Source organism: Brevibacterium salitolerans, from assembly GCF_039531405.1.
Taxonomy (GTDB): domain Bacteria; phylum Actinomycetota; class Actinomycetes; order Actinomycetales; family Brevibacteriaceae; genus Brevibacterium; species Brevibacterium salitolerans.
This window is the reverse complement of record NZ_BAAAPZ010000011.1, coordinates 1-92,688: the sequence shown is the minus strand read 5'-3', so window position 1 is coordinate 92,688 and position 92,688 is coordinate 1. Positions and strand designations below refer to the sequence as shown.

80 protein-coding genes and 1 other RNA gene are annotated in these 92,688 nt (G+C 70.3%); 41 read left to right on the top strand and 40 right to left on the bottom strand.

The window, feature by feature from the left end; translation table 11 throughout:
• Positions 1 to 253 precede the first annotated feature (253 nt).
• Both ABD240_RS12470 and ABD240_RS12465 read left to right on the top strand, forming a co-directional pair.
• A complete protein-coding gene (locus tag ABD240_RS12470; protein ID WP_344337575.1) occupies positions 254 to 634 on the top strand; it encodes a hypothetical protein in 381 nt (126 codons plus the stop codon).
• A gap of 65 nt (positions 635 to 699) precedes the next feature.
• Positions 700 to 2,067, top strand: coding sequence for a GntR family transcriptional regulator (locus ABD240_RS12465; protein WP_344337573.1), 1,368 nt, complete (start codon positions 700 to 702; stop codon positions 2,065 to 2,067).
• Between the two features lie 43 nt (positions 2,068 to 2,110).
• Here ABD240_RS12465 and ABD240_RS12460 read toward each other — a convergent pair whose 3' ends face one another.
• Positions 2,111 to 4,516: an SdrD B-like domain-containing protein gene (locus ABD240_RS12460; RefSeq protein WP_344337571.1), complete on the bottom strand. Its 2,406-nt coding sequence runs from the start codon at positions 4,514 to 4,516 to the stop codon at positions 2,111 to 2,113.
• A 612-nt stretch (positions 4,517 to 5,128) separates the two neighbouring features.
• Between ABD240_RS12460 and ABD240_RS12455 the strand changes: the two genes are divergently transcribed.
• Positions 5,129 to 6,037 (top strand): cation diffusion facilitator family transporter, encoded by a 909-nt coding sequence (locus ABD240_RS12455; RefSeq protein WP_291793488.1) that lies wholly within the window; start codon positions 5,129 to 5,131, stop codon positions 6,035 to 6,037.
• A 62-nt stretch (positions 6,038 to 6,099) separates the two neighbouring features.
• On the opposite strand, the gene ABD240_RS12450 is transcribed toward ABD240_RS12455, so the two are convergent.
• From ABD240_RS12450 to ABD240_RS12440, 3 genes are all read right to left on the bottom strand, one after another.
• Positions 6,100 to 7,221: a glutamate--cysteine ligase gene (locus ABD240_RS12450; protein ID WP_344337569.1), complete on the bottom strand. Its 1,122-nt coding sequence runs from the start codon at positions 7,219 to 7,221 to the stop codon at positions 6,100 to 6,102.
• Between the two features lie 67 nt (positions 7,222 to 7,288).
• Positions 7,289 to 9,706 carry an FAD/NAD(P)-binding protein gene (locus ABD240_RS12445; protein WP_344337567.1) on the bottom strand — a complete coding sequence of 806 codons (2,418 nt, stop codon included), beginning with the start codon at positions 9,704 to 9,706 and terminating at the stop codon, positions 7,289 to 7,291.
• Positions 9,703 to 10,989, bottom strand: a complete 1,287-nt coding sequence (locus ABD240_RS12440) for a peroxidase-related enzyme (protein ID WP_344337566.1) — start codon at positions 10,987 to 10,989, stop codon at positions 9,703 to 9,705. The genes ABD240_RS12445 and ABD240_RS12440 overlap by 4 nt, the downstream gene beginning before the upstream one ends.
• A gap of 226 nt (positions 10,990 to 11,215) precedes the next feature.
• Between ABD240_RS12440 and ABD240_RS12435 the strand changes: the two genes are divergently transcribed.
• The 3 genes from ABD240_RS12435 to ABD240_RS12425 all read left to right on the top strand — a co-directional run bounded on the left by ABD240_RS12435 (position 11,216) and on the right by ABD240_RS12425 (position 16,047).
• Positions 11,216 to 12,409, top strand: coding sequence for an MFS transporter (locus tag ABD240_RS12435; protein ID WP_344337565.1), 1,194 nt, complete (start codon positions 11,216 to 11,218; stop codon positions 12,407 to 12,409).
• Positions 12,410 to 12,577: 168 nt separating this feature from the next.
• On the top strand, positions 12,578 to 14,197 hold the full coding sequence (locus ABD240_RS12430) for a glycoside hydrolase family 3 N-terminal domain-containing protein (protein WP_344337563.1): 1,620 nt from the start codon (positions 12,578 to 12,580) through the stop codon (positions 14,195 to 14,197).
• 362 nt (positions 14,198 to 14,559) lie between these two features.
• Positions 14,560 to 16,047 (top strand): MFS transporter, encoded by a 1,488-nt coding sequence (locus ABD240_RS12425; RefSeq protein WP_344337561.1) that lies wholly within the window; start codon positions 14,560 to 14,562, stop codon positions 16,045 to 16,047.
• A gap of 185 nt (positions 16,048 to 16,232) precedes the next feature.
• On the opposite strand, the gene ABD240_RS12420 is transcribed toward ABD240_RS12425, so the two are convergent.
• From ABD240_RS12420 to ABD240_RS12410, 3 genes are all read right to left on the bottom strand, one after another.
• Positions 16,233 to 17,375 carry a sulfurtransferase gene (locus ABD240_RS12420; protein WP_291794411.1) on the bottom strand — a complete coding sequence of 381 codons (1,143 nt, stop codon included), beginning with the start codon at positions 17,373 to 17,375 and terminating at the stop codon, positions 16,233 to 16,235.
• Positions 17,376 to 17,477: 102 nt separating this feature from the next.
• Entirely contained in the window at positions 17,478 to 18,704 is a 1,227-nt protein-coding gene (locus tag ABD240_RS12415; RefSeq protein WP_344337558.1) for a THUMP-like domain-containing protein, read from the bottom strand.
• Positions 18,705 to 18,714: 10 nt separating this feature from the next.
• Positions 18,715 to 19,290, bottom strand: coding sequence for a MarR family winged helix-turn-helix transcriptional regulator (locus ABD240_RS12410; protein ID WP_344337556.1), 576 nt, complete (start codon positions 19,288 to 19,290; stop codon positions 18,715 to 18,717).
• Positions 19,291 to 19,357: 67 nt separating this feature from the next.
• Here ABD240_RS12410 and ABD240_RS12405 point away from each other — a divergent pair, with 67 nt between their 5' ends.
• The 3 genes from ABD240_RS12405 to ABD240_RS12395 all read left to right on the top strand — a co-directional run bounded on the left by ABD240_RS12405 (position 19,358) and on the right by ABD240_RS12395 (position 21,838).
• Positions 19,358 to 19,729, top strand: a complete 372-nt coding sequence (locus ABD240_RS12405; RefSeq protein WP_344337554.1) for a VOC family protein — start codon at positions 19,358 to 19,360, stop codon at positions 19,727 to 19,729.
• 136 nt (positions 19,730 to 19,865) lie between these two features.
• Positions 19,866 to 20,777 (top strand): 16S rRNA (adenine(1518)-N(6)/adenine(1519)-N(6))-dimethyltransferase RsmA, encoded by a 912-nt coding sequence (rsmA, locus tag ABD240_RS12400; RefSeq protein WP_291795958.1) that lies wholly within the window; start codon positions 19,866 to 19,868, stop codon positions 20,775 to 20,777.
• Positions 20,774 to 21,838 carry a 4-(cytidine 5'-diphospho)-2-C-methyl-D-erythritol kinase gene (locus ABD240_RS12395; RefSeq protein WP_344337551.1) on the top strand — a complete coding sequence of 355 codons (1,065 nt, stop codon included), beginning with the start codon at positions 20,774 to 20,776 and terminating at the stop codon, positions 21,836 to 21,838. The genes rsmA and ABD240_RS12395 overlap by 4 nt, the downstream gene beginning before the upstream one ends.
• A gap of 2 nt (positions 21,839 to 21,840) precedes the next feature.
• On the opposite strand, the gene ABD240_RS12390 is transcribed toward ABD240_RS12395, so the two are convergent.
• Entirely contained in the window at positions 21,841 to 22,479 is a 639-nt protein-coding gene (locus ABD240_RS12390) for a histidine phosphatase family protein (RefSeq protein WP_291795963.1), read from the bottom strand.
• Positions 22,480 to 22,744: 265 nt separating this feature from the next.
• On the opposite strand from ABD240_RS12390, the gene ABD240_RS12385 reads away from it, so the two are divergent.
• Positions 22,745 to 24,610, top strand: a complete 1,866-nt coding sequence (locus tag ABD240_RS12385; protein WP_344337548.1) for an ABC-F family ATP-binding cassette domain-containing protein — start codon at positions 22,745 to 22,747, stop codon at positions 24,608 to 24,610.
• Here the strand turns inward: ABD240_RS12385 and ABD240_RS12380 are convergent.
• The 3 genes from ABD240_RS12380 to ABD240_RS12370 all read right to left on the bottom strand — a co-directional run bounded on the left by ABD240_RS12380 (position 24,547) and on the right by ABD240_RS12370 (position 27,350).
• Positions 24,547 to 25,422, bottom strand: coding sequence for a DUF4365 domain-containing protein (locus ABD240_RS12380; protein WP_291792512.1), 876 nt, complete (start codon positions 25,420 to 25,422; stop codon positions 24,547 to 24,549). The genes ABD240_RS12385 and ABD240_RS12380 overlap by 64 nt on opposite strands.
• Before the next feature lie 148 nt (positions 25,423 to 25,570).
• A complete protein-coding gene (locus tag ABD240_RS12375) occupies positions 25,571 to 26,557 on the bottom strand; it encodes an MsnO8 family LLM class oxidoreductase (protein ID WP_344337546.1) in 987 nt (328 codons plus the stop codon).
• 175 nt (positions 26,558 to 26,732) lie between these two features.
• Positions 26,733 to 27,350 carry a MarR family winged helix-turn-helix transcriptional regulator gene (locus ABD240_RS12370; protein ID WP_291792518.1) on the bottom strand — a complete coding sequence of 206 codons (618 nt, stop codon included), beginning with the start codon at positions 27,348 to 27,350 and terminating at the stop codon, positions 26,733 to 26,735.
• A gap of 260 nt (positions 27,351 to 27,610) precedes the next feature.
• Between ABD240_RS12370 and ABD240_RS12365 the strand changes: the two genes are divergently transcribed.
• The 7 genes from ABD240_RS12365 (at position 27,611) to deoC (ending at position 35,681) form a co-directional block, all read left to right on the top strand.
• Positions 27,611 to 28,708 carry a BMP family lipoprotein gene (locus tag ABD240_RS12365; protein ID WP_291792521.1) on the top strand — a complete coding sequence of 366 codons (1,098 nt, stop codon included), beginning with the start codon at positions 27,611 to 27,613 and terminating at the stop codon, positions 28,706 to 28,708.
• Between the two features lie 120 nt (positions 28,709 to 28,828).
• Entirely contained in the window at positions 28,829 to 30,400 is a 1,572-nt protein-coding gene (locus ABD240_RS12360; protein ID WP_291792524.1) for an ABC transporter ATP-binding protein, read from the top strand.
• Entirely contained in the window at positions 30,397 to 31,665 is a 1,269-nt protein-coding gene (locus ABD240_RS12355; RefSeq protein WP_291792527.1) for an ABC transporter permease, read from the top strand. Before ABD240_RS12360 ends, ABD240_RS12355 begins: the two co-directional genes overlap by 4 nt.
• Positions 31,662 to 32,954: an ABC transporter permease gene (locus tag ABD240_RS12350; RefSeq protein ID WP_344337542.1), complete on the top strand. Its 1,293-nt coding sequence runs from the start codon at positions 31,662 to 31,664 to the stop codon at positions 32,952 to 32,954. The genes ABD240_RS12355 and ABD240_RS12350 overlap by 4 nt, the downstream gene beginning before the upstream one ends.
• A gap of 173 nt (positions 32,955 to 33,127) precedes the next feature.
• A complete protein-coding gene (locus ABD240_RS12345; protein ID WP_291795095.1) occupies positions 33,128 to 33,523 on the top strand; it encodes a cytidine deaminase in 396 nt (131 codons plus the stop codon).
• Positions 33,524 to 33,579: 56 nt separating this feature from the next.
• Entirely contained in the window at positions 33,580 to 34,869 is a 1,290-nt protein-coding gene (locus ABD240_RS12340) for a thymidine phosphorylase (protein WP_344337577.1), read from the top strand.
• 92 nt (positions 34,870 to 34,961) lie between these two features.
• Entirely contained in the window at positions 34,962 to 35,681 is a 720-nt protein-coding gene (gene deoC, locus ABD240_RS12335; protein WP_344337540.1) for a 2-deoxyribose-5-phosphate aldolase, read from the top strand.
• 87 nt (positions 35,682 to 35,768) lie between these two features.
• Here deoC and ABD240_RS12330 read toward each other — a convergent pair whose 3' ends face one another.
• Positions 35,769 to 36,392 carry a hypothetical protein gene (locus ABD240_RS12330; protein ID WP_291795059.1) on the bottom strand — a complete coding sequence of 208 codons (624 nt, stop codon included), beginning with the start codon at positions 36,390 to 36,392 and terminating at the stop codon, positions 35,769 to 35,771.
• 81 nt (positions 36,393 to 36,473) lie between these two features.
• Here ABD240_RS12330 and ABD240_RS12325 point away from each other — a divergent pair, with 81 nt between their 5' ends.
• From ABD240_RS12325 to ABD240_RS12315, 3 genes are all read left to right on the top strand, one after another.
• Positions 36,474 to 36,668, top strand: coding sequence for a helix-turn-helix transcriptional regulator (locus ABD240_RS12325; RefSeq protein ID WP_291795061.1), 195 nt, complete (start codon positions 36,474 to 36,476; stop codon positions 36,666 to 36,668).
• Complete coding sequence (locus ABD240_RS12320; protein ID WP_291795063.1) at positions 36,655 to 37,089, top strand: hypothetical protein; 435 nt, start codon at positions 36,655 to 36,657, stop codon at positions 37,087 to 37,089. Before ABD240_RS12325 ends, ABD240_RS12320 begins: the two co-directional genes overlap by 14 nt.
• A gap of 322 nt (positions 37,090 to 37,411) precedes the next feature.
• Positions 37,412 to 38,956: a thioester domain-containing protein gene (locus ABD240_RS12315; protein ID WP_344337537.1), complete on the top strand. Its 1,545-nt coding sequence runs from the start codon at positions 37,412 to 37,414 to the stop codon at positions 38,954 to 38,956.
• Between the two features lie 164 nt (positions 38,957 to 39,120).
• On the opposite strand, the gene ABD240_RS12310 is transcribed toward ABD240_RS12315, so the two are convergent.
• A complete protein-coding gene (locus tag ABD240_RS12310; RefSeq protein WP_344337535.1) occupies positions 39,121 to 40,989 on the bottom strand; it encodes a phospho-sugar mutase in 1,869 nt (622 codons plus the stop codon).
• A gap of 1 nt (position 40,990) precedes the next feature.
• On the bottom strand, positions 40,991 to 41,860 hold the full coding sequence (locus ABD240_RS12305) for a purine-nucleoside phosphorylase (protein WP_344337533.1): 870 nt from the start codon (positions 41,858 to 41,860) through the stop codon (positions 40,991 to 40,993).
• A gap of 29 nt (positions 41,861 to 41,889) precedes the next feature.
• Here ABD240_RS12305 and ABD240_RS12300 point away from each other — a divergent pair, with 29 nt between their 5' ends.
• A complete protein-coding gene (locus ABD240_RS12300) occupies positions 41,890 to 43,038 on the top strand; it encodes a GNAT family N-acetyltransferase (protein WP_291795070.1) in 1,149 nt (382 codons plus the stop codon).
• 47 nt (positions 43,039 to 43,085) lie between these two features.
• Here ABD240_RS12300 and ABD240_RS12295 read toward each other — a convergent pair whose 3' ends face one another.
• The 8 genes from ABD240_RS12295 to ABD240_RS12260 form a co-directional block, all read right to left on the bottom strand.
• Entirely contained in the window at positions 43,086 to 47,429 is a 4,344-nt protein-coding gene (locus ABD240_RS12295) for an FtsK/SpoIIIE domain-containing protein (protein WP_344337531.1), read from the bottom strand.
• Between the two features lie 103 nt (positions 47,430 to 47,532).
• Positions 47,533 to 47,967, bottom strand: a complete 435-nt coding sequence (locus ABD240_RS12290; RefSeq protein WP_291795072.1) for a pilus assembly protein TadG-related protein — start codon at positions 47,965 to 47,967, stop codon at positions 47,533 to 47,535.
• The gene (locus tag ABD240_RS12285; RefSeq protein ID WP_344337528.1) at positions 47,967 to 48,473 is read right to left on the bottom strand and encodes a hypothetical protein; all 507 of its coding nucleotides are present in this window, start codon (positions 48,471 to 48,473) and stop codon (positions 47,967 to 47,969) included. The genes ABD240_RS12290 and ABD240_RS12285 overlap by 1 nt, the downstream gene beginning before the upstream one ends.
• Positions 48,470 to 48,826 (bottom strand): TadE/TadG family type IV pilus assembly protein, encoded by a 357-nt coding sequence (locus tag ABD240_RS12280; protein ID WP_291795076.1) that lies wholly within the window; start codon positions 48,824 to 48,826, stop codon positions 48,470 to 48,472. Before ABD240_RS12280 ends, ABD240_RS12285 begins: the two co-directional genes overlap by 4 nt.
• Positions 48,827 to 48,870: 44 nt before the next feature.
• A complete protein-coding gene (locus ABD240_RS12275; protein WP_425547017.1) occupies positions 48,871 to 49,086 on the bottom strand; it encodes a hypothetical protein in 216 nt (71 codons plus the stop codon).
• A 125-nt stretch (positions 49,087 to 49,211) separates the two neighbouring features.
• Positions 49,212 to 50,261 carry a type II secretion system F family protein gene (locus ABD240_RS12270; protein WP_344337524.1) on the bottom strand — a complete coding sequence of 350 codons (1,050 nt, stop codon included), beginning with the start codon at positions 50,259 to 50,261 and terminating at the stop codon, positions 49,212 to 49,214.
• 11 nt (positions 50,262 to 50,272) lie between these two features.
• Positions 50,273 to 51,145 carry a type II secretion system F family protein gene (locus tag ABD240_RS12265; protein ID WP_344337522.1) on the bottom strand — a complete coding sequence of 291 codons (873 nt, stop codon included), beginning with the start codon at positions 51,143 to 51,145 and terminating at the stop codon, positions 50,273 to 50,275.
• Positions 51,142 to 52,368: a TadA family conjugal transfer-associated ATPase gene (locus tag ABD240_RS12260; RefSeq protein WP_344337520.1), complete on the bottom strand. Its 1,227-nt coding sequence runs from the start codon at positions 52,366 to 52,368 to the stop codon at positions 51,142 to 51,144. The genes ABD240_RS12265 and ABD240_RS12260 overlap by 4 nt, the downstream gene beginning before the upstream one ends.
• Before the next feature lie 297 nt (positions 52,369 to 52,665).
• Here ABD240_RS12260 and ABD240_RS12255 point away from each other — a divergent pair, with 297 nt between their 5' ends.
• From ABD240_RS12255 to adhP, 11 genes are all read left to right on the top strand, one after another.
• A complete protein-coding gene (locus ABD240_RS12255) occupies positions 52,666 to 53,613 on the top strand; it encodes an amidohydrolase family protein (RefSeq protein ID WP_291795085.1) in 948 nt (315 codons plus the stop codon).
• Positions 53,614 to 53,698: 85 nt separating this feature from the next.
• On the top strand, positions 53,699 to 54,367 hold the full coding sequence (locus ABD240_RS12250) for a carboxymuconolactone decarboxylase family protein (protein ID WP_291795086.1): 669 nt from the start codon (positions 53,699 to 53,701) through the stop codon (positions 54,365 to 54,367).
• Positions 54,368 to 54,540: 173 nt separating this feature from the next.
• On the top strand, positions 54,541 to 55,665 hold the full coding sequence (prfB, locus tag ABD240_RS12245; RefSeq protein ID WP_291795087.1) for a peptide chain release factor 2: 1,125 nt from the start codon (positions 54,541 to 54,543) through the stop codon (positions 55,663 to 55,665).
• A gap of 10 nt (positions 55,666 to 55,675) precedes the next feature.
• Complete coding sequence (gene ftsE, locus ABD240_RS12240) at positions 55,676 to 56,371, top strand: cell division ATP-binding protein FtsE (protein ID WP_291795088.1); 696 nt, start codon at positions 55,676 to 55,678, stop codon at positions 56,369 to 56,371.
• Positions 56,368 to 57,282, top strand: a complete 915-nt coding sequence (ftsX, locus tag ABD240_RS12235) for a permease-like cell division protein FtsX (RefSeq protein WP_291795089.1) — start codon at positions 56,368 to 56,370, stop codon at positions 57,280 to 57,282. The genes ftsE and ftsX overlap by 4 nt, the downstream gene beginning before the upstream one ends.
• A gap of 63 nt (positions 57,283 to 57,345) precedes the next feature.
• Positions 57,346 to 58,563, top strand: coding sequence for a peptidoglycan DD-metalloendopeptidase family protein (locus ABD240_RS12230; RefSeq protein ID WP_344337515.1), 1,218 nt, complete (start codon positions 57,346 to 57,348; stop codon positions 58,561 to 58,563).
• Positions 58,564 to 58,609: 46 nt separating this feature from the next.
• Positions 58,610 to 59,080 (top strand): SsrA-binding protein SmpB, encoded by a 471-nt coding sequence (smpB, locus tag ABD240_RS12225; protein WP_344337513.1) that lies wholly within the window; start codon positions 58,610 to 58,612, stop codon positions 59,078 to 59,080.
• 204 nt (positions 59,081 to 59,284) lie between these two features.
• Positions 59,285 to 59,660, top strand: a transfer-messenger RNA (tmRNA) gene (gene ssrA, locus ABD240_RS12220).
• Positions 59,661 to 59,987: 327 nt separating this feature from the next.
• Positions 59,988 to 61,463, top strand: a complete 1,476-nt coding sequence (locus ABD240_RS12215; RefSeq protein ID WP_344337511.1) for a GAF domain-containing protein — start codon at positions 59,988 to 59,990, stop codon at positions 61,461 to 61,463.
• 231 nt (positions 61,464 to 61,694) lie between these two features.
• Entirely contained in the window at positions 61,695 to 63,218 is a 1,524-nt protein-coding gene (exaC, locus tag ABD240_RS12210) for an acetaldehyde dehydrogenase ExaC (protein ID WP_291795093.1), read from the top strand.
• 140 nt (positions 63,219 to 63,358) lie between these two features.
• Positions 63,359 to 64,378: an alcohol dehydrogenase AdhP gene (adhP, locus tag ABD240_RS12205; RefSeq protein WP_344337508.1), complete on the top strand. Its 1,020-nt coding sequence runs from the start codon at positions 63,359 to 63,361 to the stop codon at positions 64,376 to 64,378.
• A gap of 332 nt (positions 64,379 to 64,710) precedes the next feature.
• Here adhP and ABD240_RS12200 read toward each other — a convergent pair whose 3' ends face one another.
• Positions 64,711 to 65,259: a TetR/AcrR family transcriptional regulator gene (locus ABD240_RS12200; RefSeq protein ID WP_291794196.1), complete on the bottom strand. Its 549-nt coding sequence runs from the start codon at positions 65,257 to 65,259 to the stop codon at positions 64,711 to 64,713.
• A gap of 93 nt (positions 65,260 to 65,352) precedes the next feature.
• Here ABD240_RS12200 and ABD240_RS12195 point away from each other — a divergent pair, with 93 nt between their 5' ends.
• Positions 65,353 to 66,933 carry an MFS transporter gene (locus ABD240_RS12195; protein WP_344337505.1) on the top strand — a complete coding sequence of 527 codons (1,581 nt, stop codon included), beginning with the start codon at positions 65,353 to 65,355 and terminating at the stop codon, positions 66,931 to 66,933.
• Positions 66,934 to 66,998: 65 nt separating this feature from the next.
• Here the strand turns inward: ABD240_RS12195 and ABD240_RS12190 are convergent, their stop codons facing one another.
• The 8 genes from ABD240_RS12190 to ABD240_RS12155 form a co-directional block, all read right to left on the bottom strand.
• Positions 66,999 to 68,780, bottom strand: coding sequence for a thiamine pyrophosphate-binding protein (locus ABD240_RS12190; RefSeq protein ID WP_344337503.1), 1,782 nt, complete (start codon positions 68,778 to 68,780; stop codon positions 66,999 to 67,001).
• Positions 68,777 to 69,811, bottom strand: coding sequence for an agmatinase (gene speB, locus ABD240_RS12185; protein WP_344337501.1), 1,035 nt, complete (start codon positions 69,809 to 69,811; stop codon positions 68,777 to 68,779). The genes ABD240_RS12190 and speB overlap by 4 nt, the downstream gene beginning before the upstream one ends.
• Before the next feature lie 76 nt (positions 69,812 to 69,887).
• On the bottom strand, positions 69,888 to 70,880 hold the full coding sequence (locus ABD240_RS12180; protein ID WP_344337499.1) for a tetratricopeptide repeat protein: 993 nt from the start codon (positions 70,878 to 70,880) through the stop codon (positions 69,888 to 69,890).
• Entirely contained in the window at positions 70,877 to 71,890 is a 1,014-nt protein-coding gene (locus tag ABD240_RS12175) for a vWA domain-containing protein (RefSeq protein ID WP_344337497.1), read from the bottom strand. Before ABD240_RS12175 ends, ABD240_RS12180 begins: the two co-directional genes overlap by 4 nt.
• Positions 71,887 to 72,864 (bottom strand): vWA domain-containing protein, encoded by a 978-nt coding sequence (locus ABD240_RS12170; protein WP_291795160.1) that lies wholly within the window; start codon positions 72,862 to 72,864, stop codon positions 71,887 to 71,889. The genes ABD240_RS12175 and ABD240_RS12170 overlap by 4 nt, the downstream gene beginning before the upstream one ends.
• A complete protein-coding gene (gene ccmI, locus ABD240_RS12165) occupies positions 72,861 to 73,304 on the bottom strand; it encodes a c-type cytochrome biogenesis protein CcmI (RefSeq protein WP_291795158.1) in 444 nt (147 codons plus the stop codon). The genes ABD240_RS12170 and ccmI overlap by 4 nt, the downstream gene beginning before the upstream one ends.
• On the bottom strand, positions 73,294 to 74,289 hold the full coding sequence (locus ABD240_RS12160; protein WP_291795156.1) for a DUF58 domain-containing protein: 996 nt from the start codon (positions 74,287 to 74,289) through the stop codon (positions 73,294 to 73,296). The genes ccmI and ABD240_RS12160 overlap by 11 nt, the downstream gene beginning before the upstream one ends.
• A 58-nt stretch (positions 74,290 to 74,347) precedes the next feature.
• A complete protein-coding gene (locus tag ABD240_RS12155; RefSeq protein WP_344337494.1) occupies positions 74,348 to 75,343 on the bottom strand; it encodes an AAA family ATPase in 996 nt (331 codons plus the stop codon).
• 496 nt (positions 75,344 to 75,839) lie between these two features.
• Here ABD240_RS12155 and nrdH point away from each other — a divergent pair, with 496 nt between their 5' ends.
• From nrdH to ABD240_RS12125, 6 genes are all read left to right on the top strand, one after another.
• Positions 75,840 to 76,088: a glutaredoxin-like protein NrdH gene (nrdH, locus tag ABD240_RS12150; RefSeq protein ID WP_291795152.1), complete on the top strand. Its 249-nt coding sequence runs from the start codon at positions 75,840 to 75,842 to the stop codon at positions 76,086 to 76,088.
• 15 nt (positions 76,089 to 76,103) lie between these two features.
• The gene (gene nrdI, locus ABD240_RS12145) at positions 76,104 to 76,517 is read left to right on the top strand and encodes a class Ib ribonucleoside-diphosphate reductase assembly flavoprotein NrdI (RefSeq protein ID WP_291795150.1); all 414 of its coding nucleotides are present in this window, start codon (positions 76,104 to 76,106) and stop codon (positions 76,515 to 76,517) included.
• Positions 76,496 to 78,649, top strand: coding sequence for a class 1b ribonucleoside-diphosphate reductase subunit alpha (nrdE, locus tag ABD240_RS12140; RefSeq protein WP_425547016.1), 2,154 nt, complete (start codon positions 76,496 to 76,498; stop codon positions 78,647 to 78,649). The genes nrdI and nrdE overlap by 22 nt, the downstream gene beginning before the upstream one ends.
• A gap of 148 nt (positions 78,650 to 78,797) precedes the next feature.
• A complete protein-coding gene (gene nrdF / locus ABD240_RS12135; RefSeq protein ID WP_344337491.1) occupies positions 78,798 to 79,772 on the top strand; it encodes a class 1b ribonucleoside-diphosphate reductase subunit beta in 975 nt (324 codons plus the stop codon).
• 634 nt (positions 79,773 to 80,406) lie between these two features.
• Complete coding sequence (locus ABD240_RS12130) at positions 80,407 to 80,712, top strand: BrnT family toxin (RefSeq protein WP_344337489.1); 306 nt, start codon at positions 80,407 to 80,409, stop codon at positions 80,710 to 80,712.
• Entirely contained in the window at positions 80,690 to 81,016 is a 327-nt protein-coding gene (locus tag ABD240_RS12125; protein ID WP_291795142.1) for a hypothetical protein, read from the top strand. The genes ABD240_RS12130 and ABD240_RS12125 overlap by 23 nt, the downstream gene beginning before the upstream one ends.
• Positions 81,017 to 81,153: 137 nt before the next feature.
• Here ABD240_RS12125 and ABD240_RS12120 read toward each other — a convergent pair whose 3' ends face one another.
• The 4 genes from ABD240_RS12120 to ABD240_RS12105 all read right to left on the bottom strand — a co-directional run bounded on the left by ABD240_RS12120 (position 81,154) and on the right by ABD240_RS12105 (position 84,944).
• Positions 81,154 to 82,134, bottom strand: coding sequence for a 3-hydroxyacyl-CoA dehydrogenase NAD-binding domain-containing protein (locus ABD240_RS12120; protein WP_291795140.1), 981 nt, complete (start codon positions 82,132 to 82,134; stop codon positions 81,154 to 81,156).
• A complete protein-coding gene (locus tag ABD240_RS12115; RefSeq protein WP_291795138.1) occupies positions 82,131 to 83,042 on the bottom strand; it encodes a beta-keto acid cleavage family enzyme in 912 nt (303 codons plus the stop codon). The genes ABD240_RS12120 and ABD240_RS12115 overlap by 4 nt, the downstream gene beginning before the upstream one ends.
• Positions 83,043 to 83,105: 63 nt before the next feature.
• The gene (locus ABD240_RS12110) at positions 83,106 to 83,993 is read right to left on the bottom strand and encodes a TetR/AcrR family transcriptional regulator (protein WP_344337485.1); all 888 of its coding nucleotides are present in this window, start codon (positions 83,991 to 83,993) and stop codon (positions 83,106 to 83,108) included.
• A gap of 81 nt (positions 83,994 to 84,074) precedes the next feature.
• Positions 84,075 to 84,944, bottom strand: a complete 870-nt coding sequence (locus tag ABD240_RS12105) for a DMT family transporter (protein ID WP_291795134.1) — start codon at positions 84,942 to 84,944, stop codon at positions 84,075 to 84,077.
• 175 nt (positions 84,945 to 85,119) lie between these two features.
• Between ABD240_RS12105 and ABD240_RS12100 the strand changes: the two genes are divergently transcribed.
• Positions 85,120 to 86,331 (top strand): CobW family GTP-binding protein, encoded by a 1,212-nt coding sequence (locus ABD240_RS12100; RefSeq protein ID WP_291795132.1) that lies wholly within the window; start codon positions 85,120 to 85,122, stop codon positions 86,329 to 86,331.
• A 129-nt stretch (positions 86,332 to 86,460) separates the two neighbouring features.
• Here the strand turns inward: ABD240_RS12100 and ABD240_RS12095 are convergent, their stop codons facing one another.
• The 5 genes from ABD240_RS12095 to ABD240_RS12075 form a co-directional block, all read right to left on the bottom strand.
• On the bottom strand, positions 86,461 to 87,432 hold the full coding sequence (locus tag ABD240_RS12095; protein WP_291795131.1) for an NAD(P)H-dependent flavin oxidoreductase: 972 nt from the start codon (positions 87,430 to 87,432) through the stop codon (positions 86,461 to 86,463).
• 192 nt (positions 87,433 to 87,624) lie between these two features.
• The gene (locus tag ABD240_RS12090) at positions 87,625 to 88,461 is read right to left on the bottom strand and encodes an enoyl-CoA hydratase (protein WP_291795129.1); all 837 of its coding nucleotides are present in this window, start codon (positions 88,459 to 88,461) and stop codon (positions 87,625 to 87,627) included.
• Complete coding sequence (locus ABD240_RS12085) at positions 88,458 to 89,507, bottom strand: enoyl-CoA hydratase/isomerase family protein (protein WP_344337480.1); 1,050 nt, start codon at positions 89,505 to 89,507, stop codon at positions 88,458 to 88,460. Before ABD240_RS12085 ends, ABD240_RS12090 begins: the two co-directional genes overlap by 4 nt.
• A 2-nt stretch (positions 89,508 to 89,509) precedes the next feature.
• On the bottom strand, positions 89,510 to 90,676 hold the full coding sequence (locus ABD240_RS12080; RefSeq protein WP_344337478.1) for an acyl-CoA dehydrogenase family protein: 1,167 nt from the start codon (positions 90,674 to 90,676) through the stop codon (positions 89,510 to 89,512).
• Positions 90,677 to 90,958: 282 nt separating this feature from the next.
• Positions 90,959 to 91,465, bottom strand: coding sequence for a MarR family winged helix-turn-helix transcriptional regulator (locus ABD240_RS12075; protein WP_344337476.1), 507 nt, complete (start codon positions 91,463 to 91,465; stop codon positions 90,959 to 90,961).
• Between the two features lie 81 nt (positions 91,466 to 91,546).
• On the opposite strand from ABD240_RS12075, the gene ABD240_RS12070 reads away from it, so the two are divergent.
• Positions 91,547 to 92,347 (top strand): SOS response-associated peptidase, encoded by an 801-nt coding sequence (locus ABD240_RS12070; RefSeq protein ID WP_344337474.1) that lies wholly within the window; start codon positions 91,547 to 91,549, stop codon positions 92,345 to 92,347.
• Positions 92,348 to 92,688: the final 341 nt, after the last annotated feature.

Sequence of the window (92,688 nt, the reverse complement as noted above, 5' to 3'; positions counted from 1 at the left end):
ACGTCGTCGCGGAACTCCTTGGTGACGTCATCCATCCAGGTGCCCCCAGGTACGCCATCTCCGATGTCTTCCACTCGTTCAGCAGGCCCGTGTATTCGTCCGCATTCTCGCCGCTGCATTGACCCACCTTGACCCTGACCGTGGCCCGGTCGATGCCGTCGATGGAATGGATTCCAGCAATAGGCGGGAGATAACCTGATAAACATCGGCTGATACCCTCTGGGTCAGGTACAGTACTAACATTGGATTCCAGATGGAGGGGCGCGAGGAGTCAGTGATCACCGGTGGGTACACGCTCGACATTCTGGCCGGTTCGGGCTTGCTTCTTGTGCTGTGGTACGTCCTCATTGCGGTGTATGCGTGGCACCACCGTTACCCGGGTGGCATCGTCAGACGGCGCAAGGCTCTTCAACTTGCCCTGACGGCCTCGTCTGCAGTCATTACGGCAGCTGGGGCTGTATGGCTGTTGCGCGGTGCTGCTCTCTGGATGCACAGTTCTGGGCTACTGCCGAGCTTTCTGGCGTGGTTGGGGTCTTTCGTCCTCCTGGTGATCGTGGCACCCACCGTGGGTGTGCTTGCCGGTGCCGCGGTCATCGTGCTCTACCGGCGTCATGAGGGCACCCATCAGGGCTGATCGACGCGACCCGCTTCCGGAGCCCTCTCCAAGGAGGAGTATTCGGATGCGCTATTGTCCATGAGATGCAGAGTCTGAAAGTCAGCCCATCTCCTGCTTCTGCCGAGGAGCGAGTCCGACTGACGCTGCGTGCGGAGATTATCGACGGGATACGCCCGGGTGGCACCCGTCTCGTCGAGGAGGCCCTTGCGAGGGAGTTCGACGTCAGCCGCCTGCCTGTGCGAAAAGCGCTCAGGCGTCTGATCGGTGAGGGTCTGGTCGACCGCATGCCCCGACACGGCGGCATCGTGCATCGCATTTCCCTAGCGGATGTCGCGGATATCGCAGAGCTTCACGGAGCCCTCGACGTATTCGCCGTGAGGGAAGCAGCCACGCGGCGCACGCAGGAGGATCTCAACCTCTTTCGCGAGGATGTGCGCCGAGCGCGCCGGGCGAGTGAGGCGAATGATGTGGCTGCTCTCAGCCGTGCGGGGGTGAAGTTCCGCCATCATGTGTATGAAGCGGCGCGGAACAGCGTTCTGCTTGAGCTTGAAGAAGCACTTGAGGGGCGAACTCTGCGCATGTTCGCCCTCAATGACAGTCAGCTGATCGCCCCCATCCGCTACTACGAGCAGTTCGAGGAGGCGTTCCGTGCAGGTGATCCCGCCGAGGCCGAGCACGCGATGGTCGAGCTCAGTGCACATTTCGAGCAGGCGCGGCGTGAGAGGGCGCTCGCGGAGCTCGGTGCGCTCGATGTTGCGGGTGACGATCTGCCCGGCGCGGAGGAGCGGCCATGTGCGGAGGAGGCAGGCTATACCCCTGATTACGTTCGCCTACGGGACCAACTGCGTGAGGAAATCATTGACGGCACGCGGCCTCCTGGCAGCGTCGTATCCGAGCGGAAGCTCGCCGAGGAGTTCGGCATGAGCCGTGCTCCGGTCGGGGAGGCCTTGGAGCAGCTGGCGCGGGAGGGGCTGCTGACCCTCGGTGCCTCACGGACGGCATCGCGAGTACGTGGGCTGGGGGAGGACGAGCGCAACGATCTGTTCGAGGTCTGCGCGGTCCTCGACGCTCTTGCGATGCGGCTCGCCGCCCAGCGTCCCACCCAGGCGGAGGTCGTGGAGCTGAAGCGTCGGTTGGACGTGGAGGAGCGGGCTGCCTGCTCCGACACCGCCGCCCGGCTCCGCGCAATCTTCGATTTTCGCGCTCAGATCTATGCGATGGCGGGCAATGAACTGCTCATCGAGGTGGATTCCTGGATCGAGGGCAGAACTCGTATGACCGTGTCGAACGCTCCCATGGCCGATTTCGTGCTGCATGCGCACAGGCTGTTGTACCGGGCCATCTCCAGCAGGGATGCGGAGCTGACAGAGACGATCTACCGCGACGCCTTCACACGCACCGACATCAGGCGCACGATTTTGCAGAACGTACCCATTCAGCTGGACGACTGAGGGCGGAACACCACACGGTGCTCCGCCCTCAGAAGGGGATGGGTTACTGGATGCTGCGCCTCCGGACCGCCCAGACGATTACAGCTCCCGCTGCCATCAGCGCCAGGCCGCCCACCAGAGCGAATGCGGTGAAGCCGTTCGCGCCGGTCCGAGGCAGAGACTCGTCATCCTTCGGCTTATCCGTCGGGTCGGACGTCGGCTCCGTGGTCGGGGCCGGAGTCGTGGGATCGTCCGTCGGGTCAACCGTGGGATCAACCGTCGGGTCAACCGTGGGATCAACCGTCGGGTCAACCGTGGGATCAACCGTGGGATCAACCGTCGGGTCAACCGTCGGGTCAACCGTGGGATCAACCGTCGGGTCAACCGTGGGATCAACCGTCGGGTCAACCGTGGGATCAACCGTCGGCGTCGGGGACGGTGTCGGGTTGCCCTCGTAGCTGATGATCACGCGGGCGCCGGTCTCGTTGCCGTTGACGTCCTCGACGATGTAGTCGATAGGCGTCGGGTTGCCCTCGAAGCCGTCCTCGGGGGTGAAAGTGATTTCACCCGTATCCGTGTCGACTGTCCAGGTGCCCTCACCCGGGACCACGAGTTCCGTGACGTGCTCACCGGTCTCCGGATCGACAATCCGCACCGTGCCCGGCACGAGGTCGCCCTCATCGTTGTCGAGGACAGGCACCGTCACCGGAGTGCCGATGGGGTGGCCGTGCGACTCGTCGTCACGTGCCTGCGGCAGTGCCGGGTCTTCGTCCACGTAGGTGATGTGGACGTTGGCGCCGGTCTCGTTGCCGTTGGTGTCTTCAACGGTGTAGGAGATGTCGGTCGGCTGTCCCTCGAAGCCGTCTTCGGGGGTGAAGGTGATGGAGCCGTCCTCGTTCACCGTCCAGGTGCCCTCGCCGGGAACGACGAGTTCCTTGACGGGGTCACCGTTGGGGTCGGTGATGTTGACGGTGGACGGGTCCAGGTCACCCTTGTCGTTGTCGAGGGTCGGGACGGTGACTGTTTCGCCGCGGGGGTTGTTCAGCTTCTCGTCGTCGGTGGCCTCGGGCAGGTAGGTGACAACGACGTTGGCACCGGTCTGCTGACCGTTCTCATCCTCGACCGTGTAGTCGATCGGGGTGGGGTTGCCCTCGAAGCCGTCTTCGGGGGTGAAGGTGATGGAGCCGTCCTCGTTCACCGTCCAGGTGCCCTCGCCGGGAACGACGAGTTCCTTGACGGGGTCACCGTTGGGGTCGGTGATGTTGACCGTGCCGGGGACGAGTCCCTCGGAGTCGTTGTCGAGGACTGGGACGGTGACGGGGTCGCCGATGGTGTTGCCGTGCGACTCATCATCGGTGGCCTCCGGAGCCAGTACGAAGCCGGCATCGGTGTCGCTGTTCTCCGGGTTCGCAGAGTCGATCGACACGACGCCGGACTCGCCATTGGCATCAATATCGGAATCCGCTGCGCGGTCATCGCCTGCGCCCGAGGTGGTCGGAACCATGCCCTCGGGAGCGCTGACCCGCACCTTGTACTCGCCGTAGGGGAGGTCCTCGAACACGTAGTTGCCATCGGCGTCCGTCGTGGTCGTGATGGGGTTGCCATTGGCGTCGAGGACCGGGTTGCCATCGGCGTCGAGCAGTTCGATCACGACATCGGCGATACCGGGTTCGCCCTCGTCCTGGATGCCGTCGCCGTTCGTGTCGCTCCAGACTCTGTCACCGATCCGGCCGTTCTCCGGCAGGCGGAGCGAGACGCGCTGCAGATCGGCGTTCTGCGAGTCGGTGCGGTCGTTGGCGAGGTTGCGCTCGGACAGGGTGGTGTTGAGGCCGTTGACCCCATCGAAGCGGCTGCCGTCATTGACGAAGTAGGCGGCACCGGTTCCGTAGTCCGCAGTGGAGTATGCCGAGAAGGGTGTGGCGTGTGCGGAGATGTCGAAGGTGACCTCAGAGTAGGTGCCCTTGAGGATGACAGAACCGCAGCCGGCTGATGCGGTGCGCGGGCTCGCCTGGCGCGTACCGGGCTGCTGCTGCGGGTTCTCGTTGCAGTTCGTCCACGTGTTGAGGTCGTCCACGGTGAGTGAGGTCGCGTCCGCGGACAGGTTGACCGCTCCGCCGGAGACACTTGCGAAGGTCACTCCCTCGGTAGCGAGGCTCCAGTCAGTGGTGTTGAAGGAACCCCGCGCGCCGCTGTTGCCGTTGCTGTTGGCCGGGGTTGCCCACACGAAGCCGCCGAGACCGGAAATGTCGAGCACCATGTCCGTGACCGGCTTGGAGAAGTTCAGAGTGAGCTGACCCACATCGCAGGCGCCGTTTTGGTTCTGGTGAGCCGCTGTGCCCAGCGCTCCACAACACCCAGCGGAGCCATTGGTGTAGAGGCCGAGTGCGGGGAGATCCGCAGGGTTAGGCGCACCGAGGAAGTTCGCCGCCGTGGCACGGTACGCACCCTGGTTCGTGCCGTTGCCGAACACGGATGTCGAGGGGGCTTCGGTCGGAGTTCTCCGCAAAGCTGGCTTCGACCTCCACGCCGCCCAGCCGGGAGGGGAGGAGCGTCTCTGCGCTGTGATAGGAAGCGCCGCCGTTCGTGGGCGAATACTGAGTGGTGACGTTGTCACCGGTCATCGTCCACGCGTCGTTGAACACGTAGCCGTTCTGCGTGACTGCTGCCGCTGGCGCTGCGGTCATGACCGAGGTTGCGGTGAGTGCGCCGGACGCGAGGGCTAGCGTGCCGAGCGCGGAGGCAACGCGCTTCAGGCGTGAACGCTGCCCCCCGTGCTTGGGCGGTGGATGTTGAGTCGACATCAGTGCCTTCCATGGTTGTGCGAAATGAGGCCGCTGTGCAGCTGGGCTTCCTTGGTGGCCTGGAATCCCGAAAGCTGATTCCGAGGAAGAGGGCCGCCTTGCATGTTACCCCCTCCGGCGCGCTGATGACATGACTGTCCGCCCTGGAGTGGTAATCTCGGCCGTGTGTCTCACACGGCATGCGCGTGCTGGTGGAATCCAATGATGTTCGGGTGGTGCCCGGGAGCCTCCGGGCCCGGTGCCCTGCGGCGGCCCGCAGGTGAGAGCGAGGAAGGGCGGTCGTGGACAGCGAGAAGAAGGCACTGACAGTCTCACTCACGGGCATTCTCACGGTGGCGGCGCTGGGGATCGGCTTCGGCCTGCTGTCCGGCTCCTATGCCATCGCTTTCGACGGGATGATCTCGCTTGTCGACGCGATCATGTCGCTTGTGTCCATCCAGGTTGCCGGACTCATCACTCGTTCGCTCTTGCGCGGCCCCTCGTCTCTCTTCGGGGTGGGCTACTGGCACCTGGAGCCTTTTGTCCTTGCTCTGAACGCGCTCCTCATGATGGCCGTCACTGGCTATGCGCTCGTCCAGGCGGTGCTCGCGCTCTTCTCCGGCGGGCGAGCGGTGGAGTTCGGTCCGGCTGTCGTGTACGCGGTGGTCGTGGTGATCCTGACAGTCTCCTTTGCCGTGGTCGAACACCGGGCGAATCGGAAGATCGGTTCGGCGCTGGTGGCCATGGACGTGAAGGGCTGGATCATGACCGGCGGAGTAACCGGAGCGCTGCTGCTTGCGTTCGTGCTCGGAGCAGTGCTCGACGCTCGGGGTCAGGATCAGCTCACGCCTTATGTGGATCCGGCCGTGCTCGTGCTAGTGGCGATTGTCCTGCTGCCAATCCCGGTCCCTACTCTGCGGAGGGCCGTGCGTGAGATAGCGCTCGTGACTCCGAGCTCATTGCGTGCAGAGGCCGAGGCGGTTGCCGAGCGCACCGCGCACACCCACGGGTTCAGCTCTTCCGCGGTCTATCCGGTGCAGGTCGGGCGTTCTCGGCAGGTGGAGATCGTGTTCCTCGTGCCGGAGAAGGCTGACGTCAAGCCCCTGCAGGAGTGGGATCGGATCCGCCGTGAGGTGGGCGCCGAACTCGGTGCCGAGGATCCCAACAACTGGATCACTGTCGCGTTCACTACCGACCCGCAGCTGCTCTGATCGAAACGGCCGGGGAGGAGGCCGTCCTCCGAAGAACCGTGCACGATGAACAGCGGTGCTCTTCACGGCCTCCCGGCGCGGAACTCCTCGACCAGCAGCCCGGCGACGTCCTTGAGGTCGCCCGTGCGCGCAAGACGCTCGCGCTGACGCTGGTAGCCGGCGCCCCAGGCGGCGAAGGAGGTCATGAGCTCCAGCTCCTCCTCGCACTCCAGCCGGGCGGCGACGGGACGCAGCCGGACCACCTCGTCGGCGATGACCTCGGTGACGAGGCGTTCGTCCGCCGCCGCATTCTCGATGATGATGGCGTCCATGCCGTAGCGGGCCGCCCGCCACTTGTTCTCCACATGGAACCAGTCCGGCATCGTCGGCAGCGTCTCGCCGCGGTCCAGCCGCTCCGAGAAGTCGTCCACGAGGCACTGCACGAAGGCGGTGACCGCGGCGAGCTCCGCCGTGGTGGCCAGACCGTCGCACACGCGCACCTCGATGGTGCCCCAGCCCGGAGCCGGCCGGATGTCCCAGCGGATCTCGTTGAGCTGGTCGATGACGCCGGTGTGGAGCATGTCCTGGACGTACTTCTCGTAGCCTGCCCAGTCCTGGAACTGGTAGGGCAGTCCGGCGGTGGGCAGCTGCTGGAACATCATTGCGCGATTCGAGGCGTAGTGGGTGTCCGTCGCCTCCCAGAAGGGGGAGGAGGCGCTCACCGCCTGCAGGTGGGGGACATAGGCGAGCAGCGCATTGAGGATCGGGAGGACCTTCGCGCGGGAATCGATGCCCACGTGCGTGTGCACGCCGTATATGAGCATGTGGCGGCCCCACCACTGGGTGCGGTTGATGAGCTCCGCATACCGCTCCTTGTCCGTGACCTCCTGGTCGTGCCACAGTGCGAAGGGATGGGTGCCCGCGCTCATGAGCTCCAGTCCCAGGTCGTCCGTGACGGGGCGCAGCTCGCGGATGATCGACTCGAGGTCGTCGACGACGCCGCGCACCTGGGTGTGCACGCCGGAGACCACCTCCACGGTGTTGGTGAGCATCTCGCCGACCACGTGTCCCGCGATCGAGGATCCCGCGATCGCGTCAAGCACCTCGCCGGCGCGCGGCACCAGATCGAGGCTCTCCCGATCCACGAGGGCGAGCTCCCATTCGGCGCCCAGCGTGGAGCGAGCGGAGTCAGCGAAATCAACCATGCGCGTCATCGTATTGCACGTGCTCGCGCCGTCCGCGGTCCGCGCCCGCCCGCTCCGTCACGGAACGTCACACTGCGCTTTCCGCAGGGGTTTCGGCCCCTGCGGGCGCCTCGGCGGCGGAGGTTCCGGCCTCGGCAGCGAACGTTCCGGCAGCGGGTGTTCCGGCCTCGGCCTCGGGTGCCTCCGCGCCCGCCGTGGCGGCAGGACCCCGCACAGTCCTCCGCACCGCTCTGCGCACGATCTGCTTCGCGGCGATGTCCGCACCCGCCAGCAGCGGCGACGGCTTGTGCGGCGTGGCGCCGATGGCACTGCCCGGCTGCGTCGTGGACGCCGGGATGCCCAGCACCACCACGCTCGGATCCTCGCGCGCGTACTCGTCGACGAGGTTGTGGCCGGTCTCCGCGGTCTCGGAGACCTCCGCCGGACCCGCCTCCAGGTAGTCGGTCTGCACGTAGTCCACCGTGTGGATGCGCGCACGCCCGGAGGTGAGGAGCGCCTGCAGCAGAGGGTCGTCCGTGTGCGGCACGCGGCCCTTGGACATGCGCGTCTCCAGCAGGACGGAGGACTCCGCTGTGCGGCCGGTGATCCGGGAGAGCGCCCGGAACCGTCCGGCACCCGGGCCTCCCTCGGTGCTGTTCGCCTCCGCGGTGACGACGGTCTCCGGTCCCAGCAGATCGACGATCCCAGCGTCGATGAGTGCGAGCACCTGGCGCACCCGCCCCGCCGGCGGCCCCGAGGCCAGGAACAGTCCGTCCGAGTCGAACCAGCCGTGCAGGTCCCGGACCAGCGAGGAGCCCGCCACCGCCCCCACAGCGCCCAGCTGCTGTGCTGAGCCGCGGAGCACGCTCATGACACGGTTGACCGCCGCGCGGGGGTGCACCGAGGCCTCGCTCATGGAGGCGAGCTCATCCGTCACGAGGGTCTCCACGAAGGCGGCCCAGGCCTCGGGCGTGGTCTGCTCGCCGCGCGTGGGCCGGCGGAGGTCCGCAATCGTCCAGTTCCAGCGCGGATCCGTCACTGCCGTGCGGAGCACCTCGTCCACGTCCTCGCCCGTGCGGCAGGCCTCCAGGGCAGGGATCCAGGGGGCGGAGACTTTGGCCTCGGGGGAGTTTCCGCCTGCTGCGCCGGCCAGGGGTGCATCCGTGCCCGAGCTGGCTGCGCCGGGCTGGGGCACATCCGCGCCCGAGGCGGTGGACGAGCCCGCACGAACGTGAGCTGTCTCGGAGGCAGCCGGGCGCAGGTCCTCCCGCAGCGCCTCAGGGGCCCAGCCGGCAAGGGCGGCGAGGTACTGGTCGGCGATCTCGCGCGCGATGTTCGGCCACACCTCGGCGGCGAAGTCGAGACCGGCGCGCTCGCCCAGCTCCGCGAACCATTCGGGAGTGGCCCACCGGGGCGTGAACGGACGCTCCTGGGAGTACGGCACCGGCTTGCTGCGGTAGGGCATGCCGCGGCGGGAGCCGGCCACCAGGCGCGGCTCCCGGCCGCTCGGCAGGTAGCGCAGGCGGCCGTGCGGATCACCGGGCACCTCCTCGAAGGTCCCGCCCCATTCCGCGACCAGGGCGCCCACCACGTCGAAGAAGTTGGCCCCCAGGCCGCGCACCAGCACCGTCTCACCGGCGGGCAGCGCGGAGAAGTCCCGCTCCGCGGGCATGCCGGGAGGGACGTAGCGGAGCCCGTGGGTCCGGGCGAACGTCGTGAGACGGCGCACCTCCGCGTCCGGCTTGGCCTGCACCATGCCCTGCGCGAGGACGACGGTGGGCGCGGCGAGCCGGCGGCCGTCGGCGAGGACCACGGCGGTGTCGGGGGCCTGCGTGGTGCCGGCTGTGTGCTCCGGGGTGGTCTGGTCCAGGCCGGCTTGCCCCGGATCGGTCTTCTCCGGGGCGGTCTGCTCCCGGCCGGCTTGCTCCAGATCAGCCTGCTCCAGGTCGACGGCCAGAGCCGTGAACTCGGTGAGGTTGATCGCCGGATCCGCCGCTGCCGCATCGAGCTGATCGCGGTAGTACACGCCCTGGAGCCTGCGGGAGGTGAAGTCGAGCGCGCGGAGGCGGCCGGCCTCGGCGGTCACCCAGTCCCCGGCGGGATGGCTCCCGGCTCGTGCGACCTGCTCCATCCACTCGACCAGCGTGGGGCCCGGGGAGGGCGGTCCGCTGAGCGGGGTGGACTCGTCCGGATAGATCGTCGTCGCCGAGGCCGTCGTGTTGTTGAGGTACTCCGCCGGCTGGGAGGTGAGCCAGGTGGCCCCGGGGCCCACCTCCTGGACGTCCACGATCGCGATGCGCACCGGTCGCGGCAGGGACGCGTCCGCACGCAGCCGCGCTGCGACGCGGATGACGGTGGCGACGCCGCGCGGGCCTCCGCCCACGATCACCGCGTCGAAGTGCTGGGTGCCGGCGTCGGTGCGCCCCTCATCCGCTGCGCCGCTCACTCGGCCTCCGGCTTCGTCGTTCGCGTCCTTCAGATCGTCAGTGACCGCCGTGTTCGTCACTCGGCCTCCGGCCAGTAGGGCTCGCCCAGGGTGAGCATGAGCCGGTTGGCCCAGCCGAAGAACGCGGTCGAGGCGACCAGGTCCGCGATCTCCAGGTCTCCCAGGCCGATGCCGCGCAGACGCGCCACGTCCGCGGCCGTGAACTCCGGGCGCAGGGCCGCAAGGCGTGCGGCGGTCTCCACGAGCACCGTCCAGCGCTCGTCCTGCCCGTCGGCCAGCTGCTCGACGGAACTCGCGACCCAGTCCGTGTCGCGCGGGAGCGTGACGGCGAGGACGCGGTCCACGTCCTCCTCCCGCTTGGTGCGCTGCGTGGCCTTGCGCGCGTGCACGGAGGCGCAGTAGACGCAGTCGTTGACCTTGCTGGAGACGGCGGCGGCGAGCTCGCGTTCGCCCTTGGGCAGCCCCGCCTTCGAGAGGAACACCTCGTTGTCCAGCGCGGACCGCGCCTTCGTCACGCCCGGCGTACGGCTGATGAGGCGGAAGTAGACGTTCCCGGTGCCGGACTTGGCGGCGAAGGACGCGATCTGCTCCTTCGTGAGCTCGTCCGCGGCCGGTGCGGGCACCCAGGGCTCCCACTCGAGCATCTTCTGCGTGAAGGCGGTGGGCCGCAGGCGTCCCTCGCGGGTCCGGTCGCTGCGCTGGCCGTCCCGGCCGCGGCTGGCGGGTACACGCGTGGACTCCGGAGCATCTGCCGGCGCGGCTGCGCTGGCCTCTGCGGTGCCGACCTCCGTGATGCCGGACTCTGCCGCGCCGGACTCTGCGGTACCGGCGTCGGCGGTGCCGGGGTAGGCGTCCGCGAGCGCACGGGCCCCGGCGACGAGCCGGATGAGGTAGGACTCGAAGGAGACGAGCTGGCCCAGCAGCACCACGAGGTCAGGGTCGATGCCGGCGGTCATGAGGTGCTCCTGGTCCTCCGGCTCCGCGAGCGCGGGGGAGACCGAGACGATGTCCGCGTGACGGAACACGGCGGCGAGTACGGGGTCGGGGAGATCCTCGCCCGCCAGAGCGGCGTCGAGGAGAGAGGCATCCGCTCCGGCGGCCCGGTGATGGGCGTACAGCTCCGCGGAGCCCTGCTGCGCCGCGACGACTGCGGCCAGCGCATGCAGCACCGGGGCCGGGAGCGGGTGCGCGTCCGCGTACAGGGCGGAGTAGGCCTCACGGGTGTGAGCGAGCACCTCCGGCTTGGACTCGGAGAGGACGCTGAGGAGCGGGGAGCCACCCAGCAGGGTCGCGAGAGGGTCATGCGGTGTGTGCGAAGCGTGCGGCGCGGTGGGAGCGGTCATGGAAAGAACTCTGGCACGCCGGCTGCGCGCACGTCCACGCGGTGCGTCATATGTCACCGGGGCATGTGTCACCGGGGCATGCCGCCCGGGCGAAGAGGCCTCCGTGCGGAGCAGCGTCCGTGCGATATGCGATGGTTCGGGGGAGAGATGCGGTGAGCCGCGCACCGCGGACAGCGCACCGCGGACAGCGCACCACGGACCGCGCGCGACGGGGAGAGGGAGGCAGATGGCACAGGACGGGACGCGTGCAGGGGTGCTCCGGACCCCGGGGATCCGCGCGCTCATGGCGCTGTCCATGCTCGGGTTCGCCGGGTACAGCTCTCTGCTGTCCACGGCGCCGCTCTGGGCCGTGCGCGGAGGAGCGGACGAGGCCGGTGCGGGCATGGTCAACGCGGTCATGATGGCCGCGACGGTGGCCTTCCAGACCCTGGTGCCGAGTTCGCTTCTCCGGCTGGGCTGGCGCACCACCCTGACGGCGGGGGTGCTCCTCCTCGGAGCGCCCTCGCTCGCCCTCCTGTTCACGGATTCGCTCACGGGCATCCTGCTGCTCTCTGCCGTGCGCGGTGCCGGGTTCGCGGTCATCACGGTGTGCGGATCCTCGGCGACGGCTGTGCTCGTGGGACCTGCCCACCGGGGCAGGGCGATCGGCCTCTACGGCCTCTCGATCGCACTGCCGCAGATGCTTCTCGTGCCCAGCTCTGTGTGGATCGCGGAGCAGGTGGGGTTCTGGGCGGTCTTCGTGCTGGGTGCGCTGCCGGTCGCGGCGGTCGTACCCGCTCTGCTGCTGGGGAGCCGGATCGACCGCCTTGAGGGGCAGGCCGCTCCCGAGGCCCCCTCCGGCTCCGCACGGTCCGGCACCTCGGGCAGACCTCTGCTGGCGCTCATCGTGCCCTCGCTGGTGCTGCTGTCCATCACCACTCCGGGAGGTGCACTGCTCACCTTCGCACCGCAGTTCCCGGGGCTGGGCGGGCCCGCAGTGGTGGGCCTCTTCCTCTTCACGCTCACCGCGGCGGCCACCCGCTGGCTGGTGGGCGGTCTCGCGGACAGGTTCGGGCATCGCGGGTTCCCGGCGCCGCTGTCACTGATCGGCGCACTCGGCCTGGGCCTCACCGCCTGGGCCGTGAGCAGCCAGAGCGGTGCGGCGCTGCTGGGCGGGATGGCGCTGACCGGGATCGCCTACGGCAGTCTGCAGAACGTCACGCTCATCGAGGCGTTCGCCTCCGTCGGTCCCCGTCACCGCGACATCGCGAGCATGGTGTGGAACATCGGCTTCGACTGCGGCACCGGCCTCGGAGCCCTGCTGGTGGGCTTCATCGCCGCAGGCACCAGCTTCACGGTGGGGCTGGAGATCACCGCGGGGGTCTGCCTCCTCGTCGCCGTGGCCCTGGCCCCGCGGCTCCTCGTGCACGCCAGGTCCTGAGACGCCGGCCTCACGTGCGCACGGCCCTGGCCCCCGCCGTGCTGGGCTCCGGTCCGAGGCCGCAGTCCCCGCGGGCGCACCAGCCGCCTCGCGCCCGCGGTTCTGGGCGCCGGTCCCCACGCGTGCGGATCGACGGCCCGCGGAGTCGGGACCGTTAGCATGGTCGGCATGCGCAAACGCTTGAGTGCCGTCGCGGCCTCCCTCGCCGTGCTGATGGCCGGATGCTCCGGACCCGCCGACGAAGCCGCTGAGCAGGCGGAGACCACGGAGGCGGCCCAGGAGACGGTCCCCTCCTCGCCGCCGGCCACGGACTACCGGGCTCCGGACCCGGCAGAAGGGGTCGCGGAGGAGGACCGGGAGAAGGCGCGGGAGATCGTCGAGGGCATGAGCGACGACGAACTCGTGGGCAGCGTGATCATGATGACCTTCCGCGGCACGGACGCGGAGGCCGCGGCGGATGCGATCCGGGAACGGCACCTCGCCGGAGCCATCGTCATGGGATACAACCTGCCTGACGGCGCGGACGCCGAGACCGTCGCCGGTGTGACGGACACCCTCGCCGGTGCGATCGGGGACAGGGGCTGGCCCGTGGCGATCGGGGTCGACCAGGAGGGTGGGCCCGTGGCCCGCCTCAACAGCGCGGCGGTGGAGTTCCCGCCGCTCATGGCCGCGGGTGCCGCGCGTGATCCGCAGCTCACCCAGGAGGCGATCACCGGGCAGGGCACCGACGTGCGGGACCTGGGCTTCACCCTCGACTTCGCGCCCGTGGCGGACGTGACCGTCGGGCGTGAGGACCCGACGATCAATGTGCGCTCGGCCGGCTCGGACCCGGAGCTGGTCTCCGCGACGTCCACGGCGGCGATCCGGGGGTACACCGCCGCCGGCGTGGCCTCCTCGGCCAAGCACTTCCCGGGCCACGGGGCGCTCACCGTGGATTCGCACGAATCGCTGCCGGTGTCCGAGGAGAGCCTGGCAGAGCTCGAGGAGTCCAGCTACGGGCCCTTCGAATCGGCGAAGGAGGCGAACGTGCCCACGGTCCTCGTGGGTCACATCGGCCTGCCCGGCGCGGAGGATCTGCCGGCGACGCTCAACCCGGACGTCTACGAGTCGCTGCGGGAGGACGTCGGCTACGAGGGCGTGGCCGTGACGGATGCGCTCAACATGGGCGCGATCACGGAACAGCCGGGGCAGGAGACCGTGAAGGCGATCAGGGCCGGTGCGGACCTGGCGCTCATGCCGGACGATTCGCAGGTGGCGGTGGACGCGCTGAAGTCGGCGCTGGACTCCGGCGATCTGGACCGGGAGCGGCTCGTGGAGGCCGCCGGCCGCGTCGTCGCGATGCAGCTGTGGCAGGCTCGTGCCGCCGAGGCCGCGGAAGCCCACGCTCCTACGGACGAGGAGGCGGACGAGAGCTTCACCGCGCTCGCGGACGCCTCGCTCACCGTGCTCAAGGGCGAGTGCACCCTCCCGGAACCGGCGAAGACCGTCAGCATCACGGGTGGGGACGAGGCGCAGCAGGCCGCGATGAAGAAGGCGGCCGAGGAGGTCGGTCTCACGGTGGGCTCCGGCGGCACGACGGTGAGCTTGGACGGTGAGGCCGCCGCAGACGTGGCAGTGGGCACCGCAGCACCGTGGCAGGTGGCGGGTTCCGGAGCGGACACGGTGCTCGCCGTCTATGACGACAACCCCCATGCGCTGCGCGCCGCCGCGAAGTACATCGCGGGGGAGCTCACGGCGGAGGGCACGGTCCCCGTCGAGGGCTTCGAGGACGCGCCCACCTGCGGCTGAGCGGCGCACCCACGCGCCCACCCCGCGGCTCCCCACCCAACCCCCAAGTTACGTCTGCGTAGCGGCCGCCCACCACGGCCGCTACGCAGACGTAACTTGCAGATGAGGTGCAGCCGAGGGTGCGGAGGCGTGGAGGGGAGACGCGCAGTGGAAGAGGCGTGCAAGGGGGAAGCGGCGTGGACGGGACCGGAGCAGCGGGGAACCTGAGAGGCCCTGCGTGACCTCGCTTGACGTCGTGTGTCATGCGGAGGCGGACGATGACATCGGGCGCCAGAGGCGCGAGTCACCTGTGTTTCAGTGCGGGAAGCGGTCCGTCATGAGGGGCGGCCGCAGACCGGTCAGGCACTGCACCAGGAGGCCCCATGTCCCCAGAAGGCGTTCCACAGGGTCCGGCCTCGCCCCACGTATCCGGCTCGCCTCAGGAACTCGCTTCTCCTCAGGGCCCCGGACCGTTCCACCATCCTGATTCGGCGTCCTCGTCCGCAGGAGGGTCCGCCTTCGCGCGGCTGCTCGACCGGCAGGGGATCTCGCGCACACTGGCCTGGGGCTTCCTCGCGCTCATGCTGTTCATGGTGGGCGACGGGATCGAGCTGAGCTTCCTCTCGAACCACCTCACGGAGCTGGGATTCGGCGGCGGCCGAGTGGCCCTGCTCTTCACCACCTACGGCATCGTGGTGGCCGTCGCTGCCTGGCTGGCGGGAGCCCTCGCGGAGTCGTGGGGGCCTCGGCGGGTCATGCTGGCGGGCGGGATCATCTGGATCGTCTTCGAGGTGGTGTTCCTGCTGCTGGGCGTCATGCCCGGGAACTACCCCGTGATGATCCTGGCCTACTCCGTCCGGGCCGTCGGCTACCCGTTCTTCGCGTACGGCTTCCTCGTCTGGGTGACGATGGAGACCCCGGACCGGGTGATGGGCAAGGCCGTGGGCTGGTACTGGTTCTTCAACGCGATGGGGCTGGGCGTCATCAGCGGCTACTTCGTCGCGATCGTGGTGGAGCCGTGGGGAGCGCTGGGCACCCTCTGGTCCTCACTGGTCTTCGTCGCGCTCGCCACGCTCATGGTCGCGGTGCTGATCCGCTCGCGGCCGGGGGCGTCCCGGATGTCACGGGAGCAGACGGTGCGGGGACTGGTCACCAGCGTCACGATCATGGCGGAGCGGCCCAAGGTCGCACTGGGCGGTCTGCTGCGGATCATCAACACGATGTCCTACTACTCCTTCGCGGTCTTCCTGGGCGTGTACATGGTGGGGACCGTCGGCTTCTCGCAGGCGCAGTGGTCCTCCATCTGGGGCACGATGCTGTTCGCCAACGTGCTCGCCAATGTGATCTCCGGGTATGCCTCGGACCTGTGCGGGAGGCTCAACGTCATCGCCTGGGGCGGCGGGTTCGCCACGGCGATCACGGTGCTCGGCTTCTACTACGTGCCGCAGGGTCTGGGGGCGAACTACCCGGTCGTCCTCGTCCTCGGGATCGTGTACGGGCTCGCGCTCGGCATGTACGTGCCGCTCTCGGCAGTGGTGCCGCTGCTGGCGCCGCAGAACAAGGCGGCGGCCGTGGCCGTGCTGAACCTGGGTGCGGGACTCTCCAACTTCGTGGGACCGGCGATCGCCGGCCTCGTACCGCTCATGGGTGTGGCCCCGGTGGTCTGGGTGCTTGCGGCGATCTACCTGGTGGGGCTGTTCCTCACCTTCCTCCTCCGGGAGCCGGGGATCGAGGCCCCGCGGATCGAACGGAAGAGGACCTCCGCAGAGGGGATCACCAGCTCTGGACGTGCTCACGCCGCCGGAGCCGAGGCCATTGCCGCCGCCGGAGCCGGTGCGCCTGCCGAGGCCAAGTCCGCCCTCAGGCAGTAGGCGCGCGCACCCGCCCACCTCCTGGCCCGGGTCCGGCACTTGCCCTTGCCGCACACCCAGGGCCTCACCCAAACAAGTTACGTCTGCGTAGCGGCCGTGGTGGGCGGCTGCTACGCAGACGTAACTTGCGAAGAGGAAGTGGTGGGGGCGGAGGAGAGCGCCCAGCGTCCTGCTGCGCGCTGAGCTCAGGCCTCGGGGCCGGTGGCGACGGGGCGGGCAGGATCGTTCGACCAGGCCGACCAGCTGCCGGGGAACAGCGCGGCCTCCACGCCCAGACTGGCGAGCGCGAGCACGGTGTGGCTGGCGGAGACTCCGGAGCCGCAGTAGGCGCCCACCGCCGAGGTGCCGTCCGCCTCGGCGTCCACCGGCACACCCAGCGCGCGGTAGTGCGCACGGAGGTCCGCAGCGCTGCGCAGGTGCCCGTTCTCGGAGTTCCGGCCGGCCGGGGCATTCCGTGCGCCCGGGATGTGCCCGGCGACGGGATCCATCGGTTCGGCCAGGCCCTCATAGCGTTCCGGTGCCCGCGCGTCCAGGAGCACGCCGGAGGGATCGTGCGCGAGGGCCGCGGCCTCGTCCGCCGTCAGCACCGGCATGGAGCCGGGGTGCACGGTGAACGTGCGAGTCCGCCCGGCTGGATTCGCGCCGGTGGTCCCGGTCGCGCTGCTCTCACCGTCGGCGCCTCCCGTGACCTGGCCGCCGGCACTCGCCTGACCGCCCGCGCCCATCCCGGTTCCGTCTTCAGCGGGCCCCGCACCCGGCCCCGTCTCCACCGGGAAGCCGGCGTCGCGCCACGCGGGCCAGCCGCCGTCGAACACGCGGACGTTCGTATGCCCGGCCCAGCGCAGCAGCCACCAGGCACGGGCAGCGGCCTGACCGCCGGCGTCGTCGTACACCACCACGGGAGTGCCCGCCGAGGCCGGCTCGCCTGCATCGCCGGCCGCACCTGGAACGGCGGGCCGGGCCGAACGCACACCCCAGGCGTTCGCCGTCGCCTCGAAGGCCTCGGCGCTGGGCAGGGGGTGCCGGCCGCGGGTGGGATCCTGCGAGGAGTGGTCGGCGAGCTCCTCGTCGAGGGAGACGTAGCGCGCCCCCGGGATGTGACCGGCTTCGAACTCCTCCCGGCCGTCCGGACGCATGAGGTTCCAGCGGACGTCGAGGATGACGGGCGCATCATTCGCGGCCTCGGTGCCTGTCCCGCCGGAGGAAGCTTTGATTCCGAGCAGCCGCGCGAGCTCGTCGACGGTGACGAGCACGGTCTCGCGGGTCTCAGCGCGAGAGCGCGCATCAGTGAGAGAACGGCCCTCGGTGGAGGAGGAGTCTGCTGACATGGGGAGTCCCTTCTGTGTGCGGTGCGGCCGCTGCGGCCAGATATGAGGGTGCGGCCGCCTCGCTCAGCGCGCGGTGCGGCCGCCCGTCGAGTCCGATCGACCTCACACCTCGGCGGGGACGCTGAGGTCCACGGGCTGGGTGAGGAGGACGACGTGGTCCTCGCCCAGCCGGGTGAAGACGAGGGTCGCGGCCTCCCCGTCCGGGAGCTTGAGCTGGCGTCGCACCTGGTCCGGCACGATGTCAGCCCCGCGCTTCTTGATGACCACGCGGCCGATCCCGCGCTCCACGAGCGCACGGCGCAGCTGCTTGATCCCGGCGGGAAGCACCTCGGCGATCTCGTAGGCCCGCACGGCGTTCGCCGCAGAGCCCGTGGGCAGCGTGTCCCCGGTGAGGTAGGCGATCTTCTCGCTGACCCGGCGCATGCCCAGCGGTTCGCAGAGCGCGGTGACGAGGCCGGAGCGGACGATCGCGCCGTCGGGCTCGAACAGGTAGGTCCCCAGTTCGCCGATCCGCTCCTCGTCGTCCTCCGGCAGCTGCGACTCGTGGATCTGCAGGGCGGAGCCGGCACCCAGGACGAGGGCGTTCCTGCCCGGGCGCTGCCGGACGCTGCCGTGGAAGAGGGCGACCTCCACCACGTCGCCGGATTCCGAGACCCACTGCGCCTCCCAGCCGTCCGGGATGAGTGCGTGGTCGAGCGCCGGTCCCAGCTTGATGCCCACCCCCTCCACGTGTGCGGCCGTCGAGAACGCCCAGGTGAGGGTGGGGGAGAAGGATTCGGGGTCGGTGAGACGGCGAGCGGCGCTGGTGCGGCCGTCGCCGGTGCGGCGTGCGGGGTCCAGCCAGAGCACGTCGAGGGCGGAGAGGTCCTGCTCCTCGGCCAGGCCCTGCTCGACCGTCACGGTGTCGAGCGACCGCAGGTTGTAGGCGGCCAGAGCGGCCGTGACCGGATCGGCGTCCACTGCACGGACCGTGCCGCCCAGGCCGGCGATCGCCATGGAGTCCCCGCCGAGGCCGCACCCCAGATCACCGATCGTCCCCGGCTCCGCGGCGAGCAGGCGCCGCGCGTGGTGCGCGGCGACGGAGAGGCGGGTGGCCTGCGCGAGCCCGTCGCGGGTGAAGAGCATGCGCTCCGCGAACGACCCGAACTTGGCCTCGGCCTCCTGCCGCAGCTGCGCCTGCGCGAGCAGTTCGCGGGCCAGCTCCGGGCTCATCCCGTCCTCGCGCAGGCGGGTGGCCAGTGCGAGCTCCTGGGACGGCGAGTACCCGATGCCGTCCAGCAGTGTGAGCACGGTGGGGTCGAGCAGCTGCGCGAGTGTGGCCTCATCCATGCGGGCCAGCCTAGCGGTCGGCGCCCGGCGGGTCCGCGCGGCGGCTCAGTGCCTCCGTGCAGGCCCGCAGCGCCGCCTCGAGCGCTTCCCGCTGGGCGGGCCGGAGCGCGTTTGTCATGGTGCGTTCCACGGCACGGGCCTCCGCCGAGGCCCGTGCGAGCAGCCGCGTGCCCTCCTCTGTGAGACGGAGGGGGAGGGCGCGTCCGCCCGAGGAGTGGGGGATGCGCTCCACGAGGCCGCGTTCCTGGAGGCCGCGCAGGAGGGTGTTCATCGTCTGCCGGGTGACGAACACCGCCCGGGCGATCTCCGAGGTGGAGGCTCCGGGCCTGCTGTTGAGGGCTTCCAGGCACGAGTACTGCGGCGTGGTGAGTTCGAGCGGACGCATTGCCTCGTCCATCCGGGCGCGCAGCGCGGTCTGCGTCTGCTTCAGCAGGTAGCCGATCAGTGATTCGACCGGTGCCGTGCCGTCCGGGACGGTTGCGTGGCCGTCCCGGACGCCCCCACCGTCGTGCAGGTGCTCACCGCCGTGGGCTTCACCGCCGGCGGCCTCATCGCGGTACCGGTCCTTCCCGCCGTGTTGCTTCATGTAAGCATTCTGACATACGGTTTCTATGTCAGAACACTGACATCACAGTGATCGAAAGGATGCCCTCATGGCTGTCTCCGGACCGGACTTCATCGCACTCCAGGTGCGCGACCTCGAGCGCGCAGCGGAGTTCTACGAGACGCGGCTGGGCCTGCGCCGCGCGCCCGCCGCACCTCCCGGCGCGGTGGTGTTCACCACCAGCCCCATCCCCTTCGCGGTGCGGGAGCCGCTGCCTGGTGTGGACCTGGATCAGGTGAGCCCGCCCCCGGGAGCAGGCGTGGCGCTGTGGATGCACTGCGACTCGGCGCAGGAGCTCCACGATGCGCTCGTGGAGGCGGGCATCCCCATCCTGCGTACGCCGGAGCCGGGTCCGTTCGGGGTGTCCTTCACCTTCGAGGATCCGGACGGCTACGCGGTCACCCTCCACGACGGGGCCTGACGGCCCGGGGCGGGGCCTGCTCTCTCCCCGGCCTCTCCCCGGGGGCGGGGACCGACACCCCGGGGCGGGGCGAACGGCGAGGGGCCGGCGCACTGCGAGTCCTCATCTCCTGGCTCGTCCCTATAGTGTGAGGGCCATGACGACTCTGCTCAGCGCTCGTGACATCCGCGTCCTCGCCGATGCCCTCGACCTCCGCCCCACCAAGCAGCGCGGGCAGAACTTCGTCATCGACCCCAACACCGTCCGGATGATCGTCGAGGCGGCGCATCTCCCGGCTGCCAGCACGGTCGTGGAGATCGGTCCCGGCCTCGGTTCGCTCACCCTGGGTCTGCTGGACGCCGGGCACCGCGTGGTGGCCGTCGAGATCGACCGGCTGCTTGCCTCCCGTCTGCCCGCCACGGTGGAGCAGTTCGCCGCGGACCGGTTCGGGGCCTCGGCGGCGGTCGGTGATCCCGTTCCGTTCGCCCTGGTGAACGAGGACGCACTCAAGGTCACAGAGCTTCCGCAGGAGCTCGGGGCTCCCACCGCGCTGGTCGCGAACCTGCCCTACAACGTCGCGGTCCCGGTCCTCCTGCACTTCCTGTCAGCCTTCCCGCAGATCACGCAGGTGCTCGTGATGGTGCAGGCCGAGGTTGCGGACAGGCTTGCCGCCGGACCCGGCTCCCGCACATACGGCGTGCCCAGCGTGAAGGCGCAGTGGTACGGCGCGGTCGAGCGGGCCGGGGACATCGGCAAGAACGTCTTCTGGCCGGCGCCCAACATCGACTCCGGCCTCGTCCGCATCACCCGGCGGGAGACGCCGCGGGAGGGAGACCGTGCTGCGGTGTTCGCGCTGGTGGACGCGGCGTTCGCCCAGCGGCGCAAGACCCTGCGCGCGGCGCTGTCCGGGTGGGCGGGCTCCGGTGCCGCCGCCGAGGCCGTGCTCACACGCGCGGGCATCTCGCCTCAGGCGCGGGGCGAGACGCTGACGGTCGAGGACTTCGCGAGGATCGCGCAGGCGCGGGCGGAGATCGACGCGGGCACGGACGCGGAGGCGGGCTCTCAGTGACGGTTTCGTCTCTCCATCCGCGAGCGGCCTCGGCTTCCCCGGGTGCGGCCTCTCCGGCCGCGGCCTCTCCGGGTGCGGAGGCCGCGGGTGGGAGCGGTCGTGCCCACGGGGCGGAGTCCGTGACCGCGCGTGCCTACGGCAAGATCAACCTCCACCTGGGAGTGGGCGATCCCGGGACGGACGGCTACCATCCGCTCGTGAGCGTGTTCGCGGCGCTGGGCTGTGCGGAGACCGTCACGCTCGCCCTCGCCGCGGAGGACTCCGTGACGGTGGGCGGGCGTTACGCGGAGGCCGGGGTGCCCACGAATCGGACCAATCTGGCGCTCGCCGCCGTCCGGGCGTTCAGGGAGCGCACCGGCTGGGACGCGCGGGTCTCCATTCACATCGACAAGCAGGTGCCGGTGGCCGGCGGCATGGGCGGCGGCTCCGCGGATGCCGCTGCGGCACTGCGCGCGGCGGCGGCTCTTGCCGGATTCGAGGACGCGACGGTTCTCCGTGAGATCGCGGCGACGCTGGGCGCGGATGTGCCTTTCGCCCTGCGCGGGGGAGTGGCGCTCGGCCGGGGGCGCGGGGACGAGCTCACGCCCGTGCTGGCGAAGGGCACGCAGCACTGGGTGCTCGCCACGTCCACGGGGTCGCTGTCCACTCCGGTGGTCTACCGCCGCCTCGACGAGCTGAGGGCCGAGGCGGCCTCGACCGCACAGGGCGCTGCTGAGGCCGCCGAGGTGCTGTCCGGCACGGCGCAGCTGCGGCTGGCGGAGCCCACGGCGGTGCTCGCGGCGCTCGCCTCCGGCAGCACGGAACTCCTCGCCGCCGCTGTCCACAACGACATGACGCCGGCGGCCGTGGATCTGCTGCCGGACGTCGCGCACGTCATGGATCAGGGTAGGCGGGCCGGGGCACTCGCCGTGCTGCTCTCCGGGTCCGGGCCCACGGTGGGCTTCCTCGCGCAGAACCCCACGCACTCCCTGGAGCTCGCCGTGCTGCTGGAGGCGTCCCGAGGTGTGCGCCGCGTGGCGCGCACCACCGGCCCTGCCCGCGGAGCCCACCTCGTGGAGTGAGGTCAGCCGCTGAGGCCAGCGAGGTGGCTCACGAAGTTCAGCTCGACGAGTGAGCGGTTCCGGAAGAATTCGTCCTCGGCCAGGATCGTGATCCCTCCCGGTGCGGCGCGCAGCCGCATGTGCTCGAGGGAATGCAGGGGCAGGCGGAGGAATGCGGCGGCGGCGAAGGTGAGCGCGCCGCCATGGGTGACGACGATCTGGTGCTCGGCCTCCTGGGCGAGCAGCTCCGCCATGGCTGCGTATACCCGCGTCCCCAATTCCTCCAGGGTCTCGGCTCCGCGGATCCCTTCCTCGTGGGCCAGCCGCGGACCGTTGCCCGGGGGCGGGATGAAGCGGGCGTCGAGCCAGGCCTGCGGTCTGCCCTCGGCTTCGCCGTACGACTTCTCCCGCAGACGCTGGTCCAGGCGCACCGAGAGATCGAGCTCCGCGGCTATCGTCTCGGCGGTCTGCCGAGCGCGGAGGAGGTCGGAAGAGGCGAGCACGACTTCGGCGGCGGCCGGGATCCTTGCGCGGAGTGCGGTTGCGATGGCACAGGCATGGGCGAGGCCGCGGTGGGTGAGGGCTGAATCGTGCCAGCCGCCCACGAGCCCGTCGACGTGGTGGGTGGCCTCCGGATGGGTGACGACATACAGCCTGCGCATAGGTCCATGAAACACGATCGGCGAATTCAGCGCTCTGCGGCCTGCGGGGCCTTCCGGCGGGGGAAGACGCTCTGTGCAGGGCGGAAGCGATCGCGGTTGCGGAAGAGCGGTGTGCATGTCTCCGCAGTCCCGGAGCGTTAGGCTTGTCCACGCCGTCTTTCATGCTGCGGCCTCTGTCTGAACCGCCCGGCGTGATCCGTCGGCGCAGTCCCGTCCGGACGGTGCAGCCGCATCTGAGACCATCCCGCAACACCCAAGGAGTCACGTGCACCTGCTCGGCGCCCAGGAGATCAGCCTCGCCTACCCCAACCGGCCCCTGCTGGAGGGCGTCACGCTGGGAGTGGAGGCCGGTGACCGGATCGGCATCGTGGGACGCAACGGCGACGGCAAGTCCACCCTCGTGAAGATCCTCGCCGGTGTCCTGCAGCCGGACTCCGGCCGCGTCACCCGTCGCGGTGACGTGCGCACGGGCTACCTGGAACAGGTCGACGACTTCGCACCCGGGGCGACGATCCGCGAGGCCGTCGTGGGAGAGGCCGCGGACTACGAGTGGGCCGCGGATCCCAAGATCCGCGATGTCATGAGCGGCCTGCTGGGCGATCTGGACCTCGAGACACCCATCTCCTCGCTGTCCGGCGGGCAGCGGCGTCGCGTTGCCCTGGCGGCGCTGCTCGCGGGCGAGCACGAGGTGCTGTTCCTCGACGAGCCCACCAACCACCTCGACGTCGAGGGCATCGCCTGGCTGGCACGGCACCTGAACCGCCGCTGGCCCGCAGGCCAGGGCGCGCTGCTGGTCGTCACGCACGACCGCTGGTTCCTCGACGAGGTCACCACGCAGACCTGGGAGGTCCACGACGGGACGGTGGAGCAGTACGAGGGCGGGTACGCCGCCTACGTCCTGCAGCGTGTGGAGCGCCGCCGGCAGGCGGAGCAGGCGGAGGCGAAGCGGCAGAACCTCATGCGCAAGGAGCTCGCCTGGCTGCGCCGCGGGGCTCCCGCACGCACCTCCAAGCCCAAGTTCCGCATCGAGGCGGCCAACGCGCTCATCGCGGACGTGCCGCCGGTGCGTGACACCACGGAGCTCGTGGGGATGGCCACCGCCCGGCTGGGCAAGGACGTCTTCGAACTCGAGGACGTGAGCGTGTCCTTCCCGGGCCGGGAGGAGACGGAGGAGGACACCACGGTCCTCGAGGACCTCACCTGGATCCTGGGCCCGGGCGACCGCGTGGGCATCCTGGGCCGCAACGGCGCCGGCAAGTCGACGCTGGCGGGCCTGCTCACGGGCGATGTCACCGCGACCTGGGGCAGGGTGAAGCGCGGCAAGACCGTGAAGGTGGCCGTGCTGGATCAGCAGCTGCGCGACCTCGAGCCCGTCATGGACGACTTCGTCCGCACCCTGCTGGGGCAGAAGAAGGCGGCCTACCAGACGGCCGGCGGCGAGCTCACACCCGGACAGCTCGCGGAGAAGCTGGGTCTGGGCGATGTGCTCGCCAACCGGGTGAAGGACCTCTCCGGCGGCCAGCGCCGCCGCCTGCAGTTCCTCCTCACGCTGCTGGACGAGCCCAATGTCCTCATCCTCGACGAGCCGACGAACGACATGGACACGGACATGCTCGCCGCGATGGAGGACCTGCTGGACACCTGGCCGGGCACGCTGTTGGTCATCTCCCACGACCGCTACTTCATGGAGCGGGTGACGGATGACCAGTTCGCGGTGCGTGCGCGGCATCTGCGGCACCTGCCCGGAGGAGTGGACGAGTACCTGCGGCTGAGTGCGGCGGACGACGCCGAGGCCGGGGCTCGGGATGCGAAGGCCGTGGGTGTGCGGGCGGCGGGTGCCTCAGGTCCGGCGGACGGCGCCTCGGGTGCAGCGGGCACGGCCGAGGCCGCGGGGGAGGGGTCCGGGCTGTCCGGCGCCCAGCTGCGTGCGGCGCAGAAGGAGCTGAACGCTCTGGAGCGGAAGATGGGCAAGCTGGAGCAGAGCGTGGAGAAGGTGCAGGCGAAGATGGCCGCGCACGACCAGTCGGACTTCGAGGGGCTGACGAAGCTCACACAGGAGCAGAACGGCTATCGCGAGGAGCTGGCCGCGCTCGAGGAGGCCTGGCTGGAGCTGTCCGAGTCCGTGGAGTGACGTGTGCGATTCCATTGGCTGTTGGCGAAGCAGGAGATGAGCCACATCGCTTCGTCCGGGTTGAGGATGTACTCGCCCAGCAGCGGGGTGCGTTTCAGCAATTCGTGAGGGACCAGCTGGCGGTGTCGGTCGGTTCCTGGCAGGAGCAGGTCATCCGGAGTGATAGGGATCGGGTGCGGTTCGAGGTCGTCGTGGACGAGCAGAGCATGATCGGTGCCGAAACGCTGGATGAAGGCCATGCGCTCTCCGTAGATGTTGGGCGAATAGGCGATGTAGTCGCGGGGGCTGACCGCGATGCCGGTCAGCTCCTCGATCGCATTCGCTATGTCTCGTGTCCCGTCTATGTAGCCTCGCATCTCCGCGACGAATGCCGGCAGGCTCTCCGCGGTCAGCGGCGAACTGTGGGGGACGGTGATCGCCTGTATCTCCTGCATCGTCAGCTTCGCGTGCCGGAGCTGTTTGCTCGCGTTCGCCCAGAAGAGGGATCGCTTCTCGGGGTCATGGACGACGCAGGCCACCGGGATATTGCTCTCGCTCCAGTTCGCGGCATGTTTCTCGACAGGGACCTGGTAGCCCTGCCCGCGGCGATATGAGACTCCGCCCTTGACCTGGACGGCGACGACGTAGCCGGTACGGGCATTCCCCTCACCGAAGGACACGTGTAGGTCCTCGCCGAAGTCGCTGGTACCCGCGATCTCGTCCACGACATACCCGTGCTCCTCGAGCAGTAGCCGGAGCACATTCACCGCATTGCGCGAGGTGACGTGCGAGGGAGGGATCGAAGGCCGGGGAGGAACTTCGTCACGGTCCATTGTCATTGCTCCTCAGGGTGCGGCTCGTGGCGAGGGAGTACCGCCGCCACGTCCGTCTTCCAGACATCGTCTCATCGCAGAATCTCCTTGTGCAGCCGTCCAGAGGTGTTTCTTCAGCCGTCGACAGCGCAGATCGGTTTCAGCACCCTCACCCCAGCTCCTCCGCAAGTCCGGCGAAGGCCTCGTCCAGCTCCGCGAGGTCCTCGCGGTCGTAGGTGGAAGTCGTCGCCATGATCTCGTCCGCCTGCGCCGCGGCGGCGAGGTCGCGCAGGCGCGTCGCCACGGTCGCCCGGGTGCCGGAGACCGCCAGCGCACGCTGCTCCTCCACCCGGCGGCGGGTCCGGTCCTGCCACGTCCGGGCACGGATGGCCGAGGCCGGTTCCAGGGGCGGGAACGCCCCCAGCTCCCGTGAGCGGGCCATGGCCCAGGCCTCGGGCAGGGCCAGCTCCTCCGCCCGGTCCGCGGTCTCCGCGACGAAGACCTCGAGAGAGACGATCACGCGGGGTGCGCTGTCCGAGAAAGGAGAGGAATCGGCGCGGAATTCCCGCCTATAAACGGCCAGGGCCTCGGGCATGTCGTCGCTGAGCACCATCGGTCCGCCCACCACCACGGGCAGACCCAGCCGTGCGGCGATCCCCATCCCCGCACCGGTCGCGAGCACATGCAGGGGGATGGGGCCGGTGACGGGGCGCGCCGTGAGCGCGCCCGCATCGGTGAGGTAGCCGCCCAGTTCCGCGAGGTCCGCCTCGAAGTCCGCCGCCGAGGCCGCCTCGCGCCTCAGCGCCCGCCTCACCGGGGCCGTGAAGCCCAGAGACCGGCCCGCTCCCAGGTCGATGCGCCCCGGGTGGAGGGCCTCGAGCATGCGGAACTGCTCCGCGACCACGAGGGGCTGGTGCTGTGGCAGCATCACCCCGCCGGAGCCCAGGCGGATCCGCTGCGTCGCCTGTCCCAGCGCGGCCAGCAGGACGGCTGGCGCACCCGAGGCGATCCCCGGCACCGCATGGTGTTCGGCCACCCAGAAGCGGTGCAGGCCCAGCTCCTCGGCACGGCGGGCGCGCGCGAGAGTGTCGTGGAGGGCCTGTCCGTCCGGATGGCCCGCGCGGGTGCGGGAGCGGTCGAGCAGCGAGAGGCGCATGTCCGGGGCAACGGGGAGCCGCGACGCCCTATTCCGCGACGGCCTGTTCCGCACCGGACGGTGACGGCCGGAGGGCGGTGCCGCAGACATGCGCAGGGCCCCGCACAGATCTCCCTGTGCGGGGCCCTGCGGCCGGAGGCCGCGGCCTCAGCGGCCCTGCGGCATCACGCTTCTGTCAGCTCGCGACGCTGCCGGACGTGCTTCCTGCGGAACCGCTCTGCTCCGCCTGGAGCGCGCGGCCCTGGGTGGCGCTGCGGAGGTTCTCGCCGTTGCGCTCGAAGGCCAGCGCCACCGCGCCGTTGGCCTCTGTGAGCGTGGAGAGCAGCTCCGTGTAGCCGGCCAGCTGCTCGTCGCCCTGGGCGGGGAACAGGGACTCGTACTCGTCCGCGATGTGCGAGTAGAAGGAGGCCAGCAGCTCCATCGTCTTGTCCGTCGCGTAGATGGAGATGCGGCGGCGGTCCGCGGAGTCGCGCTCGCGCAGGAGGTAGTCCGCGCGCACTAGGCGCTCGAGGATGGAGGTGAGCGTCGAGGCGGACAGCGAGAGCTGGCGCGCGATGTAGCCGGGCGTCGCCGTGCCCTCCTCGTCGTCGACGAACACCACGACCTGGAGGACGTGGAAGTCGATGAGGTTGAGCCCGTGCGTGTGGGCGAACTGCGCGGTGAAGGTGCGCGAGGCCATCGCCTGCGTGAGGTTGGTGTGGATGAGGTCGTACACCTTCGCCCGGTGGCTCGCAGGCTGGCTCGGGTCGGTGGATGCCTGTGGGAGCAGGTCCTTCAGTGGTTCAGGAAGCATGGGGACCAGTGTAGTTCACAACGATTGGGTTTCGATTGGTTGAAAAAGTGTCAGTTCTCCGAGAGTTCGATCCCCGACCGTGGAGAATAGATCTTCGGCTTGACGGGCGACTCTCAGGGAGTGCACAGGTCCCGGTGAGCTGATACCAGCGAGCCCCTTCCGGCGCCGCGGTGCGTCACACGAGCCTGCGCGTGAGCGCGCGCCCGTGAGTCACCGTCTCCCCGGAGCGGACTCTCGTGATCGTGGAGAGAGAGTTAGAAGTGAAGCGTCAGCATCTCGCATCAGCTGCGGCGATCATCGCCTCCAGCGCCCTCGTGCTCAGCGCGTGCGGGGAGGCCCCGGAGGAGAGCGGCTCCGCAGGCGGAGGCGGTGGCGACAACGCCGACTACAAGGCATGCATCGTCTCCGACGCGGGCGGATGGGACGACAAGTCCTTCAACCAGTCCGCGAAGGAGGGCCTCGACATGGCCGTCGAGGAGCTCGGCATCGAGTCCGCGGAGGCGGAGTCCAACGCGGACTCGGACTTCGGCCCCAACGTGGACAACATGATCTCCCAGGGCTGCAACATCACCCTGGGCGTCGGCTTCCTCCTCGAGGGCGCGGTGCACGAGGCGGCGGAGGCCAACTCGGACCTCCACTTCGGCCTCGTCGACGCGACCTTCACGGACGAGGACTCCAACCCCGTGGAGCTCGACAACGGCAAGCCCATCATCTTCAACACCGCCGAGGCCGCCTACCTGGCCGGCTACCTGGCGGCGGGGATGTCGGAGTCCGGCACGGTCGCCACCTTCGGCGGCATCCAGATCCCCTCCGTCACGATCTTCATGGACGGCTTCGCGGACGGCGTGGCGAAGTACAACGAGGACAACGGCGACGACGAGGTCAAGCTCCTCGGCTGGGACAAGGAGGACCAGTCGGGCTCCTTCTCCGGCGACTTCGACAACCAGAGCCAGGGACAGGCGCTCACGGAGCAGTTCATCTCCCAGGGCGCGGACATCATCATGCCGGTCGCCGGTCCGGTGGGCCTCGGCGCCGCCTCGGCCGCCAAGGCCGCCGGAGACACGAAGATCGTCTGGGTCGACCAGGACGGCTACGAGTCCACGGAGTACGGCGACATCATCCTCACCACGGTGCAGAAGGAGATCGCCACCGCCGTCAAGGACACCATCGCCCAGGACGTCGAGGGCAACTTCTCCGCGGACCCGTACGTGGGCACGCTGGAGAACGGCGGCGTGGACCTGGCTCCCTACCACGACTTCGAGGACGAGGTCCCCGCGGAGCTCGATGAGAAGGTCCAGGAGCTGAAGGAGCAGATCATCGCCGGCGACATCGTCGTCGAGAGCCCCTCCACCCCCTGATCGTCAGACTCTGCGCAGGTCCCGGAGACCCGGATCCTTCCTATAGGCTTTCGCCCGGAAGACGCCGGTCTCCGGGACCTGCGCATCTCACACCCCCTCCGTCAACGGGAGCACCCGCCTGTGAAACTCGAACTCAGCGGTATCACCAAGCGCTTCGGTTCGTTCACCGCCAACGACTCGATCGACCTCGTCGTCCAACCCGGAGAGATCCATGCCCTCCTGGGGGAGAACGGCGCGGGCAAGTCCACGCTCATGAACGTCCTCTACGGCCTCTACGCGCCGGAGGAGGGCGAGATCCTCATCGACGGGACCGCCCAGCGCTTCTCCGGTCCCGGCGATGCCGTGGCCGCCGGTATCGGCATGGTGCACCAGCACTTCATGCTCGTCCCCGTCTTCACCGTCGCGGAGTCCGTGGCGCTGGGCTACGAGCCCACCCGCGGCGCGGGCATGCTGGATCTGCGCGAGGCCCGGCGACGGGTCCAGGAGATCTCCGCGCGGTTCGGATTCCACATCGACCCGGACGCGGTCATCGAGGATCTGCCGGTGGGCGCCCAGCAGCGCGTCGAGATCATCAAGGCGCTCTCCCGTGACGCGGAGGTCCTCATCCTCGACGAGCCCACCGCCGTGCTCACCCCACAGGAGACGGACGAGCTCATCGGCATCATGCGCCAGCTCAAGGAGCGCGGCACCTCGATCGTCTTCATCACGCACAAGCTGCGCGAGGTCAAGGCGATCGCGGACCAGATCACCGTCATCCGGCGCGGCAGGGTCGTGGGCACGGCGGTGCCGGAGTCCACGGAGTCCGAGCTCGCCGGCCTCATGGTGGGCCGCGAGGTGCACCTGACCACGGACAAGCAGGCGTCCGAGCCGGGCGAGGAGACGTTCGCCGTGGAGGGCCTCACCGTCGTGGGCAGCGGGGAGAACCTGCTGCTCGACGACGTGAGCCTCTCGGTGCGCCGGGGCGAGGTGCTCGCCGTCGCAGGCGTCGACGGCAACGGCCAGTCGGAGCTCGCCGAGGCGATCCTGGGGCTCGTGGAGCCGCGCACGGGCACGATCGTCCTCGATGGGGAGGACCTCGCCCACCGCAGCGTGAAGGAGCGCCTGCGCGCCGGGATCGGCTTCGTGCCGGAGGACCGCTCCACCGACGGGGTGATCGGCGGCTTCTCCATCCGCGAGAACATGATCCTCGACCTCTACGACACGGAGCCGTACGCCTCGGGCCTCTCGCTGCAGCCCGCCACGATCCGTGCCGAGGGGGAGAAGAAGGTCGAGGAGTTCGACATCCGGCTCAGCTCCATCGACCATCCCATCTCCACCCTCTCCGGCGGCAACCAGCAGAAGGTCGTGCTCGCCCGCGAGCTGGGCCGGCCGCTGCGGCTGCTCGTCGCCAGCCAGCCCACCCGCGGTGTGGACGTGGGCTCCATCGAGTTCGTCCACAAGCGCATCATCGCCGAACGCGACTCCGGCACGCCCTGCCTCATCGTCTCCACGGAGCTCGACGAGGTCTACAACCTCGCGGACCGGATCGCGGTGATGTACAAGGGGCGGCTCATGGGCATCGTCCCGCCCACCACACCGCGTGACGTGCTCGGCCTCATGATGGCCGGGGTGCCCGAGGACGAGGCGCTCGCCCGCGTGGCGAGCGGCGAGGACGCCACAGAGATCTCCGCGGCCGAGGAGGACCCCGCATGAGTGAGAAGACCGCATCCCCGGCGCCGGTCCCGTCAGGGTCCGGGGCGACTTCCGGCACCGGCGATCCCGGCACCGGAGGCCGCCAGCCGGCGCGCCGCGGCGAGCCGCGGCCCGGCGTCCTGCGCGACCTCCTCTCCGGCTCCTGGATGGTCTCGCTGCTTTCGATCGTGGTGGGCCTGCTCGTGGGCGCCGTGCTCATCGCGGCGTCCAACCCGGCCGTCCAGGACACGCTCGGCTACCTGTTCGCCCGGCCCTCGGACTTCTTCGTCGCGACGTGGAACGTGGTGACTGAGGCGTACCTCGCGCTCTTCCGCGGTGCCGTGTTCGACTGGCAGGCGACCAGCTTCGTCCGCTCCGTCCGCCCGCTGACGGAGTCCCTCGTCGCGGCGACGCCGCTCATCCTCGCCGGCCTCGGGATCGCACTGGGCTTCCGCTCCGGCCTCTTCAACATCGGCGGACAGGGCCAGGTCATCATCGGTGCGGTCTGCGCCGGCTTCCTCGGCTACTGGCTCACCCTGCCGCTGGGCATCCACATGCTCGTCGCGCTGCTCGGCGGCGTGGTCGGCGGTGCGGTCTGGGGCGGCATCGCCGGTGCGCTCAAGGCCCGCACCGGCGCCAACGAGGTGATCGTCACGATCATGCTCAACTCCATCGCGGGGTTCCTCATCGCCTATCTGCTCAAGCAGCAGTGGTTCACGCGCTCCGGCAGCGCCAATCCGCAGTCGCGGTCCGTGGACGACACCGCGGCCCTGTTCCCGCTGCTGCCGGACCCGTTCCGCCTCAACGCGGGGTTCCTGCTCGCGGTCGCGGCGACCGTCTTCGTGTGGTGGCTGCTCGAGCGCTCCACCCTGGGCTTCGAGTTCCGCGCGGTGGGGGAGAACCCCCATGCGGCGCGGACCGCGGGCATCTCCGTGGGACGCGTGACCTTCCTCGTCATGGCGCTGGCCGGGGCGCTGGCCGGCCTCGCGGGCGCGGCACAGGTGCTGGGCACGGAGGACAAGCTCACGATCGGCATCGCCGGTTCGCTGGGCTTCGACGCCATCACGGTCGCGCTCCTGGGGCGCTCGCGCCCGCTGGGCACCTTCCTCGCCGGCCTCCTGTTCGGCGCGTTCAAGGCCGGCGGCTACACCATGCAGGCGCAGACGGGCACGCCCATCGACATCGTGCTCGTGGTGCAGTCCGTGATCGTCCTCCTCATCGCCGCGCCCCCGCTGGTCCGCGGCCTGTTCAGACTCCCCGTCCCCGCCGGAAAGGAAGCGCGATGACCGCCACGACCGCGGGACCGGCCGCCCCCGCGTCCCACACGGACCTCCGCGCCCCCGTCGACTGGAAGTTCCCGGTCGTGTACGGCGTCCTCGGCCTCGTCACCCTGCTGGGCTTCGGCCTCTTCAGCGGCACCGGCGGCAAGCAGACAGTCTTCTCCTTCTCCTCCGGCCGCGACTTCTTCCACGTCCCGGACCTCACGGTCTCCGCCTGGGGGACCTCCGTGGGCGCGGGCATCGTGCTCCTCATGATGGCCGCGGCCGCAGCATGGCTCGCGACGCGGCGGGAGAAGCCGGGTCTCTGGTTCCCTGTGGTCTTCGGGGTCCTCTTCCTCTTCGCCTTCCTCACGTGGGCCGGCGCGGACACCGGGCGCATCCCGCTGACCCCGCTGCTCGCCGGCGCCCTGGCGCTGTCCGTGCCGCTGATCTTCGGCGCGATGGGCGGGCTCATCGGGGAGCGCTCCGGCATCGTCAACATCGCGATCGAGGGTCAGCTGCTCGCGGGGGCCTTCCTCGCCGCGGTGGTCGCCTCCGCGCTCAAGAACCCCTATGCGGGCCTCGTCGCGGCCCCCATCGCCGGAGCGCTCGTCGCGGTCCTGCTCACGTTCTTCGCCATCCGCTACTGGGTCGACCAGATCATCATCGGCGTGGTCCTCAACGTGCTGGTGGTGGGTGTGACGAACTTCCTGTTCTCCACCGTGCTCACCGCGAACCCGGAGACCTGGAACGCCCGGCAGACGCTGCCCTCGCTGCCCATCCCGCTGCTCGCGGACATCCCCGTGGTGGGGCCTGTCTTCTTCAACCAGACGATCCTCGTGTACCTCATGTACCTCGCGGTCGCCGTCATCCACGTGCTCCTCTTCCACTCGCGCTGGGGCCTGCGGACCCGGGCCATCGGCGAGCACCCCAAGGCCGCGGACACGGTGGGCATCAACGTCAACCGGTCCCGCGTGGTCAACACGCTCATCGCCGGCGGCATCGCGGGCCTGGGCGGTGCCTTCTTCACCATCGGCTCCGGTCTGGCGTTCGGCAAGGAGATGTCCGCGGGCCAGGGCTACATCGCCCTGGCGGCCATGATCCTCGGCAAGTGGAGCCCCGTCGGCGCCGTCTGCGCCGCGCTGCTGTTCGGCTTCGCCCGCAACCTGGGCAACACGCTCTCGACCATGGGCACCCCGGTGCCCAGCGACCTGCTGCTCATGCTGCCCTACATCGTCACGATCTTCGCCGTCGCCGGCTTCGTGGGCAGGGTCCGCCCGCCGGCCGCCGCCGGCAAGCCGTACTCCGCACAGTGACGGGAGGGCACATGCCGGTCGAGCAGGGGAGGGGGAAGCCCATGACGGGGGAGCGGCCCGGGACGGAGGCCGGACCCGGCGAGCAGGCCGTGCCCGAGGCCGGTGCCGGGCACGAAGCCGCAGCCGGGCACGAGGCCGCAGCCGGGCAGGAGGCCGCAGCCGGCGCGGGGACCGTGCCCGGCACCTCGGCGACCTGGGAGGAGCTGCGCGCGCACGCGCGAAGGGCGATGGCCCACGCCTACGTGCCCTACTCCCGGTACCCGGTGGGGGCTGCGGCGGTCGCGGACGACGGGCGGATCGTCACCGGCTGCAACGTGGAGAACGCCTCCTACGGCCTGGGGCTCTGCGCGGAGTGCGGGCTCGTCTCCGAGCTCGCGCGCACGGGCGGCGGGCGCCTCGTCGGCTTCGCCTGTGTGGACGGGAGCGGGGTAGTACTCGTGCCCTGCGGACGGTGCCGGCAGCTGCTCTTCGAGTTCGGCGGGCCGGACCTCCTGCTGGACATGCCCTCGGGGGTGCGGCCGCTCTCCGAGGTGCTCCCCGAGGCCTTCGGGCCGTCGCACCTGCAGTGATGCCCCGGCCGGGTTACGATCACAGTGATCGCGGAACGTTTCTACGCAAGGAGGCGATCAGGGTGGAACGATTCGACGCGGTGGATGTCATCCGGGCCAAGCGGGACGGCAGGACCCTCACCACGAAGCAGATCGACTGGGTGATCGACGCCTATACCCGCGGGGCGGTGGCGGACGAGCAGATGTCCGCGCTCGCGATGGCGATCTTCCTCCGGGGCATGGACATGGAGGAGATACGAGCCTGGACCCGGGCCATGATCGCCTCCGGCGACAGACTGGACTTCTCCGGCCTCAGCAGACCCACGGCGGACAAGCACTCCACGGGCGGGGTGGGGGACAAGATCACCCTGCCGCTGGCACCGCTGGTGTCCGTCTTCGGCGTGGCCGTCCCGCAGCTCTCCGGGCGCGGCCTGGGCCACACCGGCGGCACGCTGGACAAGCTCGAGACCATCCCCGGCTGGAAGGCCGCGCTCAGCCGGGAGCAGCTCATGGAGCGCCTCGAGGATCCGGGCGCCGTGGTCTGCGCCGCCGGCCCCGGCCTGGCCCCTGCGGACAAGAAGCTCTATGCGCTGCGCGACATCACCGGCACCGTCGACTGCATCCCGCTCATCGCGTCCTCGATCATGTCCAAGAAGATCGCGGAGGGCACCTCGGCGCTCGTCCTCGACGTCAAGGTGGGCGCCGGCGCCTTCATGAAGCGCAGCGAGGACGCGCGCCGCCTGGCCGAGGTCATGGTGGACCTGGGCCGCTCCGCGGGCGTGCGCACCTCCGCGCTGCTCACGGACATGTCCGCGCCCCTGGGCAGGACGGTGGGCAATGCCCTCGAGGTCCGCGAGGCCGTGGAGGTGCTCGCAGGCGGCGGTCCCTCCGACGTCGTGGAGCTCACCGTCGCGCTCGCGCAGGAGATGCTCGAGGCCGCGGGACAGGGCGGGCACGACGTGCACGCCGCGCTCAAGGACGGCCGCGCGATGGACGCCTGGCGGCGGATGATCAGGGCGCAGGGCGGGGATCCCGAGGCCAAGCTCCCGGTCGCGCGGGAGAAGCACGTCGTCCGCGCCGAGCGCTCCGGCGTGATCCGCGAGATGGACGCGCTCTGCGTGGGCATCGCCTCCTGGCGGCTGGGAGCGGGACGCTCCCGCAAGGAGGATCCGGTGCAGGCGGGCGCCGGCATCGTCATCCACAAGCAGGTGGGCGATGCCATCGAGACCGGCGAACCGCTCCTCACCCTGTACACGGACGAGCCGGAGCGGTTCCCCCGTGCGCTGGAGATCCTCGAGGGCTCCGTCACCTACGACGGCCTCGGCCCCTCCGGGCGCGGCACCGTGATCCTCGATCGCGTGAGCTGAGCCCCCGCCGCTCCGCACGGCCGCAGCCCGGCACGGGCCTGCACCGTGCGGAGCGGTTCCCCCACATCCACCCCTACCGACAGGAACCGCACATGACCGTCACCTCCGCAGAGCTCGCCGCCCGCGTCGACCACACCCTCCTCAAGCCGGAGTCGTCCGCCGCGGACTTCGCCGCGCACGTCGCCTCGGCCAGGGAGCTGGGCGTCCTCGCGATCTGCGTCTCGCCCTCGGCGCTGCCCGTGGCGGAGACGGGGGACCTCGTGGTGGCCACGGTCTGCGGGTTCCCCTCCGGGGCGGTCAAGAGCGAGATCAAGGCCGCCGAGGCCGCCCGCGCGGTGGCCGACGGTGCCCGCGAGGTGGACATGGTGGTGAACGTGGGCGTGGTCAAGGACGGCGACTGGGACGCCGTGGAGGCGGATGTGCGGGCCGTGGTGGACTCCGTGGCGGCCGCGGCCAAGGTCGCCGGTCTGCCCGAGGCCGGAGGCGACCCGGAGGCGGCGACGCGGGGTGCGGCGATCGTGAAGGTGATCATCGAGTCCGCCGTGCTCACGGATGCCGAGATCGTCGAGACCTGCCGGCGCTGTGAGGCCGCGGGTGCGCACTATGTGAAGACCTCGACGGGCTTCCACCCCTCCGGGGGCGCCAGCGCCGCGGCGGTGCGCCTCATGCGCGAGACGGTGGGCGACCGCCTGGGTGTGAAGGCCTCGGGCGGAATCCGCTCCCTCGCCGCGGCGCAGGAGATGCTGGACGCCGGCGCCTCCCGGCTGGGTCTCTCCGGCACCGCCGGCATCCTCGCGGAGCTGCGGGGCTGAGGTTGCGGGCTGCACGTGCGCGAAAGCTCGGATGCGCCGCGTGATTGCACGGCGCACCCGAGCTCTCGCGCACGTATGGGGGACCGTTCAGCCGCCCAACAGGTTCACGCCGCCCAGTGCGAGCAGGCCGAACAGGCCCGCCCAGAGGGTGATGCCCACGATCTGCCAGAGGATGACGGCATTGCGGCTGGCACCGAACCCCACCATCATCGCGGACGTGATCTGGCTGGGCAGGATCGCCTGGCCGAAGAGGCTCACCCCGGCCACGCCGTAGCGGTCGAAGGCGCGCTTGAACTTCTGCCTCCGCGGCGAGAGCTCCTCGACGTCCGGCTGCGTGCCCGCGGCCGCAGCTCCCGGCGCGGTGTCAGGGTCCGCCTCCAGCGTCGTGCCTGTCGCGGTCTGTCGTGCGACCTCGGCCGAAGCTGCTGCACCGGCAGGCGCTGCTGCACCGGCCGAGGCGGTCTCCCGGCGTGCACGCCGTAGAGCGAGCGTCTTCCTCCGCCCGGCGTCCGCGAGGAGGACGAGGACGAGCATGCAGGCCGCATTGCCCACGATCGCGGCGATGAGCGCCAGGGGAGCGGGCACCCCGGCGAGGATCCCCAGGAACGTGCCGAAGTAGGACTCGACGAACGGGATCGCGCTCACGAGCATGATCGCCAGCCACTGCAGGGCGGGTGGGAAGGACTCTGCGAAGCCGAGGAGCTGATCCATCGTGATCTCCTGAGGTGGAAAGCGTGTTTGACATGTCAAGGGTGCTTTACCGTCCTGCGCGTTGTCAAGTATGCTTTCCAGGTGGACAGCAGGATTCGCGAGCTGCGCATGGAGAGCGGGCTCTCCCAGCAGGGGCTCGCAGAGCAGGTGGGAGTCTCCAGGCAGACGATCAACTCCCTGGAGAAGGGGCGCTACGACCCCTCGCTCAAACTGGCGGTGCATCTGGCGCGGTTCTTCGGGAGCACGGTCGAGGAGGTCTTCGATGTCGACGGATGACGGGCGCCTGCGCCGGACGCTGCGGGCGCTGCGCGTCTCCGGCTACAACCTGTTCACTTCGATGCTGTTCGTGACGGTGGGCGTCGTCCTGCTGCTCACCACGGACTGGCCGCTGAGCTGGCTCCTCATCGTCACGGGCGCTGCCCAGTACGTGGTGGCGGTCGCCATCCGGGCCTCCGGCGCCGGCGACGTGCTGCGGGTGACCTTCTTCGAACCTGCCGATGAGCGTGATCGCGAGATCGGCAGGCGCGCCTCGGCCCTGACAGGCGACATTGCGCTCCTCGGGAGCCTCATCGCGTTCCTTGCGAGTGTGATTGTGGGTGGAGCGCAGTCGATGCTGAGTGTCTACCTGGCCTGGCAGACGTTCGTGCTTGCCGTTATATGGCTGGTCGTTAACTGGATCACGGCTCGCCTGCGCTGAACGCAGAACTTCGGGGCGGCCGTCGGGGGTGGGGTCGTGACTGCTGGCTTCGATGGGTCGGGGTTTGCGTGGACCTGGCATCCTAAAAGAGAAGCGGGCTGCGGTGATGCGGAGGGGTTGGCGGAGTGGATGCTGATGTCCTCCGATATGCGAGCGCCTATATCAGAGTCACCTGTGAAAGTTATTGGAATCCCAAAGTGTCGAGGAATGGTAACAGTCTGCAACTGTGAAAAATATGAATAAGAGTCGATGTCGACGAATAGTGATTGCGTTCGTTGCGCTTATCGCAATGTTGCTTGGAAGTGCGTCATACGCGCACGCTGTGGCCTACCCTGAGGGTTATCCGCGCCTTGGCTCGGTCGACGAGTCCGTGCAGGGACACGAGATCGTGTGGGGTGACGCGCTCGCCTACCCGCAGTTGTTTGGGCTCTACACGGCTCCTGGCGATACGCCTGATCAGCTGGCGTACTGCATCGAGGTCGAGGTGCCGGCTGGATACCGTGATGGTATGCAGGTGGGAGGCTGGGACTCTTTCCCCGGTGACAACAACTTCGCTCTCGACCAGTCCGTGCGCGAAAGAGTCGCCTGGATCATCGCTCACTCGTACCCGCGTCGCTCCCTCGAGACTCAGGGGGCGGCTGCGGGCGTGACCGGCCTGACGCAGCGTGAGGCGATCACTGCAACACAGACGGCAATCTGGACGCTTACCGATGCGGCGCCGGCGCCGGCGCACTTCGAGTACCAGGGGCTCCTCGGCCGACGCGGCAGTCTGGACACTACCTCCGAGCGTGCACAGCGCGTGCAGAGCGTCATCGATTATCTGATTGGTGAAGCGAATACAGGCTTGCCGGAGGCTGTCCGTCCTGTGTTGACGGTGACGCCGGAGGAGCAGGAAGGGGCGGCCGGTGAGAAGATCGGACCCGTCCTCATCGAAGCTTCCGAGGGTCATGTGACTCTGACCAATTCCTCGGATTTCGACCTGGTGACTGCCGATGGCACCCTCATCGACGCGGCCCATGTGCCGACGGGTGAGGAGATCTATCTCAACGTGCCCGAGGACGCTCCGGATGGTGATGCGGTCTTGACTGCCGAGCTGACCGGCCTGCAGTATGAAGGGCTCCTGCTTACCAGCGCCAACCCGAGTAAGCGGATTCAGTCCCTCATGATCGCGCACAGCTCGGACAGCATCGCGAGTGCCTCCACGCGCCTCCACTGGACCGCGCGTGCGACCGAGGAACCCTCGGAGGGGCCGTCGGAGACGCCTGAGCCTTCCGAGACGCCTTCGGAGAACCCCTCGGAGACGCCTGAGCCTTCCGAGACGCCTTCGGAGAACCCCTCGGAGACGCCTGAGCCTTCCGAGACGCCTTCGGAGAACCCCTCGGAGACGCCTGAGCCCTCTGAGACGCCTTCGGAGAACCCCTCGGAGACGCCTGAGCCCTCTGAGACGCCTTCGGAGAACCCCTCGGAGACGCCTGAGCCTTCCGAGACGCCTTCGGAGAACCCCTCGGAGACGCCTGAGCCCTCTGAGACGCCTTCGGAGAACCCCTCGGAGGGGCCGTCGGAGACGCCTGAGACCTGTGTTCCGGGTGAGCCGGGTGGTTCCGGTGACGGTGAGCAGCCGGGTTCGTGCGAGAAGGCCTCGGAGACCTGTGTTCCGGGTGAGTCGGATGGTTCCGGTGACGGTGAGCAGCGGGACTCCTGCGCTCAGGTTCCGTCCGGAGGCTCCGGGGACACCTCCAAGCCTGGTGCGAGCAACGAGCTGCCCCGTACGGGTATGGACATGTTCGGGCAGCTGGGTATTGCACTGTCGCTGCTGCTGATGGGCGCGGGTGCACTGCTCTTCCATCGTCGTCAGATGACTGTCTGACTCACGGTCTGAGGATCGGTCCTCAGGGGGTACCGCGGTACCCCCTGTGCTATGTATGTGGGCTCCGCGCGGTGCAGGTAAAGCTGCTTGTCAGTAGCCAAACGCCCGTGGGCCTGGTCTCGTTCCAGGCCCACGGGCGTGAGCGCAGCGTCAGGTGTGGAGGCCTACAGTTTGAAGTAGGCTCGCAACTCCCTGACGATGGCAGTGATCCGGAGTCCGGCAGCGTTCCACGCGGCATCCACGCCGCAGGCCTTTCCATGCACGGGCTCGATCGTCTCGAGGTAGCACTTGAGCTTGGGCTCTGTGCCGGAGGGCCGCACGATCACGCGATCTCCGGCGGCGGTGAGGAGCAGCAGGCCGTCCGTGGGGGCCAGGTCCTCATATCCCAGCGCCAGGTCGGCGACGGTGCTCACCGGGGAGCCTGCGAGGGAGACCGGTGGCGCGGCGCGCAGCGCGGCCATCGCGGCGGCGATGAGGCTCGTGTCCTCGAGCCGGAAGGTGAGCGGAGAGGTGCGGAAGACGCCGTCGCGGGCACGGATGCGGCGCAGCTCGGCGGTGATCGAGGAGCCCTCCGCACGGAGGCGGGAGGCATAGGAGGCGAACAGCACGGCGGCGCTGATCCCGTCCTTGTCGCGCACGTGTACGGGGTCGACGCAGTAGCCCAGCGCTTCCTCGTAGCCGTAGACGATCCCCGGTACGCGGGAGATCCACTTGAAGCCCGTCAGCGAACTCCTGTGCTGCAGGCCGTGGTGAGCGGCGACGGCCGCGAGCCCGCGGGAGGAGACGATCGAGTTCGCGAGCACGCCGGGGCCCGAGGCACCGGGTGCGTGCGCGTCCGCCTGCGCGGTGGCGACGGCCTCGCCGAGGAGGATGCCGACCTCGTCGCCGGAGAGCTGGTACCAGCCGGAGCCGTCCGGGGAGGGCACGGCGGCGGAGAAGCGATCGGCATCCGGGTCGTTGGCGATGAGCAGGTCGGCGGAGACCCGCTCCGCGACGGCGACGGCCTCGTCCAGAGCGCCGGCCTCCTCCGGGTTGGGAAAGGCGACGGTGGGGAAGTCCGGGTCCGGATCCTGCTGCGAGAGCGTGGGGTGGACGTCGTGGAATCCGGCCCGGCTCAGCACGCTCGCGAGGGTGGAGGCGCCCACGCCGTGCAGCGCGGTCGTGACGATCCGCAGCGGGCCGTCCGGGTGCGCCTGCGCATGGAGACCGGCGACCGCGTCCAGGTAGGCGGAGACGATCTCCTCGCCCAGCTGTTCCCAGCCGGACTCCGCGCGCGGAGTCTCCGTGACGGAGGGGACGGCGGCGATCGCCGCGGCGATGAGGGCGTCCGCAGGTGGGACGATCTGGGCGCCGGCACCCACGGCGGCCTCGGCGTCCCCGCCCAGTGTGCGCAGGGGACGCGCGCCCAGGTAGACCTTGTAGCCGTTGTCCTGCGGCGGGTTGTGGCTGGCGGTGACCATCACGCCGGCGTCCGCATCCAGGTGCTGGACCGCGAACGCCAGCACCGGCGTGGGGAGCTGCGCCGGCAGCAGGAGCGCCCGGCCGCCCGCGGCGGTGACGACGGCGGCGGTGTCGCGGGCGAAGTCTGCGGAGCCGTGGCGGGCGTCGCAGCCGATCACGACGGTGAACGGCTGCGCGGCCTCGGCAGCGCCACCTGCGGTGGGGTCAGCGGAGGCGGGGCCCGAGGAAGCGGGCGTGATGCCGGGTACGGCCTCGGTGTCCGCCTCGTCGGTGTGTGCGCGGAGGAAAGCCGCGAGTCCCGCCGCGGCACGGATGACGACGGCCCGGTTCATGCGGTGGGGGCCGGCTCCCAGTGCTCCGCGCAGGCCCGCGGTGCCGAACTCCAGGGGACCGGAGAAGCGCTCCGTGAGATCTGCGAGTGCCTTCGCGGAAGCCTCACCGGGCTCCTCGAGCGCGAGTTCGAGAAGTTCGGTCAGCTCTGCCCGCGTGGCGGGGTCCGGGTCGTCCGAGATCCAGGCACGGACGACGTCCGGATCGAATCCGCCCGTGAAGCCGGTGGCCACCGCGACCATGTCAGTCCTCCGTGCCGTTCTGTCCGTCGCCGTTGTGCGTGCCGCTGCTCCGCTCGGCCGCGATCCTGCGGGTGATCTCCGCGAGCAGCCCGGAGATGCGCGGTGCGGCGGCCTGGCCGGCCTCGATCACCTCGGCGTGGCTGAGCGGGGTCTCCTGGATGCCGGCGGCCAGGTTGGTCACGAGCGACATGCCCATGATCTCCATGCCGGCGTGGCGGGCGGCGATGGCCTCGAGCGCGGTGGACATGCCCACGAGGTCCGCGCCCAGGACCTTCGCCATCTGCACCTCGGCGGGCGTCTCGTACTGAGGTCCGGTGAACTGTGCGTACACGCCCTCGGGCAGCTCCGGGTCGATCTCGCGTGCGAGATCGCGCAGACGGGAGGAGTAGAGGTCCGTGAGGTCCACGAAGGTGGGGCCCTGCAGGGGAGTGGCGCCGGTGAGGTTGATGTGGTCGCTGATGAGCACCACGGAGCCCGCGCCGTACTCCCGGCGGAGACCGCCGCAGCCGTTGGTGAGGACGAGGGTGGAGCAGCCGGCGGCGGCCGCGGTACGCACACCGTGTGCGGTGGCGATCGCGTCGCGGCCCTCGTAGAAGTGGCGGCGGGCGCCCAGGACCAGCACGTGGGCGCCGTTCTCCAGACGGATGGTCCGCAGGGTGCCGCCGTGGCCGGGCACGGACGGGGCGTGGAAGCCGGGAACCTCCTCCGCGGGGATCTCCGAGACGGTCTCGCCCAGGAGGTCCGCGGCCCCGCCCCAGCCGGACCCCAGGACGAGGGCGATGTCGTGCCCGTCCACGCCAGCGCGGGAGTTGAGGATGCCTGCGGCCTCTGCGGCAGCGGCGATAGGATCGGTGAGTTCGCTTGCGCTCATAGTCTCAGACAGTACCGGAGAAGACGCCCATGACCTCCACGACTCCTCCCGCTTCCGGCGCGTCCGCCCCCGTTCCCTCAGGGGTGCGCCTGCGCAGGTGGGCGGACGGCGACGACCGCGCCCTCGCGCAGGTCCTGCCGGACGCCGGTTCTCCCGCCCAGCTCGCGGCTCGGGCCCTCCTGCGCGTCCCGGGTGACGAACCCCTCACCCGGACCGTCGTCGCAGAGGTGAACGCGGACGGTCCCGGTCCCTCCGTGGTCGTGGGCGCCGCTGCCGTGGCAGAGTCCCCTGCGCATCCGCAGCGCGCCTGGGTGCACGTCGAGGTCGCGCCGGAGGAGCGCGGACGCGGCCTGGGCCGTGCGCTGCTCGAGGCCGTCGTCGCGGAGGCGGCCGGCACCGCTCTCGCCGGCCTGGGTCTGCGTGCCCGGGTGCTCGCCGGGGAGGGCGTCGGAGAGGCGTTCGCCCGGGCAGTGGGCTTCACGGAGCTCTTCTCCACGCGCATCGTGCGCATCGACGCCGGGGCCCTGGGGCTGGCGGGCGCGGACCGCATCGAGGACATGCAGGTCATCGACACCGGTTCCGTGGCGCTCACGCGGGCCTTCGCCCAGTGGTACGCGCGGACCAGTGCGGCGGACCCCGCTGCGGAGATGACGCTGGGCCAGGTGAACGCACGGTTCCTCTCGCCGGCAGCCGGCGCGCACGGGGCCGCCCTCTGGCGTCCCGCGGGGGAGGACGATCCCGCACGGGAGCAGGACATCAACAGGCGCGCGGTGACGGCGTTCGCGGTCTCCTTCGCCCGGGAGGACGCCGAGGCCGGCGACGGTGGGCCGGGCCCCGGCCGGAACGGTGCGGCCGGGACCGCGGGCAGCGGCGCTGCTCCCGGCACTGCCGCCGCTGAGCACGCGCCGTTCGCGGACCTCACGCCGGAGGAGTGGGCCTCGCCTGCGCTCAGCGCCGCCGGCGGGGAGGACGCCACCGAGCTCACGGCCGGCAGTGTCAACGGCGATCCGCAGGACCTGCGCGCGCTGCTGGGCCGGCTGTCCGTGGAGATGCCGCTGGTGCTGGAGGTGACGAGTGAGATGGAGACGGAGACCGCGGTGGTGGAGACGCTGCTCGACGCAGGTTCCGCTGCCGTGCTCGCCGAGTACCTCACGCTGGTGCGCGACCCGCAGGACTGACGAAGGAGCGTGGGGCGGACCTCTGTGGAAGAGCCCGTGAGGTCCTCTCATGCGTTGCGGATCCTGACCGGCACTGCGCCGTCGTCCGTCAGCCACCAGTGGGCATCGGCTTCCACGGGGATGCACGGCAGATCCCTCAGCCCCAGTCCGCGCATGTCCGATTCTCGCCATTCGCCGAGGAGCAGGGTGGGCCCGTGGTCGTTGGTGCGGTCGAACGGTGTGGGGCGGTGCGTCCGCTGTGCCGGCAGGACCAGGCAGACCGGCGGACCGCCTGCGGCTGCGGTCTCGAGCTGTTCCCGGTCACTGGGCTCATCGGGCTGCGTGAGGAGAGGCACCCGGTGAGCCGAGAGGACTGCGTGGAGCTCCTCCGGGACCAGCCGTTCCTGCGGGACGCGGACGAGGAGGATGCCCCCATGACGGCCAGGGTGCCAGACGACGGGCCTGCCGAGCGGGTCCGTCCCCACCTGCACACTCACATCCGGCAGAGGGCCGGCGGCGCCGGGGCCGGATGAGGCGGCGTGCGGTGCGGGTGGCTCAGCGGGTTCCCTCTGGGTGCCGAAGCGGGGAACGGCTGACACAGCGCGAAAGCCCGTCCAGAACGGATGCGGCCCGCATGGGGATGGGCGGTGGACGCTGCTGAACGGCTCCGCAGGGTCTGGGGCGCCCGCCTCCGGTGACTCCGCTGCGTCCGCCTTCGCGATCTCCCTCGTCGCTTCGGCCTCCGTCGTCTCCATCGGCACAGGCAGGGCGAACTGGGCATCCGCGCCCGCGCGGCCTGCCTCAGCCGCGGCCTCGCCCAGAACGACCGCCCGGCCCGGCGGCCAGGCTCCCGCGAACCGGTCCGGCCGCAGTCCGTAGTAGACGGCGTCCTGCTCACTGTGCGGAGGGAAGACGACCCGCGTGCGCGCCTCCTGCCCGATGCGCTGCGCGAGCAGACGCCGCGAACCGGTGACGACGGCTCGGATCCCGAAGCCTCCCGTGAGGAGCCGCTCCAGGCGTTCCGTCCGGTCCGAACCCCGGTGGGCGCGCTGCAGCTCCTCCCAGTCGTCGACGACGATGCGGCAGCGACGAGGCTCCTGCTCCAGCTCCCTGAGCAGGAACTCCAGGAACCACCCGGCGGAGAAGCCGGTGCGCAGGATCCTCGCCGCATCCACCTCCGGGGACGCCGCTGCCGCTGCGAGGTGCACGACGTCTTCCCCGGCCAGCCGGAACGCCCGCGTCAGCACCTCTGCGGCAGTGGTCCACCCGCCGCCCCGCCCACCGGTGAGGAGCACGGTGCCGGTCTCCTCTCCGGCCTGCCATGTGCGCTGGTCGTTGAAGTCGGGCAGATCCAGCAGTGCGACCGCGTGCGGAACACCGGGGACGAAGCGCTCCGGCAGCGCAGGAGCGATCACCCGGTGGAGGGGACCGGGTGGGAACGCGCCGGAAGGCGAAGCGGAGGGGCGCTGCGGTGCAGAAGCAGGGGTGAGGGGCGCGATCGTGACCCGGTCAGTGCGCAGATCGCGGACGCGGACCTCGGGCAGTGCCTCGCCGGCCGCCTCGCCCTCAGCCGGGACGGCAGGCTCCGGCAGCCCGCATCGGAACGCCTGCACACCCTCTCCATAGGACAGCAGCGCCCTGCCCGGCTGGTCCGGAGGGATGCGGGCGGCGTCCGGGACCCCCACCACATCCAGCGAATCCGCCTCGTCGCGCACCCGCAGGCAGATGCGCAGCGCGATGTTGGTGCGCATCTGCGCTGTCACGACGCCGGCGGGCCGCTGGGTGGCGAGGAGGAGATGGATCCCCAGCGACCGGCCCAGAGCGGTGAGCCGCTCCAGCTGCGTGAGGACCGTCGTGCTCAGAGCCGCGAGCACATGGAACTCATCGACGACGATGAGCAGGCGCGGCATGAGGGGCAGACCGTCCACTCCTTCCTCCTCGCCTCCGGCCGTCCGTCTTCCGCCCTGTGCGCCGGCTTCCGGAGACGCCCTCTCCTGAGAGTCGCGGCGGGCACAGTACTCCTCGATGTCGTGTGCCTCCGCGGCTGCGAGCAGTCGCTCCCGCCGCTTCACCTCTGCACCGATGCTGCGGACGGCCCGCAGTGCGGAGGCCTCGTCCAGATCGGTCACCAGGGCATCCGTGTGCGGGTCCTCGGCGAAACGGCTCAGACCGGCCCCGCCCTTGAAGTCCAGGAGCACGAGACGCAGCTGCTGCGGAGAATGCCTGCGGCAGAGGAGCTCCAGCCAGGACTGGAGGAGGACGGACTTCCCACTTCCCGTGGTGCCGGCGACGAGCGCGTGGGGTCCGTGCCGGAGCAGATCCGGGTGCACAAGCCACTGGCGGCCGCTCGTTTCCGGGCCGGCGGCGGCATCGCCGAGGTCGCCGAGGCCACCGGAGATCGCGCCGCCGCTCGGGAAAGGAGGGCCCGGGCCGTGTGGTCCCGCTGCGGAAGGCGGACCCAGCGCCGTGCCCAGAGGAACGGGGGAGAGGCCGCCCGGCCGCTCACCAGAGGGGCCGCGGTGCATCGCGCCGTCCAGGCGCAGCAGCTCCGTGGTGGTGGCTTCGCCGGCCGGCGTCTGTGCGGCGCCCAGCTGGGGTCCACGTGCGAGCCGAGTGCGCAGGAGGCGGACGTGCGTCGCCGCGGAGTGCGAGTGGATCGCGGTTCGGCCGCTCAGCGGAGCTCCGCACACCGCCCAGAGCCCACCGCTCAGCGCGCGGAGCTCCGCAGGGGCCGGCAGCAGCATCTCCCCGTACCCGTCGTCGCCCCGGTCGCGGAGGACGACGAGAGGCCGGTCTGACAGGGTTCCTGCATGGGAACCCCGCCTGTGAGCAGGAGTCCCGGCGTCGGTGTTGAGGACGGCGAGCACTCGCCCATCGGCACAGGTCTCCGTCCGGATCGTCGCCTCCGCTCGCCCGGACACGGGCGTGGTCCCAGCGGATCCCATCCGGACCGGGCGCGTTCCACCTCGGCGCTCCGCACCTCCGGAGACGAAGGCGGGGTTCCCGGGGGCCGTCCCGGCAGCGCCTGCACCGGTTTCGGCGGTCAGTGCGCCTGCGCCCGGCACCGCGTCGCTGAGTGCCGTCAGTCCGCTCGTCTCCGGCAGCGAGGGCACGTGGGGGAGGCGCACCTCGGCGTCCGCGAGCTCGCTGAGCAGCGCGCGCAGCACGCCGTGCACGGACTCCGGTAGACCGCTCACCTCGATGCGGGAGCACACGGGCACCACGAGCGGGACGTCGTCGCACAGGAGGTGCGCGGTGCCGTCGAGCCGGACATGCGGCGGGAGCTGGGCGGCCACCGCATCGGCCTCCTGCTGGGCGCGCGGCAGCCTCACCCCCACGGGACTCACGCAGGTGCCGCGGCCCACGACGATCCCCGCGCCGGCCGCGGGGCCCTGTGCGCTCAGCTGCGCACGGAAAGTGCCGACGGCCGCGGCGAGATCGACGACGACGCGCTCGGTCTCCTGCCGCAGCTGCGCCCGGGCCTCCTCGGTCTCCCTCCGCACACGCCTCTTCTCCGTGCGCAGGCCGAGGACGGCGGTGAGCGGCCCCGCAAGGCTGAAGAGCATGAACCACCACATGCCCGTGACGAGGACCAGCACCACTCCGATCGCCAGCGGCACCGCGTAGAGCGCCCAGGACGGAGGCCTGGCCGGTGACACCTGTCTCATGACCGGCCAGTCGACGAGGTGCTCGCTCATCCGCGGGGTGGCGTCGAGAGAGGGCAGGTCCGCGCGGTTCCGGTCGAGGAACACGGTCGCGCCCGCACTCAGCGCAGGGCGAGGGGCGACGCCCTGCGGGTCCGGGCTCCGGTCAGCTGCGCCGGTGGGCGCGTCCTGTGCGCGGCGCTCGCCCACGGTGAGGCCGCGCGGACCGTGCCGCAGAGGCAGTCCCCGCCGGGACAGGTACGGGTCGCCCAGGCTGAGGTCGTGGCCGTCGCCGCGGCCCAGCGTCCACTCGCCGTGGGGCACCTCGACGCAGAAGCCCGATTCCGGGCCCGCGGCCACCTCGAGCAGTCCTGTGCCCTCCGCCGCCCTCGTGCTCCGGGGCAGGAGAGGCAGCCCCTGGACGGAGGCGCACTCGGGCAGGCGCAGACAGCGCTGCGCCCAGGTCTCCTGCGTGTGTGCATCCGTGCGGGAAGCCTGCGGACGCCGGCGCTGCACCGGCGGGTCCGGGGTCGCGGTGAGGGGTGCGGTCTCCGTCGTGGTCCGAGGTCCTCCGCCGTCATCTGCGACAGCGTGTGCCAGGGCGGTGTCGAGCACCTGCGCGGCAGGCAGCCATCCGGGGGCGGAGAGCTCGAGGCTCCGCACCCGGGCGCCGCGCGCCAGCTGGAGACGGGAGGTGAACACGTCCTCACAGTGCGGCGGCGGGAGCAGGACGGCAAGGCTCTCGTGCGGCCTGTGGAGAAGCCTCATCTCCTCCCCAGCTGGGCGTGCGCAGGGCGGGCGGCTGTGGGCAGGTCCGTGTGACGCAGAGTGGGCAGGCGCGTGCGGCAGACCGCCTGCCCGCGCCTCGCGGCTAGAGCCGCAGGCCCCCGCGCACCAGCGCGCGGGCCTCCAGAGTCGTGACGGAGTCCGCGAACGGGGAGAGGAGGGCAGGTGAATAGGCGACGGTGAGCGTCACCTCGGCGCTGCGACCGTCCGGGCTCGCGCCCTCGACCCGGAGGGGCCAGAGTCCCTCCGGCATACCCACAGCCTCGATGTACGCACGGGCGGCGGCGGTGACTCCGTCGTCGGTGAGGAGGATGGCGGGCTGCTCTCCCGGGACGGGGTCGAAGGACTCGGCTGCCGCGAGCGCTGCGGAGTCCGCGAGGGCGAACAGCTTCCGGTGCGCCAGCCACACGTCCGTGACCAGCGCGGCGAGCAGGATGAGCGCGAGCGCGATCGTGGCGAATCCGACGGCCAGCGGGGTGATCGACCCGTCGTCGGACGCGGCTCGCACCCGGCCGGCCATCAGCTCTCCTCCGGTGAGACGACATCGGTGTGCTCTGCTCGCACCGTGATCCCGGGGACGTGCGCACCGCCCCAGATCTGCGGCACGCCGGGAACGGGCACCCGCGCCTCCACCGCGGCCGTCACACGGGAACCGGCGCGTGCACAGTCGCCGCTGCAGCTCAGCTCCACGGTCCACCGGGCGCTCTCCAGACCGTGATCGGCGAAGTGGAGTTCGCCGAGGGCCTGGGCACGAGCAGCGGCTCCCTCGGGCTGACGCGCAGCCTGACGGGCGGCGTCGATCGCCGTCGACTGCGCAGCGTAGGCCCCGGCCTGCACCTGGGCGAGCGCGATGACGAGGTAGACGAGCGGCACCAGCAGCACCGTCGTCGCGAAGACGAACTCGATGGGCGCACTTCCGGCGTCGGTGCGCCTACGGGCCTCCGTGCTCCCACGGCGCGCTGCGGTCCCACGATGCGCTGCGCGCCCGCGATGTGCTGCGCTCCCACGGCGCGCTGCGCGGCTCACAGCTGTGGGTCCTCTGCCAGCGCGCGTCCCGTGAGCTCCCAGCCGCCCACGGGGCCCAGCAGCCCGAACACGGGCACCGGGATCCGAACCGTGACCGTGAGCATCCGTCCGCTCGGGCCCGAGCCCTCGGACACGGTGATGTCCCGCGCATAGGACTCGCTCACGGCCGCGCCGATGAGGTCCGCGGTGTGCGCGGCGCCGTCCTCGGGTGTGCGGTCTGCCGCGGCGGCGATGCGCGCGCCGGCGATGGCGGAGTCCACCACCGTGTTGCGCACATGCATTGCCAGCCCCAGCTGTAGCAGGGAGACGAAGACGAGGGAGAGCAGCGAGGAGACCAGGGTGAACTCCGCCACCGCTGATCCCTCATCGGACCGCCGCTGCGACTGCGGCATCTGTCTCAGCCCGCCTGCCGGACCTTGTTGATGCTGTCCGTGAACAGGGACGAGAAGGCCTCGCCGGCGAGCGCCCACAGGCCCACCACGAGGGCAGCCGTCATCACCGTGATCAGCACCCACCCGGGCACATCGCCGCGGTCCGGCCGGGTCAGCCGGCGGCCTCGGGCGCGGTGCTGGGTGCGGCGCCCGGACCGGGCCGGGGCGGTCAGTGCGAGCATGAGGGCGAACAGAGCGAGGCGGATGCGGGTGAGCACGGGAGGCTCCTCTCTCAGGGACGGACGGATCTCTCGGAGATGCGGGGACGGATCGGGACAGAGGCCGAGGAGGCTGGAGAGCGCGGGTGCTAGGGGCCGAGGTCGAGCACGGCGAGCGTCGGATAGACGGCGAACAGCACGGTGACGGGGAGCACGCAGATCACGACGGGGACCAGCATGCCCACCTCCTTCCGGCCGCTCAGTTCCATGAGGGTGCGACGGCCGTGCTCGCGCACCTCGGACGCCTGCGCCCGGAGCACCTCTGCCAGCGGCGTGCCGCGGCTGGTCGCCACCGCGATCCCGTCGACGAAGCGGACGATCGAGGGATTCTGCGTGCGCTGGCCCAAGGCGTCGAGCGCCTCGACGAGCGGCGTGCCCGTGCGGACCTCGGCGAGCGCGCGGCCCAGCTCGCCGGAGAGCTCCCCGCTCGTGGATCGGCAGACCCTCTCGAGTGCGTCCACCGTGCCCTCACCGGCGGTCATGGACAGGGCGAGGAGCTCCGCGACGGTGGGGAACTCGGTCATGATCCGGCGCTCCCTGGCACGGACCTGCCGGGAGAGCCGCCAGTCGTTGAGCACGTGCCCCAGCACACCGCCCACCAGCACCAGCGCGGTGAGGACGAGCGGATTGGCACCGCGCACGAGGACGGAGGCCACGCCCAGCAGAGCTCCGCCGCTGAGGCCCGCGAGGATGGAGAGCAGCTGCCGGGTGCGGAACCGCTCCACGCTCATCTCCGCCCCCAGCAGGTCCAGGCGCTTGGCCAGTGAGGCATCCGTCGTCATGCGGGAGGAGAGCCAGCGACCGGCCCGTTCCGCGAGGTCGGCGCTCACTCCGCGCACACCGGTCTGTGGCCCGGCGGGCACGCCGTAGAGACGGGCCACGCGCGGCTGGTCCCGCAGGTAGGGCCCCACCCTGTCTGCGAGCGTGGGTCTGCGCATCGCGGGGAGGGCGGCGAAGGCGAATGCGCACGAGGCGCCCAGCGCCAGCCCGACGATCACGGCGACCGCGGGATTGAAGGGGTCGACGTGCGCCCAGATCCCGGTCACGGCCTCGGCGCCCACAGGCTCCGCTCCTGACGGAGCCGTTCCGGAGGGGACGGCGGGCGAGGAACCTGTGCCCGGCCCGCCCACGAGCGACATGCCCGGCCCGCTCATCGCAGCACCCGCGGCTCCGCCGGCAGTCTGCCGATGCGCTTCATGAGGCGGTAGGCGGCGAGCGAGACGACCATCCCGGCGAGGAGCAGCAGCATGCCGCCGGGAGTGCTGTACGCGGCCGCCGCCTCGCTGCGGGTGGCCAGCAGTACGAGCACCACCCAGGGAGCTCCCACCGCCAGGCGCGCTCCGGTGACGGTCCAGCTCTGCCGCGCCTTGAGCTCCGAGCGGGTGCGCGCGTCCTCGCGCAGGAAGTGGGAGAGCGTCCGCAGCAGGGTGCCCAGCTCGGTGCCGCCCACATCTCGGGTGACGGCCAGCGCGGCGACGATGCGATCGGCGACGGGATCGGCGCTCGCGGTCTTGAAGGCCTCCAGTGCCATCCGGAACGAGCCGGTCGTGCGGTACTCCTCCTCGAAGATGGCGAAGAGCGGGCGCAGACCCTCCGGGCCGCGATGCGCGAGTCCGGCCAGGGCCTCGGGCAGGGACATCCCGGCGCGCACCCCGGAGCCGAGGTGGTCGACGGCGTCCGGCCAGAGCACCCTCCGCTCCACCTCGCGGCCGCGGGCACGGTGGCGGACCAGCGCCGGCGGTGCGGCGGCGGCGAAGGCCGCGAAGCACGCGGAGACGGGCACGGAGGCCGTGAGCGCGAAGCCGAGAAGCCAGACGAGGAGCGCTCCCAGCGAGCTCACCGCGGCGAGCTGACCGGGGGAGACACGGGGGAAGCCCGCGGCCACGAGATCGTCCTCGAGCTCCGCGAGGAACCGGAGGCGGTGCGCGGACCGCGGCGGGGACTCCCAGCACGCGGACCAGAGGCAGAGCAGCCCTGCGGCCAGGCCCACTCCGCACAGGGCGGCGGCGAGCGTGCTCGTCATGCCGCCTCCAGGAGAGCCGTGAGATCCCTGCCGACCGCCGCGATGCGCTCGCCCAGGTGGCTGAACCCGCTGCCGCGCCGCAGCACGCCGTCGGGACCCGCGCGGAAGATCGTCTCCATCTCCACCACGCCGCCCTCGATCCCGCCGGGCACCGCCGCGATCTCCGTGACCCTCCGCGCCCCGCCGCGCAGCAGCGAGAGATGCACGACGAGGTCGAGGCAGCCGGCGACGGTGGGAGTGACGAAGGAGTCGGAGATGTTGGGGCCGGCGAGCAGCGGCAGCGTGCACATCTTCGTGACCGCGCTGCGGGCGGAGTTCGCGTGCACGGAGCCCATGGCGGGCAGGCCGGCGTTCATCGCGATGAGCATGTCGAGGCTCTCGGCCTCGCGGACCTCGCCCACCACGATGCGGTCGGGCCGCATCCGCAGGGCCTCCTTCACCAGGGTGCGGAGCCGGACCTCGCCGGTGCCCTCCAGGCTGGGCTGACGGCACTGGAGGGCCACCCAGTCGCGGGCGGGCACCGCGAGTTCGAACACCTCCTCGCACGTGATGACGCGCTCGCGTGCGGGAACCGCGCCGCAGAGGGCGTTGAGCATGGTGGTCTTGCCCGCCTGGGTCTGACCGCTCACCAGCAGATTGGCTCCCGCCGCGACGGCCGCGTCGAGGAAGTCGGCCGCCTGCCGGTGCAGCGAACCGGCCTCCACGAGGGAGGACAGGCTGCGGGCCCGCGTCACGAACTTGCGGATGTTGACGGCCGGGTGGCGCCGGGTGATGTCCGGCAGCACGATGTGGAGCCGCGAGCCGTCCGGCAGCGCCGCGTCCACGAACGGGGAGGAGAGGTCGACGCGCCGGTTGGTGGTGCGGAGGAGGCGCTCGATGAGCTCTGCGACCTCCGCCTCCGTGAGCACTGTGGGCGTGAGTTCGGAGACGCCGCCTCTGCTCACGAAGACCGCCTGCGGGCCGTTCAGCCAGATCTCCTCGACCGTGGGATCGTCGATGTACCGCTGGATGGCGCCGAATCCGCTCAGCGCGTCGAGGACGTCCTGCCGCACCGCATCAGGATCCGTGAGCACGGGGAGGCTGCCGGAGAGGGTACGCTCGTCGTAGGCGCGGATGACCTCGTCGACCAGGTCTGCCGTGGGGTGCGGTTCCGTGCGGGGGTCGATGCCCCGTGCCCGGACCAGCTCACGCACCTCACCTGCGATGATCTCCGCCGCTTCCACCCGTGAACTCCCTCGTCCGGCCGGCCGGGGCTCCGTCGACCGGCGGCGGTCCTACCAACTTAGGATGGTGCGAGTTGGGTCTCAAAACGCATATAAGCGGCTGGGGACAACTCTGCTTGTGACCTCGAGTGGAGGACTGCGGTTCCGGCTGAGCCCAGGCGCAGGTCGGCCTGGCCGGGGACGCGGTTCCGCCTGAGCCGGGGCGCAGGTCCGCTCCGCTCGTGCATCAGCGCGCACGGAACCCCGGGGCCGAGGCCCGGTGCGCCCGTGTCCGTGCCCTCGCCTATCGTGGAGTCCATGTCAGCGCAGACTCCCTCCAGCAGCGTCGTCGCGGGTGAGAACGCCATCCCTGCGGACGAACCCGCCCGCCTCAGAGCCCTCGCCGCGGACCTGGGCATTCCCGGATTCGTCGACGTGCACACGCACTTCATGCCGGCGAACGTCCTCACCAAGGTGTGGCAGTACTTCGACCGTGCGCAGGAGCGCGGGCTGCGGCCCTGGCCCATCACGTATCGCTTCGACGAGGCCGAACGCCTCCGCCGTCTCCGTGAGCTGGGGGTCCTCCGCTTCACCGCCATGCTCTATCCGCACCGGGCGGACATGGCGGAGTGGCTCAACGGGTGGGCGGCGGAGTTCGCCGCGCGGACGCCGGACTGCGCGCACACCGGCACCTTCTTCCCGGAGCCGGACGCCGGGGAGTACGTGGGGCGGGCGCTCGCCGGCGGTGCGGAGGTGTTCAAGGCCCATGTGCAGGTGGGCGGCTACGACCCGGCGGACCGCCTGCTGGATCCCGTGTGGGCGCAGCTGGAGGAGGCGGGCACGCCGGTGGTGATCCACTGCGGTTCGGGCCCCGTGGCCGGCGCTCACACGGGAGTGGGGCCCGTCGCCGAGGTGCTGGCCCGGTTCCCGCGGCTCCGGCTGGTGATCGCCCATTCCGGGCTGCCGGAGTACGCGCAGTTCCTGCGGCTCGCGGAGGAGTACGAGGGGCTCAGCCTCGACACCTGCATGACCTTCACGGACTTCACGGAGGCGACCGCTCCGTTCCCCGCGGAGCTGCTGCCGCGCTTCGCGGAGCTCGCACTTGCCGGGAAGGTGGTCCTCGGCAGCGACTACCCCAACATCCCCTATCCCTACGTCCACCAGATCGAGGCGATCCGCGCCCTGGACCTCGGCGACGACGTCGACCGGGCGATCCTCTGGGGCAACGGCGCACGCATGCTGGGCGTGGAGGAGGCCGCCTGTTAGCGTGCCGGACAGGACTCTGCCCGCGGAGTCCGCTGGCACCCGTGCCGCGCAGGCATCCCGCCGGCGCATCCATGAAGGAGGAGCGATGACGCACTACCACGAGCCCGGTGACTTCGACTACGCCAAGACCCTCGCGCAGGCCGCGCCCAGTCAGGCCAAGGCATTCGGAGCGTTCGACCAGAAGGTCTTCGATCCCGCCGACGAGGTGCTGGACGTCCGCACGCGCGAACTCATCGCGATCGGGGTCGCCGCGACCACCCAGTGCCCCTACTGCCTCGACGTGCACGTGGGCAACGCCAAGAAGGCGGGCGCGAGCCGTGAGGAGGTGGCCCGTGCCGTCTTCGTGGCCTCCGGCCTCCGCGCCGGCGGCGCCTACACGCACGGCTTCCTCGCGTTCAAGGCCTATGAGCAGGGCGCGGAGCTCGAGCACTTCCACGAGCCCGGCGACCGCGCGCACCTCAGGGATCTCCGGAAGGCCTCGGGCGGGGCGGTCGAGGCGTTCGCCGCCTACGACGCGGCCGTCTTCGACCCCGAGGACGAGGTCCTGTCGGTGCTCACGCGCGAACTCATCGCGATCGCGGTGGCCGCGACCACCCAGTGCCCCTACTGCCTCGCCGGCCACGTGGGCAAGGCGAAGGCGGCCGGTGCCACGGAGGAGCACATCGCCCGTGCCGTGATGGTCGCGGCCGCCCTGCGCGCCGGCGGGGCCTACACCCACGGTCTGCTGGCGATGAAGCTCTACGACGAGAAGTGAGGGCAGGGGTGCCGGGTCGCTCACCGGTCCGGCGCCCCTCGGCACGGGCGGTGTGCCGGAGCGTCACCGCCCGTGCACGCCGTCCTCGGCGCCTGTGAGTTGGGTGCGGGGACGACGGCGGCGTGCGTCGCTGTCGTCCCCGCACGACCCCGTCGCGTATCCTGGATCGCACTATGGCCATTGACTTCTCCGCAGAGATCGCATCCCTCCAGCAGACCTTCCGCTCGATCAGGGACGTCTCTGATATCGACGTCCTCCGCAGCGAGGTCGACGAACTGACGGAGGCGGCCGCCGCTCCAGACCTCTGGGACGACCCGGAGGCCGCCCAGCAGGTCACCTCCCGCCTCAGCCACCGGCAGTCGATGCTCGAGAAGCTCGACCGCTTCGACCAGCGCATCGAGGACGTGGAGCTCCTCGTCTCCATGGGCGAGGACGAGGGCGATGCGGACGCGATCGCCGAGGCCCAGGCGGAGATCGAGAAGCTCAAGGGTGAGCTGAGCGAGCTGGAGATCTCCACGCTGCTCTCCGGCGAATGGGACGAGCGCGCCGCGGTCATCACCATCCGCGCAGGTGCCGGCGGGGACGACGCCTCGGACTTCGCGCAGATGCTCACCCGCATGTACATCCGCTGGGCGGAGAACAACGAGTACTCCGTCCAGGAGCTCGACACCTCCTATGCGGAGGGTGCGGGCGTGAAGTCCGCGACGATCCAGGTCAACGCCCCCTATGCCTTCGGCACGCTGTCGGTCGAGGCCGGCACCCACCGTCTGGTGCGCATCAGCCCGTTCGACAACCAGGGCAGGCGGCAGACGAGCTTCGCGGCGGTGGAGGTCGTCCCGCTCATCGAGTCGACGGACCACGTGGACATCGACGAGAACGACCTCAAGATCGACGTCTACCGCTCCTCGGGCCCCGGCGGCCAGTCGGTCAACACGACGGACTCCGCCGTCCGCATCACCCACATCCCCACGGGCACGGTGGTGAGCATGCAGAATGAGAAGTCGCAGATCCAGAACCGGGCGGCGGCCATGCGCGTGCTGCAGTCCCGCCTGCTGGTCCTCAAGCGCGAGGAGGAGGCGGCGCAGAAGAAGGAGCTCGCCGGCGACATCAAGGCGAGCTGGGGCGATCAGATGCGCTCCTACGTCACCCATCCGTACCAGATGGTCAAGGACCTGCGGACCGGCTACGAGGTCAACAACCCGCAGGCGGTGTTCGACGGCAACATCGACGGATTCCTCGAGGCCGGCATCCGCTGGCGGAAGGAACAGGACAAGGCCGCAGCCGAGGCCGAGGTCTGATCCGCGCGTCGTGATCACGTTCGAGCACGTCACCAAGTCGTACGACCACCGTGGAGCCCCCGCGCTCGAGGACCTCTCGTTCTCCGCGGAGGCCGGTGAGTTCGTCTTCCTGGTCGGGGCCTCGGGCTCCGGGAAGTCGACGGTCATCCGCCTCGTGCTGCGGGAGGAGGTGCCTACCCGCGGGCGCATCACCGTCGCGGGCACGCGCACGGCCCGGATGCCGGCGTGGAAGGTGCCGTTCCTGCGGCGGGGGATCGGGACCGTGTTCCAGGACTTCAGGCTCCTGCCCAACAAGAACGTGTTCGACAACGTGGCCTTCGCGCTCCACGTGATCGGCAAATCGCGCGCGGCGATCTCCACCCTCGTCCCGGACGTGCTGGAGACCGTGGGCCTGGAGGGCAAGCAGAGGCGGTTCCCGCACGAGCTCTCCGGCGGCGAGCAGCAGCGCGTCGCGATCGCGCGGGCCGTCGTCAACAAGCCGGGGATCCTGCTCGCGGACGAGCCCACCGGCAACCTCGATCCGGCCACCAGCCGGGACATCATGGACGTCCTCACGCGCATCAACAGCTTCGGCACCACCGTGCTCATGGCGACCCACGACGCCTCCATCGTCAACCGGATGCACAAGCGGGTCATCGAGCTCGAGAGCGGGGCGATGGTCCGTGACGAGGTGGGCGGCTACCTGCAGGAAGGAGCCCGGCGGTGAAGTTCTCCTTCCTCATGTCCGAGGTCCTCTCCGGCCTCAGACGCAATCTCTCCCTCATCATCTCCGTGGTCCTCGTGACGTTCGTGTCGCTGCTCTTCGTGGGCGCGGCCGCGCTGCTGCAGATGCAGATCGGCGGGATGAAGGACTACTGGTACGACAAGGTCCAGGTCGCGGTGTTCCTGTGTCCGGAGGACTCCGAGGCCCCCACCTGCACGGACGGGGAGGCCACGGACGAACAGAAGGCGGAGATCGAGGCCGCCCTGCACTCCTCGGACCTTGCGGACTACGTCGAGGAGGTGCATTTCGAGGACCGCGCCACGGCCTATCGGCTCTTCCAGGAGCAGTTCGCGGGCACCAGCCTGGAGGGCACCGTGCCGGAGGACCAGATGCAGGAGTCCTACCGGGTGGGGCTCGTGGACGCGGAGCAGTACGGGATCATCCAGGAGTACTTCTCCGCCACCCCCGGCGTCGAGGAGGTGGTCGACCAGAACCGGCTGCTCGACCAGATCTTCCGCATCCTCAACATCGCCACGGCCGCGGCCGTGGGGATCGCCGTCATCATGCTCGTCTGCGCCGTCGTCCTCATCGCCACCACGATCCGTCTGTCCGCCTTCACACGCCGGCGGGAGACCGGCATCATGCGCCTGGTGGGTGCGTCCAACCTCTTCATCCAGCTGCCCTTCGTCCTCGAGGGGGTGCTCGCCGCAGCGGTGGGGGCGGTGCTCTCCGGCGGGGTGCTGGGGCTCGCCGTGCACTTCGGCGTGTCCGGGTGGCTGCAGGCACGCGTGCCCAGCATCAGCCTCATCGGGGTGGGCGACGTCCTCCTCGTGACACCGCTGCTCGTCCTCGTGGGCGTCGTGATGGCCGGAGTCTCCTCCGCCCTCACCCTGCGCCGCTACATGAAGGTGTGATCGCCGACCATGACCACTTCGCCCAGATCCCGGCCCCGGACCACGGGGAGTCCCCGACGTCGCATGCGCGTCCTGTTCTCCGCCGCGTGCGTCGCCGCGCTGCTCGCCCCGACGGCCGCGCAGGCCTCGCCCGCGGAGGAGAAGTCCGCCGTGGACCAGCGCGTGGAGGAGCTCCAGGCGGAGCACGAGGGGCTCAGCGAGGAGCTCGCCCGTGTGGTCGCGGAGCTCGAGGAGGCGGAGGAGCAGCTGCCGGACGCCGAGGCCGCCTGGGAGGAGGCCGCGGACGAACTCGAGGAGGCCCAGCGGAAGGACGACGAGCTCGCGGCGCGCCTGACCTCGGCGGAGAATGCGCAGGACGACATCCGCGAGGAGATCTCCTCCGGTGAGGACCGCATCGAGGAGTCCGAGCGCGCAGTGGTGCAGGTGGGGCGCAGCGCCTACCGCAACTCCGGCGTGACGAGCGATCTCGCGATGCTGGTGGAGATGACGCAGAGCGAGAACGGGATCGACGGGCTCGCCCGGGTGGACTCCGCCGTGCGCGGGCAGCGCCGCACGCTCACACAGCTGGGTGAGCAGCGTTCGGCCAATCTCAACAACCAGGACCGCCTGGACGCGGCGGCCGACGAGGTGTCGGAGCTGCGGGACGAAGCTGCCGAAGTGCTGCTGGAGAAGGAGACCGCGGAATCCGCCGCGAGGGACGCCAAGGACGAGCTCGACGGTCTCATCGAGCGCAAGGACTCCGCCGCGAAGACGATCGAGGACAACAGGAGCTCTGCGGAGGACGAGCTGCGCCGCCAGAAGGAGGAGCAGGACCGGCTCGCGGAGGAGGTCCGGAAGTGGGAGGAGGACGCGGAGCGCGACGGTGTGCCGCTGCCCGGCGACGGCGAGCTGCGCAACCCCGCCCCCGGCTACCCCATCACCTCGCCGTTCGGCTGGCGCACCCATCCCATCTCCGGCACCCGCAAGCTGCACACGGGCACGGACTTCGGGGTGCCGTGCGGCAACGAGGTCTACGCCGCCGGGGACGGCGTCGTCGTCTCCGCCGGGACGGCGGGCGGCTACGGCAACCGTGTGGTGATCTCGCACGGGAAGATCAAGGGACAGTCGATCTCCTCGACCTACAACCACAACACCCGCCTCCTGGTGGGCCCGGGCGACACGGTCGGGCAGGGGGACCCCGTCGCTCTCGCAGGGACCACCGGGTCGTCCACGGGCTGCCACCTCCACTTCGAGGTGATGCAGAACGGCACCTACGTGGACCCCATGGACTGGATCTCCTGAGGACGCGCTAGACTGGGGCGTTCGTCATACCCGGAGAGGAGGAGCCGTGCCCAAGGACACCGCACGCACGTCGATCGCGCGCAATCGGAAGGCTCTGCACGAGTACCACATCGAGGACACCTTCGAAGCGGGTCTCGTCCTCACCGGCACCGAGGTGAAGTCGCTGCGCGAGGGCCGCGCGAACCTCACCGACGGGTTCGGGCTGATCTTCCAGGGCGAGGCCTGGCTGGAGGGCGTCTTCATCCCCGAGTACCTCCAGGGGACCTGGACCAACCATGCGGCCCGGAGGCGGCGCAAGCTGCTGCTCCACAAGGACGAGATCCTCAAGATCTCCCACAAGCTCAAGGAGTCGGGCAGGACCCTCATCCCGCTGGAGCTCTACTTCGACGGGTCCCGGGTCAAGGTCGAGATGGCGCTGGCCCGCGGCAAGAAGGACTGGGACAAGCGCCAGGCCCTGCGGGAGAAGCAGGACAAGCGCGAGGCCGAACGCGCCATGAAGTCCAAGCAGTACCTCTGAGCCTTGTTCTGCGGGCCGGGGCAGCTGCCTCTCAGAAGCCTGCACGGTTGCGCGAGGCGGTTGCCTCCGCAGGGGAATAGGACTGGCGGTCTGCGTGTTGTGAGGTGTACAGTGATGCTCTCCGCGCGGGATCGCTCCGGTGTGGAGGGTGCAGAGCCTTCGTCTCCGTCCTCGCGGACGGGCGGCGGCCATGGCAACTGAATAGGGGATGATCGGTTTCGACGCCGGCTGTTGAGCTGGGTGAAGCGAGCCGAGAATGCAGAGTCATCTCGTAAACGTCCTCTGCAAACCAATAGGTGCTGAATCCAAGACTCGCACCGATTTCGCCCTCGCTGCCTGACAGCGAGCTGAGCGGATCCGTCAGCCCGGGGTAGCTTCCGCTCCGGTTCCTGGCGTCAGCTAGGAAGCCACTGCTGCTGGCACATGTCGAGGGTGTCAGTGGGACTTTCACTCGACTCCGTCCGTTGGTCCACGTGTTCGTGCGGTGACCAGGACCTAAGAAGCCCTTTCACGAACTGTGCTCGGAGAAGCCCCGGCGATGAGTCGACGGACGCGGGTTCGATTCCCGCCATCTCCACGATCCCCTGGGAGAGGCCCCGGGATCCACTCGCACGAGTGGGTCCCGGGGCCTCTCCTTGTGTGCCCACTCTCTGCCCCCTGCTCAGGGACCTGTCGCAGGACGCCCGCTTCTCGTCCTGGACACCCGCCATTACGTGGGTGTCCAGGACGAGAAGCGGGCGTCTTCTTCGATGGTGGAAGACGCGGTCCCGGACGGAGCCCCCAGGATGCCCTTTCCCGCGCCGTAGGGTAACGTGCGTCACAGCGGGAGTCCTCGCACTGCGCAGAGTCCCTCCCGCCTGACGTCATCGCCGGCGAGGGCGCCGGCAGGCCCCGGGGAGTGACAGCGATGGTGGGAGATCCGGTCGCGGACGGCGCGGTGCTTAGCCGTCGCTATCAGACCGGAGTGCGTCGTGCCAAGGAGCAGCTGATCGACGACGCGACCGTCAGCGGTGTGAGGAGCACCGTCGCACTCTCCTGGAGCCGCTCCCGGACCGCCCTGACCGCTTCGCCGGGGGACGGTGCGCCCGCAGTCCTGGACGACACCCAGATCCGTGAGCTGCTCGCGGACCCGCAGTTCTCCTCGGTCGCGGAGATCATCCGCGCCACCCTCGTCGAACAGCTGCGGGACACCGGTCTGCTCGTGGCGCTCGCGGATCCGCAGGGGCGGCTCATCCTCGTGGAGGGCGACCCGCACGCCCGCAGGAAGGCGGAGACCATGGGGTTCGCCCCGGGCGGCGACTGGTCGGAGCAGGCGATGGGCACCTCGGCCCCGGGCATGGTCGTCGCCACGCGACGTGCGGCGCAGGTGGCCGGAGCGGAGCACCTCCACCCCGCCGTGGAGCGGTGGAGCTGTTCCGCGGTGCCCCTCACCGACCCCCTCACCGACGAGCTGCTCGGCGTGCTCGACCTCACCGGCGGTCCCCAGGCCGTCTCCTCGCTGGCCCTGCCGCTGCTGAGCTCGGCCGCCGCGGGCATCCGCTCCGCCCTCGCCATGCGTGCGGCCGGACCACCGGCCTCCATCGGTTCCTCCCCGCTGCTGGCGGCACTGAGCGCGCCGCTGGCCTCCCCGACGTCTCTTCCGCCCGCCTCCCCAGGAGCCCGGGCGCAGCCGGGAACGGCAGCCCCCGGCGAGGAGGGCGCGGCCGAGGCAGGGCCCGCACGCACGTCCGAGGAGGCGGAGAGCCCTTCCGCGGCGCGTGCACCGGTGCTGCAGGTGACCGGGCCGGGAGCCCGGGCGCTCTCCGGACGGGACGGGCGCAGCGTCCCCCTGGGGCTGCGTCACGCGGAGATCCTCACTCTGCTGTGCTGGCACGAAGGCGGGCTCGGCGCCCCGCAGCTGGGCGAGATGCTCTGCCCCGAGGGTCTCGAACCCGCGTCCGTGCGCGTGGAGATGCACAGGCTCCGCCGAGCCGTCCAGAAGGCCGCCGAGGCGGATCCGGGCCTGGACCTGGTGCTCGGCTCGCGGCCCTATCGGCTGGTCTGGGGAGCATCGGGCTCCGGCGTCCTCACGGATGCGCGCGCGGCCCGCAGGGCGCTGAGCGCGGGCGACGTCGCAACCGCCGTGCGCATGTGCGCCGGGCAGCTGCTGCCGGAGTCCACTGCGCCGGAGATCGAGCGCATCCGCGGCCTGCTCGCCGCGGAGCTGCGGGAGACGGTGGCCGACAGCGCGGACGCCGAGGTGCTGTGGGAGTACCTCCGGCGTCCGGATGCCGAGTACGACCGCGAGCTCTGGATGCTCGCCATCCGCCTCCTCCCGGCAGGCGACCGGCGGCGGGCCTATGCCGTCGCGCAGGTGGAGAGGATCGACGCCGAACTCGGGTGACGGAGCGGCGGGTGTCCCGGGGCTGTCGCACCGTCCGTGCGCAGCCGTCGCAACGGTCATGCAACCTCACAGCCCCTACGGTGGTCCCACGAGCCGATGGTGATCACCATCGCTTCCTCGAGTCGCAGCAGGCGGCGACAGGGTCCGGGGTGGGGCGGATACAGGAAGCACCGCACCACCTCGGACGATCCCCACAGATGCACGAAGTGGTGCAGAAGGAGGCACGCGAGCATGACCGCGTACGCACACCCCGGAACGCCGGGCGCCCTCGTCGAGTACAAGCCCCGGTACGAGAACTGGATCGGCGGCGAATGGGTTCCGCCCGTCGACGGGAGGTACTTCGAGAACATCACTCCGGTGACCGGAAAGGTCTTCACGGAGATCCCGCAGTCCAATGCCGCGGACATCGAGCTGGCCCTCGACGCCGCCCACAGAGCCGCCCCCACGTGGAACAAGACGTCACCTGCCGAACGCGCGGCGCTCCTCAACAGGATCGCGGACGTCATGGAGGCCAATCTGGAGAAGCTCGCCGTCGCGGAGACCTGGGACAACGGCAAGGCCGTGCGCGAACCCCTCGCGGCGGACATCCCACTGGCGATCGACCACTTCCGCTACTTCGCGAGTGCCATCCGGACGCAGGAGGGCCGGCTCTCCCAGATCGACGAGGACACCGTCGCCTATCACTTCCACGAACCGCTGGGCGTGGTGGGCCAGATCATCCCATGGAACTTCCCCATCCTCATGGCGACGTGGAAGCTCGCGCCGGCGCTGGCCGCAGGCAACTGCGTCGTCCTCAAGCCGGCGGAGCAGACGCCGGCCTCCATCCTCTACCTCATGGAGCTGCTGGCGGACATCATCCCGCCGGGCGTCGTCAACATCGTCAACGGCTTCGGTGCGGAGGCGGGCAAGCCGCTCGCGTCCAACAAGCGGATCGCGAAGATCGCGTTCACCGGTGAGACCACCACGGGGCGGCTCATCATGCAGTACGCCTCGCAGAACATCATCCCCGTCACCCTGGAGCTGGGCGGCAAGAGCCCCAACATCTTCTTCGAGGACGTCGCCGCGGAGAAGGACGCCTTCTACGACAAGGCGCTCGAGGGCTACGCGATGTTCAGCCTCAACCAGGGAGAGGTCTGCACCTGCCCCTCCCGCGCACTCATCCAGCGCAGCATCTACGACTCGTTCCTCGGCGACGCACTCGGCCGGGTCGAGGCCACCGTCCAGGGCGATCCGCTCGATCCGGCCACCCAGATCGGTGCACAGGCCTCGAACGACCAGTACGAGAAGATCCTGTCCTACATCGACATCGGCAAGCAGGAGGGGGCGAAGATCCTCACCGGCGGCGAGCCGAACGAGCTGGGCGGGGACCTGGCCGGCGGTTACTACATCAAGCCGACGGTGTTCGAAGGCAGCAACTCGATGCGGCTGTTCCAGGAGGAGATCTTCGGCCCCGTCGTCGCGACGACCTCGTTCGCGGACTACGACGAGGCCATGTCGATCGCCAACGACACGCTCTACGGCCTCGGCTCCGGGGTGTGGACGCGCAACGGGAACACCGCGTTCCGCGCCGGCCGCACCATCCAGGCCGGACGCGTCTGGGTGAACAACTACCACGCCTATCCCGCGCACGCGGCTTTCGGCGGCTACAAGTCCTCGGGCATCGGCCGGGAGAACCACCTGATGATGCTCGACCACTATCAGCAGACCAAGAACCTACTGGTGAGCTACTCGGACAACGCGCAGGGCTTCTTCTGAGCCCTCCGCGTCGGAGCTGAGCGACGTCCGCAGGGCGGGCCTCGGCACCGGGAAGACAGACCGAGAGGTCGGTGCACCCGTCTGACCCCGGAGCATCACCGACCCCTCGCAACCACGCAGTACGAGCAGAGGAGACGGACATGACAACCATGAAGGCAGCAGTCGTCAACGAGTTCGGCCACGAGGTCCAGGTCACAGATTATCAGAAGCCGGAACCCGGCCGCGGGCAGGTGCTCGTCCGGCTGATCTCCACCGGCGTCTGCCACACCGACCTCCACGCACTGGAGGGGGACTGGCCGGTGAAGCCCAGCCCGCCCTTCGTGCCCGGTCACGAGGGCGTGGGCGTCGTCGAGGCCGTGGGCGAGGGCGTCAGCGGCATCGCCGTGGGCGACACGGTCGGCAACGCCTGGCTGTGGAGTTCCTGCGGCGAGTGCGAGTACTGCCGCACGGGCTGGGAGACCCTCTGCGAGCAGCAGCAGAACGGCGGGTACTCGGTGGACGGCTCGTTCGGCGAGTACATGCTGGTCGACGCCCGCCACGCCGCGCACATCCCGGAAGGGGCCGATCCCTACGAGATCGCGCCGGTGCTCTGCGCAGGGGTCACGGTGTACAAGGGCCTCAAGCAGACGGAGGTGCGGCCGGGGCAGTGGGTCGTCATCTCCGGGATCGGCGGCCTGGGGCACATCGCGGTGCAGTACGCCGTGGCGATGGGCATGCGCGTGGCGGCGGTGGACATCGCGGACGACAAGCTGGCGCTCGCGAAGAAGCACGGAGCCGAGGTCCTGGTCAACGGCATGAGCGGTGATCCCGCAGCGGAGATCCAGGAGAAGACCGGCGGTGCGCACGGCGTGCTGGTCACCGCGGTCCACCCGGCAGCCTTCGGACAGGCGATCGGGATGACGCGGCGCGGCGGCACCATCGTCTTCAACGGGCTGCCTCCGGGCGAGTTCCCGGCACCCATCTTCGACATCGTGCTCAAGGGCCTGACGATCCGCGGCTCGATCGTCGGCACGCGGCAGGACATGGTCGAGGCGCTGGACTTCTACGCCCGCGGACTCATCCACCCCACCTATCACCGGCGTCCGCTGGAGGACATGAACGCCGTTCTCGATGAGATGCGCCACGGCAAGATCGACGGCCGCGTGGTCATCGAGTTCTGACCCCCTCAAGCCGCGGGCGGGTTCCGGTGAAACGTCTGCCGCCGGGATCCGCCCGCACACCACCCGTCCGGCAGGCCGGCGCGGCGAGGCTGTGCGCCGCCGCGCCGCCGTCCCGGACAGCACTGAGCCCGGCGAGACCTTCTCGCCGGGCTCAGTGCTGCGCGGGGGCGGGGCCGTCGGGCCGGGTGCGAAGGCGGGGTGGTTGAGGCCGTGGGCGGGGACTGGCGGAGGGTGGCTGGCTGTGTGCAGAGGCGAACGGAGGGCGGGCGTCGGCCGGGCGCGAGTAGGAACGGAGGACGGGCGGCTGGGTGCGCGGACCGGCTCTGTGCGCGTCAGCCGCGGGCGGAGCGGCGGAGTGTCTCGACGACGCCCAGCAGATCCTCGACGTCCGGCAGGCCGCGGACCGCCTCCGCAGCAGCCTCGCCGTCGACGGCGAGGGAGGCGTGGTAGTAGAGGCCGTCTCCCATGAGCAGGATCGCCGCGGACACGGTGGGGTCCCCGATCTCCTCGTCGATGGCCGCGAGCCACTGCTGCCGCAGGTCCTGGATCGCCTGCCGTGCCCGCGGGTCGGAGCCCTGGGCGAGGCAGACGGTGGCGAGGATGGTCCGGTCGAAGGCGCTGTCCTCGACCACCGAGGTGGCGATGTAGCGGGCTGCCGGCCCCTCCGGTGCCTCGCGCATGGCGCTCACATCGATCTCCGCCCGCGTGCGGAGCCTCTCGATGAGCCCGTCGATGAGCGCGCTCTTCGAACCGAAGTGGTAGAGGAGCCCTCCCTTCGAGACCGCGGCGCGGGCGGCCACCGCGTCCAGGGTGGCGGTGCGCTCTCCGTCTTCTATGAGGATCGACTCGAACGCGTCGAGGACTTCTTCGCGGGCAGACATGTGCACGACCTTACACAACCTCGCGCTTGCGCTAAACCGTCCGGACGGTACAGTTGGAGTGTCCGCCCCGAGAGCGAAAGCAGAGCAAGCCCCATGACCGTGTCGAACGCCGCAGAGCCTGTGCGCGCCATCCGTCCCGCAGCACCCGCGAGCCCGCTGCCCACGGCCACCCGCCGGTGGGCGGCGCTGGCCGTCCTCATGCTGCCGGTCCTCCTCGTGTCCCTCGACAACACGGTGCTCGCCTTCGCGCTGCCGGAGATCTCCGCCGCGCTCGCGCCCAGCGGTGCGCAGCTGCTGTGGGTCGTGGACATCTACTCCCTCGTGCTCGCAGGCCTGCTCGTGCCGATGGGCAGCCTGGGGGACAGGTTCGGCCGGAAGCGCCTGCTGCTCCTCGGCAGCCTGGGCTTCGCCGTGGTCTCCGCCGCGGCGGCGTTCGTGCCCACCGCGGAGGCGCTCATCACGGCGCGCGCGGCTCTGGGCTTCTTCGGCGCGATGCTCATGCCGGCGACGCTCTCGCTGATCCGCAACATCTTCACCGACCGTGCCGAGCGGCGCATGGCCATCGCGGTGTGGGCCGCCGGATTCTCCGGGGGAGCGGCCCTGGGACCCATCGTGGGCGGATTCCTGCTCGAGCACTTCTGGTGGGGATCCATCTTCCTCATGGCGGTGCCGGTCCTCGTCCCGCTGCTCGTGCTGGGCCTCTGGCTCCTGCCGGAGTCCAGGGATCCGCACCCGGGCCCCGTGGACCCGGTGAGCATCGTCCTCGTGATGCTCACGATGACCCCGCTCGTGTGGGCCATCAAGGAGGGTTCGCAGTACGGCCTGGTCCCGCCCGTGCTCCTGGCAGTGGCAGTGGGTGCGGTCGCGGGAGTGCTGTTCGTCCGCAGGCAGCTGCGCCGCACCACGCCCATGCTCGATGTCCGGCTGTTCGCGGTGCCGCAGTTCACCGGAGCGGTCGCGGCCAACCTGCTGAGCGTGTTCTCCCTCGTGGGCTTCCTCTACTTCATCTCCCAGCACCTGCAGCTGGTGAGCGGTCGCGGACCCATGGAGGCGGGGATGCTGCTCCTGCCGGGCCTCGTCGTCACCGTCATCGCCGGCCTGCTGGTGGGTCGCCTGGTGCGCGTCATGCGTCCGTCGCACGTCGTGGCAGCCGGTCTGCTGCTGAATGCGGTGGGATACGGTGTCGTGCTGCTGAGCGGCCAGGCCGGCTCGGACCTCGGGCTGCTCATCGCGTTCGCCGTGATCGGTGCCGGTGTGGGGGCGGCGGAGACACTCACCAACGACGTGATCCTCGCGGCGGTGCCGCCGCAGAAGGCGGGCGCGGCCTCGGCGATCTCCGAGACCGCCTATGAGACCGGTGCCGTGCTGGGCACCGCGGTGCTCGGCAGCATCCTCAATGCCGCCTACCGCGCACACGTCGACCTGCCGGACGCGCTCACGGCCTCTCAGGCCGGGGTCGCGGGAGAGACGCTCGGCGGTGCCGCGGAGGTGGCGCGGGCCCAGACCGCGGAGGTCGCCTCCCAGCTCATGGAGTCCGCGAAGCACGCCTTCGACTCCGGAGTGGTGCTCACCTCGGCGATCGCGGCGGTGCTCATGGTCGCCGCGGCGGTCATGTCGCTCGTCACCCTGCGGAACGCGACGGCGGACGCGGATTCAGCGGACGCGGGGCACTGAGCGCCGCCGGTCCGGGCGGCGCTGACGCCGGCCGGTTCCAGCTCAGACGGGCCGATTCCGGCGGCCTATCGCGCCGCAGCGCGGACGTGGATGACGGTGGGTCTCGCCGCCTCCAAGGCGACGGTGAGGGCACGGGAGAATTCGTCTGCGAGCTCAGCCTCCTCGAGCGTGATTCCGTGTGCGCCCATCGCCCTGCCGAGGCCTGCGAAGTCGGGAGTGCGGAGACGGACGGCGAACGGTGCGATGCCGCGCGCATCCATCTGGTGCTCGATCTCCTCGTAGCCGCCGTTGTCCACGACGACGAACGGGATCGCCAGCCCCAGTTCCGCTGCCGTCATGATCTCCTGGACGGAGAACATGGCGGCGCCGTCACCCACCACGCACACCACCCGGCGGTGCGGCGCGGCGAGCTTGGCCCCCAGCGCGGCGGGGATGCCGTAGCCCAGCGTCGCGAAGCCCGGCATGTAGAGCAGCTGGTCCGGAGCCTGAGCTCGCAGTGCGTGCACCGCGCCGTCGTAGGTGACGCGGGAGGAATCCCCGGCGACCACGATCTCCGGCCCCGCGGCCTCCTGCACGAGTGCGGTCACGCGGGCTCCGAGAGTGGACGCGTCGAACTCCGCGTCCGCCCGCGCCCGCAGCGCACGGGCCCGTGCGGCACCGGGCGTGTCGGCACGGGCGGTGTCCGTCGTCTCAGGACCGTCTGCCGCCGGGGCAGCGCCTGCACCGTTCCTCTCCAGCTCTTGGAGCAGCGCCCGTGCGCAGGCGGCGGCGTCGCCCAGGAGAGGCACATCCGCCGCGAGGTTCTTGTGCAGCTGCTCTGGATCGACATCGCAGCGGATCACCGTCTGCATACCGGGCGCGCCCGTACGGTGGGAGACGCTGTCCGATGCGGTGTCCACGGCTGCGCTCGCCGCGGGTGTGCTCCCCGGCCGCGCACTCGTCTCCGCTGCCGATGCGCTCGCCGCCGGCGGTGCCCCGATCGTCCCGCCCCACAGGTCGGAGTCGCCCAGCTCGGAGCCCATGACGAGGAGGACATCGGCCTCCCGGGAGGCCTGCTGCACGGACGGGAAGCGGACGGACGCGCCCACGGCCAGCGGGTGTGATTCGTCGAGGACACCTTTGCCGTTCGCCGTGGTGACGAGCGGTGCGTCGAGCGCCTCTGCCAGCAGGCGCAGCTCCGTCCCCGCGCGGCGGGTGCCGCCCCCGGCGAGGAGGAGGGGACTCCGGGCCGCACGCAGAGCTGCCGCGGCCCGCCGTACGGCACCCTGCGGCGGCAGCGGCACGGTGCAGTCCGCCGGCTCCGGGACCTCGCCGTGCCAGGGCCCCTCCAGGACGTCGAGGGGGATCTCGATGTGCACGGGCCGGGGCCTGCGGGTGCGGAAGCGGGCGAACGCCCGCGACACGGCCTCGGCGGCGGCCTCCGCGGTGCGCGGACGGTGCGCCGCGCCCAGCACGGCGGCCGCCATGCCGTGGGAATCGCGCGTCTCGTGGAGCGTGCCCGCATCCGCGTGCTCGGCACCCGTGGGCGGGCCGGGGGAGAGGAGCAGCAGCGGGCGGGACTCCGCATAGGCGGTGGCCGCCGCGGTGAGGACGTTCGTGAGCCCCGGGCCCGAGGTCGTGAGCACCACGCCCGGCAGGCCCGTCATGAGCGCCCAGCCGTCCGCCGCGTACCCCGCGCCCTGTTCGTGCCGGGTCGTGACCGCGCGGATGCCGTGCGCGGGCAGGTGCCGGTAGAGCTCGAGGTTGTGGGTCCCCGGGATGCCGAACACGGTGTCCACGCCGTGCGCGGCCAGTGCGGAGACGACGGCGAGGCCGCCGTTGCGGATGCCTCCCGGCTCCGTGCTCATGCCCGGCCCTCCTGCACAGCGGTCCGGCCGTCCTGCGCAGCGGTCCGGCCGTCCGCGGCCGCGGCACCCCAGAGCGAGAGGACCTCGTAGCCCAGCGCGGCTGCGGCGAGCCCGGTGATCTCCGCGTGGTCGTAGGCCGGTGCCACTTCGACGATCTCCGCCCCGACGACGTCCAGGCCGGCCAGGCCGCGCACGGCGCCCAGGAGCTCCCGGCTCGTGAGGCCGCCGGCCTCCGGGGTGCCCGTGCCGGGAGCGGCGGCGGGGTCGAGCACGTCGATGTCGATCGAGAGGTAGACGGGCGCATCACCCAGCCGGGCGCGGATGCGGTCCACGATCGCCGGCAGCGGCTGCTCCTCGAAGTCGTCCGCGCGGATGATCTGGAACCCCAGGACGCCGTCGTCCTCGAGATCCTCCGGACCGTAGAGGGGGCCGCGGATGCCCACGTGCAGGCAGTGCTTCGGATCGAGCAGTCCCTCCTCGCTCGCGCGGCGGAACGGCGTCCCGTGCGTGTAGGGCGCTCCCATGTACGTGTCCCAGGTGTCCAGGTGCGCGTCGAAGTGGAGGACGGCCACCCGGCCGTGGGTGCGGTGGACGGAGCGGAGGTTGGGCAGTGCGAGGGTGTGGTCGCCGCCGAGCGTGAGGAGGCGGGCGTCGTGGGCGCGCATGGCGTCCGCGTTCTCCTCCACCGCGATGATGGCGGCCTCGATGTCGAAGGGATTCACCCCCAGGTTGCCGCAGTCCGCGATCTGCTGCACGGCAAAGGGGCTCACCCCCGTGGCCTGGTTGAAGGGCCGGAGCAGCTTGGACGAGGCACGGATGTGGTCGGGGCCGAACCGCGCGCCGGGCCGGTAGCTCACGCCCGCGTCGAAGGGAACGCCCACGATCCGCACATCGGGTTCGACGCCGGGACGGGCCGCGCGGACCTCGTCGAGGCGGGGGAGGAGGCCGAAGGTGGGGGGACCGGCGAAGCGCGGGGTGCGGCTGTAGTCGGCCGGGCCGAGGGGCTGCGGATCGGACTGCGCGTCTGTCACTGTGTCTCTCCTCGAGGCGTCGCTGCAGCGGGACATGCCCTCATCGTGGCACACGGGCGGGCCCCGGGCGAGGCGTTCACCACGGCTTCACATCGGGCCCGCGCACGCCCGAACCCTGGCCGGAGTTCGACTCGGAGTAGCGCTCCTCGGACTCGCCCTGGCGCTTCCGCAGCTCCTCCAGCTTCTCGCTCTCGGCGCCGCCCTCACCGGGGCTCTCCTCGGATCCTCCTCCCGCGTCCTGGCCGCCCTCCTCGGAACCGCCGCCGGGCTCCGAGCCCTCGGCCTCCTCCTCGGGCGGTGCGTCCCCGTCACCCTCGCCGGAGCCCTCACCCGAGTCCTCGGAGGCCTGGTCCTCCTCCGGTTCGGCCTCCTCGGGGCTGTTCATCTCCTTCTGCGAGCCCTCCACGCGCTCCTGCTGCCCATCCATCTGCTGGTCCTGCTCGGAACCCTCCGGACGGCACTCCTCCGGGGCGTCCTCCAGCGTCGCGCGGGCCGCGTCGTAGCGGGAGTTCGCCCCGTCGGTGTCGCCCGAATCGCGGAGCGTGTCCGCCTGCTCCTCCTGCACGAGCGCGAGGTTCTGGCGGACCGCGCACTCGTCCGCCTCGGGGGTGAGTTCGAGCGCACGTCCCAGAGCGGCCTCGGCCTCGTCGAGCCTGCCGGCACCGGCGTGCGCGGTGCCCACCGCGAAGTGGCCCTTGTGCCGCTCCCACGGACTCAGCCGGAGGAACCTCTCGCCGGAGGCCTGTGCTGCGTCGAAGTCACCGCCGGCGTAGGCGGAGCGCGCGGCCTGCAGCTGCCAGTGGACCGTGCCGGAGAATCCGCCCGCCGCGAGGAGCACCACCACGACGGCGAGGAGCCCGAGGTGGCGGCGGAGAGCCCGCAGCACCCCGCCCGCTCCGCGGCGCACGCGTCCGGAGGCCTTCCCCGGGGTCTTCCCGGAGGCCTTCCCGGGGCCCACACTTCCCGCAGCGGCACCCGCACTTCCCGCAGCGGCACCCGCGGCTCCGGCCTCGGACCCGGCGGTCGCCACCGGCGCTTCCGTCTGCGTCCCCTGCTCCGTGCCGTTCATCGGGTCCTCCTGACCGCGGGCCGTGCGAGCGGACCCAGCTTCCTGATCCCGCGTGCAGCGAGGAAGCCCTCCGCCGCGAGCCAGGCGGCGAGCGGGAGGAAGAGGATCCAGGTGAGCTCGGCGACCCCGGCGTCGGTCTCCTCCCGCTCCTCGACCAGACGTTCCGCGTCCGGGAACTCGAAGTCCGCCTCCGTCCCTGCGCTGCGGTGGACGAAGTCGGTGCCGAGCTCGCCGGCGATGCGCTGCAGCGCCGCGGGATCCGCGTGCGAGACGGCGGGCGCATCGGTCGCCGGGTCTCGGATGTAGGCGGGCTCGGCATCGCTCCAGTAGCTGGCCGTCTCCAGCATCCTGCCCCCGGCCTCCGTGCCGTAGCCGTACACGGCACCGCCGTCCACGAGGTCCGCGAGTTCCGCCATCGAGGCAGGCTCCGTGTCCGCCGTCTGCTCCCCGTCGCCCAGGTAGAAGAGGAGCCGGGCGTTCTCCGGACGGTCCTCGGCCGCCTTCTCCAGGCGGCCGCGGAGGTGCTCCAGCGGTTCGGTGATGGAGCTGCCGGAGGAGTACTGGGTGAGCTCCGGACGCAGCACCTCCAGCGCGGAGCGCACGGCGGCGTCGTCGGTGGTGAGCGGGACCACCGTCTGCGTCGTGGAGGCGAACGTGATGAGCGTGAAGCGCGCGTCCGGTGCCTGCTCCATGAGATGTGCGATGTCCTGGGCGACGCCGTCCAACCGCGGCGAGTCCCCGTCCCAGTCCTCCGCGACCATCGAGGCCGTGGTGTCGACGGCGACGAAGACGTCCAGCGCCGCCTCGGCCCGTTCGGTCAGCGCCGGGACGGGGTGCCCCGGGCGCAGCAGTGCCAGTGCGAGGACGACGACCGCGCCCGCCCGCAGGGACCACTGCAGGCGGCGTCCGCGCGTGCGCACGGCCAGGAGGACGCATCCGCCCGCGACTGCGACGGTCAGCAGCGCCAGCACCGGCCACGGCAGCACGGGGGAGAGGACGAGGGAGTTCACAGCTTGAGCCTCCAGGCGCAGACCAGCAGGACGAGCACGCCCACGCCGGTGCCGATGAGCGGGACGAGGGGGCGGTCGTGGAACAGGGTGACGGAGCGGCCGTCCGTGAGTTCCGCCTCCGTCCGCTGGACGGAGCTCACGATCCTCTCCACTCCCGCCCCGTCCGACATCGAGTGCATCTCCCCACCCGTCTGCTGGGCCGCGCGCTCGAGCTCGTCGAGGGCGGAGGTGAAGTACCAGGAGTCGGGCGCGAGCGCGTACACGCGGACGCCGGCGGACTCGGCGATGCCGGCGGCCTCGTCGAGGCTGAAGAGCGGAGTGCCCGCGAGTTCGTTGTCGGTGGCGAGGACGATCGAGCGGCTGCGCTCCTCGTCCCGCCGGTCGAAGGCGTCGACGCAGCTCGTGAGCCCATCGCCGATGAGCGAGGAGCCCGGCACGGTCTCCGGCTGGGTCGCCATGAGGAAGTCCAGGCCGTCCGTGCCCCAGCTCGTGAGGCCCTCGTGGGCCTCGGCGAGGAAGTCCGCGGCCATGTCGTAGTCGTCGGTGAGGGGGAAGACGGTGACGGCGGTCGAGTTGAACACCGTCATGCCTATCCGCTCGCCGTCGAAGGACTCGACCATCGAGGCGTAGGCCTCGATGATCTCCGCGTCATAGCCCAGCATGGAGCCGGAGGTGTCGAGGCAGAGCATGACGTCGCGCAGATGGCGTTTGGGGCTGATCGTCTCCTGCACCGTGGGCCGCGAGAGACCGGCAAGCGCGAAGGCACCGGTGAGCGCGGCGACCAGGAGGAGCGCGAGGGAGCCGAGGAGCGCACGGCGGCGCGCCCGCACATAGGCGGGCAGTGCGGTGAGGCGATGGAGGTAGGCCACGGGGGCACCGCCTCGGGCGCGGGAGGGGAGGAGGAACGCGAGGAGGACGCCCAGCAGCGCGAGGGCTCCCACCGTCACCGCCAGCCACAGGAGGGGGCGGATCACCACTGCGTGATCACCTCCCGGCTCAGGCGGAGCTCCCGGTCGATGCCGGCGGGCTCCTCACGGGCGAACTCCGCATCGTAGAGATGCGCGATCGCATCCGCGAGCGGGCCCACGCCCCGCTCGCGCATCTCGCGGACGGTCATGTGCTCCGTCCGCAGGCCCCAGGCGGCCCCGGCGAACTCCCGCAGCAGTGCGCTGAGCTCCTGTGCGGCCGTCCGCCCGGTGAGTTCGCCGGCCGCGGCGCGGGCCTCCACCTCGTCGAGGCGTGCGGCGTAGGTGGTGCGGACGTGTTCCGGCACCGGTCCCACCGCGGCGCGCGCGGCGCGGAGCCTGCGCATGAGCGGCAGGAACAGGAGGAGCACGGCGACGAGGACGAGGAAGACGGCGCCGGCGAGCCAGAAGTCGCTCGCGCCCAGGGGCGGCATGAGCTCAGCGGACACGGCGGTGCCTCTCCGCGAGGCGGTGGAAGGCGGGGACGGCCTCCCGGGTCGCGCCCACGGTCTCGTGCAGCGCACCGGCGGCCCGGAGGACGCGGTGCGCCTCCGCACGCCGCTGCTCCTCCGCCCGCGCGTACTCCGCACGCAGGTGCTCATCGACGGTGAGGGACTCCGGGACGGAGGCTCCGGCGGGGACGGCACGGCCGGTGGGGGCAGGCGCGCCCGCGGAGGCGGTGCCGCTGTGCATCGCGCCCGCAGGCCCCGCACCCGGATGCGGGGCGTTCCCGGAGAAGGCCGCGAGCGCGATGTCGAAGGGCCGCTGCTCCTCGGCGGCGAGCGCGAGCGGATCCGCCTCCGCGATCGTGATCCACAGGATCTCGTGATGGGCGGTGATGCGGCGCAGGAGGCGCAGGGCTCCCTCGTGCAGGTCGATCTCGTCGGAGACGACGACGAGGAGGTGCCGGCGGCGCAGGCGTGTGGACAGCCAGGCGAGGTGGTCGAGGACGGTGAGCGGGTCCGGTGCTCCCCGCTGCGCGAGGATGCGGCGGAGCAGGTGTTCGAGGCCGGCCTCGCTGGACTCCGGCCTGCTCAGGCGGGTCCGGCGCCCGTCGCCCGTGATGAGGCAGACCTCGTCGCCGCCGCGCACGGCGAACCAGCCGGCCAGCCCTGCGAGCAGGATCGCGAGGTCACGTTTGGACTCGCCCCCTGCGGCGAGCGCGTCCATCGTGGCGCCTGCCGCCACCACCAGGCCCAGGCGCAGGCGCCGGTGCTCCGCGTAGCGCTTGACGAGCGGGGCGCTGTGCCGGGCGGAGGCCTTCCAGTCGATGTCGCGGATCTCGTCACCGGGCACGTACTCGCGCAGGTCGTCGAACTCGAGGGACCGGCCGTGGAACACGGAGGAGCGGCCGCCGTCCAGCAGATTGGCGACCCGTCGGTGCGTGTGCAGGGTCAGCTGCGCGCGGATGCGGGGGAGGAGGGCCTGGCTCACAGGGTCCTCCCCTCGTTCCTGCGCGCAGGTGGGGGAGCGGAGAGGCCGGGCACCGGGCTCACGGGGTCCTCACCCTGCCCAGGATGTCCGTCACCAGGTGCGTGGCGGTGACGCCTTCCGCGATCGCCTCGAAGGTGAGCGCGATCCGGTGTCCCAGCACCCGGTGTGCGAGGTCCTTCACGTCCTCAGGGATGACGTAGTTGCGGCCGCGGATGAGCGCGAGCGCACGCGAGGCGCGGGTGAAGGCGATGGAGGCGCGCGGTGAGGCGCCGGCCTCGATGAGCGAGCCCTTGGGACCCAGCACCCGCTCCGCCGCACGGGTGGCCCAGACGAGTTCCACGATGTAGCGGCTGATCGCCGGGTCGATGTAGATGTGCCGTGCGGACTCCTGCATGGAGCGCAGCTCCTCCACCGTGCAGGCCGGGTCCGGGTGCGTCTCGAAGACGCCCGCGTCCATGCGGGTGAGGATCTCCAGCTCCTCCTCCGGCGTGGGGTAGGCGAGCAGGTCCTTGAGCATGAAGCGGTCCAGCTGCGCCTCCGGCAGTGGGTGGGTGCCCTCCTGCTCGATGGGGTTCTGCGTCGCCATGACGAGGAACGGGCTGGGCAGGTCGTAGCGGACTCCGCCGATCGTCGTCTGCCGCTCCTGCATCGCCTCCAGCATGGCCGACTGCGTCTTGGCGCTCGAGCGGTTGATCTCGTCCAGCAGCACGATGTGGGCGTGGACGGGGCCCAGCTTCGTCTCGAAGGTGTTGGCGGAGGAGTTGAAGATCTGGGTGCCGATGATGTCGCTGGGCAGGAGGTCCGGCGTGCACTGGATGCGGGCGAAGGAGGAGGAGACGGCGCCGGCGAGGCTGGCGGCAGCCGTGGTCTTCGCCAGCCCCGGGACGCTCTCCAGGAGCACGTGCCCCTCCGTGAGGAGGCCGATGAGCAGCGTCTCCTGCAACCGCTGCTGGCCCACCACGAACGTGTTCACGTAGGAGCGCACCCGGGCCAGCACCTCGGCGGCGGTGGTGATCTCGCGCGTGTCCGCGGGGGCGGGCTGGTGGCGTGCCATCTGTGTTCTCCTCCCGGCGGTGTGCCCGCCGCGCGTCCGTGTGCTGTGCACCACCGTATCGGCACCCGCGGACACGGGCGCGCGGGGAGTGTGGCGGTCCGGGAACACGCCCGGATGTGATGCTCGGCTCCTCTCTGAGAAATCCCTGTGCAGTGAGCCGCCGGCGGTGCCTGGGGACGACGGCGCGGGTCCCGGCGGGGGCGGAGCGCGCCTTCCCGCGGCAGCAGTGGGAAGGCGAACCACACGACTGTCGTTCCCACCCTGTGGAGAACCTCGCCGAGGCTGTGCACGGGGGTGTGCGCGACACGCCGACGGCAGGATTCACTGCGGGAATCACAATGGCGTAAGCACACGATGTGGGGGTACGCTTGTCTCCGGACACAACATCTAGTGGTTGGGCCGTCGAGGCCGGAACTCCCGCACGAACCGCGCGAACACCGCGGAGACGCGCGGCGGAGGACCCCGGAACGGCTGCCGAGGAAGGTCGAGGAGCCCCATGATCACCGTCTACACGAAGCCCGCATGCATGCAGTGCAGCGCCACGTTCCGTGCGCTCGACGCCAAGGGCGTCGAGTACCGGAGCGTCGACCTCAGCGAGGACCCCGGTGCCCTCGACGTGGTCAAGGCGATGGGCTACATGCAGGCACCCGTCGTGGTGACGGACAATGACCACTGGTCCGGCTTCCGCCCGGACAAGATCGGTGCTCTCGGCGCTGAGGCGAGCACCGCGGCGACAGTGGCCTGAGAGTGTGACGGGCCCGTGCTCGTCGTCTACTACTCGAGTCCGTCGGAGTACACGCACCGCTTCGCGGCGAAGCTGCACCACCCGGTGCGGCGGCTGCCGCTGCTGACGAAGGACGAGATGCCCGTCGTGGACGAGCCCTTCGTCCTCATCACACCCACCTACGGCGCCGGCCCCCACCGGGGGTCGGTGCCCAAGCAGGTCATCAAGTTCCTCAACATCAAGGCCAACCGTGAGCGTCTGCGGGGCGTGATCGGGGCCGGGAACACCAACTTCGGAGAGAACTACTGCCGCGCGGCGGACATCGTGTCCGCCAAGTGCGGTGTGCCCGTTCTCTACCGCTTCGAGCTCCTCGGCATGCCGGGGGACGCGGAGAACGTAGACAAGGGATTGGACGAACTGTGTCAAGCATCAGCGCCGCACGCGACGTAGAGGCCGTCATCCGTGAGGAGACGGACCTCGATTACCACGCGCTCAATGCCATGCTCAACCTCTACGATGCGGACGGCCGCATCCAGTTCGAGCGGGACAAGCAGGCCGCGCGTCAGTACTTCCTGCAGCACGTGAACAACAACACCGTCTTCTTCCACGACCTCAAGGAGAAGCTGGACTACCTCGTCGAGCACGACTACTACGAGCGTGAGGTGCTGGACCAGTACTCCTTCGAGTTCATCAAGGGCCTCTCGCAGCTGGCCTACGAGAAGAAGTTCCGCTTCCAGACCTTCCTGGGCGCCTTCAAGTACTACACCTCCTACACGCTCAAGACCTTCGACGGGAAGCGCTACCTGGAGCGGTTTGAGGACCGTGTGGTCATGGTGGCGCTGTTCCTGGCGCGCGGCGACGAGAAGCTCGCGACGCGGCTGGTGGAGGAGATCATCTCCGGCCGCTTCCAGCCGGCCACGCCCACCTTCCTCAACGCGGGGAAGAAGCAGCGCGGCGAGCTCGTCTCGTGCTTCCTGCTGCGGATCGAGGACAACATGGAGTCGATCGGCCGGTCCATCAACTCCGCCCTCCAGCTGTCCAAGCGCGGCGGCGGCGTGGCGTTCTCGCTCTCCAACATCCGCGAGCACGGCGCTCCCATCAAGAAGATCGAGAACCAGTCCTCCGGCGTCATCCCCGTCATGAAGCTGCTCGAGGACTCCTTCTCCTACGCCAACCAGCTGGGTGCGCGCCAGGGCGCAGGTGCGGTGTACCTGCACGCCCACCACCCGGACATCAACCGCTTCCTCGACACCAAGCGGGAGAACGCGGACGAGAAGATCCGCATCAAGACCCTCTCCCTGGGCGTCGTCATCCCGGACATCACGTTCGAGCTGGCCAAGCGCAAGGAGGACATGTACCTCTTCAGCCCGTACGACGTGGAGCGCGTCTACGGGGTGCCGTTCACGGAGATCTCCGTGACGGAGAAGTACTACGAGATGGTCGACGATGCGCGGATCCGCAAGACGAAGATCGACGCGCGCGAGTTCTTCCAGACGCTGGCGGAGATCCAGTTCGAGTCCGGCTACCCGTACATCATGTTCGAGGACACCGTGAACCGGGCCAACCCGATCGACGGCAAGGTCACGATGTCCAACCTGTGCTCGGAGATCCTGCAGGTCTCGGAGCCCAGCCGCTATGACGCGGACCTGGGCTACGAGACCGTGGGCAAGGACATCTCCTGCAACCTGGGCTCGCTCAACATCGCCCTCACGATGGACTCCGAGGACCTGGGGGCGACGGTGGAGACGGCGATCCGGGGCCTGACCGCGGTCTCGGAGACCTCGGACATCGACTCCGTGCCCTCCATCGCCCGCGGCAACGACATGAGCCACGCGGTGGGGCTGGGACAGATGAACCTGCACGGCTACCTCGCCCGCGAGCACATCCACTACGGCTCCGAGGAAGGGCTGGACTTCACGAACATGTACTTCTACACGGTCGCCTATCACGCGGTGCGCGCGTCGATGGAGATCGCGAAGGAGCGCGGGCGCACGTTCGCCGGCTTCGAGAAGTCCAAGTACGCCTCGGGCGAGTACTTCGACAAGTACACGGAGCAGGAGTGGAAGCCGCGCACGGAGCGCGTGGCGCAGCTGTTCGCGGACGCCGGTGTGCACATCCCCACGCAGGAGGACTGGGAGCAGCTGCGTGCGGACGTCGCCGAGCACGGCATCTACAACCAGAACCTGCAGGCGGTGCCGCCCACCGGTTCGATCTCCTACATCAACCACTCGACCTCGTCGATCCACCCGGTGGCCTCGAAGATCGAGATCCGCAAGGAGGGCAAGATCGGGCGCGTCTACTACCCGGCGCCCTTCATGACGAACGAGAACCTGGAGTACTACCAGGACGCGTACGAGATCGGCTACGAGAAGATCATCGACACCTACGCGGAGGCCACGCAGCACGTGGACCAGGGCCTCTCGCTCACGCTGTTCTTCAAGGACACCGCGACGACCCGCGACATCAACAAGGCGCAGATCTACGCGTGGCGGAAGGGCATCAAGACCCTGTACTACATCCGCCTGCGGCAGCTCGCGCTGGCCGGGACCGAGGTCGACGGCTGCGTGTCCTGCATGCTCTGACCGTTCCCCGCACACCCGTCCGCCTCCGGGCGGGCGGGTGTGTCCGCGCATCCGAGTACGCTGGCACTGCCGGTGCGGCGGCACGGCGCATGGAGCCGGCGCCGCCCGCGCTCCCACCCTTCGCAAGAGGAAGTCTGTAGAGGAAGCAATGACTGAGAAGCTCTCGCTCGTCTCCCATGTCGACGCGATCAACTGGAACCGGATCCAGGACGATGTGGACCTCGAGGTGTGGGATCGCCTCACCGCCAACTTCTGGCTGCCGGAGAAGGTCCCGCTGTCCAACGACGTGCCCTCCTGGTCGACGCTCACGGAGGAGGAGAAGACGCTGACCATGCGCGTCTTCACGGGGCTGACCCTGCTGGACACCATCCAGGGGACGGTGGGCGCCGTCTCGCTCATCCCTGATGCGCTCACGCCGCACGAGGAGGCCGTGTACACCAACATCGCGTTCATGGAGTCCGTGCACGCGAAGTCGTACTCCTCGATCTTCTCCACCCTGAGCTCGACCAAGGAGATCGACGAGGCGTTCCGCTGGTCCACGGAGAACCAGAACCTGCAGCGCAAGGCGGAGATCATCCTCTCCTACTACCACGGGGACGATCCGCTCAAGCGCAAGGTCGCCTCGACGCTGCTGGAGTCCTTCCTCTTCTACTCCGGCTTCTACCTGCCCATGTACTGGTCCTCGCGGGCCAAGCTCACGAACACCGCGGACCTCATCCGCCTCATCATCCGTGACGAGGCCGTGCACGGCTACTACATCGGCTACAAGTACCAGCGCGGCCTGGAGCAGGTGGACGAGGCGCGGCGTGAGGAGCTCAAGGAGTACACGTTCAACCTGCTCTTCGAGCTGTACGAGAACGAGGTGCAGTACACTCACGATCTCTACGACGGCGTGGGGCTGAGCGAGGACGTGAAGAAGTTCCTCCACTACAACGCGAACAAGGCGCTCATGAACCTGGGCTACGAGCCCATGTTCCCGCGCGAGGTCACGGACGTGAACCCGGCGATCCTGTCCGCGCTCTCGCCCAACAGCGACGAGAACCACGACTTCTTCTCCGGCTCCGGCTCGTCCTACGTGATCGGCAAGGCGGAGAACACCGAGGACGAGGATTGGGAGTTCTGAGATGGAGACACTAAAGCTTTGAGCGGTCTTCCATGGCAGTGGAAGACCGCTCAAATCCAGACCAGGGCCGGTCTGCTGCTTACGCAAAGCATCAGCCACGGTACTTCAGGATCGTTGGCAACCCAAAACGTGGGTGCCTCCTGCTGGTCTGAGTACACAGTAAGGAGGTCACGATGAGTGACCAGATTTTCGCCCAGGCGAACGGACGTAGACGAGCGGCCAGTATCGTGAAGTCGGCCCTCGGGGCGGGTCTGCCGGCCCAGAGATCACGTCAGTAGCGGGCAAGCCGTTGCCCCCGAGCTCGGGGCCCGGGCGAGGATACGTGCTTGTTGATCCAACACAGCACGCTCAGCGCTGATGTGAGGCGAAGTTCAGTCTCGTGACGCTGTAGGAGTGCAGGGGTGTGCTGCGAATGTCCGCAGCACACCCCTGGACTGTGTATGCCCCCGGGCCAGGCGTGCGGTTGCCCAATAGAGCTTCTGTAGTCCGGCAGGTGGTGTCGGGTCAGCCCGACCAAAGTCGTTTGGTGTCAGACGCGTGATCCCTGCTTGAGGGTTTGGCTGGGGAGCTGAAGCGCTGTACTTCTGCGGGGTCGGCTCTTGTGGATGTATGACGAGCGTCTTACACTCGAAGTATGGTCGATGTCGAATGGGTTCCCGAGGCCATTGCTCACATGTGGGAGCGGCACGGGGTCACATCGGAGGAGGCCATGGAAGCGATCAACGATCCTCACGCATTACTGAGGTCTCCTGATCCGGCAAGTCGTTCGGGCCGGTCCGACCGCTATGTCGGATGGAGCAGGGCACGCCAAGAGGTGCTCGTCGTGATCGTCGTCAGGTCCGGCGGGCGACTCTACGGGGGCAACGCCTGGACTGCGAACAATGGGTATCTGAAGCTCTATGAGGAAGGGCGGGACGATGAACGAACCGATCCCGGCTGAGGTCCGTGAGGCGATCCGTGCTGAGCTGGAAGCTGATGCCGCTGAGTACCGTGACCACGTGCCAGAGGGAGAATGGACCAAACCCAACAATGGTGCCTCTGCATCGTTGACTTTGAGGATCCCGCAAGAGGTGTTGGGAGCCTTGCAGGTGCAGGCCACAGCAGATGGAGTGTCTGTGTCGTCGCTGGTGCGGCGTTTCATCACGGACGGGCTGTCGGAGCTGCGGGACGATGACCTTCGGACTGCTTTGGACCGGTTGGAACATGACGTGGCGGCAGTGAAAGCCCGCGTGCTCGCAAGCTGACGCGTTTGAACTCCGCAGCCTCGCCCGGAAAAGGCCGGTGCCTCTGCAGGGGTGATGTCATCCCTGCAGAGGCACCGGCCGTCGACTTCGCTCAGGCTGAGTAACTGACCCCGCTCACGCCGAGCCGCTGACCTCGCTCAGGCCACGGAGTCGCTCTGCGCAGGGGCCTTCGTCGTCAGGCTCTGCGTGAGCTTCCGGAGGGCGACGATGCCGGCGTCGCGCTCCAGCACCAGATCGCGGTGCGAACGCTCACCGCTCGCGGTCTGGCAGCCGTCCACGGTGGCGTTGCGGAGCTGCTCGGTGAGCTCCGGCGCGGTCAGCCGGGTCCACGGCGACTTCAGCGAGGGGCCGAAGTGGTCGAGCATGTGCGCCATCCCGCCTTCGCCGCCGGCGAGGTGGAAGGTGAGCATCGGGCCGTGGAACGGCCAGCGGAGGCCCGGACCATCAGTGATGGAGCGGTCGATCTGGTCGACGGTGGCCTCGCCGTTGTCGATCATGTGCAGCGCCTCCCGCCACAGGGCCTCCTGGAGCCTGTTGGCGATGAAGCCGGGCACCTCCCGGTCCATCCGGATGACGGACTTGCCGATGAAGGTGTAGAAGTCCGCGGCCCAGGTGACGGCCTCGGGCGCGGTCTTCTCGCCCCCGACCACCTCGACCAGCGGGATGAGGTAGGGCGGGTTGAACGGGTGCCCCACGACGAAGCGGTCGCCGCCGGTCACCTCCGTCGCCATCTCCGTCATGCTGTAGCCGGAGGTGGAGGAGGCGATGACGACATCGGGGGCGCACACGCTGTCGAGATCCGCGAACAGCCTGCGCTTGAGCTCCAGATCCTCCGGTGCGGACTCCTGCACGAAGTCCACGCCCTCCACGGCCTCGGCGAGGTCCGTGTGCACGGTCCAGGCGTCCTTGTCCGCGCCGTCGAGCAGATCGAGCTCCCGGAGCGCGGGCCATGCGTTGTCGATGAGCCGCGTGAGCCGCTCGCCGGCCTCGGGGGAGGGGTCCCAGACCTTCACGGTGTAGCCGCGGGCCAGGAAGTAGGCGGCCCAGCCTCCGCCGATGGTGCCCGCGCCCACGCAGGCGATGGTCCTGACGTCCTCGACGTTCCCGCGGCGGCTCACTTGGCGGCTCCTTCCAGGGCCGGTGCCTGCACCTTGAGGTTGAGGATCTCGCGGGCCTCGTCCGGAGTCGCGACCGAGGCGCCCAGCCCCTCGATGATGCCGACCGCGCGGTCCGTGAGCGCGGCATTGGTCGCCTTGACGCCCTTGGACAGGTAGAGGTTGTCCTCGAGGCCCACGCGGGCGTGCCCGCCGGCGAGCACGGACTGCGCCACCCACGGCAGCTGATCGCGGCCGATGGCGAACGAGGTGAACTCCGCGCCCTCGGGCAGGAGGTGCACCATCGCCTGCAGCAGGCCGGCGTCCACCGGTGCGCCGTAGGGGATGCCCATGCACAGCTGGTACAGCGGCGGCGGATCGATGAGTCCCTCGGAGACCATGACGTTGGCGAACCACAGGTTGCCGGTGTCGAAGATCTCGAGCTCCGGCCGCACGCCCAGCTCCTGGATCCGGGCGGCGCCCTCACGCAGCATGTCCGGCGTGGAGACGTAGAGGTTCGAGCCCTCTCCGAAGTTGAGCGAACCGCAGTCGAGCGTGCAGATCTCCGGCAGGAGCTCCTCCACGTGGGGGAGGCGGTCGAGGCCGCTGACCAGGTCCGTGCCCGGAAGATGCGTGGTGGGGTCGTGGGGGTCGATCACGAGGTCGCCGCCCATCCCGGCGGTGAGGTTGATGACGGGATCGACGTCCGAGGCCTGGATGAGGCGGACCACCTCACGGTAGTAGGCGACCTCGCGCGATCCGAGTTTGGTCTCGAGATCCCGGACGTGGATGTGCACGACCGAGGCCCCGGCCCGCGCGGCGGCGATCGCGTCTGCTGCGATCTCCTCCGGGGTGACGGGGACGAATTCGCTCTTGCCCGTGGTGTCACCGGCTCCGGTGACAGCGCAGGTGAGAACGACCTTCCGATTCATGGGTGCTCCTCAGGGTGTGGGGGTGTGAGGGACGTGTGACTGTGAGCGGGAGTTCCGCTCGGTTCAGCTCGACTCGGCGGGGCGGATGACGGAACGCGCCACGTACCCGCGGAGCCGGTGCTGGAATGTGGGGGCATCGAGCACTCCGGTGAGGAGTTTGATGCCGAGGCCGTCGAGCACGGAGGTGAGCTCGTCGGCCATGGCCCGGCTGTCGCCGTCGCGGAACGCGCCGGTGCGCTGCCCCGCCTCGATCGTGGCGCGCACCGTCTGGGACCAGCGCGCGTAGAGCGAGACGTACTCCGGGTCCGGCTCCTCGGCCAGGGCCAGCCGGTTCCAGGTCTGGAGCCAGATGGACCACTCCGAGGGGCCGCTGGGGCCGGTGGGCGACTGCATCTCGAGCAGCCGGTCGAGACGGGCGGAGGGGTCGCGCACGTCCGAGAGCCAGGCGATCTGGCGGTCGAACGCGAGCTTGACCGAATAGCGCAGTGCGGCGGTGATGAGCTCGTCCTTGCCGGCGAAGTGGTAGTGGACGCCGGCCGCGGAGATTCCCGCCGCCTCCGCGATGTCCGCGATCCTCACCGCCTCGAAACCGTGCCGGGAGAAGAGCTCCCACGCCGCTTCGACGATGGATCTGCGCCGCACCGCCTGCTCGCCGGTCTCCCCGGCACCGTCGTCAGGTGCCTCGCCGCCTGCCGCGCCGAGGCGCAGGTGCGGCGGCGCGACGGAGACCTCGTCGGCGTTGCCGAGCAGCCACTGCGCCGTCACACCGGTCGCGGTGGCGAGTGCGAGGACCTCGTCGGCGGAGAAGCGACGGTGGCCGGAGAGCGACTTGGACAGTTTGGTCTCGTCCAGGCCCATCGCACGCGCCACCCGGCGCTGCGACATGCCGCTGGCCTGAATCGCCTGCCGGGCGCGGTCGGCGGTCCCGGCGGGGTTCTCTGCAACGGCCATGCTCCGAGCCTACGCGCGGTTTTCCACACATCGCAAGCCCTGCTGGCAATGAGTCAGTGGGATCGCAAACCGTGCCCCGCCCTATTCCCGCGTCCTCCTGCTCAGCTGCGCGGCGCCCACTCCGCACAGCACCACTGCGATGCCCACGGCCTGCACCGCGGTGACGGTCTCCCCGAACAGCGCCATCGCCTCGAGCGCGGCCAGCGGGGGAGCGGTGAGCACGAGCACGGAGACGAACACCGGACCGCGAGTGCGGGTGAGATGGACCATGAGGAGCATCCCCGTCAGGGAGATGCCGGCGACGGACCAGGCCAGTGCCAGCCCCAGGGTCCCGCTCCATGCGGGCCACGGGTCCCGCAGCGCTGCGGAGACGACCGCGGCGACCACTGCGCCGCCGGTGGTCTGCCAGGCGACGGCGGGCAGCAGGGCGGTCCTGCGCACCCGTGTCTGTGCCAGCACGCCCAGCGTGAGCACCGTGACCGAGGCGATCCCGAGTCCCAGCGTCGTCGCGGTGATGCCGCCGCCCCCTCCGGACCGCAGCGCCGGCAGGAGCACCAGGGCGATGCCGCCGAGCGAGAGAACCACTCCCGCCAGCACCGCCCGGCCGGGCACCCTCCGGGCGGCGAGGGCCGTCACCACGAGCGCGAGCACCGGCTGCCAGCCGCCCAGCAGCGTCATGACGGCCACAGGCAGTCCCTGTGCCACTGCGGCGTATCCCAGACAGAGGTAGGCGCCGTTGAGGAGCGCGCCCACCCCCACGTGGCGTGCGGCCTCCCGCAGCCGCGGCATTCGCTGCCGCAGCAGGAGGCAGAGCAGGAAGAGCGCCACTGCTGCGAGCGAGAACCGCAGGAACAGGAACATGGTCGGTGCGGCAGCACCCTCGATGAAGCGGGCGACCACGAAGCCCGTCGACCAGATGAGCGCATAGGCGCAGGCGAACAGGATCGTCATGCCATGACTCTACGGCCCTCGCAGAGGCGTGCCGGTGCCTGCGGACCGACGCACCGCCCGCTCACGCGCGGTGTGGTCCCTTCCGTGTTCCGCTCCGGGGACCGTGCACTACTGTGGAGGCGCTCGACCGGAGGAGTGTCCCCGGGGAGCATGGCGAACCGAAGAGGAGGAACCCGTGACCGGAGCGCAGCGCAGCGATGCCGGAGCCGTCCCCGTCATCCTGCTCACCGGATTCCTGGGTGCCGGCAAGACGAGCCTGCTCAACCATCTTCTGCGGCACCCTGACGCCCGGGTGGGCGTCGTCGTCAACGACTTCGGCGACCTCAACGTGGACGCGGGCATGGTCGCCGGACAGGTGAATGAGCCGGTCTCCATCGCCGGCGGCTGCATCTGCTGCCTCAGTGACACGAGTGCGCTCGAGGACGCCCTCGCACAGCTGGCCAGGCCGCGCCTCGCTCTCGACGCGATCATCGTGGAGGCGAGCGGCTTCGCCGAGCCCCTCACCCTCGCACGCATGGTGAGCCGGTGGGGCCGCCACCGCTTCCACCTCGCCGGGGTCGTCGACGTGGTGGACGCCCTCATGCACGCCGCGACGGTGGACACCGCGGAGGCCGCGCCCGTCCGCTACGCGGCCACGACGCTGGTGGTGGTCAACAAGCTCGATCAGGTGCCCGCTGCGGAGCGCGAGGCGACGGTGGAGGCGGTGCGCGCACGGGTGCACTCGCGCAATCCGCGCGCGCTGGTCACCGGCACGGCCTTCGGCCGCCTCGATCCGCTGCTCCTCATGGACCCGGGCGCACGCAGCGCGGACATCGCCGCGGGCGAGGGAGAGCCCGCACCCGAGGCCCAGGGCGAGCTGCCGGTCTGGGACCTCCTGCGCGAGGCCTACGAGGAGAGGGACCGCGCCGCGCTGGAGGGGATCGACGACTCTGCGATCCCGCACAGGCACGCGCTCTCCGTCACTGTGCGCTCACCGGGCTGCGCGGATGCCGGAGCGGTGCTGGACCTGCTCGAGGACCTGCCGCCGGGGGTGTACCGGGTGAAGGGGACGCTCGCCGTGCAGGAGCGGGGCCGGCCGCGCGTGTACGGCGTGCAGGCGGTGGGACCCACCGTCTACGTCTCCCGGAGCGCGCCTGTGCTGGCAGAGCCTCCCGCACCCGAGGCCGGCGAATGTTCTGAAGGTTCTGCGAGCGTCCCCGTGCTGACGGAGCCTCCCGCGCCCGAGGCCGGCGAGGGATCCGAAGGCCCGGAGAGCGTCCTCGTGGTGATCGGTGAGTCCTTCGACGAGACTGCGGTGCGTGCGCGCGTGGAGGAGGCGCTCGCAGCGGTCCCCGCGGACGGCAGGGGCATCGAGCGCCTGCACCGGTATGTGCGCCTGCACAGCTGACTGTGCGGCGGCCGCCTGCGGGCCACGCGGCATTTCCGCACGCGTGACGGCGCCATCCCGCTCAGGGACGGCAGAGGGCCCGGGCGGAACACCTGTTCCTCTCCCGGGCCCTCACGCGCGCGAGCGCACTCAGACGAGCACGTGGGAACCCGCCTTCGCCTCGGCGTACTGCTCCGCCAGGCGCGCGATGAGGACGCGTGCGGACTCGGACTCGCTGATGGTGCCGATGCCCTGCCCGGAGCCCCAGATCTCCTTCCAGGCCTTGGGCTTCTTCGCATCCCGGTCCGAGCCGAAGGTCATCGCGGAGGGATCCGAGACCGGGAGGTCGTCCGGGTCGAGACCGGCGCGGGCGATCGACCCCCGCAGGTAGTTGCCGTGCACACCGGTGAAGAGGTTGGAGTAGACGATGTCCGAGGCGGAGGACTCCACGACCATGGTGCGGTACTCGTCCGCGACGTTCGCCTCCGGCGTGCTGAGGAACGCCGAACCCACGTAGCCGAAGTCCGCCCCCATCACCTGTGCGGCGAGGATCGAGCGGCCGTGGGCGAGCGCGCCGGAGAGCGCCAGCGGGCCGTCGAACCATTCGCGGATCTCCTGGACCAGCGCGAACGGCGAGAGCGCGCCCGCGTGCCCGCCCGCACCGGCGGCCACTGCGATGAGGCCGTCGGCGCCCTTCTCCACCGCCTTGTGGGCGAAGCGGTTGTTGATGACGTCGTGGAGCACGACGCCGCCGTAGCTGTGCACGGCCGCGTTGACGTCCTCGCGGGCTCCGAGCGAGGTGATGACGATCGGCACCTTGTGGTCGACGACGACGCCGAGGTCGTGCTCGAGGCGGTCGTTCGTCTTGTGCACGATGAGGTTGGTCGCCAGCGGACCCACGGGCTGTTCCGGGTGGGCCCGCGCGAATGCCTCGTTCTCCTCCGTGATCTCCGCCAGCCAGTCCGTGAGCTGCTCCTTGGGCCGGGCGTTGAGCGTGGGGAAGGACCCCACGATCCCCGACTGGCACTGGGCCTTGATGAGCTCGGGCCCGGAGGCGATGAACATGGGGGAGGCGATGACGGGCACGCTCAGCGGACGAGCGAGGGCCTCGGGCAGCGACATGGTTCTCCTTGTGCGTCGACTGTGACGGAATGCATCCACCCTAGCGCGTTGTCGAACGATCGAACAGCAGCACCCGCGCTCACCGGCGGGCCGGACCGCACGGGCGGCGAGTGCGGACACAGGAGCGGCCGCGCCCGTCCGCGCGCGTGAGCGGCGGACACAGGCGCGGCCGGCCCCGCACCGCGGAGCAGCTCAGCTGTCCGTGAAGTGCGGATCCCGCTTCTCGATGAATGCCGCCATTCCCTCGGACTGGTCCGCGGTGGCGAGCGAGGAGTGGAAGAGCCGGCGCTCGTAGCGCAGACCCTGCTCCAGCGTGGTCTCGAAGGCGGCGTTGACGGCCTCCTTCACCATGCCGGCGGCGATGAGGGACTTCGCCGCGATCGTCTCCGCGATCTCCCGTGCGGTGGCGGCGAGCTCGTCATGGGGAACCACGCGGGCCACGAGGCCGGCGCGCTCGGCCTCCTCCGCATCCATCATGCGGCCCGTGAGGCAGAGATCCATCGCCTTGGCCTTGCCCACGGCACGGGTGAGCCGCTGTGATCCGCCCATGCCGGGCAGGACGCCGAGGTTGATCTCCGGCTGGCCGAACTTCGCCTTCTCCGAGGCGATGAGGATGTCGCCCATCATGGCCAGCTCGCAGCCGCCCCCCAGGGCGAAGCCGTTGACGGCGGTGATGATCGGCTTCGACACCGCGGTGAGCCGGTTCCAGCCGGCGAACCAGTTGCGGCGGTAGGCCACGGAGAAGTCGAGCGTGGACATCTCCTTGATGTCCGCCCCGGCGGCGAACGCCCGGTCCTGCCCCGTCAGCACGATGACGCGGATGTCGTCGTCGGCGTCCGCGGCCTCGGCGGCGGCGGTGACGTCCTCGAGCACCTGCAGGTTGAGGGCGTTGAGCGCCTTCGGCCGGTTGAGGGTGAGGGTGGCGATGCCGTCGCTCACCTCGACGAGGATCGTCTCGAACTCGGTCTGCGCAAGCGCGCCGTGCGGCACTGCCGTGCGTGCGGCCGCGCCGCTGTCTGCCTGTGTCATGCGAACACCTTCCGATCGGTGACGGCTCCCACCACTGCGGTGACCGTCGCGGGGTCGAGCTCCTCCAGAGAGGCGGGATTCCACTGCGGGTTCCGGTCCTTGTCGATCACCTGCGCGCGGATCCCCTCGCGCAGGTCCGGGTGCCGGCCGATCTCCAGCCCTGCCGCGAGATCGCGCTCGAGGACCTGGTCGAGCGTCATGTCCTCCGCCGTGCGCACCATCTCGAAGGTGACGGCGACGGACAGGGGCGACTTGGTGCGGATGAGAGCCGCGGCCTCCTGGGCCCGGGGGGAGGGATGGGCGGCGAGCGCCTCCACCGTCTCCAGGGCCGTGCCCCGGTCGTAGGTCCCCGCGATCCACTCCTCGTCCGGGGAGAGCTGGGAGTCCGGAGGTACTACGGCGAAGCCTGCGACGACCGAGTCCACGTCCGCCGGGTCCGCGGCGAGGGCCTCGAACAGCGCCGGCAGCTGCTCCTGCGGCACGAAGGTGTCCGCGAGCCCGTAGCGGATCGCGTCCGCCGGGCCCACGGGCTCCCCGGTGAGTGCGAGGTGCATGCCGGCGCGCAGCGGCACCCGGGCGAGCAGCCAGGTGCCGCCGACATCCGGGAACAGTCCGATCCCGGTCTCCGGCATCCCCACCTTCGAGGTCTCCGTGACGATCCGGTGGGAGCCGTAGGCGGCCACGCCCACTCCGCCGCCCATCGTGAAGCCGTCCATGATCGCGACGAAGGGCTTGGGATAGTTCGCGATGGTGTGGTTCATCCTGTACTCGCGACGCCAGAACTCCTCCGCCTCGCCGGAGCCGGAGACGAGGGAGCGGTGGATGGCCTTGATGTCACCGCCGGCGCACAGCCCGCGCTCGCCGCGGCCGGTGAGGAGGACGGCGGAGACGGAGTCGTCCCCGCGCCATTCCTCCAGCGCGGCTGCGATCGCGTCAATCATGTCCGTGGACAGGGCGTTGATGGCCCGGGGCTTGTTGAGCTCGATCCGGGCGAGCCCGCCTGAGACCGAGGTGAGGACTGCCGCGTCGTCGGCTCCCGCTGTCATACTCATCCCACTCCTGTGCTCCTGCGCGAGATGATCACGCGCATGATCTCGTTGGTTCCCTCGAGGATCTGGTGGACGCGGAGGTCCCGGACCAGCTTCTCCACTCCGTACTCTGCCAGATAGCCGTAGCCGCCGAAGATCTGCAGCGCCCGGTTGGCGACCTCGAAGCCGGTGTCCGTGGCGGTGAGCTTGCCCATCGCGGAGAGCAGCGTGGTGTGCGGGTCCTCCGCGTCGTAGGCCGAGGCGGCCCGCCACAGGAGCGACCGCGCGGCCTCCAGCTTCGCCTGGAGATCGGCGACCTCGAAGCGCAGCGCCTGGAACCCGGTGAGATCCTGACCGAAGGCCTGGCGCTCGCCCATGTACATGATCGCCTTCTCCAGCGCCGACTGTGCGCCGCCGAGCGAGGCCGCCCCGATGTTGAGGCGCCCGCCGTCCAGCCCGCTCATCGCGATCTTGAAGCCCTGGCCCTCGGAACCGATCATGTTCTCCGCCGGCACGCGCACGTTCTCCATGAAGACCTGCCGTGTCGGCTGCGCCTTCCAGCCCATCTTCTTCTCGTTCGCGCCGAAGGAGAGTCCCTTCGTCCCCGCCTCGACGACGAAGGCGGAGATGCCGCGGGCGCCGTCCTGCCCCGTGCGCGCCATGACGAGGTAGAGGTCCGAGGAGCCGGCGCCGGAGATGAACTGCTTGACGCCGTTGAGCACGTAGAAGTCCCCGTCGCGGCGCGCGGAGGTCTTCAGCGCCGCGGCGTCCGACCCGGCGTTGGGCTCCGTGAGGCAGTAGCTGGAGAGCATCTCGAAGCCGGCCAGCGGTACGAGCCAGCGCTGCTTCTGCTCCTCCGTCGCGAAGAGCTCCAGGCACTTCGCGACCATGTTGTGGATGGAGATGTAGCTGGCGACTGCGGGGCATCCCGTGGCCAGCGCCTCGAACACGAGGACGGCGTCCATGCGCCCCAGTCCGGCCCCGCCGTACTCCTCGTCGATGTAGATGCCGCCCATGCCCAGTTCCGCGGTCATCCGGATGGTCTCGACTGGGAAGCGGCTCTCCGCGTCCCAGTCGAGGGCGTGAGGGGCGAGTTCCGAGTCCGCGAACTCCCTGCACATGGAGAACAGCTCCCGCTGCTCCTCGGAGAGTCCGAACGGGATGACCGATGCCGTGCTGTGCGACATGCCTGAGCCTCCGAAGTCCTGTGGTGCCCGCCGTGCGGCGGGCGCTGCGGACCCGCCCCGATCCGGGGCAGGTGCGTGCGGCGGCGGGTGTGGTGCCGGCCACGCGCACTCTCAATCGTACGCAGAATTGCTAGGACGTCCAACTATCTGGCCGAGGAGGCCGGGATCCTGCCGCGGCAGGCGGCGCGGGGCAGAACCCGGAGCGGCGCGAGCGGGGTGCGCGCGAGGCCGGCCGGTGCACGGGTCCGAGGGCGGGTCCGCGCGCCCGGTGTGCGGGAGCGCTCAGCCTTCGGCGACCGGGCCCTCGAGCGCGGTGCGCAGCTCGCTGAGCCGGTCCAGCAGCTCACGGGCTGAGGCTGCGGGCAGACCCGGGTCCGCGAAGACTGCGGCGTTGAGGGCGCGGGTCGCCGTGGCGACGAGCTCCCTCCCGGCCTCGGTGATGACGACGAGGGTGGTGCGGCCGTCGCCGGGATGCGGGGTGCGCCGCGCCAGTCCGGCCCTCTCGAGCCGGTCGACGGAGTTCGTCGTGGAGGTCGCGTGCACCTGCAGGCGCTTGGTGATCTTGTTCATCGGCAGGCTGCCGCGCCGGGAGAACTGCAGGAGGGCCAGCACCTCGTAGCGGGAGAAGGTCAGCGACAGCGGGCGCAGCACCTGATCGACGCGCGCGAGGAACAGCTGGTGGATGCGCATCACGGAGATGACGAGGCTCATGCCGTCGGCCTCCTGCTCCCAGCCGTGTGCGATCCATTGCCGGCGTGATTCCTCGATGGGGTCGAACGATGCGCTCATCAGTGCTCCTGTGTCGAGGTCCGGTGCGCTGCCGTCGCCCGTGGGTGCGGCATGCGGGGGATTGGCACGAGTGTATAGACGGTGGCAGGATCCGTGGGCATGTGCGGTCGTCTCAACACCTCCCTCGACCCCGCCGACCTGGCGGACGAACTCGGCGCGTCCCTGGTGCCGCATGCGTTCTCCGAGAGGTACAACGTGCCGCCGGGTTCCACGATCCCGATCCTCGTCGACAGACCGGATGCGGGAGGCGTGATCGAGCGTCGGCTGGAGCCGGCTCGTTGGGGGCTCGTTCCCGGCTGGGCCAAAGATCTCAGAGCCGGGTTCCGTGCGTTCAACGCACGTGCCGAGACGGCGGCGGTCAAGCCGACGTTCCGTGCCGCGTTCGGCGCTCGCCGGTGCGTGGTCCCGGTCCGCGGCTACTACGAGTGGGAGGTGCGGGCGACGGGTTCGACCGGTGGAGGTACAGCCGATGCTCCGGGTCGAGGCTCCACGCCGGAGAAGACGCCCTGGCTCATGGAGTCCGCCGCGCACCCTCTCCTGCTTATGGCGGGCCTGTTCGAGTTCCGCAGACTCTCGGCGGAGGAGCAGGAGGCAGCCGGTGCGGATCCCGCCGCCGCCAGCGGATGGCTCGTCTCCGCCACCGTGCTCACCACGGAGGCGCGCGGTCACCTGCGCGAGGTGCACGACCGCATGCCCGTCATGCTCACGCGGACGCAGATGGACGAGTGGCTCGCACCGGAGCGGGGCAGCGCCGAGGGCGGCGCCCTGCTCTCCGCGGTGATCGCCGGGTTCGACCCGGCCGCCGTGGTGCGCAGGACCGTGAGCCCGGCGGTGGGCAACGTGCGCAACGACGGGCCGGAGCTGGTGGAGCCTCAGGGGTGAGGGACCGGCCGACCATGCGGCCGGGACGGCAGTCGGAGAGTCGCGCCGCGGCGCAGGGGAGAGGACGCTGCTCCGGTGTGGGATGCAGGTCACGGGGTTCTGAGTTGCCTGCCCGGGCCGCCTCGGTCTAGAGTTACATCTCGTTGCCCCGGCCAGAGCGCACAGCGCGGGACGGGACAGCGACCGGGAAGTGAATACCCCACGGACTGACGGCGAGTCGGTTTGCGGATGCGAAGGCTTCACGGTAAGCTGGTTCAGCGCTCCGTCTGGTCGGAGTGGTTCACCAATCTTTGAGGGTCATGGCCGTGTGGTTGTGGGTAGTAGGGGTTTGTGTGTCTGTT

Coding starts and splice junctions, on each gene's coding strand:
- ABD240_RS12470 (WP_344337575.1), top strand. CDS start 254: ATGGAGGGGCGCGAGGAGTCAGTGATCACCGGTGGGTACACGCTCGAC.
- ABD240_RS12465 (WP_344337573.1), top strand. CDS start 700: ATGCAGAGTCTGAAAGTCAGCCCATCTCCTGCTTCTGCCGAGGAGCGA.
- ABD240_RS12450 (WP_344337569.1), bottom strand. CDS start 7,221: ATGGTTGATTTCGCTGACTCCGCTCGCTCCACGCTGGGCGCCGAATGG.
- ABD240_RS12440 (WP_344337566.1), bottom strand. CDS start 10,989: ATGACCGCTCCCACCGCGCCGCACGCTTCGCACACACCGCATGACCCT.
- ABD240_RS12435 (WP_344337565.1), top strand. CDS start 11,216: ATGGCACAGGACGGGACGCGTGCAGGGGTGCTCCGGACCCCGGGGATC.
- ABD240_RS12430 (WP_344337563.1), top strand. CDS start 12,578: ATGCGCAAACGCTTGAGTGCCGTCGCGGCCTCCCTCGCCGTGCTGATG.
- ABD240_RS12425 (WP_344337561.1), top strand. CDS start 14,560: ATGTCCCCAGAAGGCGTTCCACAGGGTCCGGCCTCGCCCCACGTATCC.
- ABD240_RS12420 (WP_291794411.1), bottom strand. CDS start 17,375: ATGTCAGCAGACTCCTCCTCCACCGAGGGCCGTTCTCTCACTGATGCG.
- ABD240_RS12415 (WP_344337558.1), bottom strand. CDS start 18,704: ATGGATGAGGCCACACTCGCGCAGCTGCTCGACCCCACCGTGCTCACA.
- ABD240_RS12410 (WP_344337556.1), bottom strand. CDS start 19,290: ATGAAGCAACACGGCGGGAAGGACCGGTACCGCGATGAGGCCGCCGGC.
- ABD240_RS12405 (WP_344337554.1), top strand. CDS start 19,358: ATGGCTGTCTCCGGACCGGACTTCATCGCACTCCAGGTGCGCGACCTC.
- rsmA (WP_291795958.1), top strand. CDS start 19,866: ATGACGACTCTGCTCAGCGCTCGTGACATCCGCGTCCTCGCCGATGCC.
- ABD240_RS12390 (WP_291795963.1), bottom strand. CDS start 22,479: ATGCGCAGGCTGTATGTCGTCACCCATCCGGAGGCCACCCACCACGTC.
- ABD240_RS12380 (WP_291792512.1), bottom strand. CDS start 25,422: ATGGACCGTGACGAAGTTCCTCCCCGGCCTTCGATCCCTCCCTCGCAC.
- ABD240_RS12375 (WP_344337546.1), bottom strand. CDS start 26,557: ATGCGCCTCTCGCTGCTCGACCGCTCCCGCACCCGCGCGGGCCATCCG.
- ABD240_RS12370 (WP_291792518.1), bottom strand. CDS start 27,350: ATGCTTCCTGAACCACTGAAGGACCTGCTCCCACAGGCATCCACCGAC.
- ABD240_RS12355 (WP_291792527.1), top strand. CDS start 30,397: ATGAGTGAGAAGACCGCATCCCCGGCGCCGGTCCCGTCAGGGTCCGGG.
- ABD240_RS12350 (WP_344337542.1), top strand. CDS start 31,662: ATGACCGCCACGACCGCGGGACCGGCCGCCCCCGCGTCCCACACGGAC.
- deoC (WP_344337540.1), top strand. CDS start 34,962: ATGACCGTCACCTCCGCAGAGCTCGCCGCCCGCGTCGACCACACCCTC.
- ABD240_RS12330 (WP_291795059.1), bottom strand. CDS start 36,392: ATGGATCAGCTCCTCGGCTTCGCAGAGTCCTTCCCACCCGCCCTGCAG.
- ABD240_RS12320 (WP_291795063.1), top strand. CDS start 36,655: ATGTCGACGGATGACGGGCGCCTGCGCCGGACGCTGCGGGCGCTGCGC.
- ABD240_RS12310 (WP_344337535.1), bottom strand. CDS start 40,989: ATGGTCGCGGTGGCCACCGGCTTCACGGGCGGATTCGATCCGGACGTC.
- ABD240_RS12305 (WP_344337533.1), bottom strand. CDS start 41,860: ATGAGCGCAAGCGAACTCACCGATCCTATCGCCGCTGCCGCAGAGGCC.
- ABD240_RS12300 (WP_291795070.1), top strand. CDS start 41,890: ATGACCTCCACGACTCCTCCCGCTTCCGGCGCGTCCGCCCCCGTTCCC.
- ABD240_RS12295 (WP_344337531.1), bottom strand. CDS start 47,429: ATGAGGCTTCTCCACAGGCCGCACGAGAGCCTTGCCGTCCTGCTCCCG.
- ABD240_RS12290 (WP_291795072.1), bottom strand. CDS start 47,967: ATGGCCGGCCGGGTGCGAGCCGCGTCCGACGACGGGTCGATCACCCCG.
- ABD240_RS12275 (WP_425547017.1), bottom strand. CDS start 49,086: ATGCTCGCACTGACCGCCCCGGCCCGGTCCGGGCGCCGCACCCAGCAC.
- ABD240_RS12270 (WP_344337524.1), bottom strand. CDS start 50,261: ATGTCGCTCGTGGGCGGGCCGGGCACAGGTTCCTCGCCCGCCGTCCCC.
- ABD240_RS12265 (WP_344337522.1), bottom strand. CDS start 51,145: ATGACGAGCACGCTCGCCGCCGCCCTGTGCGGAGTGGGCCTGGCCGCA.
- ABD240_RS12255 (WP_291795085.1), top strand. CDS start 52,666: ATGTCAGCGCAGACTCCCTCCAGCAGCGTCGTCGCGGGTGAGAACGCC.
- ABD240_RS12250 (WP_291795086.1), top strand. CDS start 53,699: ATGACGCACTACCACGAGCCCGGTGACTTCGACTACGCCAAGACCCTC.
- prfB (WP_291795087.1), top strand. CDS start 54,541: ATGGCCATTGACTTCTCCGCAGAGATCGCATCCCTCCAGCAGACCTTC.
- ABD240_RS12230 (WP_344337515.1), top strand. CDS start 57,346: ATGCGCGTCCTGTTCTCCGCCGCGTGCGTCGCCGCGCTGCTCGCCCCG.
- ABD240_RS12215 (WP_344337511.1), top strand. CDS start 59,988: ATGGTGGGAGATCCGGTCGCGGACGGCGCGGTGCTTAGCCGTCGCTAT.
- exaC (WP_291795093.1), top strand. CDS start 61,695: ATGACCGCGTACGCACACCCCGGAACGCCGGGCGCCCTCGTCGAGTAC.
- adhP (WP_344337508.1), top strand. CDS start 63,359: ATGACAACCATGAAGGCAGCAGTCGTCAACGAGTTCGGCCACGAGGTC.
- ABD240_RS12200 (WP_291794196.1), bottom strand. CDS start 65,259: ATGTCTGCCCGCGAAGAAGTCCTCGACGCGTTCGAGTCGATCCTCATA.
- ABD240_RS12195 (WP_344337505.1), top strand. CDS start 65,353: ATGACCGTGTCGAACGCCGCAGAGCCTGTGCGCGCCATCCGTCCCGCA.
- ABD240_RS12190 (WP_344337503.1), bottom strand. CDS start 68,780: ATGAGCACGGAGCCGGGAGGCATCCGCAACGGCGGCCTCGCCGTCGTC.
- ABD240_RS12180 (WP_344337499.1), bottom strand. CDS start 70,880: ATGAACGGCACGGAGCAGGGGACGCAGACGGAAGCGCCGGTGGCGACC.
- ABD240_RS12155 (WP_344337494.1), bottom strand. CDS start 75,343: ATGGCACGCCACCAGCCCGCCCCCGCGGACACGCGCGAGATCACCACC.
- nrdH (WP_291795152.1), top strand. CDS start 75,840: ATGATCACCGTCTACACGAAGCCCGCATGCATGCAGTGCAGCGCCACG.
- nrdF (WP_344337491.1), top strand. CDS start 78,798: ATGACTGAGAAGCTCTCGCTCGTCTCCCATGTCGACGCGATCAACTGG.
- ABD240_RS12130 (WP_344337489.1), top strand. CDS start 80,407: ATGGTCGATGTCGAATGGGTTCCCGAGGCCATTGCTCACATGTGGGAG.
- ABD240_RS12125 (WP_291795142.1), top strand. CDS start 80,690: ATGAACGAACCGATCCCGGCTGAGGTCCGTGAGGCGATCCGTGCTGAG.
- ABD240_RS12115 (WP_291795138.1), bottom strand. CDS start 83,042: ATGAATCGGAAGGTCGTTCTCACCTGCGCTGTCACCGGAGCCGGTGAC.
- ABD240_RS12110 (WP_344337485.1), bottom strand. CDS start 83,993: ATGGCCGTTGCAGAGAACCCCGCCGGGACCGCCGACCGCGCCCGGCAG.
- ABD240_RS12105 (WP_291795134.1), bottom strand. CDS start 84,944: ATGACGATCCTGTTCGCCTGCGCCTATGCGCTCATCTGGTCGACGGGC.
- ABD240_RS12095 (WP_291795131.1), bottom strand. CDS start 87,432: ATGTCGCTGCCCGAGGCCCTCGCTCGTCCGCTGAGCGTGCCCGTCATC.
- ABD240_RS12090 (WP_291795129.1), bottom strand. CDS start 88,461: ATGACACAGGCAGACAGCGGCGCGGCCGCACGCACGGCAGTGCCGCAC.
- ABD240_RS12085 (WP_344337480.1), bottom strand. CDS start 89,507: ATGACAGCGGGAGCCGACGACGCGGCAGTCCTCACCTCGGTCTCAGGC.
- ABD240_RS12080 (WP_344337478.1), bottom strand. CDS start 90,676: ATGTCGCACAGCACGGCATCGGTCATCCCGTTCGGACTCTCCGAGGAG.
- ABD240_RS12075 (WP_344337476.1), bottom strand. CDS start 91,465: ATGAGCGCATCGTTCGACCCCATCGAGGAATCACGCCGGCAATGGATC.